121 protein-coding genes, 1 pseudogene and 1 riboswitch (2 of these 123 cut by a window edge) are annotated in these 112,736 nt (G+C 48.1%); of the genes and pseudogenes, 65 read left to right on the top strand and 57 right to left on the bottom strand.

Going from position 1 to position 112,736, the window contains the following annotated elements; genetic code table 11:
• Together yhaM and L3V45_RS04975 are read left to right on the top strand one after the other, a co-directional pair.
• Nucleotides 1–927 carry the 3' portion of a 3'-5' exoribonuclease YhaM gene (gene yhaM, locus L3V45_RS04970; RefSeq protein WP_003155251.1) on the top strand. The gene continues 18 nt to the left of window position 1, outside the view, so 927 of the gene's 945 nt are visible here — the last part of the coding sequence; its start codon lies beyond the left edge, outside the window; its stop codon occupies nt 925–927.
• Nucleotides 928–1,041: 114 nt separating this feature from the next.
• A complete protein-coding gene (locus L3V45_RS04975) occupies nt 1,042–1,269 on the top strand; it encodes a sporulation YhaL family protein (RefSeq protein ID WP_014304727.1) in 228 nt (75 codons plus the stop codon).
• A gap of 39 nt (nt 1,270–1,308) precedes the next feature.
• On the opposite strand, the gene L3V45_RS04980 is transcribed toward L3V45_RS04975, so the two are convergent.
• A complete protein-coding gene (locus L3V45_RS04980) occupies nt 1,309–2,160 on the bottom strand; it encodes a peptidylprolyl isomerase (protein WP_003155249.1) in 852 nt (283 codons plus the stop codon).
• A 158-nt stretch (nt 2,161–2,318) separates the two neighbouring features.
• On the opposite strand from L3V45_RS04980, the gene yhzE1 reads away from it, so the two are divergent.
• Together yhzE1 and yhzE2 are read left to right on the top strand one after the other, a co-directional pair.
• Nucleotides 2,319–2,405 (top strand): sporulation protein YhzE1, encoded by an 87-nt coding sequence (yhzE1, locus tag L3V45_RS04985; RefSeq protein ID WP_017417375.1) that lies wholly within the window; start codon nt 2,319–2,321, stop codon nt 2,403–2,405.
• Between the two features lie 124 nt (nt 2,406–2,529).
• Nucleotides 2,530–2,616, top strand: a complete 87-nt coding sequence (gene yhzE2 / locus L3V45_RS04990) for a sporulation protein YhzE2 (RefSeq protein ID WP_003155248.1) — start codon at nt 2,530–2,532, stop codon at nt 2,614–2,616.
• Between the two features lie 56 nt (nt 2,617–2,672).
• Here the strand turns inward: yhzE2 and L3V45_RS04995 are convergent, their stop codons facing one another.
• Together L3V45_RS04995 and L3V45_RS05000 are read right to left on the bottom strand one after the other, a co-directional pair.
• Complete coding sequence (locus L3V45_RS04995; RefSeq protein ID WP_003155245.1) at nt 2,673–2,891, bottom strand: hypothetical protein; 219 nt, start codon at nt 2,889–2,891, stop codon at nt 2,673–2,675.
• Between the two features lie 60 nt (nt 2,892–2,951).
• Nucleotides 2,952–3,482 carry a DUF3267 domain-containing protein gene (locus tag L3V45_RS05000; protein ID WP_007409225.1) on the bottom strand — a complete coding sequence of 177 codons (531 nt, stop codon included), beginning with the start codon at nt 3,480–3,482 and terminating at the stop codon, nt 2,952–2,954.
• Between the two features lie 211 nt (nt 3,483–3,693).
• On the opposite strand from L3V45_RS05000, the gene L3V45_RS05005 reads away from it, so the two are divergent.
• Nucleotides 3,694–4,035 carry a YhaI family protein gene (locus L3V45_RS05005; RefSeq protein ID WP_015388481.1) on the top strand — a complete coding sequence of 114 codons (342 nt, stop codon included), beginning with the start codon at nt 3,694–3,696 and terminating at the stop codon, nt 4,033–4,035.
• Here the strand turns inward: L3V45_RS05005 and L3V45_RS05010 are convergent.
• A complete protein-coding gene (locus L3V45_RS05010; protein ID WP_003155240.1) occupies nt 4,032–4,643 on the bottom strand; it encodes an HTH-type transcriptional regulator Hpr in 612 nt (203 codons plus the stop codon). The two genes, L3V45_RS05005 and L3V45_RS05010, sit on opposite strands and share 4 nt — an antisense overlap.
• Nucleotides 4,644–4,822: 179 nt before the next feature.
• On the bottom strand, nt 4,823–5,179 hold the full coding sequence (locus L3V45_RS05015) for a YtxH domain-containing protein (protein ID WP_003155236.1): 357 nt from the start codon (nt 5,177–5,179) through the stop codon (nt 4,823–4,825).
• 117 nt (nt 5,180–5,296) lie between these two features.
• On the opposite strand from L3V45_RS05015, the gene L3V45_RS05020 reads away from it, so the two are divergent.
• On the top strand, nt 5,297–5,488 hold the full coding sequence (locus L3V45_RS05020; protein ID WP_007409223.1) for a membrane protein YhzF: 192 nt from the start codon (nt 5,297–5,299) through the stop codon (nt 5,486–5,488).
• Between the two features lie 57 nt (nt 5,489–5,545).
• Here the strand turns inward: L3V45_RS05020 and L3V45_RS05025 are convergent, their stop codons facing one another.
• The 3 genes from L3V45_RS05025 to L3V45_RS05035 all read right to left on the bottom strand — a co-directional run bounded on the left by L3V45_RS05025 (nt 5,546) and on the right by L3V45_RS05035 (nt 7,838).
• A complete protein-coding gene (locus tag L3V45_RS05025; protein ID WP_003155234.1) occupies nt 5,546–6,064 on the bottom strand; it encodes a tryptophan transporter in 519 nt (172 codons plus the stop codon).
• Between the two features lie 120 nt (nt 6,065–6,184).
• The gene (gene serC, locus L3V45_RS05030) at nt 6,185–7,264 is read right to left on the bottom strand and encodes a 3-phosphoserine/phosphohydroxythreonine transaminase (protein ID WP_024085082.1); all 1,080 of its coding nucleotides are present in this window, start codon (nt 7,262–7,264) and stop codon (nt 6,185–6,187) included.
• Between the two features lie 136 nt (nt 7,265–7,400).
• Complete coding sequence (locus L3V45_RS05035; RefSeq protein WP_003155232.1) at nt 7,401–7,838, bottom strand: HIT family protein; 438 nt, start codon at nt 7,836–7,838, stop codon at nt 7,401–7,403.
• 490 nt (nt 7,839–8,328) lie between these two features.
• Here L3V45_RS05035 and ecsA point away from each other — a divergent pair, with 490 nt between their 5' ends.
• Genes ecsA through L3V45_RS05050 form a run of 3 tightly spaced genes read left to right on the top strand, consistent with a single transcriptional unit; the run spans nt 8,329 to nt 11,038 of the window.
• On the top strand, nt 8,329–9,072 hold the full coding sequence (ecsA, locus tag L3V45_RS05040) for an ABC transporter ATP-binding protein EcsA (protein ID WP_003155231.1): 744 nt from the start codon (nt 8,329–8,331) through the stop codon (nt 9,070–9,072).
• Nucleotides 9,065–10,291 carry an ABC transporter permease gene (locus L3V45_RS05045; protein ID WP_007409219.1) on the top strand — a complete coding sequence of 409 codons (1,227 nt, stop codon included), beginning with the start codon at nt 9,065–9,067 and terminating at the stop codon, nt 10,289–10,291. Before ecsA ends, L3V45_RS05045 begins: the two co-directional genes overlap by 8 nt.
• A gap of 42 nt (nt 10,292–10,333) precedes the next feature.
• Nucleotides 10,334–11,038, top strand: a complete 705-nt coding sequence (locus L3V45_RS05050) for an EcsC family protein (protein ID WP_003155229.1) — start codon at nt 10,334–10,336, stop codon at nt 11,036–11,038.
• 22 nt (nt 11,039–11,060) lie between these two features.
• Here L3V45_RS05050 and L3V45_RS05055 read toward each other — a convergent pair whose 3' ends face one another.
• The 3 genes from L3V45_RS05055 to hmoB form a co-directional block, all read right to left on the bottom strand.
• The gene (locus tag L3V45_RS05055; RefSeq protein ID WP_015388479.1) at nt 11,061–12,248 is read right to left on the bottom strand and encodes a M20 family metallopeptidase; all 1,188 of its coding nucleotides are present in this window, start codon (nt 12,246–12,248) and stop codon (nt 11,061–11,063) included.
• A gap of 68 nt (nt 12,249–12,316) precedes the next feature.
• The gene (locus tag L3V45_RS05060) at nt 12,317–13,702 is read right to left on the bottom strand and encodes a hypothetical protein (RefSeq protein WP_095315286.1); all 1,386 of its coding nucleotides are present in this window, start codon (nt 13,700–13,702) and stop codon (nt 12,317–12,319) included.
• 117 nt (nt 13,703–13,819) lie between these two features.
• Nucleotides 13,820–14,320 carry a heme-degrading oxygenase HmoB gene (gene hmoB, locus L3V45_RS05065; protein ID WP_003155224.1) on the bottom strand — a complete coding sequence of 167 codons (501 nt, stop codon included), beginning with the start codon at nt 14,318–14,320 and terminating at the stop codon, nt 13,820–13,822.
• Nucleotides 14,321–14,442: 122 nt separating this feature from the next.
• On the opposite strand from hmoB, the gene L3V45_RS05070 reads away from it, so the two are divergent.
• The 6 genes from L3V45_RS05070 to L3V45_RS05095 all read left to right on the top strand — a co-directional run bounded on the left by L3V45_RS05070 (nt 14,443) and on the right by L3V45_RS05095 (nt 23,369).
• On the top strand, nt 14,443–16,584 hold the full coding sequence (locus L3V45_RS05070) for a transglycosylase domain-containing protein (RefSeq protein ID WP_003155223.1): 2,142 nt from the start codon (nt 14,443–14,445) through the stop codon (nt 16,582–16,584).
• 123 nt (nt 16,585–16,707) lie between these two features.
• A complete protein-coding gene (gene hemE / locus L3V45_RS05075; protein WP_015388477.1) occupies nt 16,708–17,769 on the top strand; it encodes a uroporphyrinogen decarboxylase in 1,062 nt (353 codons plus the stop codon).
• Between the two features lie 75 nt (nt 17,770–17,844).
• Nucleotides 17,845–18,780 (top strand): ferrochelatase, encoded by a 936-nt coding sequence (gene hemH / locus L3V45_RS05080; RefSeq protein ID WP_236837278.1) that lies wholly within the window; start codon nt 17,845–17,847, stop codon nt 18,778–18,780.
• A 27-nt stretch (nt 18,781–18,807) separates the two neighbouring features.
• On the top strand, nt 18,808–20,241 hold the full coding sequence (hemY, locus tag L3V45_RS05085) for a protoporphyrinogen oxidase (protein ID WP_003155220.1): 1,434 nt from the start codon (nt 18,808–18,810) through the stop codon (nt 20,239–20,241).
• 147 nt (nt 20,242–20,388) lie between these two features.
• Nucleotides 20,389–20,961 (top strand): TetR/AcrR family transcriptional regulator, encoded by a 573-nt coding sequence (locus L3V45_RS05090; RefSeq protein ID WP_003155219.1) that lies wholly within the window; start codon nt 20,389–20,391, stop codon nt 20,959–20,961.
• 74 nt (nt 20,962–21,035) lie between these two features.
• Nucleotides 21,036–23,369 (top strand): YhgE/Pip domain-containing protein, encoded by a 2,334-nt coding sequence (locus L3V45_RS05095; protein ID WP_014304734.1) that lies wholly within the window; start codon nt 21,036–21,038, stop codon nt 23,367–23,369.
• 50 nt (nt 23,370–23,419) lie between these two features.
• Here the strand turns inward: L3V45_RS05095 and fabHB are convergent, their stop codons facing one another.
• Nucleotides 23,420–24,397 carry a beta-ketoacyl-ACP synthase III FabHB gene (gene fabHB / locus L3V45_RS05100; RefSeq protein ID WP_003155217.1) on the bottom strand — a complete coding sequence of 326 codons (978 nt, stop codon included), beginning with the start codon at nt 24,395–24,397 and terminating at the stop codon, nt 23,420–23,422.
• A gap of 137 nt (nt 24,398–24,534) precedes the next feature.
• Nucleotides 24,535–24,756: a hypothetical protein gene (locus L3V45_RS05105; RefSeq protein WP_003155215.1), complete on the bottom strand. Its 222-nt coding sequence runs from the start codon at nt 24,754–24,756 to the stop codon at nt 24,535–24,537.
• Between the two features lie 131 nt (nt 24,757–24,887).
• Between L3V45_RS05105 and L3V45_RS05110 the strand changes: the two genes are divergently transcribed.
• A complete protein-coding gene (locus L3V45_RS05110) occupies nt 24,888–25,919 on the top strand; it encodes a M42 family metallopeptidase (RefSeq protein ID WP_206335253.1) in 1,032 nt (343 codons plus the stop codon).
• A 40-nt stretch (nt 25,920–25,959) separates the two neighbouring features.
• On the opposite strand, the gene L3V45_RS05115 is transcribed toward L3V45_RS05110, so the two are convergent.
• Both L3V45_RS05115 and yhfH read right to left on the bottom strand, forming a co-directional pair.
• Nucleotides 25,960–27,249, bottom strand: coding sequence for a glutamate/proton symporter GltT (locus L3V45_RS05115; protein WP_003155211.1), 1,290 nt, complete (start codon nt 27,247–27,249; stop codon nt 25,960–25,962).
• Nucleotides 27,250–27,482: 233 nt separating this feature from the next.
• A complete protein-coding gene (gene yhfH / locus L3V45_RS05120; protein ID WP_012117221.1) occupies nt 27,483–27,623 on the bottom strand; it encodes a protein YhfH in 141 nt (46 codons plus the stop codon).
• A 151-nt stretch (nt 27,624–27,774) separates the two neighbouring features.
• Here yhfH and L3V45_RS05125 point away from each other — a divergent pair, with 151 nt between their 5' ends.
• From L3V45_RS05125 to L3V45_RS05140, 4 genes are all read left to right on the top strand, one after another.
• Nucleotides 27,775–28,509: an MBL fold metallo-hydrolase gene (locus tag L3V45_RS05125; protein ID WP_014304736.1), complete on the top strand. Its 735-nt coding sequence runs from the start codon at nt 27,775–27,777 to the stop codon at nt 28,507–28,509.
• Nucleotides 28,510–28,521: 12 nt separating this feature from the next.
• Entirely contained in the window at nt 28,522–29,517 is a 996-nt protein-coding gene (gene lplJ / locus L3V45_RS05130; protein ID WP_003155205.1) for a lipoate--protein ligase, read from the top strand.
• An 80-nt stretch (nt 29,518–29,597) separates the two neighbouring features.
• A complete protein-coding gene (locus tag L3V45_RS05135) occupies nt 29,598–30,242 on the top strand; it encodes an SDR family oxidoreductase (RefSeq protein WP_236837279.1) in 645 nt (214 codons plus the stop codon).
• A 131-nt stretch (nt 30,243–30,373) separates the two neighbouring features.
• The gene (locus tag L3V45_RS05140) at nt 30,374–31,915 is read left to right on the top strand and encodes a fatty acid--CoA ligase family protein (RefSeq protein WP_236837280.1); all 1,542 of its coding nucleotides are present in this window, start codon (nt 30,374–30,376) and stop codon (nt 31,913–31,915) included.
• A gap of 47 nt (nt 31,916–31,962) precedes the next feature.
• Here the strand turns inward: L3V45_RS05140 and L3V45_RS05145 are convergent, their stop codons facing one another.
• A complete protein-coding gene (locus tag L3V45_RS05145; RefSeq protein WP_003155199.1) occupies nt 31,963–32,358 on the bottom strand; it encodes a YhfM domain-containing protein in 396 nt (131 codons plus the stop codon).
• A gap of 154 nt (nt 32,359–32,512) precedes the next feature.
• On the opposite strand from L3V45_RS05145, the gene L3V45_RS05150 reads away from it, so the two are divergent.
• Nucleotides 32,513–33,763 (top strand): M48 family metallopeptidase, encoded by a 1,251-nt coding sequence (locus tag L3V45_RS05150; RefSeq protein ID WP_003155197.1) that lies wholly within the window; start codon nt 32,513–32,515, stop codon nt 33,761–33,763.
• A 44-nt stretch (nt 33,764–33,807) separates the two neighbouring features.
• Here the strand turns inward: L3V45_RS05150 and L3V45_RS05155 are convergent, their stop codons facing one another.
• Nucleotides 33,808–34,956: a S8 family peptidase gene (locus tag L3V45_RS05155; protein WP_003155195.1), complete on the bottom strand. Its 1,149-nt coding sequence runs from the start codon at nt 34,954–34,956 to the stop codon at nt 33,808–33,810.
• Between the two features lie 488 nt (nt 34,957–35,444).
• Between L3V45_RS05155 and L3V45_RS05160 the strand changes: the two genes are divergently transcribed.
• Nucleotides 35,445–36,323, top strand: coding sequence for an ABC transporter substrate-binding protein (locus L3V45_RS05160; protein ID WP_025852070.1), 879 nt, complete (start codon nt 35,445–35,447; stop codon nt 36,321–36,323).
• Nucleotides 36,324–36,337: 14 nt separating this feature from the next.
• Here L3V45_RS05160 and L3V45_RS05165 read toward each other — a convergent pair whose 3' ends face one another.
• The 7 genes and pseudogenes from L3V45_RS05165 to L3V45_RS05190 form a co-directional block, all read right to left on the bottom strand.
• Nucleotides 36,338–36,913: a histidine phosphatase family protein gene (locus tag L3V45_RS05165; RefSeq protein WP_014304741.1), complete on the bottom strand. Its 576-nt coding sequence runs from the start codon at nt 36,911–36,913 to the stop codon at nt 36,338–36,340.
• A gap of 50 nt (nt 36,914–36,963) precedes the next feature.
• Nucleotides 36,964–38,055, bottom strand: coding sequence for an acetyl-CoA C-acyltransferase (locus L3V45_RS05170; protein WP_032857752.1), 1,092 nt, complete (start codon nt 38,053–38,055; stop codon nt 36,964–36,966).
• Nucleotides 38,043–39,479 (bottom strand): acyl-CoA synthetase, encoded by a 1,437-nt coding sequence (locus L3V45_RS05175; RefSeq protein WP_109567408.1) that lies wholly within the window; start codon nt 39,477–39,479, stop codon nt 38,043–38,045. Before L3V45_RS05175 ends, L3V45_RS05170 begins: the two co-directional genes overlap by 13 nt.
• Before the next feature lie 11 nt (nt 39,480–39,490).
• Nucleotides 39,491–40,048, bottom strand: coding sequence for a biotin transporter BioY (locus L3V45_RS05180; protein WP_024085089.1), 558 nt, complete (start codon nt 40,046–40,048; stop codon nt 39,491–39,493).
• Nucleotides 40,049–40,178: 130 nt separating this feature from the next.
• Entirely contained in the window at nt 40,179–40,694 is a 516-nt protein-coding gene (locus L3V45_RS19625; RefSeq protein WP_369719112.1) for a methyl-accepting chemotaxis protein, read from the bottom strand.
• Nucleotides 40,695–40,937: 243 nt separating this feature from the next.
• Nucleotides 40,938–41,678: pseudogene (locus L3V45_RS19630) on the bottom strand (protoglobin domain-containing protein); the annotation flags it as partial.
• Entirely contained in the window at nt 41,594–43,117 is a 1,524-nt protein-coding gene (locus tag L3V45_RS05190) for an FAD-dependent oxidoreductase (protein WP_043866970.1), read from the bottom strand. The pseudogene L3V45_RS19630 and the gene L3V45_RS05190, both read right to left, overlap by 85 nt.
• A 124-nt stretch (nt 43,118–43,241) precedes the next feature.
• Between L3V45_RS05190 and L3V45_RS05195 the strand changes: the two genes are divergently transcribed.
• Nucleotides 43,242–44,099, top strand: a complete 858-nt coding sequence (locus tag L3V45_RS05195) for an SDR family oxidoreductase (protein WP_003155182.1) — start codon at nt 43,242–43,244, stop codon at nt 44,097–44,099.
• A 30-nt stretch (nt 44,100–44,129) separates the two neighbouring features.
• Here the strand turns inward: L3V45_RS05195 and L3V45_RS05200 are convergent, their stop codons facing one another.
• A complete protein-coding gene (locus L3V45_RS05200; RefSeq protein ID WP_003155181.1) occupies nt 44,130–44,363 on the bottom strand; it encodes an IDEAL domain-containing protein in 234 nt (77 codons plus the stop codon).
• A gap of 315 nt (nt 44,364–44,678) precedes the next feature.
• On the opposite strand from L3V45_RS05200, the gene L3V45_RS05205 reads away from it, so the two are divergent.
• The 3 genes from L3V45_RS05205 (at nt 44,679) to L3V45_RS05215 (ending at nt 46,169) form a co-directional block, all read left to right on the top strand.
• A complete protein-coding gene (locus L3V45_RS05205) occupies nt 44,679–45,257 on the top strand; it encodes a competence protein ComK (RefSeq protein ID WP_003155179.1) in 579 nt (192 codons plus the stop codon).
• A 145-nt stretch (nt 45,258–45,402) separates the two neighbouring features.
• Nucleotides 45,403–45,771, top strand: coding sequence for an iron chaperone (locus tag L3V45_RS05210; protein ID WP_003155175.1), 369 nt, complete (start codon nt 45,403–45,405; stop codon nt 45,769–45,771).
• A gap of 26 nt (nt 45,772–45,797) precedes the next feature.
• The gene (locus L3V45_RS05215; protein WP_015388468.1) at nt 45,798–46,169 is read left to right on the top strand and encodes an iron chaperone; all 372 of its coding nucleotides are present in this window, start codon (nt 45,798–45,800) and stop codon (nt 46,167–46,169) included.
• A 134-nt stretch (nt 46,170–46,303) separates the two neighbouring features.
• Here the strand turns inward: L3V45_RS05215 and L3V45_RS05220 are convergent, their stop codons facing one another.
• Complete coding sequence (locus tag L3V45_RS05220; protein ID WP_003155170.1) at nt 46,304–47,014, bottom strand: YrpD family protein; 711 nt, start codon at nt 47,012–47,014, stop codon at nt 46,304–46,306.
• Between the two features lie 195 nt (nt 47,015–47,209).
• Here L3V45_RS05220 and L3V45_RS05225 point away from each other — a divergent pair, with 195 nt between their 5' ends.
• Complete coding sequence (locus L3V45_RS05225; RefSeq protein ID WP_003155168.1) at nt 47,210–47,479, top strand: excalibur calcium-binding domain-containing protein; 270 nt, start codon at nt 47,210–47,212, stop codon at nt 47,477–47,479.
• A 32-nt stretch (nt 47,480–47,511) separates the two neighbouring features.
• On the opposite strand, the gene L3V45_RS05230 is transcribed toward L3V45_RS05225, so the two are convergent.
• The 4 genes from L3V45_RS05230 to L3V45_RS05245 form a co-directional block, all read right to left on the bottom strand.
• Nucleotides 47,512–47,829: a YbjQ family protein gene (locus L3V45_RS05230; RefSeq protein ID WP_058906686.1), complete on the bottom strand. Its 318-nt coding sequence runs from the start codon at nt 47,827–47,829 to the stop codon at nt 47,512–47,514.
• Between the two features lie 40 nt (nt 47,830–47,869).
• Nucleotides 47,870–49,339 (bottom strand): sodium:solute symporter family protein, encoded by a 1,470-nt coding sequence (locus tag L3V45_RS05235; protein WP_015388467.1) that lies wholly within the window; start codon nt 49,337–49,339, stop codon nt 47,870–47,872.
• Entirely contained in the window at nt 49,336–49,536 is a 201-nt protein-coding gene (locus L3V45_RS05240) for a DUF3311 domain-containing protein (RefSeq protein ID WP_003155162.1), read from the bottom strand. Before L3V45_RS05240 ends, L3V45_RS05235 begins: the two co-directional genes overlap by 4 nt.
• A 120-nt stretch (nt 49,537–49,656) precedes the next feature.
• Complete coding sequence (locus L3V45_RS05245; RefSeq protein ID WP_012117241.1) at nt 49,657–50,016, bottom strand: YhjD family protein; 360 nt, start codon at nt 50,014–50,016, stop codon at nt 49,657–49,659.
• Between the two features lie 152 nt (nt 50,017–50,168).
• Between L3V45_RS05245 and L3V45_RS05250 the strand changes: the two genes are divergently transcribed.
• The 4 genes from L3V45_RS05250 (at nt 50,169) to L3V45_RS05265 (ending at nt 53,545) form a co-directional block, all read left to right on the top strand.
• Nucleotides 50,169–50,795, top strand: coding sequence for a TVP38/TMEM64 family protein (locus L3V45_RS05250; RefSeq protein WP_024085095.1), 627 nt, complete (start codon nt 50,169–50,171; stop codon nt 50,793–50,795).
• Nucleotides 50,792–51,307: a signal peptidase I gene (lepB, locus tag L3V45_RS05255; RefSeq protein ID WP_003155158.1), complete on the top strand. Its 516-nt coding sequence runs from the start codon at nt 50,792–50,794 to the stop codon at nt 51,305–51,307. The genes L3V45_RS05250 and lepB overlap by 4 nt, the downstream gene beginning before the upstream one ends.
• A 145-nt stretch (nt 51,308–51,452) precedes the next feature.
• Complete coding sequence (locus L3V45_RS05260; RefSeq protein ID WP_072588239.1) at nt 51,453–52,934, top strand: monooxygenase; 1,482 nt, start codon at nt 51,453–51,455, stop codon at nt 52,932–52,934.
• An 89-nt stretch (nt 52,935–53,023) separates the two neighbouring features.
• Complete coding sequence (locus L3V45_RS05265; RefSeq protein WP_003155156.1) at nt 53,024–53,545, top strand: MarR family transcriptional regulator; 522 nt, start codon at nt 53,024–53,026, stop codon at nt 53,543–53,545.
• 36 nt (nt 53,546–53,581) lie between these two features.
• Here the strand turns inward: L3V45_RS05265 and L3V45_RS05270 are convergent, their stop codons facing one another.
• From L3V45_RS05270 to L3V45_RS05290, 5 genes are all read right to left on the bottom strand, one after another.
• Nucleotides 53,582–54,739 (bottom strand): AbrB family transcriptional regulator, encoded by a 1,158-nt coding sequence (locus L3V45_RS05270; protein ID WP_014304750.1) that lies wholly within the window; start codon nt 54,737–54,739, stop codon nt 53,582–53,584.
• A 167-nt stretch (nt 54,740–54,906) separates the two neighbouring features.
• Nucleotides 54,907–56,103, bottom strand: a complete 1,197-nt coding sequence (locus tag L3V45_RS05275; protein WP_003155154.1) for an MFS transporter — start codon at nt 56,101–56,103, stop codon at nt 54,907–54,909.
• Between the two features lie 15 nt (nt 56,104–56,118).
• Complete coding sequence (locus L3V45_RS05280; RefSeq protein ID WP_014304751.1) at nt 56,119–56,739, bottom strand: TetR/AcrR family transcriptional regulator; 621 nt, start codon at nt 56,737–56,739, stop codon at nt 56,119–56,121.
• Nucleotides 56,740–56,977: 238 nt separating this feature from the next.
• Complete coding sequence (locus tag L3V45_RS05285; RefSeq protein ID WP_003155151.1) at nt 56,978–57,487, bottom strand: ferritin-like domain-containing protein; 510 nt, start codon at nt 57,485–57,487, stop codon at nt 56,978–56,980.
• Between the two features lie 68 nt (nt 57,488–57,555).
• Nucleotides 57,556–58,269 (bottom strand): DUF421 domain-containing protein, encoded by a 714-nt coding sequence (locus tag L3V45_RS05290; RefSeq protein WP_021734194.1) that lies wholly within the window; start codon nt 58,267–58,269, stop codon nt 57,556–57,558.
• A gap of 141 nt (nt 58,270–58,410) precedes the next feature.
• On the opposite strand from L3V45_RS05290, the gene addB reads away from it, so the two are divergent.
• The 5 genes from addB to L3V45_RS05315 all read left to right on the top strand — a co-directional run bounded on the left by addB (nt 58,411) and on the right by L3V45_RS05315 (nt 70,537).
• On the top strand, nt 58,411–61,911 hold the full coding sequence (gene addB, locus L3V45_RS05295) for a helicase-exonuclease AddAB subunit AddB (protein ID WP_088037062.1): 3,501 nt from the start codon (nt 58,411–58,413) through the stop codon (nt 61,909–61,911).
• Nucleotides 61,898–65,602 (top strand): helicase-exonuclease AddAB subunit AddA, encoded by a 3,705-nt coding sequence (gene addA / locus L3V45_RS05300; RefSeq protein ID WP_032857796.1) that lies wholly within the window; start codon nt 61,898–61,900, stop codon nt 65,600–65,602. Before addB ends, addA begins: the two co-directional genes overlap by 14 nt.
• A gap of 64 nt (nt 65,603–65,666) precedes the next feature.
• Nucleotides 65,667–66,839: an exonuclease subunit SbcD gene (gene sbcD, locus L3V45_RS05305; RefSeq protein WP_088037063.1), complete on the top strand. Its 1,173-nt coding sequence runs from the start codon at nt 65,667–65,669 to the stop codon at nt 66,837–66,839.
• A complete protein-coding gene (sbcC, locus tag L3V45_RS05310) occupies nt 66,836–70,228 on the top strand; it encodes an exonuclease subunit SbcC (RefSeq protein WP_236837281.1) in 3,393 nt (1,130 codons plus the stop codon). The genes sbcD and sbcC overlap by 4 nt, the downstream gene beginning before the upstream one ends.
• A gap of 15 nt (nt 70,229–70,243) precedes the next feature.
• Nucleotides 70,244–70,537: a hypothetical protein gene (locus L3V45_RS05315; protein ID WP_003155144.1), complete on the top strand. Its 294-nt coding sequence runs from the start codon at nt 70,244–70,246 to the stop codon at nt 70,535–70,537.
• Nucleotides 70,538–70,580: 43 nt separating this feature from the next.
• On the opposite strand, the gene L3V45_RS05320 is transcribed toward L3V45_RS05315, so the two are convergent.
• From L3V45_RS05320 to L3V45_RS05350, 7 genes are all read right to left on the bottom strand, one after another.
• The gene (locus tag L3V45_RS05320; RefSeq protein ID WP_003155143.1) at nt 70,581–70,799 is read right to left on the bottom strand and encodes a spore germination protein; all 219 of its coding nucleotides are present in this window, start codon (nt 70,797–70,799) and stop codon (nt 70,581–70,583) included.
• 39 nt (nt 70,800–70,838) lie between these two features.
• Nucleotides 70,839–71,234, bottom strand: coding sequence for a spore germination protein GerPE (locus tag L3V45_RS05325; RefSeq protein WP_003155142.1), 396 nt, complete (start codon nt 71,232–71,234; stop codon nt 70,839–70,841).
• Nucleotides 71,234–71,410 (bottom strand): hypothetical protein, encoded by a 177-nt coding sequence (locus tag L3V45_RS05330; RefSeq protein ID WP_003155141.1) that lies wholly within the window; start codon nt 71,408–71,410, stop codon nt 71,234–71,236. The genes L3V45_RS05325 and L3V45_RS05330 overlap by 1 nt, the downstream gene beginning before the upstream one ends.
• Entirely contained in the window at nt 71,407–72,024 is a 618-nt protein-coding gene (locus L3V45_RS05335; RefSeq protein ID WP_003155139.1) for a spore germination protein GerPC, read from the bottom strand. The genes L3V45_RS05330 and L3V45_RS05335 overlap by 4 nt, the downstream gene beginning before the upstream one ends.
• A gap of 35 nt (nt 72,025–72,059) precedes the next feature.
• Complete coding sequence (locus L3V45_RS05340) at nt 72,060–72,296, bottom strand: spore germination protein GerPB (protein WP_003155138.1); 237 nt, start codon at nt 72,294–72,296, stop codon at nt 72,060–72,062.
• Nucleotides 72,297–72,308: 12 nt separating this feature from the next.
• Nucleotides 72,309–72,530, bottom strand: a complete 222-nt coding sequence (locus tag L3V45_RS05345; protein WP_003155135.1) for a spore germination protein — start codon at nt 72,528–72,530, stop codon at nt 72,309–72,311.
• Between the two features lie 190 nt (nt 72,531–72,720).
• Nucleotides 72,721–72,930, bottom strand: a complete 210-nt coding sequence (locus L3V45_RS05350; protein WP_003155132.1) for an aspartyl-phosphate phosphatase Spo0E family protein — start codon at nt 72,928–72,930, stop codon at nt 72,721–72,723.
• Between the two features lie 215 nt (nt 72,931–73,145).
• Between L3V45_RS05350 and L3V45_RS05355 the strand changes: the two genes are divergently transcribed.
• Nucleotides 73,146–74,051 carry a fumarylacetoacetate hydrolase family protein gene (locus tag L3V45_RS05355; protein WP_014417375.1) on the top strand — a complete coding sequence of 302 codons (906 nt, stop codon included), beginning with the start codon at nt 73,146–73,148 and terminating at the stop codon, nt 74,049–74,051.
• Nucleotides 74,052–74,144: 93 nt separating this feature from the next.
• Nucleotides 74,145–74,501, top strand: coding sequence for a YisL family protein (locus L3V45_RS05360; RefSeq protein WP_003155128.1), 357 nt, complete (start codon nt 74,145–74,147; stop codon nt 74,499–74,501).
• 241 nt (nt 74,502–74,742) lie between these two features.
• Here L3V45_RS05360 and L3V45_RS05365 read toward each other — a convergent pair whose 3' ends face one another.
• Entirely contained in the window at nt 74,743–75,285 is a 543-nt protein-coding gene (locus L3V45_RS05365) for a DUF2777 family protein (protein WP_170936233.1), read from the bottom strand.
• A 175-nt stretch (nt 75,286–75,460) separates the two neighbouring features.
• On the opposite strand from L3V45_RS05365, the gene asnB reads away from it, so the two are divergent.
• Nucleotides 75,461–77,302: an asparagine synthase (glutamine-hydrolyzing) gene (asnB, locus tag L3V45_RS05370; protein ID WP_095315297.1), complete on the top strand. Its 1,842-nt coding sequence runs from the start codon at nt 75,461–75,463 to the stop codon at nt 77,300–77,302.
• Nucleotides 77,303–77,387: 85 nt separating this feature from the next.
• Nucleotides 77,388–78,128: a squalene/phytoene synthase family protein gene (locus L3V45_RS05375; protein WP_003155122.1), complete on the top strand. Its 741-nt coding sequence runs from the start codon at nt 77,388–77,390 to the stop codon at nt 78,126–78,128.
• Nucleotides 78,129–78,163: 35 nt separating this feature from the next.
• Here L3V45_RS05375 and L3V45_RS05380 read toward each other — a convergent pair whose 3' ends face one another.
• Complete coding sequence (locus L3V45_RS05380) at nt 78,164–79,531, bottom strand: MATE family efflux transporter (protein WP_003155121.1); 1,368 nt, start codon at nt 79,529–79,531, stop codon at nt 78,164–78,166.
• A 122-nt stretch (nt 79,532–79,653) separates the two neighbouring features.
• Here L3V45_RS05380 and L3V45_RS05385 point away from each other — a divergent pair, with 122 nt between their 5' ends.
• The 3 genes from L3V45_RS05385 (at nt 79,654) to iolG (ending at nt 82,835) form a co-directional block, all read left to right on the top strand.
• Nucleotides 79,654–80,517 carry an AraC family transcriptional regulator gene (locus tag L3V45_RS05385; RefSeq protein WP_003155120.1) on the top strand — a complete coding sequence of 288 codons (864 nt, stop codon included), beginning with the start codon at nt 79,654–79,656 and terminating at the stop codon, nt 80,515–80,517.
• A 35-nt stretch (nt 80,518–80,552) separates the two neighbouring features.
• A complete protein-coding gene (locus L3V45_RS05390) occupies nt 80,553–81,578 on the top strand; it encodes a LacI family DNA-binding transcriptional regulator (protein WP_025852006.1) in 1,026 nt (341 codons plus the stop codon).
• Between the two features lie 225 nt (nt 81,579–81,803).
• Entirely contained in the window at nt 81,804–82,835 is a 1,032-nt protein-coding gene (gene iolG, locus L3V45_RS05395) for a scyllo-inositol 2-dehydrogenase (protein WP_003155118.1), read from the top strand.
• Between the two features lie 45 nt (nt 82,836–82,880).
• Here the strand turns inward: iolG and L3V45_RS05400 are convergent, their stop codons facing one another.
• From L3V45_RS05400 to L3V45_RS05420, 5 genes are all read right to left on the bottom strand, one after another.
• Nucleotides 82,881–83,375 carry a DinB family protein gene (locus L3V45_RS05400; RefSeq protein ID WP_015388457.1) on the bottom strand — a complete coding sequence of 165 codons (495 nt, stop codon included), beginning with the start codon at nt 83,373–83,375 and terminating at the stop codon, nt 82,881–82,883.
• Between the two features lie 172 nt (nt 83,376–83,547).
• Nucleotides 83,548–84,174, bottom strand: a complete 627-nt coding sequence (locus tag L3V45_RS05405; protein WP_014304763.1) for a pentapeptide repeat-containing protein — start codon at nt 84,172–84,174, stop codon at nt 83,548–83,550.
• A gap of 235 nt (nt 84,175–84,409) precedes the next feature.
• Nucleotides 84,410–84,850: a GNAT family N-acetyltransferase gene (locus L3V45_RS05410; RefSeq protein WP_236837282.1), complete on the bottom strand. Its 441-nt coding sequence runs from the start codon at nt 84,848–84,850 to the stop codon at nt 84,410–84,412.
• 82 nt (nt 84,851–84,932) lie between these two features.
• Nucleotides 84,933–86,774 carry a bifunctional homocysteine S-methyltransferase/methylenetetrahydrofolate reductase gene (locus tag L3V45_RS05415; protein WP_236837283.1) on the bottom strand — a complete coding sequence of 614 codons (1,842 nt, stop codon included), beginning with the start codon at nt 86,772–86,774 and terminating at the stop codon, nt 84,933–84,935.
• A gap of 89 nt (nt 86,775–86,863) precedes the next feature.
• Nucleotides 86,864–86,986: riboswitch (SAM riboswitch) on the bottom strand.
• Between the two features lie 100 nt (nt 86,987–87,086).
• Nucleotides 87,087–87,578, bottom strand: coding sequence for a YajQ family cyclic di-GMP-binding protein (locus L3V45_RS05420; RefSeq protein ID WP_003155112.1), 492 nt, complete (start codon nt 87,576–87,578; stop codon nt 87,087–87,089).
• Between the two features lie 99 nt (nt 87,579–87,677).
• On the opposite strand from L3V45_RS05420, the gene L3V45_RS05425 reads away from it, so the two are divergent.
• The 3 genes from L3V45_RS05425 to L3V45_RS05435 all read left to right on the top strand — a co-directional run bounded on the left by L3V45_RS05425 (nt 87,678) and on the right by L3V45_RS05435 (nt 91,368).
• Nucleotides 87,678–88,574 (top strand): CvfB family protein, encoded by an 897-nt coding sequence (locus L3V45_RS05425; RefSeq protein ID WP_169539338.1) that lies wholly within the window; start codon nt 87,678–87,680, stop codon nt 88,572–88,574.
• 170 nt (nt 88,575–88,744) lie between these two features.
• Nucleotides 88,745–89,722, top strand: coding sequence for a BMP family lipoprotein (locus L3V45_RS05430; protein ID WP_014304767.1), 978 nt, complete (start codon nt 88,745–88,747; stop codon nt 89,720–89,722).
• The gene (locus tag L3V45_RS05435) at nt 89,719–91,368 is read left to right on the top strand and encodes a methyl-accepting chemotaxis protein (RefSeq protein ID WP_025851994.1); all 1,650 of its coding nucleotides are present in this window, start codon (nt 89,719–89,721) and stop codon (nt 91,366–91,368) included. Before L3V45_RS05430 ends, L3V45_RS05435 begins: the two co-directional genes overlap by 4 nt.
• A gap of 60 nt (nt 91,369–91,428) precedes the next feature.
• On the opposite strand, the gene L3V45_RS05440 is transcribed toward L3V45_RS05435, so the two are convergent.
• Both L3V45_RS05440 and L3V45_RS05445 read right to left on the bottom strand, forming a co-directional pair.
• Entirely contained in the window at nt 91,429–91,551 is a 123-nt protein-coding gene (locus L3V45_RS05440) for a DUF3941 domain-containing protein (RefSeq protein WP_003155105.1), read from the bottom strand.
• Nucleotides 91,552–91,599: 48 nt separating this feature from the next.
• The gene (locus L3V45_RS05445) at nt 91,600–92,451 is read right to left on the bottom strand and encodes a DegV family protein (protein ID WP_230639796.1); all 852 of its coding nucleotides are present in this window, start codon (nt 92,449–92,451) and stop codon (nt 91,600–91,602) included.
• Between the two features lie 125 nt (nt 92,452–92,576).
• Here L3V45_RS05445 and L3V45_RS05450 point away from each other — a divergent pair, with 125 nt between their 5' ends.
• On the top strand, nt 92,577–93,419 hold the full coding sequence (locus tag L3V45_RS05450) for a YitT family protein (RefSeq protein WP_003155101.1): 843 nt from the start codon (nt 92,577–92,579) through the stop codon (nt 93,417–93,419).
• A 14-nt stretch (nt 93,420–93,433) separates the two neighbouring features.
• Nucleotides 93,434–93,895, top strand: coding sequence for a BsuPI-related putative proteinase inhibitor (locus L3V45_RS05455; protein WP_003155099.1), 462 nt, complete (start codon nt 93,434–93,436; stop codon nt 93,893–93,895).
• A gap of 36 nt (nt 93,896–93,931) precedes the next feature.
• Here the strand turns inward: L3V45_RS05455 and L3V45_RS05460 are convergent, their stop codons facing one another.
• The 3 genes from L3V45_RS05460 to L3V45_RS05470 all read right to left on the bottom strand — a co-directional run bounded on the left by L3V45_RS05460 (nt 93,932) and on the right by L3V45_RS05470 (nt 95,176).
• Nucleotides 93,932–94,129, bottom strand: coding sequence for a DUF3813 domain-containing protein (locus L3V45_RS05460; RefSeq protein ID WP_003155097.1), 198 nt, complete (start codon nt 94,127–94,129; stop codon nt 93,932–93,934).
• Nucleotides 94,129–94,278 (bottom strand): hypothetical protein, encoded by a 150-nt coding sequence (locus L3V45_RS05465; protein ID WP_003155094.1) that lies wholly within the window; start codon nt 94,276–94,278, stop codon nt 94,129–94,131. Before L3V45_RS05465 ends, L3V45_RS05460 begins: the two co-directional genes overlap by 1 nt.
• An 85-nt stretch (nt 94,279–94,363) precedes the next feature.
• Nucleotides 94,364–95,176 carry a Cof-type HAD-IIB family hydrolase gene (locus L3V45_RS05470; RefSeq protein ID WP_003155092.1) on the bottom strand — a complete coding sequence of 271 codons (813 nt, stop codon included), beginning with the start codon at nt 95,174–95,176 and terminating at the stop codon, nt 94,364–94,366.
• 120 nt (nt 95,177–95,296) lie between these two features.
• On the opposite strand from L3V45_RS05470, the gene L3V45_RS05475 reads away from it, so the two are divergent.
• Nucleotides 95,297–96,064 (top strand): prolyl oligopeptidase family serine peptidase, encoded by a 768-nt coding sequence (locus L3V45_RS05475; RefSeq protein ID WP_046559480.1) that lies wholly within the window; start codon nt 95,297–95,299, stop codon nt 96,062–96,064.
• Between the two features lie 62 nt (nt 96,065–96,126).
• Nucleotides 96,127–96,435: a metal-sulfur cluster assembly factor gene (locus L3V45_RS05480; protein ID WP_003155088.1), complete on the top strand. Its 309-nt coding sequence runs from the start codon at nt 96,127–96,129 to the stop codon at nt 96,433–96,435.
• 108 nt (nt 96,436–96,543) lie between these two features.
• On the opposite strand, the gene fosB is transcribed toward L3V45_RS05480, so the two are convergent.
• The gene (fosB, locus tag L3V45_RS05485; RefSeq protein WP_043866977.1) at nt 96,544–96,966 is read right to left on the bottom strand and encodes a metallothiol transferase FosB; all 423 of its coding nucleotides are present in this window, start codon (nt 96,964–96,966) and stop codon (nt 96,544–96,546) included.
• Between the two features lie 342 nt (nt 96,967–97,308).
• On the opposite strand from fosB, the gene L3V45_RS05490 reads away from it, so the two are divergent.
• From L3V45_RS05490 to L3V45_RS05535, 10 genes are all read left to right on the top strand, one after another.
• Entirely contained in the window at nt 97,309–98,745 is a 1,437-nt protein-coding gene (locus L3V45_RS05490; protein WP_014304772.1) for an FAD-binding oxidoreductase, read from the top strand.
• Nucleotides 98,742–99,284: an MFS transporter gene (locus L3V45_RS05495; protein WP_003155082.1), complete on the top strand. Its 543-nt coding sequence runs from the start codon at nt 98,742–98,744 to the stop codon at nt 99,282–99,284. Before L3V45_RS05490 ends, L3V45_RS05495 begins: the two co-directional genes overlap by 4 nt.
• A 166-nt stretch (nt 99,285–99,450) precedes the next feature.
• Nucleotides 99,451–100,488, top strand: a complete 1,038-nt coding sequence (gene argC / locus L3V45_RS05500; RefSeq protein WP_043866978.1) for an N-acetyl-gamma-glutamyl-phosphate reductase — start codon at nt 99,451–99,453, stop codon at nt 100,486–100,488.
• 22 nt (nt 100,489–100,510) lie between these two features.
• Nucleotides 100,511–101,728, top strand: a complete 1,218-nt coding sequence (argJ, locus tag L3V45_RS05505) for a bifunctional ornithine acetyltransferase/N-acetylglutamate synthase (protein WP_043866979.1) — start codon at nt 100,511–100,513, stop codon at nt 101,726–101,728.
• 14 nt (nt 101,729–101,742) lie between these two features.
• On the top strand, nt 101,743–102,519 hold the full coding sequence (gene argB, locus L3V45_RS05510) for an acetylglutamate kinase (protein WP_003155075.1): 777 nt from the start codon (nt 101,743–101,745) through the stop codon (nt 102,517–102,519).
• Nucleotides 102,516–103,673 carry an acetylornithine transaminase gene (locus tag L3V45_RS05515; RefSeq protein WP_032857784.1) on the top strand — a complete coding sequence of 386 codons (1,158 nt, stop codon included), beginning with the start codon at nt 102,516–102,518 and terminating at the stop codon, nt 103,671–103,673. The genes argB and L3V45_RS05515 overlap by 4 nt, the downstream gene beginning before the upstream one ends.
• A gap of 68 nt (nt 103,674–103,741) precedes the next feature.
• Nucleotides 103,742–104,800 (top strand): carbamoyl phosphate synthase small subunit, encoded by a 1,059-nt coding sequence (locus tag L3V45_RS05520; protein WP_052585679.1) that lies wholly within the window; start codon nt 103,742–103,744, stop codon nt 104,798–104,800.
• Nucleotides 104,793–107,888: a carbamoyl-phosphate synthase (glutamine-hydrolyzing) large subunit gene (locus L3V45_RS05525; RefSeq protein WP_236837284.1), complete on the top strand. Its 3,096-nt coding sequence runs from the start codon at nt 104,793–104,795 to the stop codon at nt 107,886–107,888. The genes L3V45_RS05520 and L3V45_RS05525 overlap by 8 nt, the downstream gene beginning before the upstream one ends.
• Nucleotides 107,876–108,847: an ornithine carbamoyltransferase gene (gene argF / locus L3V45_RS05530; RefSeq protein WP_015388451.1), complete on the top strand. Its 972-nt coding sequence runs from the start codon at nt 107,876–107,878 to the stop codon at nt 108,845–108,847. Before L3V45_RS05525 ends, argF begins: the two co-directional genes overlap by 13 nt.
• 75 nt (nt 108,848–108,922) lie before the next feature.
• Nucleotides 108,923–109,102 (top strand): YjzC family protein, encoded by a 180-nt coding sequence (locus L3V45_RS05535; protein ID WP_003155070.1) that lies wholly within the window; start codon nt 108,923–108,925, stop codon nt 109,100–109,102.
• Nucleotides 109,103–109,138: 36 nt separating this feature from the next.
• Here L3V45_RS05535 and L3V45_RS05540 read toward each other — a convergent pair whose 3' ends face one another.
• On the bottom strand, nt 109,139–109,324 hold the full coding sequence (locus tag L3V45_RS05540) for a YjzD family protein (protein WP_003155069.1): 186 nt from the start codon (nt 109,322–109,324) through the stop codon (nt 109,139–109,141).
• Between the two features lie 260 nt (nt 109,325–109,584).
• On the opposite strand from L3V45_RS05540, the gene L3V45_RS05545 reads away from it, so the two are divergent.
• From L3V45_RS05545 to L3V45_RS05560, 4 genes are all read left to right on the top strand, one after another.
• Nucleotides 109,585–110,319 carry a lipase family protein gene (locus tag L3V45_RS05545; protein WP_236837285.1) on the top strand — a complete coding sequence of 245 codons (735 nt, stop codon included), beginning with the start codon at nt 109,585–109,587 and terminating at the stop codon, nt 110,317–110,319.
• A gap of 82 nt (nt 110,320–110,401) precedes the next feature.
• Complete coding sequence (locus L3V45_RS05550; protein ID WP_041481852.1) at nt 110,402–110,968, top strand: Rossmann-fold NAD(P)-binding domain-containing protein; 567 nt, start codon at nt 110,402–110,404, stop codon at nt 110,966–110,968.
• An 89-nt stretch (nt 110,969–111,057) separates the two neighbouring features.
• Complete coding sequence (locus L3V45_RS05555) at nt 111,058–112,011, top strand: BMP family ABC transporter substrate-binding protein (protein ID WP_003155063.1); 954 nt, start codon at nt 111,058–111,060, stop codon at nt 112,009–112,011.
• A 12-nt stretch (nt 112,012–112,023) separates the two neighbouring features.
• The gene (locus L3V45_RS05560) at nt 112,024–112,215 is read left to right on the top strand and encodes a ComZ family protein (RefSeq protein ID WP_003155061.1); all 192 of its coding nucleotides are present in this window, start codon (nt 112,024–112,026) and stop codon (nt 112,213–112,215) included.
• Between the two features lie 29 nt (nt 112,216–112,244).
• Here L3V45_RS05560 and L3V45_RS05565 read toward each other — a convergent pair whose 3' ends face one another.
• Nucleotides 112,245–112,463, bottom strand: a complete 219-nt coding sequence (locus L3V45_RS05565; RefSeq protein ID WP_003155059.1) for a hypothetical protein — start codon at nt 112,461–112,463, stop codon at nt 112,245–112,247.
• A 167-nt stretch (nt 112,464–112,630) separates the two neighbouring features.
• Here L3V45_RS05565 and L3V45_RS05570 point away from each other — a divergent pair, with 167 nt between their 5' ends.
• Nucleotides 112,631–112,736: the 5' portion of a beta-ketoacyl-ACP synthase III gene (locus L3V45_RS05570; protein WP_003155057.1), read on the top strand. The gene runs 833 nt beyond the window's last position; 106 of the gene's 939 nt are visible here — the first part of the coding sequence; its start codon is at nt 112,631–112,633; the stop codon falls past the right edge of the window.

The raw sequence follows: 112,736 nt of genomic DNA on the forward strand, positions 1-112,736 counted from the left end.
CTGCACGAGGTCGGCGAGCAGGTCGATCAATACTTTCTGATTAAATCTTCGACTAAGGGAATCGCAAGCAACGGAAAACCATTCCTGACGTTAATGCTGCAGGACCAATCGGGAGATATCGAAGCGAAGCTGTGGGATGCCAAGCCGACTGATGAAGTAACGTACGCGGCGCAGACGATCGTGAAGGTGATCGGAGATGTCCATCACTATCGCGGACGAAACCAGCTTAAGCTGAGAAACATCCGGCCGGCCGGCGAGAACGAAAATGTCAGCATTGATGATTTTCTGGAAACGGCGCCGATTCCGAAAAATGAAATGATGGAAACCGTCACTCAATACATTTTTGAAATGAAAAATCCAAATATCCAGCGGATCACAAGACATCTGGTCAAAAAATATGCGGCTGAGTTTATGGATTACCCGGCGGCGGCTAAAAACCACCATGAGTTCGTCTCCGGGCTCGCGTATCATGTAGTGTCCATGCTGAACCTGGCAAAAGCGATTGCCGATCTGTATCCGTCTCTTGACCGGGATTTACTGTATGCCGGGGTCATTCTGCATGATCTCGGCAAAGTAAAAGAGCTTTCAGGCCCCGTCTCCACGACGTACACCGTGGAAGGGAATCTGCTCGGGCACATTTCGATCATGGTGACAGAGCTTTCAAAAGCTGCCGAAGAGCTTCAGATTGACGCTGAAGAAGTGCTGATTCTGAAGCATTTGATTTTAAGCCATCACGGAAAAGCGGAATGGGGAAGCCCGAAACCGCCGATGGTGAAAGAAGCGGAAATTCTGCACTACATTGACAATCTGGATGCAAAAATGATCATGATGGACAGAGCGCTGGAACGGGTGAAGCCGGGCGAATACACAGAGCGTGTATTTGCGCTGGAAAACCGTTCTTTCTACAAACCGACGTTCCATCAATAAGATAAAAAGGCCGATTCTCTATGATCGGTCTTTTTTACGTTCAGCTCTCATAACTTGTCTTTATCAAGCATAGCTTAGAATAAAGACTCTGGGTGAAAAAGGGAGGAAACCGACGTGCTATTTTTTCCTTGGTGGGTATACCTTTGCATTATCGGAATTATTTTCAGCGCCTATAAGCTTTTCACAACAGCTAAAGAAGAGGAAAAGCTTGACCAGTCGTTTATTGAAAAAGAAGGAAGGGTGTATATTGAACGGATGGAACAGGAACGCGAGCGCCGTATGGCGGCGCCCGCAAGTGAAAACACGGATGCAGAAGAAAACTCCAATCATTCCATCGCATAAAAAAACTGTGCGGCTCGCTGAGAGCCCGCACAGTTTTTTTTATTTAGATTCAGAAGAAGTTGAAGTGTTAAACGTGTCTTTTAAGTCTTTGTCTTCCACTTTTACGTCAGCTTTTTTCATGACTTTTTGAATTGCCGCCTGTACAGCTGAGTTGTCGTTTAATTTCTGTTTAAGAACTTCTTCTTTCAGTTCTTTTTTCATGTCATCATATTTGCCGCGTTCTTCTGTCTTTTTGATGATATGATAACCGAATTTTGTTTTGACCGGATCGCTGACTTGTCCGACTTTCAGGCCGAATGCAGCTTTGCTGAATGTTTCATCCATTGACTTTTTATCGAACCAGCCAAGGTCGCCGCCGTTGTCTTTTGAGTTGTCAGTTGAATATTCTTTCGCAAGCGTTTCAAACTTCTCGCCTTTTTTCAGTTTTTTCTCCACTTCGTCAGCTGTCTTTTTGTCAGCGACAAGAATGTGGCTCGCGCGGATTTTACCTTTTAAGCCGTCGTAATATTCTTTCGTATCAGCGTCAGTCACTTTGATGTTGTCTTTCGCCGCTTTTTGTGCAAGCAGTTCGTACTTCACCTGATCTTTCAGGTAATCTTCGCCGTACTGCTGTTTAAGGGCGCTGTACTGATCGCCGAGCTGCGTTTTGTACTCTTTCAGCTTGTTATCGATTTCTTTATCCGATACTTTGTATTTTTTTGCTAATACTTTTTCTTGTACGAGCTGTGTCAGCACACTTGCGCCCGCGGTTTTTTTCATATTCGTGTAGAGTTCGCCTTTTGTTACATTTCCGGCATCCGTCTTGGCAATCACGTCGTTGTCGCCGCTGCTGCAAGCGCTGAGAGCCAGGACGCTCGTTGCCGTAATAGCTGCTATCGCGATTTTCTTCATTCCTTTAAACACTCCTAATCATCCAAATTAAATTGCATATGCGTATCATAACATATTGTGGCTTTCTGTAAAAAGATTTTAAATAAAGGGCATTCGTCTAGTCAAACTTTTTCCTGATACATACAAATATATTGATCATGAAAAGGAGGTAATGAACCATGGGCGGAGGATATTCAAACGGTTTCGCACTGCTCGTAGTACTGTTCATATTGCTTATCATTGTAGGTGCAGCTTACATTTGTTAAGCGAAACGGATCGCTTTTTCTAAAAGCGGTCCGTTTTCTTACCCGGGCGCCTAATCGTTTCAGAAGTAAATTGCATATGATGTAATTGGAAAAATAAAACGTTTTGTAGGAGGTGCTTTTGGAGATGGGTGAAGTATTTGCAGGCGGTTTTGCATTATTGGTTGTTCTGTTCATCTTATTGATCATCATCGGCGCTTCTTGGCTTTATTAAGAAAAAAATATGGCTGTCGGGGGTCAGACCTCCGTCAGCCATATTTTTTTGCCTGTTTACACAGTAAAGGAGATCTCGACGAATGAAGAGATCAGTAAAATTAAAATAGATACATTAATAAAACGGAATACCTTATCCTGCCGGTCTTCAGGAATCTCTCTGACAAGGCATAATGTATTTGTGAGCCTGTTTATGAAATAAAGAATAAACAGGGCAGCCACGATAAAATAGAATAAAATGATGGGAGATTCCCCCTCTCTCTGAACTGCTCCCATATTACATTACCAAATATTTATTAAAAAAGATAGAATGTAACCTGAAAAATCAGCGGGATATCAAGACTCCGGCACTTTTTTTACTAAAATATCAAAACCGTCGGATTCCTGGTCAATCAGACATGATTTGGGCGCTTTGACCAGGTGCAGCGCAAACAGAAGATCAGGCAGGCAATAACCCGCATGAATGCTCGAAATCATATAAAAGTAATGAGCGTGTCTCGGAAATGCCAGTCCGGCATAAAACAATAGCGGCGTAATGAATAAAAACGGGCTGATCGTAGAAATCAGCATCGTCGTTTTCGGTATGCCTTTCCATGTCGGCATCCGCAAGAAGTACATTTTCATTTCCTTTTTTCTTTTTTTACAGATCATCGGCAGGACATGTATGACTTTATGTACAAATAAAGTAACAACGAGCAGAACACAAAAAGCAAACACGTGCCCGTCACTTAAACTGATATTCGGACGCAGCAGCCCGAATGCCAAGAAGTTGCATATAAAAAACAGGATCATAAAACCTACAGCAGTCAATAATAAACGAACCGCACCATAATCTTTGATCAGATTAATGGTTTTCCAGCAATTCATCAGAGTCATCCTTCCGTACAAAGATGGAATACAATCTCAAAATAATTTACTCTCTTCAGGAGAAAAAATCAATCCTTTTTTAAAGAAAAAAAATAACCCCGGAAAGGGAAGAACAGAAGAGCTCGGTGAAACATGGAAATGTACGGTTTAACCTTTCTTCTCCATTCATTATCAGCTAAAATAAGATTAAAGATAGAAAGAAGTGAAACGGATGGATTCAATGGATCAGCGTATCGGGCGTTTAGAATATTACATACAATTGCTGGTGAAAACGGTGGATATGGATAAGTACCCTTTTTATGCGATGATGATTGAAAAAGGGCTGACCGAAGAAGAAGGAGAAGAGGTCGGGCGGATCTGCCGCGAATTGGAGGACGAGCTGAAGTCGCAAAAAGCGCAAGGCTTTGTGACGTTTGACAAGCTCCTTGCGCTTTTTGCGGGACAGCTGAACGAAAAATTAGATGTTCATGAAACGATTTTTGCTCTGTATGAGCAGGGGCTTTATACAGCGCTGATGGAAGAATTTATTGAGATTATGAAGCACTTTGATTAACTGTTGATCGGTTCCAGCTCTTCAGCCGTTTCATGGACAGCCGATTCGTCCGTTTTTTTCTTCAGCCTTCCGTCTTCACTATCAAAATCATTGTTTATGTTTGTCAATGATTTCTCGAATATCTCCATAAAATCTTCGCCGTAAATGTGGCGGATGACACAGGTTAATTCTTCAACTTCCGGAAACTTCCCGAATAAGTGGTAGATCGGCTGTGAGCCTTTAAACACCGCGTTTCTAGACGGGTCAAACTCCTCAAGCAGGCTTTCGAATACATTTTCCCCTTCTTCTGTTAACTGAATGTACGTGTTCCGTTTATCATTCAGCCGCTTGGAAAATTTCAGATATCCCCGTTCTTCAAGCTTTTTTGAAAAGTTAAATGCAGTTGATACGTGCATAACGCCGAATTTGGCGATTTCTGAAATAGAAGCTCCTTTAAGCTGATAGGCAATCCATAATATATGATGCTCATTAATATTAAGGTCGTACGGCTTCAGCCAATTCTGCCAGTCTTTCTCGATAGATTTCCAGAGTGCTTTGGACAGCTGCGCCATTTTTTGGGTATAGATTAAAGCTTCTTTTAGATCGTAAGGCGGTTCAACACGATTCAATACAGATCACCTGCTTCACATTTTCTTTTCCTCTATTATGCCAATAAAATAAAGATTAATAAAGATGAAAATTTAAGAATTTTATAATAAATTCTTAATCCGTTGCTGTGAAAGGCTTTAAACCGCAAAAAAAAGTGCGGAACGCAATATGCCCGCACTTTTTTTGGTTGTATAGGATATTAGTTTTGTAAGGTTTTCTCCAGCTGTCTGATTTTCTCTTCAATATCAGCGATTTCCTTTTGGAGATCCTGCTGGTGCGGCTTGATTTCCTCCTGCCACCTTTTAATGCTGGTCTGAAGCTCTCCGCCTACGTCTTTAATGACTTCTGCGCTTTCTTTCGCCGTTTGGACAAGCTGGTCCTTAAGCGCCATTCCGTCTTTTTTTAACCGTTTGATTGTGTCCTCAATTGAATTGCAATTCGCTTTGATTTTGCCCCGCAGCTCTTTTCCGGATGAAGGAGCCGAAAGTAACATCGCTGCGCCTCCGATCAATCCGCCTACGAAAAGGCCTGTTAAAAGGGAACGTCCGTCAGCCATTTAAAATCACCCCGTTTTTTTTCTCATAACTTTTATCATTTTTGTTCAGAAGAATAAACTTCTATACATAGCTTGCTTTATTTTAGCATATTTTTTAAGGGAAAAGGAGGGAGAAGGTTGTCTGTCTTTATGATTGTTTTATCTTGTATGGCTCTTGTCTTTGCGGCGGGCGCCGTTTATTACCTGAAACTGCTCGGTCAGGCCGCTTCTTATCCGCCGAAGCGGGTCGTCCGCCAAAAGGCCATCGTCTGCTCAGCAGGAACCGCCCTCGCATTGTTCCTTATCTTTTTCACAAAACTTCTCGTATAAAACATGCTGAAACACATTAAAAAACCTCTTCCGGCCGGAAGAGGTTTCGGTATGCGGTTATTTCACCGTTTCAATCATATTGGATCGTTTTAAGATCGTCTGCACAATCGGATGCATAATGATAATGGCGATTGCATTCAGCGCAGCCGCCGGAAGGACGACCGCGAGCACCAAGGCGGTGAATCCGCCCGGCAGGCCGACAATCAGAAGGGCCAGCGCCAGAAAGAGCAAACCGGAGATGAAGGTGCCGGCTATTGTAATGACGGCGGCGGCCGCTGTTTTCACGCTCTTTTTCACCAAAAGCGCCAGCGCGAGAAACAGAAACGCCGTTACCGGTTTTTCAATGATATTCGGAAGCTGTCCGCCCGGAAAAGATGTCGTGAGTGCGGAAATGATTCCCGTTACAATCCCGATCATCAGCACGTTCTGCACACGGGGGAATAACAGAATACCCATAAACATCATCACAAGCATCATATCGGGTTTCATTCCGAATAATACCGGCGGCATAATGGAATGAAGCACCGCTCCGATTGCCGCAAACAGGGCCATAATGACTAATTCTTTTGTTTTCATACTAAGCTCTCCTCTGCTAAGCTTTTTCGCCATCCAATAATATGCTCGTCATTTATTGCGATGGCCGGAAAAATTGATATGCAAACAGTATATCAAAGGAACCGTTATGTTAGAAGAAATTTATTCGTTTTCTTGCTGGAACTTTTTCATAAACTGAGCCAGTTTTTCACAATCAGCCAGGCTGACGGCGTTGTAGATAGACGCCCTGCATCCTCCGACTGAGCGGTGGCCTCCGAGTCCGGTCATTTTAGCCGCTTTCGCTTCTTCAACGAATTTTTTCGTGAGACTGCTGTCGCGGAGGGTGAACGTGACGTTCATGTGAGAACGGCTGTCTTTTGCGGCATGCCCCGCGTAAAAACCGCCGCTTGCGTCGATTGTGCCGTACAGGACGTCGGCCTTTTCCTGATTGCGCCGTTCAGCCGCTTTGACACCTCCGTTTTCAGCCAGCCATTCAAGGACGAGGCTCAGCATATAAATCGCAAATGTAGGCGGCGTATTATACAGTGAATCGGCTTTTGTATGAGTGGAGTATTTCAAAATTTTAGGGACGTTGGCGTTTTCGTTTTCAAGCCATGATTTTTTCATGATGACGACCGTGACGCCGGACGGGCCGAGGTTTTTCTGGGCGCCGCCATAGATGACATCAAACGTTTTGACATCAATTTTTCTGCTCAGGATGTCGCTTGACATGTCGGCTACGAGCGGGATCGGTGAATTCGGGAACTCTTTCCACTGCGTTCCGAAAATCGTGTTATTGGACGTAAGATGCAGGTAGGCGCCGTCTTTGATTCCTGTGAGGTCCGCTTCCGGTATATGGTTGTGGTTTGAATCTGCGCTTGTTGCCGTGACGGATGTGTTTCCGAACAGTTTCGCCTCGGCGAGTGCTTTTTCAGACCATGCGCCCGTTACGATGAAGTGCGCCGTTTGCTCCGGCGTTAAAAAGTTCATCGGCAGCATGGAGAATTGAAGGCTTGCGCCGCCTTGAAGAAATAAAATATCATAATCGTCGGGAATATCCATCAGTTCTTTCAGAAGGCTTTTTGCTTTTTGATGCACCGCATCATATTCTTTGCTCCGGTGGGACAGCTCCATGACGGACATGCCGGTGTCATTGAAGTTGACAAATTCTTTCTGTGCTTTTTGCAGCACATCCAGTGGAAGGGCTGCGGGTCCTGCATTGAAATTCGTTGTACGTTCCATGTTTACGATCTCTCCCTGTTTTCCGCTTTAGTGTAAGAAATAATACAATTATCCTATCACAATTTTTTGATTTTTTTGATATGAAAAAATATAATTTTATGTTTTTTGTGTTGCCGGACGCAAAAAAACCTCATCTTTAAGATGAGGCAAGCCGTTTTCTGACGGTTGAAGCGATCTCCTGAAGATCGTCAGGCGTATAGTCTTCGGCGTGGGTCTTCCAGACAGCCCCGAAACCGTCGCCTTTTCCGTAACGCGGAATGATATGCATGTGAAAATGGAACACCGATTGGCCCGCTTTTTCACCGTTATTATTGAGAATATTCAGCCCGATCGGCTCGAATTCATCGCGGATGGCGCGTGCGACTTTCGGCACCGCTTCGAAATATTCTTTAGAAAGCTCAGGCGTAAACTCGTACACGTTTTCGATATGTGTTTTCGGAATCACGAGCGTATGGCCTTTTGTGACTTGGCTGATATCAAGAAACGCCACAACATGTTCATTTTCGTATACTTTTGAAGACGGAATGTCACCGGCAATGATTTTGCAGAAAATACAATCGTCCGCTTTGTGCATAGATGGGTTTCCTCCCTGAAAAGAAATATATGTATATTCTCATCGTACCACAAAAACGGTCAAAACAAAAAACAGGATGAACGGCTGCGCGTTCACCCTGATGCAGAAGTACGAGCTTTATCACAGAAAATTAAATATGCCTTTTGTAAGCACCTCATTTGTTTTTAAAATGAAGACTTATGGGTCTGCTTAATCATTCCTGGGACAAACACCTCATTTGATTATTTCATCATGAATGAAGAACATCATCAAAGCAGTGTGTGAAGAAATTGTAAGCACAGGACATGTTGATTTTCATCCAACTGTTCTAAGACGTCTTTTATAAACACCTCATTTTCAGTTGATTAAAGCTGTTTCCTTCTACATACATTATGATGTCCGCCAAAACGATAACTATGCACGCTTTTCACGTGAGAAAAAAAGGGAATCGTTTCAAATCAGACTTTATTTTTGGTACTATGAAGAAAAACGAATCAGAAGGGGAGAAATTATGTCTCTGCTATCGGTAAAAGACTTAACCGGCGGTTATACGAGAAACCCGGTCTTAAAAAATGTTTCATTCACCCTTGAGCCGAACCAGATTGTCGGACTCATCGGATTAAACGGCGCGGGCAAAAGCACGACGATCCGGCATATTATCGGATTAATGGACCCGCATAAAGGCTCGATCGAGCTGAACGGCAAGACGTTTTCGGAGGATAAGGAAAGCTACCGCTCGCAATTTACGTACATCCCCGAAACGCCGGTGCTGTATGAAGAACTGACGCTCAAAGAGCATCTGGAGCTGACGGCCATGGCGTACGGCCTTTCCAAAGAAACGCTTGAAAAAAGGCTTCCTCCGCTTTTGAAAGAATTCAGAATGGAAAAAAGGCTGAAATGGTTTCCCGCTCACTTTTCCAAAGGAATGAAGCAGAAGGTCATGATCATGTGCGCGTTTCTCGCGGAGCCCTCGCTTTATATCATTGACGAGCCGTTTCTCGGCCTTGACCCGCTTGCGATCAATGCATTGCTGGAGCGGATGGACGCCGCGAAAAAAGCCGGATCAAGCGTGCTGATGTCAACGCATATCCTGGCTACGGCAGAGCGCTACTGTGACGCTTTCATTATTTTACATAACGGCGAAGTGCGGGCAAGCGGCACACTGGAAGAACTGAGAGAGCAGTTCGGCATGAAAGACGCAGCTCTAGATGACTTGTATATTGAACTGACGAAGGAAGACGCCGGCCATGAATAATATGTCTACTATTTGGCAGTCCCGGCTTGAAGAGCATATAAAGGAAACCAGAATGTATATGAAATATATGCTCAATGATCATCTCGTCATTGTGCTGATCTTTTTTATTGCCGGCGCGGCGAGCTGGTACAGCAAGTGGGTCAAAGACATCCCCGTTCATTTTCCCTCTTTTTGGGTGATGGCGGTGCTCTTTTCATTTGTGCTGACCGGTTCATACGTCCGGACGCTGTTAAAGGAAGCGGACCTCGTGTTTCTGCTGCCGCTTGAACCGAAAATGGGGACATACTTTAAGCATTCATTTAAGTACAGCTATCTGTCACAGCTGTTTCCGCTTATTGCTCTGTCGCTTGTATGCATGCCTCTGTTTTTCGCTGTAAGTCCGGGGGCGTCGCTTGCGTCGTATGCCGCCGTATTTATTCAGATGCTGGCGGTAAAAGCGTGGAATCAGGCCATGGAGTGGCGGATGACGTTTATGAATGACAGAAGCATGAAAATGATGGATGCGGTCATACGCTTTATCTGCAATATGCTGCTTTTATACTTCGTCTTACAGTCGTTTTATGTGTACGCTGCCGCCGTCTACATTGTGATGGCCGGTCTTTATGTGTATTTCACATCGGCCGCAAAACATAAATCATTAAAATGGGAAGCTCATATTGAATATGAATTAAGAAGGAAGCAGCGGTTTTACAGAATCGCCAATCTGTTTACCGATGTGCCTCACCTGAAAAAACAGGCAAAACGCCGGGCGTATCTCGACTTTTTGCTCAGAATGATTCCGTTTGAGCAGCGGAAAACGTTCTCCTATATGTATGCGCGGGCCTTTCTGCGTTCAAATGATTATCTCGGCATTCAGGTCAGGCTCACGATTATTTTTATCCTGATTATTATGCTCGTTTCCGCCAATCCGTGGATCACGGCGGCGTTAACCGTATTTACCGTCTTTATTACGGGAATACAGCTTCTTCCGCTGTTCGGGCATTTTCATCATCTTTCTCTGCAGGAGCTTTACCCGGTCAATCAGAAAGCGAAGCTGCAAAGTTTCTTTTCGCTGATGAAATCGGCATTAACCGTGCAGGCGCTGCTGTTCTGCGCAGCGTCAGCCTATGCCGCGGGAGTCAGCGGGGCGCTGTATGCGGCCGTTGCTTCAGCCGTTCTGATTTTTGTGATCATGCCATCGTATATGGGCGGAAGATTGAAAAAGTACGGCAAGCTGTAATCAATCGGGTTTTTGAAACCTCAATGAAAGAAGGAGACACAGATGACCGACGATCAGCAGCTGGTACAGGAAGCACTGCAATGGAAAGCGCGTTTTTTGCGCAAAGATTCCATGCTTGAACGCTTTTCTAAAGGAATGCAGGCGAAAATAAATGAGCGGATTCCCGAAAAAATTCATGCCGTCATCACAGAAAGCATTAAAAAAATGACCGAAGCAACAATGGCGGGTTCAAATCTGGTGAAAAGCAAGCGGGATACAAACGGTATGACGCTTGCTGAAAAAGATGCTCTCGCCAGACAAACCATCGCATCGTACCAAAAGGTCGCGGCAGCTGAAGGTATCGGTACGGGGGCCGGCGGAATTTTTTTAGGAATGGCTGATTTTCCTTTGCTGCTATCCATTAAAATGAAATGTCTGTTCGATCTTGCCTCCATTTACGGCTATGATGTGAAAGACAGGGATGAGCGATTGTTTTTGCTGTTTATTTTTCAGCTGGCTTTCTCAAGCGGTGAACAGCGGAAACGCATATACTCAATGATTGAACAGTGGGATTCGAAAAAGCATGATGTCGATTGGAGAGTTTTTCAGCAGGAATACCGCGATTATCTGGACGTGGTGAAATTGTTTCAGCTTTTGCCGGTCGTCGGAGCCGCCGTGGGCGGAGCGGCCAATTATAAACTGCTGTCACAGCTCGGTGAGACGGCAAGGCACGTTTTTCATTTAAGAATTACAACAGCCGGTACGTAATGTACCGGCTGTTTTTTTTATGTCAGCGGGGGTAGCTTACCGCGGCGCCGATAAGCACCTTGGCGGCTGTCAGCATCGCTTTTTCATTAAAATCAAATTTCGGGTGGTGATGAGGATAAACGGTTTCCGCGTTTTCTAAAGCGGCGCCCGTAAAGAAAAAAGCGCCTTTTGTATGCTGCAGATAATAGGAAAAATCCTCTCCCGCCATCTGCGGCTCTCCTTCAACGACTTTCGTAACGCCGTCTGTTTCCGCTGCGGCTGCCGCCGCGTGCGCCGCTTCCTCAGGATGATTGACGACGGCGGGATAGCCGCGTTTGAAACGATATTCATAGGAAGCGGAGTGCATGGAACAGATTCCTTTTACGACGGCTTCTATTTCTGCTTCGAGCAGGCCGCGCACACTTTCCTCAAACGAGCGGACGGTGCCTGAAATGACTGCCTGATCGGCAATCGCATTAAACGGATTTTCAGCGGTGAACGAGCCGGCTGAGATGACGGCCGGCTGCACCGGATTTACCCGCCGGCTGACGATATGCTGAAGAGCCGTGACGATTTGTGAGCCGATTAAAACGGCGTCCTTCGTATCGTGAGGGATCGCACCGTGACCGCCTTTGCCGATGACTTTAATCGTAAAGCCGTCAGCGGCGGCCATTACTGGGCCCGGGCGGCATAAGACCGTTCCGACGGGTTCAGTCGCCCATAGGTGTGTGCCGAAAATGGCATCGACATGTTCGAGGCAGCCGTCCTCAATCATTGCTTTTGCTCCGCCGGGAGATAATTCCTCAGCGTGCTGGTGGATCATCACAAATGACCCTTTCAGTTTTTCCCGGTTGCGGTACAGCACTTTTCCGGCCGCGAGCAGAGCCGCCGTATGGCCGTCATGCCCGCAGGCGTGCATGACGCCGGGAATTTGTGAAGCATAGGGCACATCTTTTTCATCCTGTATCGGCAAAGCGTCAAAATCAGCTCTGAGTGCCACGACCGGTCCCGGTTCACCGCCTTCAATACAGGCTGTGACACCGTTGCCCCCGACATTCGTCCGGATGGGGACGCCGAGCTTTTCATAAAATGAGGCGATGAACGCCGGTGTTTTTTTCTCCTTAAAGGATGGCTCGGGATTCATGTGAAGGTGACGCCTGATTTCAACCATTTCCTCATACAGCCCGTCAAGCTGAGCGTTTAAGCTTTTTTGAAGTGTCGTTAACGTCAAAAGCGATGCCCCCTCGTCTGCTTTTCCCATGATTGTATAGAAAATGTCAGAAGATTTCAATCTTTTTGCTACGGGAGAATGATGATGGCGGCGATGGTCGTGATGATAAGTCCGGCCGCAACAGGGATAAAGTTTTTCCTGGCAAGCTCAAACGGGTCAACTTTACAAATAGCCGCAGCGGGAATCAGTGCCCAAGGGACCAATGTTCCGCCCCCGACCCAGATCGCTGAAATCTGGCCCAGCGCCGTTAAAACGGCCGGGTCCGTATGAAGCGCGGCAGAAAACAGCTTTGCCATCGAGCCTGCAAGAGATATACCGGAAAACCCTGACCCGTCGAGCCCGGTAATCGCACCGACTGCGGCCAGGGCGATGCCGGCGAATTCTCCGGACATCGGAAAAGAATGGGACAGGGCCAGTCCGAGGTCATTGACGATTCCCGCAGACCCTTTCGGCAGCGGGGTGTTCAAAATATTTTTAAACCCCGCGTCACCGAGATAAAAGAAGGCCGCGATCGGAATGACGGGGCCGAATACTTTAAAGCCGAATTGAAAACCGCCGATAAAATACTCGGTGATCTTTTCTAAATGCCGCTCTTTATATACAATGAAATGAATGATCAGGAGAATGCCGATCGCGGTTCCTCCGATGAGTGCCGTCGCATCATTTCCTTGGAGGCGGTATACGATCATGCAGATAATATCGGCGAGAAAAACAAGCGGAATGAAAACCGCCAGGATCACCCTGAGTTTTTTCGGCAGATACATACTTGTGTCCAAAGAACCGGAGCTGTCCAAGGAGAGGGGGGCCTTCGTTTTTTTTCGATCCCGCATGATGAGGAAGAAAGCGGTGATTGTCGTCGTTAACCCCATGATCAAAACGAGCGGAATACTTGCCTGCATGACATCGCTCACGGGGATGCCCGCGGCATCGGCCGTTAATTTCGGGGCCGCCTGAATGACGTAATCGCCCGATAAAGCGAATCCGTGGCCGAACAGGTTCATCGCCATAGCCGCAGCGATCGGAGAAAGGCCCGCCCGGATCGCTGCGGGAAGCAGCACAGCGCCGATCAGCGCCACCCCGGGTGACGGCCAGAAAAAAAGAGAGATGGCAAACATCAGACAGCCGATAACCCAATACGCGACAGCCGGCCCTTTCATCAGCTTTGCAAACGGAGAAATCATCGCTTCATTAATACCGGTTTTGGTCAAAAGGCCGCTCATCGCCACGATAAAACAAATGATAAAAATCGTCGGCAGCAATTCTCCGGCGGCATACGTAAAGCTGTGAAACAGGCTGCTGACCGAAGCGGAGAATGAATGCGTCGTCCATAGCGCAATCACAAAAATGCCGGCGAGTGAAATAAAGGTTGTATCTTTTCTGAGAAGCATAAAAACGATAATGGCCGCGATAAAAGCAACATAAAGCAGATGTACCGAGTAGACGCCGATCCCCAATTGAACCACTCCGTTTATAAATAGGATTGCTACAGGGTATTCATAGGCGGGCGGAAGGTGCAAAGAAGGATGCGTAAAATCGGGACATCAAAAAAGCCGGAGAATCTCCGGCGGTTTTCAGTCTATTGCGTAATAAGCGGTTACATAAGACGGACGGGAAAAAATAGACGTCGTGTCGATACCGGCAGATGTTCCGCGTTTTTTATGAGCTTCCTGATAAGAGTTTGACTGCTGCCAATCCTGAAAGGCTTTTTCCTCTTCCCACAGGGTCAAAATGACATACGTATCGCCTTCGAGCGGTCTTAATACGCGGATGGCTTTAAAACCGGGTTCATTTTCCACTTTGCCGGCGCGGTTTTTAAACCGGTTTTCAAACAGCGGACGGCCTTCCTGGGTAACGGCGATGTTGTTGAGGACGGCGTAGCCCGGATTTTTGATTTCCCCGACGCTGTCGATGCTTTCATAGGAATGGGGCGCCTGAAAAACGGTTTCTCCATTTGTTTCATGAATTAAAACCGCATTATCCTCCCCTTGCATCAGCACCATATTCTCACTCGGGTGTTTCTTGGCAATCGTCTTTAAAAAATCGGCTGTCCCGTATGTAATATAAACCTTCATATCAGCCACCTCCTGCTTGCTAGTATATCAAAAGAGTGGTATAAGTTTCTATTGGCGACTCATTCTGACATAATTCGAAACAATATTTCCCATACTACAAGTTAAGAAAGGCGAGGTGACTTATGCTGAAAAAGAAAAAAAGATTCTTTATTCCGGCTGTAATTGCGGCGGCAACCGCTTTTCTCGCGTTAATCGGATACATTATCATTATATTTCTCGGCCATTATGTCATCGATGAAAAGAAATTAATACTGCACGCATCTTCAAAAATCGTCGATCAAAACGGTGATGAAATTGCGAGCCTCTATACGGAAAATCGTGAGCCGGTATCCATTCAGCAGGTTCCGGAAGATGTGAGAGATGCCTTTATCGCCGTTGAAGATAAACGGTTTTACGAACATCACGGCATTGATGTGAAGTCTGTCGGCCGGGCGGTGTTCCGGGATGTTTTAGCAGGCGGCAAGGTGGAGGGCGGAAGCACGATCACCCAGCAGCTGGCGAAAAACATTTTTCTGACTCATGATAAAACATTTTTGCGCAAGACGAAGGAAGTCATTATCGCCATCAATCTTGAGCGTGATTACAGCAAGGACAAGCTGCTTGAAATGTACCTGAACCAGCTTTATTTCGGCCATGGCGTTTACGGCATTCAAGCCGCGTCCCACTACTACTTTAATAAAGAAGTAAAAGATTTAACCGTTGCGGAAGGAGCCGTTCTGGCAGCGATTCCGAAGGCGCCATCTCTTTATTCGCCGATTCAGCATCCGGATAAAAATAAAGAACGGCGCGATACGATTCTTGCAATGATGAACGATCAAGGCTATATCAGCGCCAAGGAAGCCGTCAGAGCCCAGGGCCGGACATTGGGGCTTAATGTCAAGAAAACATCAGAAACGCCTTGGTTTGACAGTTATATCGATCTTGTCATCAAGGAGGCGGAAGACCGTTATTCGATGTCAGGAGAACAGCTGCTTCAAGGCGGTTATACGATCCGGACGTCACTTGATTCCAAGCTGCAGAAAACGGCATATACCCTCATGAAGGAAAGCGGCTATTTTCCGGGGACGGATCAGGCGGCAGAGGGAAGCGCCGTCTTTATTGATAATAAAACCGGAGGCGTGCGCGCGGCGGTCGGCGGGCGCGACTACGTGACAAAAGGATACAACAGGGTTACGGCGAAGCGGCAGCCGGGCTCAACGTTTAAGCCGATTGCCGTATACGGGCCCGCCATGCAGGAAGACAAGTTCAAACCGTATTCGCTTCTCCAAGACAAACTGACGTCCTACGACGGGTATGAACCGAAAAATTATGACGGACAGTACAAGGGGGAAGTGACGATGCAGGATGCGATCACTTACAGCATAAATGCGCCCGCTGTCTGGACATTGAAGCAGATCGGCGTGGATACGGGAAAATCGTATCTTGAGAAAAACGGCATGAACATTTCTGACAACGGACTCGCGATTGCGCTGGGCGGTCTGTCTGAAGGCGTCACTCCGCTTCAGCTTGCCGGAGCTTATCATACCTTTGCGGCAAACGGAATGTATACGAAGCCATTTTTTATAGAGAACATCACGGACGAAGACGGAGAAACGTTATCCGGGCCTAAAAACGGCAAAACGCGCGTCTTCAGCGGACAGACGGCATGGAATATGACGAGAATGCTTCAGCAGGTCGTAAAAGAAGGAACCGCTTCACAAGGCAGCTATCAAGGTGACCTGGCGGGGAAAACCGGCACGACCACATTTACCGGCATCCCCGGCGCGACAAAGGACGCCTGGTTTGCGGGATACACTCCCGGACTGACGGGAGCCGTCTGGATGGGCTATGACAAAACGGATAAAACCCATTATCTGAAAGGCGGCAGCCAATACCCGGTCAGACTCTTTAAAGATATCGTCACAAAAGCGGGTGAAAACGGCCGGACATTCAAAAAGCCTGAAAATGTGAAGGAACTGGGCAGCCCGATTGAGCTGGAGGCGGTAAAATCCCTGTCGGCCCGTTATACATTTAAGGCGATGGGACTGATTACGGTTCAATTAAAATGGGATATTCAAAAGGATGATCGGGTTGTTTACCGAATATATGAGAAGAAAGACGGAAAAGACAAGCTTCTGGATTCGGTGAAAGGAAAAGGCAGCTTTGACATACCGTACGCCAATCTGTTTTCAGGGGCCTCATACAAAGTCGTTCCATTTAATTCGCAGACGAATCAAGAAGGAGAGGGAACGGAATACGTTCAGCCGAAGCTTTTTTCTTCTTAATCATGAATTCGGCGATTTTTTGAACATTAAGCCTCAATTCTATACCATTCAGAAAAAACAAGGTATAGTGTAATGGGCGAAGAACACGAACGTATGGTTGCAGGAGGAAAGGTGGAAATTCAGATGAGTAAACGAGAAGCGTTTAATGATACGTTTTTAAAAGCGGCACGGGGAGAAAAAACAAATCACGTCCCTGTCTGGTACATGAGACAGGCGGGGAGGTCTCAGCCGGAATACCGCAAGCTGAAAGAAAAGTACGGCTTAGTCGAAATTACGCATCAGCCCGAGCTGTGCGCGTATGTGACGAGGCTCCCGGTCGAGCAGTACGGAGTGGATGCTGCCATTTTATATAAAGATATTATGACGCCTCTTCCTTATATCGGAGTGGATGTTGAAATAAAAAACGGAATCGGCCCGGTGATCGATCAGCCGGTGCGCTCTGCTGCGGATATTGAAAAGCTCGGCGAACTGAATCCCGAACAGGATGTTCCTTACGTGTTGGAAACGATCCGATTACTCGTAAACGAACAGCTGAATGTTCCGCTCATCGGTTTTTCGGGAGCGCCTTTTACGCTGGCCAGTTATATGATTGAAGGCGGGCCTTCTAAAAATTACAACAAAACAAAAGCGTTTATGCACAGTATGCCGCAAGCGTGGCAAATGCTGATGGACAAGCTCGCGGACATGATTATCGTTTATGTAAAAGCGCAGATTCATGCCGGCGCAAAAGCCATTCAGATTTTTGATTCATGGGTCGGCGCGCTGAACCGCGAAGATTACCGGCAGTTTATAAAACCGGTGATGGACAGAATATTCCGGGAGCTTTCAGCAGAGCAAGTTCCGCTGATCATGTTCGGCGTAGGCGCAAGCCACCTGGCCGGGGATTGGCATGACCTTCCTCTTGATGTCGTCGGTCTTGATTGGAGACTCGGCATAGATGATGCCAGAAAACAAGGCATTACAAAAACGGTTCAGGGCAATCTTGATCCGTCGCTTCTTCTTGCACCTTGGGAAGTCATCGAGAAAAAAGCGAAAGCGATACTTGATCAAGGCATGAAAACGGACGGGTTTATTTTCAATTTAGGGCACGGCGTATTCCCTGATGTCAATCCGGCAACGCTGAAAAAGCTGACGGCGTTTGTACATGAATATTCCGCGGCCAAAAAAACGGAACAATCTTCCTGAGCAGATCGTTGGTTACAAGAAGATTTTCCTGTCAAAATCAAGGTAGACAGACCATCAAAAGAGGTGTTTAACAAAATGAGCAGCAAAAAGAAAATGGGACTTCTTGTCATGGCTTACGGAACGCCTTACAAAGAAGAGGACATAGAACGTTATTATACGCATATCAGACGCGGAAGAAAGCCGGAGCCTCATATGCTTCAAGATTTAAAAGACAGATATGAAGCGATCGGAGGCATTTCGCCGCTTGCAAAAATTACGCAGGAGCAGGCGGAGAAGCTCGCACAGCGTTTAAATGAAATCCAGGACGACGTAACATTCAAAGTGTACATCGGATTAAAACATATTGAACCGTTTATTGAAGACGCGGTGGCGGACATGCATAAAGACGGCATTACAGAAGCTGTCAGCCTTGTGCTCGCCCCTCATTTTTCAACATTCAGCGTCCAGTCATACAACAAACGCGCGAAAGAAGAAGCGGAGAAGCTCGGCGGCTTGACCATCAAGTCTGTTGAAAGCTGGTATGATGAACCGAAATTCGTTGATTATTGGGTCGGCCAGGTGAAGAAAACGTATGAATCAATGCCGAAAGAAGAACGGGATGACGCGATGCTGATCGTCTCAGCGCACAGCCTTCCTGAAAAAATTAAAGAATACGGCGATCCGTATCCTGACCAGCTGGAGGGATCCGCAAAACTGATTGCCGAAGGCGCCGGAATTACCGATTACGCAGTCGGCTGGCAAAGCGAAGGGAACACCCCTGATCCGTGGCTCGGGCCGGATGTGCAGGATCTCACGCGCGAGCTGTATCAAAAGCATCCTTATAAAGCATTTGTATACGTGCCCGCAGGCTTCGTTGCCGATCATTTAGAGGTGCTTTACGATAATGATTATGAATGCAAAGCTGTGACCGAAGAAGTCGGCGCAAGCTACTATCGTCCGGCCATGCCGAACGCACAGCCTGAATTTATCGACGCGCTTGCAGCGGTCGTGCTGAAAGAGCTGGACAAGTAGAATTAAACGGTAAAGAAGGCGATAAAAATGAGTGGCGATAAAAAACATCTGGTCATCATCGGCGGCGGCATAACGGGATTAGCCGCCGCCTTCTACATGGAAAAAGAAATCAAGGAAAAACAGCTGCCGCTTGAGGTCACCCTGATCGAAGCGGGCCCGAGAGCGGGCGGCAAAATTCAGACGGCGCATAAAGACGGCTACATCATTGAGCGGGGGCCGGATTCTTTTTTAGAAAGGAAAAAAAGCGCGCCGCAGCTCGTTAAGGATTTGGGGCTTGAGCATCTGCTCGTCAACAATGCGACCGGCCAGTCTTACGTGCTCGTCAATGAGACGCTTCATCCGATGCCGAAGGGCGCGGTGATGGGCATTCCGACCAAAATCGCTCCGTTCATCTCCACCGGTTTATTTTCTGTACCCGGAAAAGCGCGGGCGGCGCTTGACTTTGTCCTGCCTGCGAGCAAACCGAAGGAAGATCAGTCTCTGGGTGAATTTTTCCGCAGACGCGTCGGTGACGAAGTCGTTGAGAATTTAATAGAACCGCTATTATCAGGGATTTATGCCGGGGATATTGATAAGCTGAGCCTCATGTCCACGTTTCCGCAATTCTATCAGACTGAGCAAAAGCACAGAAGCCTGATTCTCGGTATGAAAAAATCACGTCCGCAGCCTTCGGGACAGCAGCTGACGGCCAAAAAGCAGGGCCAGTTTTTAACGCTGACGACAGGGCTTCAAACGTTGGTGGAGGAGCTGGAAAAGCAGCTTACGCTGACAAAGGTGATGAAAGGAACGAAAGTCACCCATATCGGCCGCGAGGAGAAAGGATATTCCGTGACGCTTGATAATGGCAAAGTGCTCTATGCGGAAGGATGCATAGTGACAGCCCCGCATAAAGCCGCGGCGAAAATGCTTTCTGATCTGCCGGCGGTTTCATGTCTCAAAGATATGCATTCTACGTCCGTTGCCAACGTCGCCTTAGGTTTTCCTGAGGGAGCCGTCAAAATGGAGCATGAAGGTACGGGATTCGTTATCTCAAGAAACAGCGATTTCTCCATCACGGCCTGCACATGGACGAATAAAAAATGGCCGCACGCGGCGCCGGAGGGCAAAACACTTCTCAGGGCGTACGTCGGAAAGGCCGGAGATGAATCCATCGTAGATCTTTCAGATAACGAGATCATTAAAATCGTAATGGAAGATTTGAAAAAAGTAATGAAAATAAATGGCGAACCGGAAATGACCTGTGTGACCCGCTGGAACGAAAGCATGCCGCAATACCATGTCGGCCATAAGGAGCGCATCAAAGAGTTCAGAGATGCGCTGAAAGCTTCCTATCCGGGCGTATACGCGACGGGCGCGTCTTTCGAAGGGGTGGGCATCCCCGACTGTATCGACCAGGGAAAAGCCGCCGTATATGATTCACTCGCTTATTTATTTGAAACGTACCAGCCTCCGTTATCGTAAAACGGAGGTTTTTTGCATGTTCCCGTTCTGTAAAGGGAACACCAATAAAGAGAAAAAACATTTGAATCTTCTTTGCGACTGTGATAAGTTATCTTATGTACAAAATGACTAAAACGTTCAAACGGTCAATTTAACGAGGTGGGAAACATGTCCGTCGATCGGAAAAAGCTCATTCTGGAAGCGGCAACGAAGTCTTTTACACAATTCGGCTACAAAGCAACGACAATGGATCTGGTGGCAAAGCTTGCAAATGTGGGGAAGGGAACCATCTACACGTTTTTCAAAAACAAAGAAGAACTGTTTGATGATATTTTCACCACTATTTTAAGAGAAATGAAGGAACACGCAGACGAAGCGATGAAACCGGAGCTTTCATTTCACGAAAATGTTCACCGGGCGCTTGTCGCGATTTTGGAATTCAGAAAAACACACCAGCTGACTATTAAAATTTTTCAGGAGAACGCCGAGATTGGTACAATAGCCGTTCAGGATGTCATTGCGAAAATGGAGCGGGCCATTCTGTCATACATTAAAGAAAAGATAGAAACAGCCATTGAAAACGGAAGCATTAAACCGTGTGATCCGGAACTGACCGCTTTTGTGATGCTCAAGCTCTACATCGCGCTGATATTTGACTGGGAAAAAAACCATCCGCCTCTTGAAAAAGAGACGATCGCCGAATTGCTGGAAATGTATGTTGGTCAAGGATTATCTAAATAATAGATGATCCTTCACTTTTTAGGTGCCGTGACCGTTTTGTCAAATGAGTCAGTTTGCGGAAGGAGGCAACAGGGTTGAATACAATAAAAAGCCAGTGGAAAGACATTGTAACGAACAAGAAACTGTTAATCCCCATCATTGCCATATTATTCGTTCCGCTGATCTACAGCGGAGTGTTTTTGAAGGCGTACTGGGACCCGTACGGCACGGTGGATCAGCTGCCGGTTGTCGTTGTCAACCAGGATAAAGGGGCGGACTACGAAGGGAAACATCTTCAGATCGGTGACGATCTTGTGAAAGAGTTAAAGAAAAATGATAATTTTGATTGGCATTTTTCAAACGATCTTGATCAATCGTTAAAGGACTTATTAAATGCTAAATATTATTTATTGGTCGAGATTCCTGAAGATTTTTCTAAAAACGCCAGCACGGTAATGGATAAAAATCCGAAGAAGCTGGATCTGAAATATCATACGAATGCCGGATCAAACTATGTCGGCGCGACAATCGGAGAAAAGGCGATCGACAAGCTGAAAGCCTCCGTGTCGAAAGAAGTGACGGAGCAATACGCAAAAGTCATTTTTGACAATTTTAAAGATATTGCCAAAGGACTCGGCAAAGCCAGCAGCGGCGCCAAGAAAATAGACGACGGCACGAAAAACGCGAAAGACGGCAGCGCCAAGCTGAAGGAAAATTTAGCGAAGCTTACTGAAAGCACCGCCACCATCGGCGATAAAACGCAGCAGCTTGCAGACGGAGCGGCGAAAGTGACAAGCGGAATTCAAACGCTTGACAGCTCTATCGCAAAACTTCAGAGCGCAAGCGCCGAAATTCAAGATAAATCAGGACAGATTGCTTCAGGAGGAGGCCAAGTGGCCAGCGGGCTGAAAACGAGCCTTGACGCACAAAAGCAGCTCCAGCAAAAGCTTCCGGATTTAACGAATGGATTAAGCGCGTTAAACAGCAAGGCGCAGGAAGTGTCGCAAAAAGCGGCGGCATTTGAAGATGCGATCAATTCAGTCAACCTCTCAGATATTGAAAAAGCGGTTGGCGAGCTTGAGCAGACTGAAAAGGAATTGCAGCAGTTTAAGAAAAAGCTTTCTGATCTGAAAAACAGCCTGGATGCCCGGGATGACGCGGTCAAAAAGGTGATTAAGGACAGTGATTTCTTAACGGATGAGCAAAAAGCGAAACTTGTTCAGCTTCTGAATGAGAAGCTTCCGAAGGCCGACCTTCCGGATTTAGACAATATCGTCAGCCAGCTTCCGTCCGGCGGAGATATCCAGCTTCCGGATATGTCAGTCATAAAAAGCGCGCTGGCAGATGTAAAAGCGAAGGCTGATCAGCTGAAAGCACTGCCTCAGTCCACATCGAAACTGTATAACGGCGCGGCGGCGGTACAAGACGCGATTAACCAGCTGACGGCTGGAACTGATAAATTGTACAGCGGAGCGCAGACCGTCTTTGAAAGCCAAAACAAATTGACGGCCGGTATCGGCGAATACAACAGCAAGTTCGGACAGCTCAAATCAGGATCAGAAGCGTTAGTGTCAGGGAGCGGCCAGGTGTCTGGCGGCTTAACGAAACTGCTGGACGCGCAAAACAAAATCCATGACGGCTCGTCCAAAATTGAGCAGGGTCAAGCGTCTCTCGGCACCGGTTTAAGCAAGCTTTTAGACGGCACCGGACAATTGTCCAGCCAGCTGAAAGATGCGGCTGATCAAACCGGGGACATTAAGACAGATGACAAAACGTACAGCATGTTTGCCGATCCGGTAAAAACGGACGATAACGCGATTCATTCCGTGCCTAACTACGGTACCGGACTGACGCCTTATATTCTCTCTATGGGCTTGTATGTCGGCGGATTGATGCTGACGGTCGTATTCCCTCTGAGTGAAGCTTCAGGGCGTCCGAGAAACGGTTTTGAATGGTTCCTCAGCAAATTCAGCGTCATTCTGCTCGTCGGACTGATTCAATCCGTTATAGTCGCCACGGTTCTGTTAAAAGGAATCGGGCTTGATGTGGAAAGCACTTGGAGATTCTATCTCTTTACGATGATTACCAGCATCGCATTCCTGTCGATGATTCAATTATTGGCGACAACGATGGGAAATCCGGGACGCTTTATCGCTGTCATCATTCTGGTGCTCCAGCTTGGGGCAAGCGGAGGAACCTTCCCGCTTGAACTCCTGCCGGGATTCTATCAAGTGATTCACGGGGCACTGCCGATGACTTACAGCATCAACGGGTTCCGTGCCGTCATTTCAAATGGCGATTACGGCTATATGTGGCAGCAGGCATCCATTTTGTTGGGCATCGCCGTTGTCATGATCGCGCTGACCATCGTGTATTTTACGGTGCAAAGCAAAAAAGAACACAAAACGGAAGAAGAAATAACAGCATAAGAAAAAGAGGCGCTGAGCAGATGCTCAGGGCCTCTTTTTTTTGATTTCGATTAAAATCCCCATCTCACCAAAAGTCCGGTATACGTCAATCCGCCGCCGAACCCGAACAATACCAGCGTCTGGCCTTCCGACAGTTTTTTTGCTTTCACAGCTTCATCCAAAGCGAGAATAATAGAAACCGATGAAGTGTTGCCGTAATATTCAACGCTTGTCAATGTCCGTTCAAGCGGGAAGGGCAGTTTTTCACAGATGGATTCGATCATCCGCATGTTGGCGCTGTGAGGAACGAACCAATCCAGATCGTCTTTTGAAAAGCCGGCTTTTTCTAAAAGGGCATTGCATTCCTCAGGCACGGTTCTGGCCGCCCATTTATATACTTCGCGCCCGTTTTGCACCATATTTCCTCCGCCTTTAAGCGGCTCGCCGTTTAATTCTGCGCTCAGTCCCGTGCGATACAACACGTCCGCGCTTCCTCCCGCTGTTCCTTGCACGGCTGCCAAAAAGCCCGGCGCTGATTCGTCGCGTTCCACCAATAGGGCGCCTGCAGCATCTCCGAAAAGAACGCAGGTCGTCCGGTCAGTATAATCCGTTACCTTTGATAATGTTTCACCGGCAATGACAATCACTTTTTGATGGGAACCGGCGGTAATTAATGCGTCTGCGAGCTGAAGGCCGTAAGTGAGTCCGGCGCATGTGGCGTTAATATCAAGCGCTCCCGTGTGCGGCCAGCCGAAGTAAGCCTGCACGCGTGCCGCGGTGCTTGGAAACGCATAGTCCGCCGTCGTTGTGGCGACAAGAATCATATCGACATCATCAAGAGTTCCGCTGTATCGTTCTGCAAGGTTTTTCACCGCTTCCACACACAAATCCGATGTGAATTCATGTTCGCCGGCAATGCGTCTTTCCTTCATACCGGTGCGCTGGACGATCCATTCATCAGATGTATCGACGATGCGCTCCAAATCCGCGTTTGTTAATCGGCGTGCCGGAGCATATGTACCGATTGCTGTAATTTTAGATTTTGACATGAAAAAATCACTCCTTTATATCAGATTATAACACCTGATATTATTACTTGGTACTAATTTTAATAAAAAAACCCAAGCAGCATCCGCTGTTTGGGGAGCATGAGAATTTTATTTGTAAAACGGGCTTGTGTGAACGATTACCAATGACGGCAGCAGCGGCGGCATGAATGATGATGCTTCTTTTTGTCTTTCTTCTTTTTGTCTTTCTTCTTTTTACAAGGGTCTTCTTTTTTCTTTTTACAGTGATCTTTTTCTTTTTTACAGCACCAGAAGGCTGCACCAGACCAATCATCCTCAAACCAATCCTCAAACCAATCATTATGAAACCTTTTCCGCTTGTGCGGTTTACGGCTGATCATACATTTCCCTCCTATGCTCATGCTCCCTTCATTCTATGAAAAAAGAGCAGGAAAAGATTGGACGGGTTATGGATCAAAAGAGTATATTTTAAGAAGAATAAAATTGATAGGAGGAATGACCTGTGGAAAATATGAAACATACGATGGAACTGATTAAAGAACTGGTGTCGATTCCGAGTCCGACGGGCAATACATACGAGGTTATCGCCTATACAGAAAGTCTTTTAAAAGAATGGGGCGTCTCCTCTTACAGAAACCGCAAAGGCGGTCTTTTTGTCACAATTCCCGGCCGTGATGACAAGAAACACAGATTGCTGACGGCGCATGTCGATACGCTCGGCGCGATGGTAAAGGAAATAAAGTCGGACGGCCGGCTGAAGATTGACTTGATCGGCGGCTTCCGATATCACTCGATTGAAGGGGAATATTGCGAGATCCAAACTTCTTCCGGCAAAACCTATACAGGCACCATCTTAATGCATCAGACTTCAGTGCACGTCTACAAGGACGCCGGCAAGGCAGAGCGGAATCAGGAGAATATGGAAGTCCGCCTTGATGAGCCTGTCCGGACGAAGGAAGAGACGTCCGAGCTCGGCATCAGGGTCGGCGATTTCATCTCATTTGACCCGCGCGTGCAGATTACGCCGAGCGGCTTTATTAAGTCCCGGCATCTTGATGACAAAGCGAGCGTGGCTCTGCTCTTGAATTTAATCCGCCGCATCACGGAAGAGAAAATCGAACTTCCGTATACGACGCATTTTCTGATTTCTAATAATGAAGAAATCGGCTACGGCGGCAATTCCAACATTCCTCCTGAGACCGTCGAATACTTGGCTGTTGATATGGGAGCGATCGGCGACGGCCAGTCTACGGATGAATATACCGTCTCCATTTGCGTGAAGGATGCGAGCGGACCGTACCATTATCAGCTCAGAAAACATCTGGCCGGGCTTGCGGAGCGCTATGGCATTGATTATCAGCTTGATATTTATCCGTATTACGGTTCTGATGCCTCAGCAGCCATCCGTTCGGGCCATGACATCGTTCACGGGCTGATCGGCCCGGGAATTGACGCTTCACACGCTTTTGAACGCACGCATGAATTATCGCTTCTTAATACGGCGAAGCTTTTGCACCGGTACGTTCTATCGCCGATGGCATAAAAAACCCTGCGCGGAAATCATTCCGTGCAGGGTTTTCATTTTAACCTGAAATGGTTGTGTTTTGTTCTGTTTTGGCGAGGCTCATGACCTTCGCGCCTTTAACGGGATCATACTGGCCTTCCCATTTTGACATCACAACGGATGCCAGCGCGTTTCCGGTCAGATTGACGACCGTGCGGGCCATGTCCATAATCCGGTCAACACCGGCGATGAATGCAAGGCCTTCTGCAGGAATGTTGAATGCGCCTAATGTCGCAAGCAGGACGACGAAAGAAGTCCCGGGCACGGCAGCCATTCCTTTGGAAGTGACCATCAAGACAAGCACAAGGGTAATCTGCTGCCAAATGGACAAGTCAATGTGGTATACCTGAGCGAGGAATAAAGCGGCGATAGATTGGTACAGCACAGATCCGTCTAAGTTAAAGGTATATCCGATCGGCACAACAAAGGAAACAATACCTTTCGGACAGCCGATTTTCTCCATTTTTTCCATAACGCGGGGGAGTACGGTTTCGGAGCTTGACGTACTGAACGCTAATAAAATTTCATCCTTCATATAGGCGAGGAATTTGAAAATGTTTACTCCGGCAAGCTTTCCGACGATTCCGAATACAACAATGAGAAAGAAAGCCAAAGCTACATACACTAAACCGACCAGTTTACCGAGTGAAAGCAGGGAACTGAGCCCAAATTTGGAAACGGTAACACCAATCAACGCAAAAACACCAAACGGCGCAACTTTCATGACGAGGTTCACAACATGGAACATCGCATGAGAAACACCTTCAAAGAAGGCCAAGACAGGCTTTCCTTTTTCACCGATTGCCGAGATGCCGAGTGCAAACAGCACGGTAAAGCAGATGATGGCAAGCAGATCTCCTTCGGCTAATGATTGGAAGAAGTTTGTCGGTACGATATGCAGGAATGTGTCTGCGATAGATTTGTTATTTTGTTCTTTTTCTGTTTCAACATATTGACTGATATCTGTCTTTTGAGCTTCATGTATATTAACGCCTGTTCCCGGATGAAACAGATTCGCCAAAGCCAGCCCGAGAATAATGGCAAAAGTGGTAATGATCTCAAAATACAAAATCGTTTTGAAGCCTAATTTTCCGACTTGTTTTCCGCTTCCCGCGCCGGCAACGCCGATGATTAAGCTGGAGACGACAATTGGAATCACTATCATTTTGATTAAGCGTAAAAACAAATCGCCGATAGGCTGTAAATATGTTGGAATGGCGGGATTGCCGTACCAGATGACACCGACTACAACCCCTAGTATGAGTCCGACGAAAATTTGCGTCGCTAGTCCAAAGCGTAATTTTTTCATAGATTACCTCCCGAAGAAAAAAGTGCAATAAGTATCTAAAAAGATAGCTATTAGAACAAATTATAATAGAAAAGAAAACAATCCGTCTATAGAAAAATATAGATTGAAAATACTGAATCTTTTAAAACGTACAGATAATTGCTAATAATGGTGAATAACGCCCTATTCAGAAAGTATGATGACGGCCGAAAAAACGGGCGCCGCACAACTTAGAATTGTGCGGCGCCCTATTGTCACATATCCTTAATTTTCAAGCAGTCATTGCACAGATTAATGTGACACTCATACTGCTCAACAATCTCATTTCCGCATTCTTCGCATTTCTTACCGGGTAAATTTCTGAAAAAATCCGACATCTTTTCCAACATACCCATCCCTCTTTCATTGTTTTGTCTCTACATTGTATTATAACAGTTTCGGAAAATCAACGGCTGTTTTGGCACAATGTTTAAAACATGCAATTTGTACGAAAAATAGGTATATTGGAGGAAAGGGTCTTTTTATCATAAACATTCGGAGGGTCATATGAAAGTTACAGTTATTGGATGCTGCGGCGGGTTTCCGGCCGCAAACGAAGCAACTTCAGGCTATCTGTTTCAGTCCGGCGGCTATTCTCTGCTCGTCGATTGCGGAAGCGCCGTATTATCAAAGCTGTTTGCCTATGTTCCGGCAGAAGAGCTTGATGCCGTCATTTTGTCCCATTATCACCATGATCACATCGCTGATATCGGGCCGCTTCAATTTGCCAAACAGGTCGGCTCCTTTCTCGGAAAAGGGACGCATGCACTGCCGATTTACGGGCATGATGCTGATATAGAACAGTTTGAGCGTCTTACATATAAAACGCATACGAAAGGAGTGGCCTATCAGCCGGACCGCCCGCTTTCCGCCGGGCCGTTCACCATTACCTTCCTGAAAACGGTGCATCCGGTCACTTGTTATGCGATGCGGATTACTGACGGTTCAGCTTCTGTTGTGTATACGGCTGATTCAAGCTACCAGGACGCGTTTATCCCGTTTGCGGAAAATGCCGATCTGCTGATCTGCGAGTGCAATTTTTACGCGGACCAGGACGGCACGTCAGCCGGCCATATGAACAGTTTGGAAGCCGGACGTATCGCGGAGGAGGCCGGAGCGGGGGAGCTGATTCTCACACATCTGCCTCATTTCGGCGAGCACCGGAAGCTGAAAGAAGAAGCGGAATCCGTGTTCGGGGGCGAAGTGACAATCGCCGCTTCCGGATTGAAGTGGGAGAAATAAAGGAGGAGCACCATGTTATTTATCGACAACCAAAACATAACCGACCCGAGGATCAACCTCGCGATCGAGGAATATTGCGTGAAGCATCTCGACCCTGAACAGACATACCTGCTGTTTTATGTCAATCAGCCGTCGATTATCATCGGGAAGAACCAAAACACAATAGAAGAAATCAATACGAAATACGTAGAAGATAACGGAATCATCGTCGTCCGCAGGCTGTCAGGAGGCGGCGCGGTTTACCATGACCTCGGGAATCTGAATTTCAGTTTTATCACCAAGGATGACGGCGACAGCTTCCACAATTTTAAAAAATTCACCGAACCCGTTATTCAGGCGCTGCGCCAGCTCGGTGTGGAAGCTGAATTAAGCGGCCGAAACGACATCGTCGCGGACGGCAGAAAAATTTCCGGCAACGCTCAATTTTCGACGAAAGGGCGTATTTTCAGCCACGGAACATTAATGCTGGATTCCGCCATTGATCATGTCGTGTCAGCCTTAAAAGTGAAAAAAGACAAAATTGAATCAAAAGGCATTAAGTCAATCAGAAGCCGTGTCGCCAACATCAGCGAGTTTCTTGATGACAAAATGACGGCGGACGAATTCAAAAAACATCTGCTTCACCATATTTTTAATACAAATGATCTTTCCGAAGTGCCGGAATATAAACTGACCGATGAAGACTGGAAAGCGATCCGGAAGATTTCCGAAGAGCGCTATCAAAACTGGGACTGGAATTTCGGAAGGTCGCCCGCATTCAACCTTCAGCATTCGAAACGTTATCCGGTCGGATCGATTGATCTGCGTCTTGAAGTGAAAAAAGGAATCATTCAGGACTGCAAAATTTTCGGTGATTTCTTCGGTGCGAAAGATGTGAGTGAAGTCGAACAGGCGCTGACCGGAAAACAGTATGACAGAACCGCTATCAGGGAGGCGCTGGCCGGAATCGATCTGAAACAGTATTTCGGCAAAATAGAGCTGGAAGATTTCCTCGAGCTGATTTATTAGAACATTTGCCGAACGCATGATTTGAATCAGCACCCGTTTTTGTGAAATGATAGAACCATAATGAATGGGGAGGGATCATGATGAAAGTATTTCTCATCGGAGCAAACGGGCAGATCGGACAGCGTCTGACCGGGCTGTTTCAAAAAGACGGCACGCATACGCTGCGGGCGATGGTCCGGAAAGAAGAGCAGAAAGAAGCGCTTCAAGCCGCAGGAACAGAAGCCGTTCTTGCAGATTTGGAAGGAAGCACGGAAGACATCGCGAAAGCCGCTGAAGGCTGTGACGCGATTGTGTTTACCGCCGGATCAGGAGGAAGCACCGGATACGATAAGACGCTTCTGATTGATCTTGACGGAGCGGCGAAAGCGATAGAAGCGGCAAAGAAGGCCGGCATCAAGCGGTTCATTATGGTAAGCGCCCTTCAGGCTCATAACCGCGACAATTGGAATGAAGCGCTGAAGCCGTATTATGCCGCAAAGCATTATGCGGATAAAATTCTTGAAGCGAGCGGTCTGACGTATACGATTATCCGGCCGGGCGGGTTATTAAATGATCCCGGCACGGGAAATATCAAAGCCGCGGCCGATTTAGAAAGAGGCTCCATTTCAAGAGACGATGTCGCCAAGACCGTTATCGCATCCCTTGATGAACCGAATACGTATGAAAAAGCGTTCGATCTGACAGCGGGCGGCACGCTGGTCAGTGAAGCGCTGAAACAATTATAGTTTCCGGTTTTACGGCACTCGGGGCTTTTTGCCCTTGAGTGTTTTTCTATATTTTTCTATAATAAAAGTGAACGTTTATTCCGGATAAATGAATGACTATTCATTCATTATATTTTTAAAGGGGTGGGAAAATGAATCTGGTTTCCAAATTGGAAGAAACGGCATCGCAGAAACCGGAAAAACCAGCTTGTCTGTTTCAAGATCAGTACATGACGTATGAGGAGCTGGCAGGTAAAATCAAAGCATTTGCAAACGGCTTGGAGGACAGGGGACTGAAAAAAGGGGATCATCTCGCGCTGCTGCTCGGAAATACGCCTGACTTTGTTATTGCGTTTTTCGGCGCGTTAAAAGCGGGAATTGTCGTCATACCTGTTAATCCGGCATACACACCTTCAGAAATCGCATACATGCTGAAAAACGGCGATGTCAAAGCGATCGCCGGCATCGACCTATTAATTCCCGTATTTGAAAGCCTGCACGGCTCGCTGCCGCTGTTGGAGCATATCATTATCAGCCAGACAGCAGAGAACGCTCCATCGACAGAAGACCCTCAATTGCGCTTAAAAATGACAACGTTTACAAAAATGCTCCGCCCGGCGGAGCGCAGCAGAACTTATCCGACATTGTCCAAAGACGATACTGCCGTCATTTTATACACCTCAGGGACGACCGGAAAACCGAAAGGCGCCATGCTCACCCATCAGAATCTTTTCTCCAATGCAAATGATGTCGCCGGATACTTAGGAATGAATGAGAAAGACAAAATTGTGGCGGCACTGCCGATGTTTCACGTTTTTTGTTTAACCGTTTGTATGAATGCGCCTCTGATGAGCGGAGCGTGTGTCTTAATCGAGCCGCAATTCAGCCCGGCCTCTGTGTTTAAACTGATTAAAAGCCGTCAGGCAACCATTTTTGCCGGCGTTCCGACGATGTATAACTATCTGTATCAATACGAGCACGGCAAGGCGGAGGATTTTGCGTCCGTCAGACTGTGCATTTCAGGCGGGGCCTCCATGCCGGTCGCTCTGTTGCAGACGTTTGAACAAACCTTTGACGTCACCATTCTGGAGGGGTACGGACTTTCTGAAGCGTCTCCGGTTACTTGTTTTAATCCGTTTGACCGGGGGAGAAAGCCCGGCTCGATCGGGACGAATATTTTACATGTCGAAAATAAAGTCGTCGATACGCTCGGACGCGAATTGCCCGACCATCAAGTGGGAGAATTGATCGTGAAAGGGCCGAATGTGATGAAAGGCTATTACAAGATGCCCGAGGAGACGGAGCACGCGCTGAAAGACGGCTGGCTGTACACGGGTGATTTGGCGAAGCGCGACGAAGACGGTTATTTTTATATCGTCGACAGAAAAAAAGATATGATTCTCGTCGGCGGATACAATGTCTATCCGCGCGAAGTAGAAGAAGTGCTCTACAGCCATGAGGGCATTAAAGAAGCCGTGGTCGTCGGCGTTCCTGACGCCAAAACGGGGGAAGCGGTGCATGCTTATATAGTGCCTGCGGACGGTGAGCTGACAGAGCAGGCGGTTTTCGATTACTGTGAAACACATTTGGCAAAATATAAGCGGCCGGCGGAAGTGGTTTTTCTTGATGAGATTCCGAAGAACGCGACCGGGAAGCTGCTGAGAAGGGCGGTCCGGGACATGCTTCCGAAATGACGGACGAAAAGCGAAGCCGGGGGCTTCGCTTTTACATGCTGATCCGGTCAGCTCTGCGATTCTTCCTTAATGATGCTTTGCACAAGCTTCGTATCATGCCGGGTCAGTTTGTAATACGTGTTTTTATACTTGTACATCATATAATTGCCGCTTTCGAGCCACATGCTGAATGAATCAAAACGGTCTTCATGGTATTTGACCGTTCCGTCGTAATCGGGAGACACGCTTTTGGTCAGTTTGACTTGTTTTCCTTGGTTCAAGATATCGAGCATATCTTTTACATTCTGCCTGTCTTTAATTTTGATCTCTTTTTTTCCGTGCTCTGACAGAATAATCAGATCTGCGTTGCTTGATGGAAACACATCGCCGGTCCGGCTGTATACATAGAAGAAAGCAATAACCAAAAGGGCGATTACTACAATAAACGCGATTATTTTTTTCATATTCATCACTCCGTCTTTTAGTCTTTCCCGCTTCCTGTTGTTCCATTCTTTTCTGTTGTGAAAAGATTAACATCCGTTTCGGAGGCTTGGTTCTATTTATTTGCATTTATGCTTACAATAGGAGTAAGTCATAAGGCTAAGGAGGGAGACTTCCATGCGCAAATGGATAGCGGCAGCGGGACTTGCCTATGTGCTGTACGGCCTTTTTTTCTATTGGTATTTCTTTATGACAGGAGACTCCGCCGTCCCGGAGGCCGTAAAGGGAACGAAAGCCGATCCGTCCTCGTTCATGGACCCGGGCCGCCTGGCAGCCGCTGAAAACTTTTCAAATGTAAAGGATTTTTTATTTTTCATCGGAGCGCCGTTAGATTGGTTTTTATTTTTTCTGCTGCTCATTACGGGGCTTGCAAAAAAAATAAAGCATTGGCTGGAAGCAGCGGTGCGCTTTCGGGTGCTGCAAATCGTAAGCTTCGTATTTGTGATTTCACTCATCGTTACGGCGGCTTCGCTTCCGCTTGAGTGGATCGGATATCGGGTTTCGCTTGCGTATCATATTTCGACGCAGACAGCAGCAAGCTGGATAAGAGACCATGTCATTGATTTCTGGATCAGTTTTCCGCTGTTTGCCGTGTGTGTGCTTGTGTTTTACTGGCTGATCACAAAGCATACAAAAAAATGGTGGTTTTACGCTTGGTGTCTTACTGTGCCGTTTACCCTGTTTTTGTTTTTCCTGCAGCCGGTCGTGATTGATCCTTTATACAATGATTTCTATCCGCTGAAAGACAAGGAGCTGGAAAGCAAAATTTTGTCGCTTGCCGACAAGGCCGACATTCCGGCCAGCCATGTGTATGAAGTAAATATGTCGGAGAAAACGAATGCGCTGAATGCGTATGTGACGGGCATCGGTTCGAATAAGCGGATCGTTTTGTGGGATACGACGCTTAACAAACTGAAGGATCGGGAAATTTTGTTCATTATGGGGCATGAGATGGGGCACTATGTGATGAAGCACGTGTACATCGGACTGGCCGGGTATCTGCTGCTGTCATTAGCCGGGTTTTATATCATTGACAAGCTTTATAAGCGGCTGTCCAAATTCTTCGGCCGAATGCTTCATATAAAGGGGCCTGAAGATCTGGCCGCCCTCCCGCTGTTATTGCTGCTCATATCCGTTCTCAGTTTTGCTTCTGATCCGATTACGAACGCCGTCTCCCGGTATCAGGAAAACGCCGCCGACCGTTACGGCATCGAGCTGACCGGAAACCGGGAAGCGGCGATTGAGACGTTTCAGGACTTGGCCGATACGGGACTGAGCCGGGTCAACCCGCCGTTTCTCGTCAAAATTTTCAGAGGGAGCCACCCGTCGATCATGGAGCGGATTGAACATGCGGAGGAAGAAAAATAATAAAAAAACCGGCGGGGCCATGGCCGACGCCGGTTTTTTATGTTTTACTGAGCTGCCGCCTGTACGTTGATCAGCCCTTTTCCATAGTAGAAAGCATCACCAAGTTTTGTAGTGGTGTTTTCTAAACTGCTGCGGACTTGAGTGTTTGTCCAGTTCGGGTGCTTAGAAAGAATCAAAGCAGCCGCTCCGGCAACGTGCGGAGATGCCATTGACGTACCATTGTACGCGCCGTATTTGTTTCCAGGAAGCGTACTTTGGATAGAGACGCCTGGTGCCATGACATCAAGCTCAGAACCTACGCTTGAGAAAGATGCTCTTTGGTTGCTGCTGTTAACAGCGCCTACCGCAATGACAGAAGGGTATTTACCAGGGTAGCCCACTGTGCTTGAGCCGCCGGAAGTGCCTTCGTTACCGGCTGCCGCAACCACTACGACGCCGGAAGCAACGGCTTTGTCAACTGCCGCTTTTAAGGCTGCAGAACCAGAAGGTCCGCCGAGGCTCATGTTAATAACGTCCATATTGTTTGCGATCGCCCACTCAATTCCGTTAATGATCCAGCTGTACTGGCCGGAACCGTCAGCGCCGAGAACTTTTACAGCGTAAAGAGATGCGCTTGGCGCAACGCCTAATACACCGACTGAGTTATTAAGAGCCGCAACTGTACCGGCAACGTGAGTTCCGTGAGAGTTGTTATCTTGGAAAGGATTTGTTTCAGAAGGAACCATGCTGGCTCCGCCTGCTACCTTTAAATCAGGATGAGAAGAATCGATACCGCTGTCGATAACCGCTACTTTAACATTTGATCCGGTGAAGCCTTGAGAGTGCAGAGCAGGGGCTTTAATCTGTGATACGCCGTAAGGCACGGACTGCGCGTACGCCTGTGCAACATGATCTTCTTCAACGTAAGCGACGCTAGGGTCTTTTTTCAGCTCTTTTACAGCTTTTTCATTTAATGTAGCTGAAGCTGCGTCTACATATTTGAATTGCTTTTCCACTTTCCCGCCTTTTTCAGAAATGACATCTTTTTTCTTGGCGGCGCTCATCGTGCTCATTGTCTGCTTAAATCCGACAATATATTTCTTTTCCCCGTTTGATTTCCCTGCAGCCTGGGCAGAAGTCGTGCTGCCGAACGCCATCGTAAAGATTAACGCTAAAGCAAACAGCAAACTGATCCATACCTTTTTGCCTCTCACTCTTTATCCACTCCTTTTTTCATTTGCAGAATAACCAATAGACAGATTATTCTGTGGATTAATTGTATAGTATGGAATAATATTTTAGTAGACCCAATTTTTTTCAGTTTGTTTTATTTCTATTTAGGTATATCATCTCTCTTTCGTTTAATAGGAACCCGAAATATTTAAATTTTAATGGAAAAAACCGATGGAAGGACATGAGTATTTGTACACAGTCGCAATCGCTCTCTTGTTTACTGGGTCGAACGGTTTGATTCCATTTTTGGAAGCTGAGGCAAAAACAGGATAAATGTCACCTTTTGTTGAATGCAGAAGTCTGATGGAAACGAAAGCGGAATGAAATAAAGCGGCCGGCATGAATCAGTCTTTGACTTTCTTGAGGGAGAAAAGCTGTGAAACCATTTTATAAAAATAATGATAATGAATATCATTGATACTTATATTGTCAATGATATAATTGCGGAAAAACGAAAGAGGGGGAACAGATGAAACCAATTTTCAGTATGCTGATGATCTTATCCGTTCTCTTCATAACGGCATGCTCAGAACAGGAACATGAAACCGCCGTCAGGCATGATCTGGGGACGGCGCATGTGGCTGCGCACCCGCAGCGCATCGCCGTATTGAATGAGGGCTTTATTGACACCCTCCATGATCTCGGTATAAAGCCGGCGGCCGCGGCGGATAACCGGAAAGAGCGAAACGACGGCAGTCCGTCCGTCGGGCCCCCGTCACATCCCGATTTGAAAAAGATCACTTCGTTAAAACCCGATCTCATCATTGCAGACTCAAGCCTGCACAGGGGGATATACCATGAGCTGACAAAGATCGCTCCGACAATCGCTTTGAAAAATGAAGCTGCGGATTATCAGGATGCGGTTGATGCTGCCCTTACCATTGAAAAGGCGGTCGGTAAAGAGGGCATCATAGAGAAACAATTGTCGGCTCAGGAAGAAAAGCTGAATGACATCAAAAGAAAGCTGGATGCAGAAGGCGGCACGATTTTATTAATTGACGCTGCAAATGGCAGCATTTCCGTAAAGGATGACCGGTTTTTCACATCCCGGCTTATGACGCTCGCAGGGTTTACATATGCGGTCCAGACGGATTCCGGCGGGAAATCAGGCGCTATCAAAATGACGCCCGGGCAGCTTTTGCATATCGATCCTGATTACATCGTACTATTGGACGGTGAGGAAGAACTCGAAAAAAATCACCTCTGGAAACAGCTGACTGCCGTAAAAAACGGACACGTTTATCGCGCGGACAGGGCGGTATGGACGGAGCGCCGGAGCATTGACGGTGCGGACGCCGTATTACATGATCTTCAGAAAAAAATGCTCGCCAAAAAGGCCCAAAACTAATTCGGGCCTTTTTGTTATGATTCTGATAGGTGGCTGCTTACATTGTAATCTTTGACGCGCCACTTATTTTCAATTCGTTCGATATTGCTCAGGCACGCATTGACAAGCTTTGCGTTTTGTATGCCGGTATCACCGTCAGAAATAGCGGACAAGAGGGCGTGAATGGCTGCGCCGTGAGCGACGATCAGTACTTTTTGATCAGGAAACCGCTCCTGAACTTTCACTAAACCGGCAAGCATTCTGTCTGTCAGCTCTTCTGCGGTCTCCATGTTCGGGTAGTTTTTATCCGGGTAGCGCTTCGACCGTTCCGGCAAAGACATTCCTTCCGCATCACCGTAGCTCCGTTCTCTGAAATCTTCCATGACGACAATGGGAAGATTCAAAAAACCGTTAATAATGTCAGCTGTTTTTCTGGCCCGTTTCATCGGGCTCGAGACGATGACATCCCATTCGGACCCCTTTAAGTACTCTCCTGTTTCTTTCGCCTGACGCTCTCCCGTCGCATTTAACGGAATATCCGATTTGCCTTGAAGCTTCTTTTGGGCATTCCAATCAGTCTCTCCATGTCTTACTAAACAAACGGCAGTCATAAAGTCTCCACTCCGATCATTTTTTATCGATATCATCTATTATACTGCCGTTACGTTAACACTTCAAAGAGAAGCGCCAGTCCGACTCCGCCTCCGCTGCCGATCGCTGCTGCTGCGTAGCGGGCATCCGGGCGTCTTTTTGCTTCATAAAAAAGCCGGGTGATAAGCGCCGCCCCGGAAGCCCCGTACGGATGCCCGACGGCCAGAGCGCCGCCCCGGACATTTATTTTAGAATACGGCACTTGAAGCTGCTGTGAGAAAACGCATATTTTGACGGCAAACGCCTCGTTGATTTCGTATATATCAATATCATCCGGTGACAGGTCCCGTTCCTTCAAAAGCTTTTTGACGGCATAAACCGGAGCTGCTGACGGATAATGCGGATGGACGCCGCTTACCGCGCTTCCGATAAAACGCAATCCCGGCTTTAAACCGAGAGACCGCGCTTTTTGTTCTTCCATCACACAAACTGCCGCCGCCCCGTCAGAAATTCCGCAGCTGTTGGCCGCGGTGACAGAGCCTCCGGACTGAAAGACGGGTTTGGCGCGGGCGATGAGAGGCCCCATGTTCCGCTTTTTCAGCATGTTTTCGTCAGCGGCGAATCCGTGACAGGGGAGAATTTCCCGGCGGTACAAGCCGTCTTCGTGCGCTTTGACGCTCCGTTCATAGCTGAGAAGGGCATATTCGTCCTGCATCTTTCTCGTTACGCCGTAAGCCTGTGCCGTATACTCGGCCGCTATGCCCATATCAGGATCGCCGATGTGTTCAGGAGAAAAGCGCGCCCGGGATGAGAAAGGGGAACGGCTGCTGCTCTCCGCTCCTCCCGCGATGTATGTGCTCCCCGCGCCGGCTTTAACAAAGTGGCACGCGACCCTCACGGCGTCCAATCCGGAACCGCACTGCCTGTCGATGGTCGTACCGGACACGCTCAAAGGAAGCCCGGCGGCCAAGGCTGACAGCCGGGCGAGGTTCCCGCCGCGGCCCGTCGCGTTTCCGATCAGGACTTCATCAATGTCTTCGGGCATGTTCCGGCTCAAATGTCGGATCAGCGGAGCTGCCAAATCTTCGGGGAGACAGTCTTTTAACAGGCCGTTTTCCCGGGCGAAAATCGTCCGCTTCGCATCCGTAATTACAGCTTCCATTCCATCATGTCCTTTGCCTGCTTTTGTACGGCGGCACGGGCGATCTTTCCGCCGGCTGTTTCCGGTATTTCTGAAAACAGCCATTTTTTCGGGATTTTATATGCCGCCAGCTGCTCGCGGCACTGTTTCTTCAGTTCCTTTACATTTGCATGTCCGTCGATCACCGCAACGGCGATGCTGCCCCAATAATCATCAGGAATGCCGATGACGGCCGCTTTTCTGACGCCCGGACAGCGGTTGAGCACACGTTCTATCTCTTCCGGGAATACATTCAGGCCGCCTGATACGATCATCCCGTTTTCACGTCCTTCGATATAAAGATAGCCTTCACGATCGATATATCCCATGTCATCAACCGTCATCCAGCCGGAATCATCAGGTTTTGCGCCGTTGATGTATCCGGAAAATTTCATCGGGCTGTTCACAAAAATCTTCCCCGTTTCGCCCGGCATGCAGCGTTCTCCGCCGGGCCGGCGGATTTCGATTGTAACATTTTCAAACGGACGGCCCGCCGCGTCAGGCTTCCGGACGCTGTCTTCAGGCGATAAGAACGCCACGAAACTCAGCTCAGACGTTCCGTAAAAATCGTACAACCGTAAATGGGGATAGCGCTCTGACAGCGCTTGTTTAGACGAAGCGGGCCAGTCTGCACCGGAAGAAATCACCTTGAGCGGTGTATCCGGAAACGCCTCTAGTGAGAGCAGGGCGTCCGTCATTGTCGGAACGGTATATAGAACGTCAGCTTGTCTGAGCCGGTCTTTCATTCCGGCCGGATTGAATTTTCTTTGAAGGAGGACGGTTCCGCCGATAAACAAAGTGCTGACGGCGCCGTATAAAAAGTGTGACGAGCGAAGCGTGCCCGGTACCAGCACTTTGTCATCAGGGGAAATGCCGAACTCACGTTTCGTACAAGAAAAGCTCTCCAGCCACGAACGGTGAGAGCGGGTGAAGGCTTTCGGCTTACCGGTCGATCCCGAGGTGAATCCGGTATAAAAGGGCAGGCCGGTGTTTTTGATAAAAGCGCCTTCCGTTTTTTCCGCCTCGATCAAAGGCCTGCATTCATCCCACAGGATGACAGGCGTTTTGATGCCGTCCAGTCTGCCGCTCAGCCGGCGGTCACAGATGACGAGGTCGGTTTTGCTGATGTGCAGCTGGTCCGCGAGTTCCGCCGCAGCCGAGCGGGGATCTAACGGAACCGCCGTGCAGCCGGCATGCGCCGCCCCTGCGAAAAGTTGTAAAAATGGGATGCCGTTCGGCAGTAATATCGCAAGGTTTTCCGGTTTATCTGAAAGGCTGCCAAGCCAGTTTGCGGTTTGGTTTACTAGCCTGTTCCAAGTTTGATAGGTGATCTGTTCTGTTTCTGTCTGAATTGCGATCTGTTCCGGCGCTTGTCCGGCTGTATCTGAATATGATGATGTAATCATGGTGACTAAAATCAGCTTCCTTTCGTCGGCAAAAGCCGGCTTGCTTGAAGAGTTTTTCTGATTCTTACGGCTGCGAATGAGGCTGCGGCCGCTTTAAGCAGATCTCCGGGCACATAGATGAGGCTGAGCTTTACGGCAGTCAAGATATCAATGTGCATTATAAAAGCCTGAATGGGAATGCCGATGACATACAAAAACAGCACGCCGAACAAGAACTGTCTGATAAACAAATGGGGGACAGCAGCTGAGCGAAGGCCTTGGATGCTGAGGCTCAGCAGTAATGCCGCCAGCGGATATGCGATGAGATATCCGGCGCTCGGCCCGAAAAAAACCCCGAACCCGCCTCTTCCGCCTGAAAGGAGAGGCGCTCCGCATGCCACAATCAGCAAAAAAAGCAATTGGCTTAAAAATGCCGCTTTCGGTTTCAGGATGCTTCCTGATAAGAGCACACCGATCGTCTGGAGCGTAATCGGAACCGGCGTAAAGGATAAGAAAAGCGGCGGAAGCAGCCCCAAAAGTCCCATAATGGCGGTAAACACGGCAATATGCATCATTTCTGTCAATTTCATTATGTATTCCTCCAGCTTATCAAAATATGTTTATACAATAAAGCGAGTCTTTATATATGTCAACTCTATTATATTTTAAGTTAACATTAAAAAGACCGGCCTTTTATGAAAAAGGCCGGTCGGTTTATCTTTATTCTTCTGTAAGGATAACAAGTGAATCAACGGATGATGCAACGTGGGAAACGGCGCGGCTGACTTCTTGAAGGCCGCCGAGAAAGGCCTGCAAATCAACGTCGATTTTGCCTGTCTGGTCTTTGCTCGTTTTCATGCTTTGGACGATGTCATCAAACAGACGGTTGATCTGCGTCATTTTTTCTTTCGTTTCGCTTACAAGTCCGTTTACATCTTTAATATGTTTGGACACGATGTTGATTTGTGTATTGGTATTGTTCACGAGCTCTGATACGGTGGAAACAGTTTTTTTCGTATCCTCTGAAAGCTTCCTTACCTCCGTCGCGACAACGGCGAACCCTTTGCCATGCTCCCCGGCTCTCGCGGATTCTATTGAAGCGTTGAGTGACAGGAGATTCGTTTGCTCGGCGATCCCCGTCACGATGCCGAAGATTTTTTCGATCTGCTGGGCGATGTCATTCAGCTTGTCCATTTCTTCTTCAATCTGCAGAAGGCTAGCGTCGATTTTATTCATCTGCTGCTGCTGGCTTTCAAGCTCTTTTTTCCCGCCGATTGATTTTTCTTCGACATGTACGGAAGTGACGGTGCCGGCTTTTGACGCCTCGGAAATGCCCTCAGATTTATCGACCAGCTCCTGCACGGCTCTGCTCGTTTCTGAAAACAAATCAGCGAGTGATCCGGAAGTTTCCTGGATTTTCTGATGAAGGCGGGCTTTCTTTTCCTCTTGTTCGTCACGCTGGCAGTTATATTCAGTCTGGAATGCTTCAAGGACGAGCTGCTGTTCAAGATTCAATATTTTCGTCGTCGCTTTGATCGCTTTTAAAAGCTCATGCAAATCCGGAATGGTTGCTTCATATATGTTCATCATCGACAGAAGCAGATCCTGAAACGCTCCCATATACCATTTCGGTTCAAGGCCGATCCGCAAGTGGATGGAAGCGATGCGCTGTCTTTTTTCAATGAATTCATCATCAATCGTGCCGGCGAACATCTCATGGATATGACGCCGTAATGTTTTTTTCAGGCGCTCGACCGTGCTGTGGTCGTTAATGATCGTCATTAATGATTTTTCGTGATCCAGGTTTCGGTAAAAGGAATCGACGATTGTTGAGATATGTTCTTTAATTAACGGCTGCAGCTCTTCAAGCACATGAAGTTCTTCGTTTCCGAGCCTGACCATTTTCAGCTGTTTTTGGACATCTGCATATTGATTTGAAAGCGCGATGCGTTTTTTTCCATCGGCTTCTGAAAAATATGCTGTTTCTTTTTTGCGGTCTTTTTTAAATAACAATATTAGTTCCCCCAGATATTCTCTTTTTCTTTTTATCGGTTTGGAAGGAACTTGAATGAAGGAATCTGATAAAAATATTTTAATGCGGAAAAAAATAAAACCATTCGTACAGAATGGTTTAGTCAATCTTGGGTGAGACGTTTCAGCGGCTTGATGGCGGGACCTTCGGCAACCCCGCCGTCGGGTGTGAACCGGGACCCGTGACATGGACAGTCCCACGTCCGTTCGCCGTCATTCCATTCAACCTCACAGCCTAAATGGGTGCATGTCGTATCGACAAGATGCAGACAGCCTTTTTCATCTTTATAGGCGCCGGCCCGTTTGCCGTTTACCGTTACGATTTTTCCCTCCCCGGGCCCAAGACTCTCAGGCGCAGCGTCCGGCCTCTCAAGTTTGCCCGAGATAAGGTGTTTGGCCACGTCGGCATTATAGGAAATCAGTTTTTTCAGTCCGGGATCTGCGTGGAAGCGTGACGGAATAAACAGGCCGGAAAACGGGTTCTTTTTGTTTTGAATATGATCAGCCAAAAGCTTCGCGGCGAGCGCTGAGCTTGTCATGCCCCATTTTTTAAAACCGGTCGCCGCCAAAATATGTTCTTCATCGCCTGAGATCGGACCGATGAACGGAATTTTGTCAATGGTGACAAGGTCTTGTGCAGACCAATGATATGGGATGCTTTCAACTCCGATTGTGTCTTCCGCAAATTGTTTCAGCGCTTCGTAATGCCCGGACATTTCTTTTCCTTGGCCTGTTTTGTGGCTTTCACCGCCGACAAGCACCAGTTTTTCACCGTTCAAATCGGTGTATCGCAGTGATCTGGACGGCTTGTCTATGCTGAGATACATCCCGTCCGGATACGCTTGTTTCGGTTTTACCGCGAGTACGTAGGATCTGCTGGCATACATTCTGGCGGCATAAAGCCCGCCTCCGTCATAAAAAGGAAAGTGGGAAGCGCAGACAATGTAGCTGCACTTGATGCCGTGTCTGTTTTTCGTGACCACTTCCGGCTGCGGTTCTTTTTTTATGTCGATCGCAGCCGTCTGTTCAAAAATCCGCGCCCCGTTTTTAACGATCTCTTTGACGAGCGCCGCACCATATAAAAGCGGATGGAATTGCGCCTGATTCTTCATGGCGAGGCCGAGCCTGCAATCAACGGGGACGGGAAGTTCTTTCACAAGCTCGTGTTCAATACCGAGCTTGGTATAAGCTTCCTGCTCACTGCGCATTTTTTTGACGCCTGATTCTGTATTGGTGTAAAGATATGCGTCTTGTTCAATCAGTCTGCAGTCAATCGAAAGGTCCTTGATGATCTGCTTCATGTCTTCCATGGCGCGGAGATGGGCTTCGAAATACAGCCTTGCGCTGGTCAGGCCGATCTGCTGAATAAGATCGGCATAGATGAAATCATGCTGGGCGGTGATTTTTGCGGTCGTGCCCGCGGTCGTCCCGTTTAAAATCCGGTCTGCTTCAATGACAGCGACACGGAAACCTCTTTTCGTCAGTTCGTATGCCGTTGTCAGGCCCGTAATTCCTCCGCCGATCACCGCAACGTCACATTCCGTATCTTCAGTGAGGGCGGGAAAGGAAGGAATGTCAGCTGTTGCTTTCCAATAGGAAGCCGGTTCCTCGTTTGAAAAAGTAGTCAATTCAGATTTACCTCCTCTGTTGTATATTCTTAATTTTTCCAATAAGACTCTGTTCATACATGAAATTCGTATAAGATGCTCAAATTACTCATAATATAGTAATTAATGTAAAGGAGTGATCAAAATGGCGAATCAGAAGAAGAAAACCTTGCCGCCGCAGCATCAAAACCGGCAGCCGGGCTTTGAATATGTAATGGACCCGCGCCCCGTTTTTGACAAACCGAAAGCGGCGAAAAAACTTGAAGGGAAAACGGCGATCATCACGGGCGGAGACAGCGGGATCGGCCGCGCCGTATCCGTTTTATTCGCAAAGGAAGGCGCTAATGTGGTCATCGTTTACTTTGATGAGCATCAGGATGCCGAAGAGACGAAGCAATATGTAGAAAAAGAAGGGGCGAAGTGTCTGCTGATCGCAGGGGATGTCGGCGACGAAGCCTTTTGCAACGATGTCATCCGCCAGGCGGGCCAAGCCTTTCCTTCCATTGACATCCTGGTCAATAACGCGGGTGAGCAGCACGTGCAGCCGGGGATTGAGAAAATCACGAGCCACCAGCTCATCAGAACGTTTCAGACGAATATTTTTTCAATGTTTTACTTGACGAAAGCCGCGCTCCCTCACCTGAAAAGAGGAAGTTCAATCATTAATACGGCCTCCATTACCGCCTATAAAGGCCACAAAACATTGATTGACTATTCAGCGACAAAAGGGGCGATCGTCACGTTTACAAGATCTCTTTCCCAATCTCTTGTCACTCAGGGCATCAGGGTAAACGCAGTGGCGCCGGGGCCGATCTGGACGCCGCTGATCCCGGCGAGCTTCTCGGCGAAGGAAGTGGAAGTCTTCGGCTCAGACGTGCCGATGCAGCGCCCGGGAGAGCCTGTTGAAGTGGCGCCGAGCTATTTGTACTTAGCAAGCGATGATTCTTCCTATGTCACGGGACAGACGATTCATGTGAACGGCGGCACCATCGTAAACGGATAATGTAAAAAAAGCCAATCCATATGGATTGGCTTATTCACTCTGTTTGAGAGCGGCATATTCTTTTGAAAGCGTGAGGAACGCTTCTTTATTTTTATCATCAAGCGCCTTATTAATCTGCATTGTCAGCATGGCGATCCGGCGTTTATACAAGGATTCATCAAGCACCATTTGAATGTAAATATCGGCCATTGTCACATCGAATTCGTTTGCTTTTTCCGTGTTGCGGGACTTCATGAGCTCAGTGTACGACTTTTTCTCTTTCATAAAGAATCCCCCCAATGCCTTTTTTATAGTATATGGATAACGGCCGGAAAAATCAATTAATTTTTATAATCTTTAGACAACTAATACTTGGAAATATATCGACATATCCTGCAAATTGACGAAAAAACGAAAATGATCATTGTATAAATGAGGTGAAATGAAAAAGAAAAATAATATTTAAATAGTAATTTAAGACTAAATTACAGCTTTAAAAGGTGATTTTTAGCTATATTCAAAAAAAACCTGTCGTTTTCCAATGACAGATGATAGATTATTAGTATAAATTTTCAAGAAAAGGATTGGAGGCTGCACATCATGTGCCAGAAAACACACGCACCCTTAGAAAGCTATGAAGTAAATCGTTCAACCATCGCTGTTTTGCCTGAGGAAATAGACGGTAAAATGGGGTCGAAGGTCATTGAAAAAGACTGCATTCTGTATGTCAGCATGAAGCCGATTCACATCATCGACAGAAGCTGCCGCTACTTTGGCTCCAGCTATGCCGGGAGAAAAGCGGGAACATATGAAGCGATTAAAATTTCTCACAAGCCGCCGATTATGGTGGACCCTTCAAATCACATCTTTTTATTCCCTACACTTTCTTCTGCAAGGCCTCAATGCGGCTGGATATCTCATGTGCACGTTAAAGATTTTCAACCGACGGCATTTGATGACACAGCGGTCACGTTCTCAAACGGCAAAACGATGGAACTGGAAGTATCCTATCATTCTTTTGAAAATCAGGTTTACAGAACCGCCTATCTCAGAACCACTTTTCAGGACAGGATGGGCAGTCATATCCCGAAGCGGCAGGAATTCATGCTGTATCCGAAAGAAGAGCGGACAAGAATGATCTACGACTTTATTTTGCGGGAGCTGGGGGAGAGATATTAGAGAAAGCTGTGATGTGAAGGGACGGGCCCTTTCCTTTTGGGAAGGGCTTTTTTCGATTTACATGCCCGGATAGAGTTGTATCGTGTCCGTCTGTTGGCTATGATGATGTAAAGAGTAATGATATTTCATTTTAGGAGAGATGGGCATGGATGTGTTTGCAAAATATGTATCAGAAATCGATAACCCGGATCACCGTCTCAAAGCAGAGGAAATTTTGTCGTGGACGGCTGACCAATTTCCGAACTTAGAAGCGCAGATCAAGTGGAACAAACCGACATTTACCGATCACGGCACCTATATCATTATGTTTGCCGCGGCAAAAAATCATTTGAGCATTTTGCCTGAAAAAGAGACGATGGAGCATTTTGCCGATGACATCGCCCAAGCCGGGTACAGCGCTTCTTCACGCCTGTTCAGAATTCGGTGGACTGATCCGGTGCACTATGATCTGCTTAAGAAGATCATCGAATTTAACATCAAAGAAAAAGCTGAAAATCCGGGGTTTTGGCGTTAGCGGACGTGATGTTGAAGGAGGAAGACATGGACGTTTTCAAAGACTATTTATCAAGTATCGACAGCCCTGACCATCGTCTGCGAATGGAGGAAATCCTGTCGTGGACGTCTGAGCAATTCCCGGGTTTAACACCGCAGATCAAGTGGAACACGCCGATGTTTACCGATCACGGCACCTTTATTATCGGCTTTGCGGCAGCAAAGCATCATGTAAGTGTTTCTCCCGAAGAAGCTGGAATTGCGCATTTTGCCGACGGCATTGCCCGTGCCGGCTACAGCGCTACTTCCCGTTTGTTCAGAATTCAATGGACTGAACCGGTGTATTATGAGCTGCTTGAACGCATGATTCAATTTAATATCAAGGATAAGGCGGACTGCTCAGCGTTTTGGCGGAAATAATGAAAGAAATGTTAAAAAAACAACCCTGAGGAGGGCTGTTTTTTTATTAAACGTAATCCGAAAAATAAGGGATTTGCGTATCCGGCAGACCCTTACGAAACGCACGATGACAGAAATCGTGCGTTCAAAATTCTTTATTTGACGACAGACATGCTGACGCTGCTGCCTGACACTGTCAATTTGGCAAAATCCTGTGTATCAATCACAGGTGTGACTGCTTTATTGTCGATCGTGATGTTCGTAAAGGCTGTCGAGAAGTTTGATTTGATGTAAGGGCGCTGATCCTCTGATGTGACCGCGACGGTGGCGAGCGCTTTCCATTTTGAGACAGAGCCTACATTGGTTTGGGCGAGTTCTGAGATGATGCGGCCGGTGTATCCGTCATTATTCGTGCCCCAATATGTGGCGCGGGTATTGCCGTTCAGATTTTTGTAAATGGTCAGCTGTACGGTGCTGCCGGGCCGGAAGCCTTTCGTATAAGTGAATTGGCTTTCTCCTTCCAGATACCGGACCTGGCCTTGTCCCTTTGAACCGACTTTCATGATCGGTTTCCATACATGATAGGTGTCACTGTACTGAAGCCCGATATCAGCCTCTGTGCCTCCGGTAAATCCTGAGTAAATATAGGCTGTCCCATTTGACACCTGAATCGAGCTTGGAAGCTGAATTTTCGTGACGAGAACTGAGCCCGTGCTGTTCAGATAGGCCCTTCCGCCGATTCCTTTACTGAGCTGGGACGCCGCTTCCGCCGTATTGGGACTGATCACCCCCGGAATATCCGCCGTACATGCGCCGAATAGAACGGCTGTAGTGAGAACACCCGCAACAAGCCCTTTTTTCATCATCATTTCTCCTCCTATCATCATAGTCAGATAGCGCTATCAATTCATATTATAAAAGGTTTTGGGAAAAATTCCATAAAAGATATACGGGCGGACGTAAATTAAAACTATTTTCCTATTTATCTTGTAAATGGAGATTATTTGAACTATGATATGTTCAGTCATACAACATGATTCAGGAAAGGGGATAGGATAGAAATGAAAAAGACGGCAGCTGTGCTTTTGTCTTTCGGCCTGGTGTTCGGTTGTTCATACGGAGCGGGGCAGACGGCAGAAGCGAAAACAAAGGTAAAAACGTATCAAAACTGTAAGGCGCTGAATAAGGTGTATAAGGGCGGCGTGGCCAAATCGTCGAAAGTGAAAAACAAGGGCGGCAGAACAAAGTACAAGCCGTATGTATCAAAAGCGCTTTATAATGCAAATAAAAGACTTGACCGGGATAAAGACTATATCGCATGTGAGAAATAAAAAAACAAGCCTCTTTAAAGAGGCTTGTTTTTTTAAACGGATTCGGCGGTGACGGCGGTTCCGTATCCGATTAATTCGGATGTGTTCTGTCCTGCGGTCAGTTCGAACCGCAGGCCGACGATGGCGTTCGCTCCGAGCTGCTCCGCCTCTCTGATCAGCCGCTCTTTCACCGCTTTTTTGGAGTCTTCCAGCATTTCGGTATAGCTTTTCAATTCGCCGCCGACGACAGATTTTAAGCCTGCAAGCAAATCTTTTCCGATGTGACGGGACTGGACGATACTGCTTGTCACCAAGCCTTTTACTTCCGTAATCTGTTTTCCGGCGACGGTTTCGGTCGTTGTCATGATCATGCGGCTTTCCCCCTTCATGTGTCTTACCGCTATTTTATCATTAAGCCGCCTTTTCGGCTGCGCTGATTTGTTTTTTTCTGACTGCGGCGCTGACGGCAAACATGACGGCAATGTTCAGAACCAGCGCGATGATGCCTGTATTCATATCCTTAACGATCTGCGGAAGAAACGGAAAGAGGGTTCCGACGGTTGATTCGGTCAGCGTAATGAAGGCCACTGTTCCGACCCCGGCCGTTATGCCGGCAAAAGCGCCGTGGCTTGTGATGAAACGCCGCTTCGGCAGGCTGAATAAGAGGGCGGGGAAAAGCTGGGTGACAAGGCTGTAGCCCATTAAAAGCAAGGTGACGATGGTATTTCCGCCTTTCAGCGTAAAATATACGGAAATCAGCGCGATAACGGGTACGGCGTATTTTGCGAGCCGTGAGACTTTTTCGTCAGTCGTGCCGGGCAGAATGGCTTTGTACACATTTTTGGCGAACAGCGTGCTTGAGGCCATTAATATCATTGAACCGGGTACAAGCGCCGTCAGGATGCCCGCCGATCCGATCAGCCCGACAAACCAGGGATCAAAGGTTTTCACAGACAGCTTTAATAAGGCGAGATCCGTGTCCGCCCCTTTTAAACCGGGCACCTGCAGAATCGCCGCAAATCCGGTAAAGATGACAAACAGCAGGACGAGCTGATAAAGAGGCATGATGATCGCGTTTTTCCGAAACACCCGCGGATGCTCCGCCGAATAGGAAGCGGCAAAGGTATGAGGCCACATATAAAAGCCGAGGGCGGTCAGCAAAACCGTTGAGCTGAACCAGGAAACGCTCTGTCCGGTTTCCGGCAGCGTGAGAAAACCGGGTTTTGCGGCGTCAATTTGTTTGAACATCTCCGTAAACCCGCCGTAATAATGAATGGGCAGATAAATACCTAAATACAGGACGATGCCTAAAATCATGATATCTTTGACGACGGATATCCACGCTGAACCGTGGATTCCTGAAATCATCACATAAATCGTGATGGAGACAGCGCCGATCCAGACAGCGGCGGAGGGCGGAATCTGTCCGTATGACGTTGCTGAAACAATTAATCCGAGCCCTTTCAGCTGCAGGACGAGATAGGGGATGAGGGATGCGATGCCGACGAGCGATACGAGAATGCCGAGGAGCGGGCTGTTGTATTTTGAAATAAAAAAATCTGATTGCGACATCAGTTTGTGTTGTTTGGCGTAAGTCCACACGGCTGGCAGAAGCCAATATGACAAAATGTAGGCAAGACAGCCGTACGCGATAATATAAAAGGCCGGGCCTCCTTTTCCGTAAGCCCATCCGCTTCCGCCGAGGAATGTAAAGGTCGTGTATATTTCTCCCGCCATTAATAAAAAGACAAACATCGTGCCGAAGCCGCGTCCGCCCACCGTCCATTGTTCAAGGTCCATATGTTTTCCTTTTCGGGCCCGGATTCCGAGATATACACAAAACAGGAGCACGGCGGCCATTACGGGAAATGCTGCGTTCATTCCGTCTCACCCGCCTTGTTTTCTTTGTCCAATTTGTAAACGGCGGCCATCAGAACGGAAGTCAGCACCGCCCAGATGACGACATATGCGAGAATGAAAGGCATTCCGAAAACATAAGGCGTCACCCGGTTGGCAAATGGAATGCCGGCGAGAATTCCGAAAAAGGGCAGGGCGGCGAGAACATGAATCAGTTTCATAACATTCCTCCTTTTCATTGAAAACAGCGTGTCCCGATTATAAAGAAAATCATGTCGAATGTATAGTGTGAATAGTCTGAATTTTATTTTTTGAAAAGGAAAAGCAGGCCCGGCTGCTTTTTAAATGGTCGCAAGAGACAGGTAATATTCCAATAAGGCGGTGACCTGTTCCCGTATTCTCGGGTTGAAATAACGGTGTTTTTCTTCATAGCCGTTAATGGTGCATATATAAAGCGTAAATGCTTCGTCTCTTTCCGCTTCGTATATTTTAATTTTACGCTTTCTTAACTCTTTTCGAACATCACTCAAATCCTTTTGTGCTAATTTTAAAGAGCAGCTGATAAGCTGTTTATAGGGTTGTTTTAATTTGAACGGGCACGAATCAAGCGCTTCGAGGTCCCGGTTCAGGATGGCGGCCGCCATGGGCAGAAACAGCCCTTTTTCGATGAGATCGCGGGTGCCGCTCCGAATGTCAGGCATAAATACTCCTTCTTTCTTAAAAAAGAGAACGTTTGTTCTTATTTTATACTCGCTTACACGATATTTCAAGACGGAAAATCTCGTAAACATTTTCGTTTTTTGGAGATAATGTGTAGAATAAGGATAGACAAACTCGTTAAGGAGTATAAACGTTGGAGCATTTTTTATCATATTTGACTGAGGAACAGCTGACGGAATGGTTCCAAAGCTATAGAGCTTTCGGCCCGGCGGCTGCGGCTGTATTGCCTTTTATTGAAGCGTTTCTTCCGTTTTTGCCGCTCGTTGTATTTGTGGTGGCGAATACGAATGCATTTGGTTTGTGGGAAGGTTTTTTTCTGTCATGGCTCGGGTCTGCGTCAGGATCGATGCTGATGTTTTATGCCGTCCGCCGTTTCGGACAGAAAAGAGCTTTCGGTTTCATCCGCAGGCATCAGACCATAAGGCGGATGATGCTCTGGGTTGAGCGGCACGGTTTCGGTCCGCTGTTTATTTTACTTTGCTTCCCCTTTACGCCGTCCGCTGCGGTTCATATCGTTGCCGGTCTGTCACGGGTGGGGGCGCTGCAGTTTATATCAGCAGCCGCGATGGGGAAAATGGTTATGATCTTTATGATCAGTTTTATCGGGTATGATCTTCACGCACTCATTACACAGCCTTTCAGGATGGCGGGCGCCATAATGGTGATCGCGGTGCTGTGGTATGCCGGAAAGCATATCGAACGGCGTTTACAGACGAGAATCAGTCAGCATGAGAAAGACGGAGGGAGACAGGAATCTTGAAAAAACGATTTTGGTTTATAGCCGGCGTGCTTATCGTTGTTTTGGCCATACAATTAAAGAATGCCATTTTTATTGATTATAAAGTCGAAGGAATCAGCATGAATCCGACCTTTAAACAAGGAAATGAGCTGATGGTCAACAAGTTTTCCCATCGTTACAAAACGATCCGCCGTTTCGATATTGTTCTGTTTAAAGGCCCGCACCGCAAAGTGCTGATCAAACGTGTCATCGGGCTCCCCGGCGAGTCAATCGCATACAGGGAGGATCAGCTGTATGTGAATGGAAAACGGGTGGCGGAACCGTTTTTAAAACCGTTAAAGTCATCATTGTCCGCCGGGAGCCATGTGACTGGTGATTATACGCTGAAGGAAACGACCGGGCGCAAAAGCATACCGAAGGGACAATACTTTGTTATTGGCGACAACCGCATATACAGCCTCGACAGCCGTCATTTCGGTCCGATTAAGGATAAAGACATTGTCGGAGTCATCAGTGAATCAGACGCCAAGTGAACGGCGTCTTTTTTTCGGAAATGATTGTCAAAAAGCGGAGGAAAGACTATAATGAAAATTGTTACGCGCGAAACAAAAAAGGAGGTGTTTTATTTTTCATATTTTTGTTACGCGCGCAACAAAAATATGAAAGAGGGCTGATGAAATGAAAACACAGGCTGCCATTATCGGGGGAGGTCCGGTCGGGCTTATGCTTGCATCAGAACTGGCGCTGGCCGGAGTGAAAACGACTGTCATTGAACGATTGAAGAAGACGATGCCGTATTCCAAAGCGCTTATCATGCATCCGCGCACACTTGAGCTTTTTGCCATGAGAGGCATATTGGAACGCTTCTTGGAAAAAGGGACGAAGGTGTCTTCCGGCCATTTTTCCATGCTGGATACACGGCTGGATTTTTCTCGGCTGGATACGAAGCAGAATTATTCGTTAATGCTGCCACAGGCAGAAACGGAGCGGATGTTGGAGGAGTATGCATCAAGTCTCGGCGCAGACATCATCCGCGGGGCGGAAGCGGTGGCTGTCACCCAGACGGATGACGGAGTGGAGACGGTGTTCCGGGACGAAAGCGGAATCCGCACTCTTCACAGCTTATATGCCGCGGGTACAGACGGAGCGGGGAGCATTGTCCGGAAACAGGCGGGCATCGCTTTTTCGGGCACTGATGCCGACTTAACAGGAACCCTTTGTGATGCCGCTTTGAAACATCCGCCCGAATCTTCCTTTTTTTCAACGTGCCGGCTGGAGGGATCGGTTGTGATTATCCCTCTTACGGACGGACTTTTCCGTGTCCTCATCGTTTCTCCGCATGTCCCGCAAAAGCGGAAGGAAGAGCGGGTCACCGAAGATGAGCTGAAAGAAGACCTGCGGCGGATATGCGGCACTGATTTCGGATTGAGTGATCCGGTATGGATGTCGCGGTTCGGCAATGCCGAGCGTCAGGCTGAGCAGTACCGCTCCGGCCGGATTTTTGTGGCCGGGGATGCGGCGCACATTCATTTTCCCGCAGGCGGCCAAGGCCTGAATACGGGGCTTCAGGATGCCGTCAATCTCGGCTGGAAGCTGGCGGCGCAAATGAAGGGAAAAGCGGCGCCTCATCTTCTGGACAGCTATCATCAGGAAAGGCACAGCACAGGAAAAGAAGTGCTGCACAATATCAAAACGCAGATAAAGCTCATGGATTTTACCGAGTCGGGGATGGCATTAAGAGAAACGATGACCGCCTTGCTGGATTTTCAGGAGTCCAACCGTTTATTGGCGGGAAAAGTATCCGCGCTTGATCTGCATTATGAACCGGATGCGGAGCTGCCGCCGCATACCCTGAACGGAAAACGCCTGCCGGATATCGAACTGACCCTTCATGACGGGCGGCCGGCCCGGCTGTATGATTTTCTCCGCAAGGGCGGCTTTGTGCTTCTGTCATTAAGAGGGAGCATTCCCGCCGGTATTGATACGGACAGCGTGGCGGCAGTCAGGGCGGAGCTTGCTGAAACACGTGCCGATTGGAATGACGTCCACACCGTTTTAATCCGGCCGGACGGCCATGCGGCATGGGCAGCCGGCGGCTCGGGACGTGAAGCGGAAGAAGCCGTTCTGGCCGGTTTGGAGAGATGGGGATTATTCATCTGATAACCTTTTTATGCGCCTGTGTGATTGTTTCTTATGTAACAAAACGTTATAGTAAAAGAAACAATCAATACGGAAGGGTGACTCAGCAGTTGGACAGAAGACAGCCAGACCATGCAAAACACATGATTCTTGAAGGGCTGACCGATATTTTTCACGAGCAGGAGAGGTGTCAGGAGGATATCAGGGCGTCGTTGGCCGGACGGATGGATGAACTCCGCGAAGGAAACGGGAAAAAATTACAATTGACCTTGACGGAAATTCACATTTTGTCGTGTATCGGAGATCATGAACCGATCAATGTCACGTCAATAGCGGAAAAAATGAAGACGACAAAGCCGACCGTGTCGAGAAGCTGCGCGAAGTTTTTGGAAGCCGGCTTTCTGCGCAGAACCCGGCTGAGTGACAATAAAAAAGAAGTCTATTTCCGGCTGACTCCTGCCGGGAAAGAGCTGCATTCCCTTCATCATGAATATCATGAATTGATAAAACAGCGGCTCTTGGCGTTTTTAGACCGCTATACAGATGAAGAACTGTTATTTGCTGAACGGCTGTTCCGTGATCTTTCAGCAAACTGGCGGTCTGTAAATGGCGGCGGAGAGCTGTTCAAATAAAAAACACGCATATGGATGCGTGTTTTTTTATTCGGATCATGTTCCTCTTTCTGCCCGGCCTCTTTCGCCGTGTGCCCGTTTCAGCTGAGAAAGGTGGTGCAGCAGCCGATAGAAGGGCGGAAGCATGGCGATGACGAGAACGATCCGGATGACCTGAACCGCGACGACGAAAGTCGAGTCTTCGTGCAGGGTGATCGAAGTCGCCGCCATCTCGGCGATCCCGCCGGGAGAAAAGGCGAGAACAGATGTAATCATGGAGATGCCCGTTAATTTAGAAACCGCAACCGCGCTCAGAATCATGGCGGCGATTAATCCGACGGAAGAAATAAACCCGACGGTCAGCACTCTCGTCACACCGGTGAACATGCTTTTGTACATTTTTGATCCGATTGTGGCGCCGAGAAAAATTTGTGACAGCTGGTTCGCTTCCGGCGGCCACCAGGCCAGCATGTCTTTGCCCGCCAAGGCGGACACGCCGATTTCCGCAGCAGCAACGCCGATCATGCTGCCGAGCAGCCAAGGGGCGGGGAATTTCAGCCGTTTTGCGCCTTTACTTGCAAGCCAGGCAGCTAAAATAAATCCGGCCGTTAACAAGACGGGAATAAGGCCCGGATGTGAAGCTCCTGCTGAAACGGCTCCGGCTGATGTCTGAGCCGCACCGTTTTGTTTGGTAAATAAGAAAATGACGAGAAACGGTATTGTCATGACGACCAAAAGGACGCGCGTCAGCTGAATAAGGCTTACAATCGCGGTGTTTGCGCCGACTTCCTGGGCGATACCCGGCATGGCGGATAAACCGCCCGGCGCCGTTCCTACAAAGCTTGTCATCATGTCCGTCCGGCTGAACCGAAAGAGCACATATCCGGAAACAAGCGCCATCACGATAGAGAAAATCAGCATGAAGCCTACCGGAAGCCAATGCTCCCGTAAAACCGACAGAACGGACAGGTTCAATTTCTGGCCGAGTTCGATGCCGAGGATCATTTGTCCCGCCGCAAGCCATCTGCGGTGAATCCCTCTTCTGTCAGGCGCCATGAACAGCCAGCGGGGCCTCGTCATGGAGAGGATGCAGCCGGCGGCAAGCGTTCCGAGCATCCAGGCGATCGACATCCCTGTAAGCGAAAGAAGAAACCCCCCTGCCGCACTGATGAGAATAAACCAGATATCCGTAAGGAGATGTTTGTCTTTCTTCAATGAAAACCCTTCTTCCTGAAACATTCATATTAAATTGTTAAGCTCGTTAACCTTACTATTACTATAGTATAGATTTTGAGATAAATAAATAATGAATTATTTCTCATAATCCATTCATTTTTCTTATCGAAAACACAAAAAAAGCTCCGGAGATGGGTGAGTGCACCCTACTCCGAAACCTCGCCCGCTTTTCCTTTCCACACAAGCGTCAATCCCAGACCGAGAAATAAAACCACACCTGCGAACAGAAACGGGAAGTGAATATTCATATCAAATAAAATACCGCCCAGAGCCGGGCCGAAAATGGTGCCCAAACTCGTGTATGTTGAGTTCATACCGGCAACAAACCCCTGCTGATTTCCTGCGATCTTCGATAGATAAGTAGTCAGTGCCGGGCGCAGTAAATCAAACGCAAGGAAAATGATGCAGGTGACAGCGAGCACGGGCAAAAACCCTGACATCACCGTAGAAACGAAAGCCAGCACAGCGCCGATGATCAGACAAAGCTGAATGACTTTTTTCTCCCCGAGGAAGTTGACAAGTCTGCCGAACGCGAGCACTTGAATGAGGACTGCCACAATGGAGCTGAACGTAATAATAATGGCGATATCCTTTGGCGTGAAGCCGAATTTATGGTTTGTAAATAAGCTGAATACCGTTTCGTACGCCGACAGCCCGAATGCCAAAACAAAAACGATGATAAAGGCGATCAAGTAGCTTGGATGAATCGACTTTTTCAAATCTTTTAAGAAGGTTGATTCTTTGGCGCTTTCCATCTGCTTTGCGCGTTCTTCTTTAGTTAACGGCTCTTTCAGCATAAAGACAGAGGAAATCACTGCGATAAATGCAATTCCCGCCGCAAAGAAAAACGGCATACGAACGCCGTGATCGGCAATAAATCCTCCTATGCCGGGCCCGATGATAAACCCTGTGCTGATGGCGGCAGATACATAGCCCATCGCCTTCGATCTTTCCTGCACCGTCGTAATATCTGCGACATACGCTGTAACGGCGGGCATGATAAAAGCGGCACTGATGCCCCCCAGCACCCTTGCGAAATATAAAATGGAGACATGTGTGCCCAATCCGAAGGTCAGCTCGGATAATGCGAACAAAAACAGTCCGGCGAGAATCATGATTTTTCTGCCGAAACGGTCAACCCATCTCCCCGCAATGGGAGATGCAATTAATTGCGCGACGGCGAAGGCAGCGACAAGGTATCCCATTGTGCTGCCCGTCAAGTGCATCACATTCATAAACAGCGGCATAACGGGAATGATCAATCCGATGCCTAAAAACGCAATAAATATGTTGCTTAATAAGATGATGAGTACAGCCTTTTGTTCTCTGATCGGTTTTTGCATGTTGTTTCTCCTTTGTCAGCTGTCATTCAGTTTATCAGCGTTGATCGACCCGTGAATAAACACGGAGATGGCTTCTTTTTGCAATTCGATTCTTTGCTGAATGGTATCGTTTTTATATAACACATCTAAACCGTAGAAGACGGATAGCAGGATTTTTACTTTTGATTCGACATGATGAATGGACCAGCTTCCGTCTTGATTTCCTTCTTCTAAGATCTCTCTCATCACATCGTCATATTCAATATCAATTTTGTTGAGCCGCTTTACGACCTCCTCTGACGTAAACGCACTCGCATAAAACTCTTCACTTGCTCTCATAAGCGGGTAATTGATGCTCATCCGGCTGAGCAGCTCCGCAAAGCCCGTCAGCTTTTCGGCAGCATCTTTCAGATCAGCTTCCATTTCCCTCCACGTCTCGATCATCACACGGTGATCCTCTTCCATGATATGAAGAAACAGAAACTCTTTTCCTTTAAAATGGTGATAAAGATTGCCTTTACTGATCTCGGCCGCCTCTAAAATATCCCGAATCGATGTTTCTGAATATCCTTTTTTTGCAAATAAGTCACGCGAAGCGGATACGAGCCTGTTCTTCGTCTTTTCGCTCTTTCCGGCACCGCCTTTTGTATTTGTCACTTCACACAGATCCTTTCCGCCTCATTCATATCGTTGTCCCGGCAAAGCGGGGCTCGGTTCGTTTAAAACCGACCAGTTGGTTTATTTTATTATAAAGGGTTTTTGCTGACTATACAATGAAGAAGTTATCCATTGTTTAGTGGAAGTATAAAAACGGCTCGAAAAATAAACCCCATTCTCTCCTGTTGAAAGAACGGGGTTTGCCGTCTATGACTCCCAGCGGGGAGCGTCTGAATCGTTATTTTCCGGTATTTACCTCGGTGTAGCTTGTGTTCGGCGAGTTTGATACCGTTCCCCCTGTATGGTGGAAAGGAGAGTGGGCCATATCGTATAAAAACCAGACGGCATGACGCTGCTCGTCAAATGCCGTGCGGGCAAATAACCGTTTCGCTTCCGGATGCACGGCTCTATCGGATGCCTGTAAATAAAAATCATTCGTTTTCTGCTCATCATAAAACGCCGCCCTCAGTCCTTCTCTGTATGTGTGCGGACAATGCTCCGTCTGTTTCGGCGTCAACTGTTTTCCGGTAATTGACGTATACAGTGAAGAGAAAGCGTGCATGTGGCGCACTTCTTCCTCTCTGATATGTTCGATTCGTCTTCTGATTTCTGCGGTCGGCGCTTTTTCGGCTAATATTGAGTAGCAAATCACAGCGCTGTATTCACCGTTTATGGATTTTACCAGATCCTTTATAAGCACAGAATCGTCACTGCAGATGGCTGTATAATGAAAAAAATTCTCGTGCATTGGACTCACCCCCGGATGTTTATAGGGTATTATACGGCGGCAGCCCGTGACATGTGCGGATGTCATTTTTATTCTTGATCCAGCGGCGATGTAATATGGTCGTCGTATGTGTCGACAAAAAGCCGGCCGTTGCTTCCGCGCACAGCGTATACGACGTCTTCCGGTTTGAGGTTTCTCTTATCCAATTCTTCTCTCAGCCATTTTTCCGATACGTGGTTTTCTTCCAGATTTTTCATTACCAGCCGGCCGTCCATAATCAGCTCAACGGCAAAGTTCTTTTCATGTCCGGCGAAGATGCCGAGATCCTGTCTTGTAACGGGCGCAAATTCCGGTTTGACCTCCACTGACATGCTGCCGTTTGTTTCAATGATGGCAGTCTGAACCTGAGAAATGTCAAATACATCATTTTCACGAAGCTGCTGGTTCAAGTAGTCGAGGGTATAGCGCATCTTTTTCATATTATGCTCAAGTATTTTTCCGTTTTGAATGATAATGGTCGGTTTGCCTGCAAAGAAACCCCTGGCAGTTCTGTTTTTCATAGAAAGATATGCGACAAGATAAATGATAACCACAAAAATCGTGTAAGCACTGACAGTAAAATGAATCGGCAGTTTTGTATTAAACGACAGATTGGCTGTGATGGCGCCGAGCGAGATGGCCGCAATGAAATCAAAAAGCGTCATCTGTGAAATGGTTTGTTTTCCGAGTATACGGGCGCCGATAAACAGAATGCTGAACGACAGAATCGTTCGCACAATCACTTCGGGATATTCTGACATCATATTTAATCCTTTTTTTCTTTAATTTGGTCAAAAACGATATGTTTTAAAACAGTCATCCCGTTTTTACCAGCAGATGAGATTGGTCATTTTCGTCAACTTTCGATAAAATGTAGAAAGATAAAAAGAGAGGGGTCTTCTAATTTGGGTGTTGAGTTTTTAGTAGGCAGATCGGGGAGTGGGAAAACGAGGCTGATTATCGACAGCATTCAAGATGAACTGCGCCGGGAGCCGTTCGGGAAACCGATCATTTTTCTAGTCCCGGATCAAATGACGTTTTTAATGGAATATGAGCTTGCTAAAACGCCGGATATCGGCGGCATGATACGCGCTCAAGTGTTCAGTTTTTCGCGTTTGGCGTGGCGCGTGCTTCAGCATACCGGGGGCATGAACCGTCCGTTTGTGACGACGACGGGTGTGCAGATGCTTTTAAGGAAACTGATTGAAGAACATAAGCACGATTTTAAAGTGTATCAAAAAGCGAGTGACAAAGCCGGATTCACTGAGCAGGTGGAACGGATGCTGACAGAGTTTAAGCGATACTGTATTGAGCCTGAAGACGTCCGCCGCATGGCGGAAAGCGGAACGGCGTCAGAGTATCGCGGAGAGCGGGTGCTGTCTGAAAAACTTCATGACTTAGGCATTTTATATCAGCAGATGGAAAGAAGCCTCGCCGGACACTATTTGCATTCGGAGGATTATTTGACGCTGCTCGCTCAGCAGATTCCTTTGGCGGACGTTGTAAAAGGCGCCCGTGTTTACGTCGACGGATTCTATCAATTTACGCCGCAGGAATTAAGGGTGCTGGAGCAGCTGATCATGTATGCTGAACATGTCACATTCTCGCTGACGGCGGACAGCCCTTCGGCGGAACAGGCACCGGATGAGCTCGATCTGTTCAGAATGACGGGAAGCACTTACTATAAGCTTTATCAGACGGCAAAGGAATTGAATGCCGATATTTCCTGCAAGGAACTGCATGGCACGAAGCGGCATCGGCATGTGCCGGAGCTTGCCTGTATAGAGTCGCAGTACGATGTGCGTCCCGCCGCCGCGTATACCGGCGGACAGGAAGCTTTTACCGTCATGCAGGCGCAAAACAGAAGAGCTGAGCTCGAAGGTATTGCCCGGGAAATTCAATCGCTTGTCCGGGACGGAGGATACCGGTACAAAGATATGGCGATTCTCATCCGTCAGCCGGAAGATTATAAAGATTTGCTGAAGGAAGTGTTTGCCGATTACGGGCTTCCTTATTTTATTGACGGAAAAGCTTCTATGCAGCATCACCCGCTTATTGAATTCATCCGTTCAAGCCTGGATGTCGTGAAGGGGAACTGGAGATATGAAGCGGTGTTCCGCTGTGCGAAAACCGAACTGTTATTCCCGCTTGATCAGCCGGAGCAGAAAATAAGAGAGCAGGTAGATCAGCTTGAAAATTACTGTATCGCCTACGGCATTAAAGGGGAGCGCTGGACGAACGGCGAGCGGTTTGTATACAGGCGCTTCGTATCGCTCGATGAGGATTTCGCGCAGACGGATCAGGAAATCGAGATGGAACACATGCTGAATGAGACGAGAGAGTGGATAGCTGCACCCCTTATCCGGCTGCAGAACCGGATGAAAAAAGCGAAAACGGTTCAAAGCATGGCGGAGGCTCTTTATCTCTTTTTGGAAGATACCGATGTTCCCCTGAAGCTGGACCGGAAAAGGCAGCGTGCCGAAGAGGCCGGAAACATGATCGAAGCGCAGCAGCACGGCCAGGCGTGGGATGCCGTTATCCAGCTTCTCGAGGAGTTTGCCGGCATGATGGGTGAAGATGAAATATCTTTGGCGCTGTTCCAGCAAATGCTTGAAACGGGAACGGAATCGCTTCATTTTTCTTTAATTCCTCCTGCGCTTGACCAAGTATTTGTAGGGAATATGGATCTCTCAAGAATATACGGCACGTCCTGCACATTCGTCATCGGGGCCAATGACGGCGTTCTTCCGGCGCGCCCGGATGAAAACGGCGTGCTGTCTGATGATGACCGGGAGTGGCTGAAAGCGGTCGGAGTGGAGCTGTCTTCCGCGGGGCGTGAGCGGCTGCTTGATGAGCATTTTCTCATCTATATGGCGCTGTCGAGTCCGTCTGACCGTCTTTATGTGTCATACCCGATTGCCGATGCGGAAGGAAAAACGCTCCTGCCGTCAATCGTTGTAAACAGGCTTGGCGAGCTGTTTCCCGATCATCAGGAAAAGCTGTCAGCGGCTGATCCCGAGCAGGTAAGCGAAGAAGAGCAGCTTCAGTATCTCGTCAATAAACAGGTGGCTCAGACGTATACGGCAAGTCAGCTCAGGCTGTGGACAAGAGAGTACGAGATCAGTGACGTATGGTGGAGCGCATACAATGTGCTGATGAAAGAGTCTGATCACCAGCGTGCGAAAAAGCTGTTTTCAAGCCTGTTTTTCCGCAATGAGGCGAAGCGTCTTGAACGGCCTGTTTCGCGCCAGCTTTACGGCGAGCATATTAAAGGAAGCGTCTCCCGGATGGAGGCGTTTAATGCCTGCCAGTTTTCTCATTTTGCATCTCACGGGCTGCAATTAAAAGAGCGGCAGTTTTTCAAGCTGGAAGCGCCGGATATCGGCCAGCTGTTTCACTCCAGTCTGAAGCTGATTTCAGACCGGCTTCGTGAGCAGAAGTTGGAATGGCGCGATCTGACGAAAGATCAGTGCCGGAATTTCTCCTATGAAGCGGTGGAACGGCTTGCGCCAAAGCTGCAAAAAGAGATTCTGCTCAGCTCAAACAGACACTTTTATGTGAAGGAAAAACTGCAGAAGATCGTCACGCGTGTTTCTGGCATATTAAGCGAGCATGCGAAGGCGAGCGGTTTCGTCCCGGTCGGTCTTGAACTCGGTTTCGGCGGAAGCGGACCGCTGCCTCCGCTCACTTTCACGCTGAAAAACGGCTGTACGATGGAACTCGTCGGACGGATCGACCGCGTGGATAAAGCGGAAAGTTCAAAAGGCCTGCTGCTGAGAATCGTTGATTATAAATCAAGCGACAGGGGGCTTGATCTGGCTGAGGTGTATTACGGGCTCGCTCTGCAAATGCTCACATATCTTGACTTATCGATTACACATTCTGCGGATTGGCTCGGCATGAAAGCGACCCCGGCAGGCGTTTTGTATTTCCATATCCATGATCCGATGATTCAGGCCAGTCTGCCGATGGGGCTTGATGAAATCGAGCAGGAAATTTTCAAGAAATTTAAAATGAAAGGCCTTCTCCTCGGTGACCGGGAGGCGATCAGCCTGATGGACACGACTTTGGAGGAAGGGCGTTCAAATATCGTCAATGCCGGTTTGAAAAAGGACGGGTCTTTAAGATCCGACTCAGCGGCGGTCAGCGAACAGGACTTTCATCTGCTGACAGACCATGTGCGGCGGACATTTGAACAGGCGGGCGAAGCGATAACGGACGGGCTTGTGTCCATTACCCCGTATAAGCTGAAAGATAAGACGCCTTGTACGTACTGTGCGTTTAAATCGGTGTGCCAGTTTGATGAGTCGCTTAAGGAAAATGAATACCGCAGCCTGAAAGCGGAAAAAGACGGCACCATACTGGATTGGCTGAAAAAGGAGGCGGATGATGATGCAAATTCCTAAACCGAAAGACAGCATATGGACGGATGACCAATGGAGCGCCATCGTTTCTTCCGGCCGCGATATTCTTGTCGCTGCCGCAGCCGGATCAGGTAAAACGGCCGTGCTCGTGGAACGGATGATCAGAAAGATAACCGCGGAGGAAGATCCTGTTGATGTTGACAGGCTCCTTGTGGTGACCTTTACAAACGCCTCAGCAGCGGAGATGAAGCATCGGATCGCTGAAGCATTAGAAAAAGAGCTCGCCAAAAATCCGGGATCTCTGCATATCAGACGGCAGCTCTCTCTATTAAATCGGGCGAGCATTTCGACGCTTCACTCTTTCTGTCTGCAAGTGCTTAAAAAATATTATTATATGATTGATCTTGACCCCGGTTTTCGGATGGCTGACCAGACGGAAGGCGAATTGCTCGGAGACGAAGTGCTTGATGAGCTGTTTGAAGATGAATACGCAAAAGGGAATCAGGCGTTTTTTGAGCTTGCGGACAGATATACGACAGACAGGCATGATCTGGATCTTCAAGACCTTGTCAAACGGGTGTACGAGTATTCCCGGTCGCATCCTGACCCGGAAGCGTGGCTGCAGAGCTTTGTCCGCTTGTATGACGTGACGGAAGAAAGCAAAATGGAAGAGCTTCCGTTTTACCAGTATGTGAGAGAAGATGCGGAAATGGCGCTCTTCGGGGCAAAACAAAAGCTTGAGAAGGCGCTTGAACTGACAAAAGCGCCCGGCGGGCCGGCCCCGCGCGCTGGTAATTTTCTGGATGACCTTCAGCAGATAGAAGAGCTGATCAGCTGCCGGCATGACTTCGATGCGCTGTATGAACGGGTCCCCGCAGTCTCATTTAAGCGGGCGAAGCCGGTAAAGGGTGATGAATTTGACAAAGCGCTTTTGGACGAAGCGACCGATTTGCGAAACGGCGCGAAGAAACTGATCGAAAAGTTAAAGACCGATTACTTTACAAGAAGTCCGCAAGATCACTTGAAGAGTTTAACAGATATGAAGCCTGTCATCGAAACGCTCGTTCAGCTCGTGATATCGTACGGAAAACGATTTGAAGCGGCGAAACAAGAAAAATCAATTATTGATTTCTCAGATTTGGAACATTACTGCCTGGCGATTCTAACTGCGGTTGATGAAGAAGGCCGGCGGGTGCCGAGCGAAGCGGCCGTTTATTATCAAGACCAGTTTCATGAAGTTCTGGTTGATGAATATCAAGATACCAATCTTGTGCAGGAGTCTATCCTGCAGCTTGTGAAAAGCGGGGATGAAGAGGCGGGAAATCTGTTTATGGTAGGCGACGTTAAACAATCGATCTACCGTTTCAGACTTGCTGAGCCGCTGCTGTTTCTCGGGAAATATAAAAGGTTTACAGAAAGCGGGGAAGGCGCGGGGCAGAAAATTGACCTGAACCAAAATTTCCGCAGCCGTTCCGATATTTTGGACAGTACGAATTTCTTGTTTAAGCAGCTGATGGGCGGAAAAATCGGCGAAGTGGACTACGATGAACAGGCGGCATTGAAGCTCGGCGCATCGTATCCGCCGAATGACGCGGCAAAAACGGAACTGCTGCTGATTGACAGCGCTGATGACGCAGACAGCTCCGAGGATGCCGAAGACTTTGAAACCGTGCATTGGGAAGCGAAAGCGATAGCCGGGGAGATCCGAAAGCTTGTCTCATCTCCGTTTAAGGTCTATGACGGGAAAACAAAAACACACCGGAATATCCAGTACCGGGATATCGTGATTTTGCTGCGCTCCATGCCGTGGGCGCCGCAATTAATGGAAGAGCTGAAAAACCAGGGCATTCCGGTGTACGCCAATTTGACGTCGGGTTACTTTGAAGCCGTGGAGGTGGCTGCGGCGCTTTCAGTCTTGAAGGTGATTGATAATCCGTATCAGGATATTCCGCTTGCTTCCGTGCTGCGCTCGCCCATCGTCGGCTGTGACGAAAATGAACTTGCGCTGATACGCCTTGAAAAGAAAAAAGCGCCGTTTTATGAAGCGCTGAAAGCATATATAGCGAACGCTGACAGACATGATGAACTGTATCAAAAACTGAGAACCTTTTATGACAGTCTGCAAAAGTGGCGGTCATTTTCGACGAATCATTCGGTGTCTGAGCTGATTTGGGAAGTATACCGCGATACCGGATATTTTGACTATGCAGGCGGCATGCCCGGCGGAAAGCAGCGCCAGGCCAATCTGCGCGTCTTGTATGACCGGGCGCGCTCGTACGAAGCGACGGCGTTCCGCGGGTTATTCCGCTTTTTGCGGTTTATTGAACGGATGCAGGAGCGCGGCGATGATCTGGGGACCGCCCGTGCGCTCAGCGAGCAGGAGGATGTCGTTCGGCTGATGACGATCCACAGCAGCAAAGGACTTGAATTTCCCGTCGTTTTCACCGCCGGACTCGGCAGAAGTTTTAATATGATGGATCTCAACAAATCATACCTGCTTGATAAAGAGCTCGGTTTCGGCACGAAGTATATTCATCCGGAACTCAGAATCAGCTATCCGACTCTTCCGCTTGTGGCGATGAAGAAAAAGATGCGCAGAGAGCTCTTATCCGAAGAATTGCGTGTATTGTATGTGGCGCTGACCAGAGCGAAGGAAAAGCTGTTTCTCGTCGGTTCCTGCAAAAACCGGGAAAAACAGCTGGCCAAATGGCAGGCGCAAGCAGACCGGGCCGATTGGCTTCTTTCTGAATTCGACCGCTATCAGGCGTCATCTTATTTGGACTTTATCGGGCCGGCGCTCATCCGCCACCGTGACATGGAGGCGCACAGGACGCCGGGACTTTCTTCGACTGAGGATATCGCGCGCGACCCGTCGCGTTTTCACATCCGGATGCTTCAGCAAAGTGAATTGCTGGAAGAGAATCCAAAAGAACGTGCTGAAGAAAAGAGCAAACGTCTCAAGGCGATACAGCAGGGCGAGCCGATTCCTGGTTCGTTTTCATTTGATGATCAGGCGCGCCGTCTGCTTGAATGGGAATATCCGTACCGAGAGCTGACGGCTATCAGAACGAAGCAGTCAGTTTCTGAGCTGAAGAGAAAGCAAGAGTACGAGGATGAATACAGCGGCCGCTCTCTCATCAAACCGTCAGGAGACACGCTTTTATACAGGCGTCCCGGTTTTATGATGAAAAAAGGGCTGACAGCCGCCGAAAAAGGGACGGCGATGCATACGGTGATGCAGCACATACCGCTGACGCACATTCCGACTGCCGAAGAAGCAGAGCGGACGGTCCGGATGCTTTACGAAAAAGAGCTGCTGACAGAAGAGCAGCAGGAAGCCATTGATATAGAAGAAATTGTCCGGTTTTTCGGAACTGAAATCGGTAAAGATCTTCTCGGGGCGCTGCGGATTGACCGGGAAGTGCCGTTCAGTATGGCGCTTCCGGCCGGCGAGGTGTACAAGGATGCCGAAACGGCCGGTGAACCGCTGCTCGTACAAGGGATTATTGACTGCCTCTACGAAACTGCGGACGGTCTCTATTTGCTGGACTATAAAACAGATCGGATAGAGGGGAAATTCCGGAATGGATTTGAAGGCGCGGCCCCGATTCTGCAAAAAAGATATGAAACACAAATCGAATTGTATACAAAAGCGGTTGAACAAATTACAAAAACGAAAGTGAAAGGGCGTGCGCTCTATTTCTTCGATGGAGGCCACGTTCTTACACTGTAACAAGATCCGAAGCTCCTTTTTGGAGCGGATCTTTTTTTCTATCAAAAAGTGAGGTGAATGCGGTATGCGCATTTTACATACAGCTGACTGGCACCTCGGCAAAACGCTGGAAGGCAGAAGCCGGCTGAGCGAGCAGGCCGAAGTACTGGAAGAGCTGAATACCATTGTCAAGGAAGAAAACATTGATGCGGTCATTATGGCGGGGGATGTATTCGATACGGTCAACCCGCCTGCGCTCGCTGAACAATTGTATTACGAAAGTCTTTCCGCGCTTTCTGACGGCGGAAAACGCCCGGTTGTCGTCATTGCCGGAAACCATGACAATCCCGACAGGCTGGCGGCGGCTTCTCCGTTAACAAATGAGCGCGGCATTCATTTAATCGGCTATCCGCGGACAGAACCCGTCCATATTGAGGTGCCGTCGGCGGACGAGCTGTTAGCCGTAGCCGCGCTGGCATATCCGTCAGAGGCGAGATTAAACGAAGTGCTTTCTGATACGTTTGAGGAAAAGCTTCTTCGCGATCATTACGATGTGAAAATCAGAGAGGCGTTTGCTCACATGTGCGGACTGTGCCGGAACGATGCCGTGAAAATCGCGGCGAGCCACATTTATGTCGCGGGGGGAAATCAGACCGATTCAGAGCGTCCGATTGAAGTCGGGGGCGCTTACACGGTCGCCGCTGACAGCCTGCCGGCTGATGCGGCTTACGTGGCTCTCGGCCATCTCCACCGTCCGCAAACGATCAAGCGCGCCAAGACGGCTGCCCGTTATTCAGGCTCTCCGCTCGCATACAGCTTTTCGGAAGCCGGTTATGCCAAATCGGTGACGGTGGTAGAAGCGAAGCCCGGCGGAAAAGCGAAGTGGGAAGAGATTTTCCTGTCTTCCGGTAAACCGCTCGTCAAATGGAAAGCGCAGGGGCTGAGCGAGGTTCACGGCTGGCTTGATGAAGGGCGTGACCGGAATGCCTGGATCGATCTTGATATCCATTTGACGGATCAGCTTTCTCTCGAGGAAATTCATCGGCTGAGAAAGGCGCATCCCGGCTTTATCCATATCAGGCCGGTTTTTGAAGAAAAAGAGACCGAAAATGACCGGATTGAAGTGAAACACACATCAATTGAGGATCGATTTAAGAAGTTTTATGAAAAACAAACGGGCGGCGGCGTGCCGGATGAGGAGATGGTCAAGCTGTTTTTAGAGCTTGCGTCAGCAGATGATGAGGAGGATGCGACATGAAGCCGATTCTGTTAACGATAAAAGGGCTCCACAGCTTCAGGGAGGAACAGACCATTGATTTTGCCGGACTGTCAGGAGCCGGGGTGTTCGGGATTTTCGGGCCGACCGGAAGCGGAAAATCGTCGATCCTTGATGCCATGACACTCGCTTTATACGGAAAAGTGGAGCGCGCCGCAAATAATACGCACGGCATTCTGAATCATGCCGAAGATCAGCTTGCCGTCTCATTTACATTCGCGCTTCAATCCGGCCACCGGGTTTCCTACAAGGTCGAGCGCGTTTTTAAGAGAACGGATGAAACGAAAGTAAAAACCGCCCTCTGCCGGCTGATTGAAATCAAAGACGAACAAACGGTGCTGGCCGATAAAGCGAATGAAGTGAACAAAAAGGTAGAGGAGCTTCTTGGCCTGACCATTGACGACTTTACAAGAGCCGTCGTTCTGCCGCAAGGAAAGTTTGCCGAGTTTCTGTCGCTTAAAGGCGCGGAAAGAAGACATATGCTCCAGCGCCTGTTTAATCTGGAACAGTACGGGGACAGGCTTGTCAAAAAATTGCGGCGGCGGGCGCAGGAAGCGGCAGCGAAAAAAAATGAAATGCTGGCCGAACAATCCGGCCTCGGAGACGCAGGAGAAGATGCGCTGAAGCTGGCTGAACAGCAGTTTCACGAAGCGAACGAACGGCTTGAAGCAGCTGAGAAGAAACGGGTCCGGGCAAAAGAGCGTTTTGAAAATCACCAGGAAATTTGGAACTTGCAGACAGAAAGAGATGAATATGAGCGCCGGGAGAAAAAGCTTGAGGAAAGACGCCCGTACATCACGGATTTGACTGAGCGTCTTAAAGAGGCGGAAACAGCTCTCGCCCTTGAGCCGTACGCAGACCGCTGCACCGAAGCCGTCCGCCGGAAGCAGCGCGCCGAACAGGAACACGAACTGGCCAAACGGAAATCAGAGGCGGAAACCGTTTCATTTACCCGGCAAAATGAAGCCTATGAAGCATGGCGCGCCCATAAGGCCGAACAGGAGCCGAAACTTGTCAAGGAAGAAGAGCTGTATCAAAGACTTTCAGCCATTGAACAAAAACTGCTTGAAGCGAAAAAAGAAGCGGAAAAAACAAATGCGGAGCACAGCAAAAAAGAGGAAGAATACGAAGCCGCCTCGAAACAGCTGGCCGCAGTGAAAGACCGCCTGACCCGCGGCCAAAACAGGCAGAATGAGCTGAAAGAAGAGCTGAAAGCAGTTCAGGTGACCGCCGATGAACGGAAAAAATGCCAGACCGCAGCACAGCTGGCGGCGGGCTTTCAGCAGACACAGGAACAAATCACGAAAGAGCGGGCCAATCTGACAACGCAGCTGAAAAACGTGGAGAAGCTCAACAGAGAAAGCGAGTCGCTCACAGCGAAAGCGAAAACGGAAGAGGAAGACATTACGCGCGCTTATCAAACGCTGCAAACCGTTTACCATATGGTCTGTGAAACGGAACGTTCACTGAAAGCCGCAGCCGAACGGGCTGAAAAAACGCAAGCCGATCTCCGCAGGCGCTCAGAGGAAGCGAGAACGGCTGCATTAACAAAAGAATTATCGGAAAAACTGATCGAAGGAAAGCCTTGTCCTGTATGCGGCTCGACGCAGCATGACCGCCCGCGTTCCGCTCATGAAACATTCTCGCCTGATACCGCTGTGCAGGAACATTTGCAGCAGGTGGAAGCACTGCTTTCTGAGGCGGCGGCTCTTTCTCAGGAAGTGCTGACAGCCAAGGTTGCATTAGAAGAACAGTCGGGGCGTTTTACCGAAGAATGTCCGTTTCTGCAAAGCGCCCGGGTTCCGGAGCTGGAAGCCGCTTCTTCCATCAGCGGACGCCCGCTTGATGAAGCGTTCAGCGCCGTCCGCTTGGAATGGAAACAAATGAAACAGGATATGCTGTCGGTAAAAGAGAAGGTCACAAGACTGATCAGCGCGCATCAGCAGACGGTAAAACAAGCTGAGCAGCTTGCCGAACGAATCCGCTACGAGGAAAAAGAAGCCGACCGTCTCAGACATTCATTAGAAGAGCTTGAATCGCTGTCAGAAAGCCGATTGAATCAGTACAACGAAGTCTGCGGTGATATTCCGCCAAACCGGATTGACGCCTGGCAGGCTTCGATAGATGAGAAGGACAGGCAGGCAGAAGAATGTGAGAAGCGCATTGAAACAAGCATCGCATTCCTCAAGGAACATGAAGAGGAGAAAGAACGCCTGCAGGAGATGAAGCATCGGCTTGAACGGGAACGGCTCGAGCTTCACTATGCGTCTGAGCGCCTGCAGCAGGTGATTGACGGATATGAACAAGAGCTCGGAACAGCAGCTGAAGAAACATCAATTTCCGCAAAGCTTGAAGCGGTGCGGCAGGAATTACAGCTGTTAAAATCAAAAGAACAGTCCCTATTCGATGCGCTGAAGCAGGCGCAGCAATCGCTGAATGACGCAAAAGGCCGGGAATCAGGGAGTCTCATGTCACTCAGGGATGCTGAGGCCTCTCTTGAGAAAGCGCAAAACGACTGGCGCGTGAGGTCACAAGACACCGGGTTTACCGAACCGGACCAAGTTAAAAAAAGTCTGCTTCCGCAAGGGCGTGCAGAGGAAATGAAAAAAGAAATTGATGAGTTTCTGGACACCTCAAAACAGCTATCGGCAAATATCAGCCGTGTTACTGATAAATTAGCCGAGCGCCGGATATCGGAGGAAGAATGGACAGCATCCGTTTCTCTGCTGAAGCAGGCAGAGGCTGAGTCAGGCGCCGCCATGGAGGAAAAAGGAGCACAGGCAAAAGCCTTCGCGGTTATGCAAAAACAGCATAAGCGCTTTAAAGAGATTGAAGCCGAACTGAAAAGCTGGCAGACACAGATTGACAGGCTTGATAAGCTCCAGTCTGTATGTAAAGGCAATACATTCGTCGAATTTTTAGCGGAAGAACAGCTGGAAAGCGTGGCTCGGGACGCCTCTGCCCGTCTCGGAGCGCTGACAAGGCAGCGGTATGCCATATTAGTCGATTCAGAAGGCGGTTTCGTCATGCGTGATGACGCGAACGGAGGCGTCAAACGGCCTGTATCAAGCCTTTCCGGCGGGGAGACGTTTCTGACATCGCTGTCGCTTGCGCTTGCCTTGTCCGCCCAGATTCAGCTGCGGGGGCAATACCCGCTGCAATTCTTTTTCTTAGATGAAGGATTCGGGACTCTTGACCAAGGGCTCTTAGACACCGTTGTCACAGCGCTCGAAAAGCTGCAATCGGACAACTTATCCGTCGGAGTGATCAGCCATGTGCAGGAGCTGAGAGCGCGTCTGCCGAAAAAATTAATCGTTCATCCGTCCGAACCGGGCGGGAAAGGCACCCGGGTCACATTGGAGATCATGTAGAAAGGAGAAGGAATTATGGCCGATTCTGCCGAGGGCACATGTGAATTATGCGGCCGCCATCATGTGCGGCTGACGGAACACCACTTAACGCCTAAGGAAGAAGGCGGGACATTCCTTCCGACCGCAATGCTCTGCATCCCTTGTCATAAACAGGTTCACGCGCTCTATACGAATCAGGAGCTTGCGGCAAGGCTCGCGGGAATAGAAGAGCTGCGGCGTGACCCGAAACTCGCGCGGTTTGTGAAATGGATCAGAAAACAGCCGCCGGAAAAGCTTGTAAAAACAAAAAAAGCAAATGAACGAAAATAACGCTGAACCAAAAGCAGCCCTCTTCTGAAAGAGCGGCTGCTTTTTAGGCGTTTCCGACCACATTTTGATCGCTGACATCGGGGTCTATATAGTTTGTCGCATTGACAACGTTGTTTAATAACAGGAAATCTCCGGTATTGCCTGCTCCCGAACCGAGCGCAGATTTAGAAGAGCTTTTTGGAGAAAGGTAAAAGGAATCACCAAAGTTTACGACTCCGCCCGATATGGAATTGATAGCTATAGGTCCGGTAATTGCTGGCATAAACGACACCCTTTATAGAAGTCTCACCGTCATTATATGTCAGGGCTGCTGTGATTGTGAGCTTGGCGTGAAGATCTGCCTAATATGTTTCAGCCGCGAATCTCCCAGAACGACCGACGTCGATCCGATTTGAACCACGGACGCTGACGATACCCCTTGAACTTTTACATTCCTTACCCGAATTGAAGGATTTTCATGGCAGAATGCGCTTTGGACTCCCGTTTCCGGTAACGGCATGACGGCCGGCTGCCGAAAGATCTGGTATTCTTTTTTGTTAAATGAGCCTTCATCATCTCTGTATACAGCAAGACTGCGCTGATCGGCCAATACTTTGATCCGCATATTGATTTCATTCGTATCGCCTGCTTGAAAGACACTCGCAATCCCGACTGAATTGATTTTGGCGTTCCGGAGGCGTGAAATGCGCTTTAACATTATTCCGGCGCCAGCGGCACATAAGGCCCGATAATAAGAGATTCCGGAGGCGTGTCAAAGATGGAAGACAGATAGACGGAATCGGTGTCGCCGATTAATAATAAGGAAGAACTGGATACACCGGTAGACCGGATGTCGCCGACTTCAATATTCCGGTTAATCACTGTAAAAATCATGACGGATCATCACCTTTCATTTCACCAGGTATGTGTTTAATAAAGTGCTCGACGGCCCTGACAATATCACGCTTCACATGTTCGGCAATCTGCTCGGCATATTGCGCGGGCGCCGTATTTTCTTCTTTCGGGACATGGGACAGATAATACTGAATCCGGCTGTCCATCTGCTTTCTGATATCTTCAATAATATGATATTTGTTCGTTTCGTCCAGCCTGCTCTCATACTGAGTTTCGAGCTGCTCTAAAAGCGCGGGGATTTCTTCATTCAGGTACATATCGACGTTTTGACGGATTTGCTGCATTTGCTGGCCCGCCTGTTCCTGCTGCATCATTCCGACCTGCGGAGATGTCTGGCCGACTTCGAAGTTTTGCACGGCATTCGGATCAGTCGGATTCAATCCGATATTCAGCGTTCCTTCCAGCCGTTCAATTTTCAGCTGATCAAATTTATACTCGAGCCGATCGATTCTTGTAGAAGGCTGCTGCTTCAGCGTTGAAATTTCATTTTGGAATTCTTTCAGCTGCCGTTCGAGCTCCTGAATCTGCTGCGCCTGCTGCTGGACGAAAGAATTTAAATTCTGCAGGTAGGATGAAACGGATTGATCATACATGACATTCACCTCGCGTCTCGTTTCCTTCATTAAAACTACCGGCTTGGCGGCTGGAGCGGTACAAATGATGAGGTGCCGGGACCTCCCCCTGTTGTTACAGCCTGCTGCCCCGCGGTGACAGGCGGCGCCGGCTCAACATAACTCCCTGTATTGTACAGATTGGAAAGAGATTTAATTGAACCGGCGCTTCCGATTTGCAGTATGGAGGAATTGCTGACAGATTCTACACGCATGTAATTGATATGGATCGACTGATTGACGTAAAAATTCATACGGCGCCTCCTTTATGCGTTTCCTGCCATCGGCTGATCGATTACATCATTATCGTACACATTCGTTGAATTCCTGTAATTCGTCAGTGTGAGATTGTCTCCGGTATTGAAGCTGCCCGCTCCGGCAAATGTCTTAACCTCTGCTTTTGGAGAAATGGTGATGCAGTCGCCTATATGAACGACTCCGCTCGTACCGACGGCATTAATTTTAAACGCTCCGACAATTGCGGGCATACGAGCACATCCTTTTCGTGAAGATTTTCATGACTGCACTCCAGGAGCTTATCTGGGCTGCCTGCCTAAAATAGCTTATGACAAATGCACATTTTTGTGAGCGGAAAAAACTTTAGACGTAAAAAACACCGGCACTTTACAGATGCCGGGTCTTATACATAAATGATACAGATTTATATACATATCACGTTTATGAGAAAGCCTCTTTTCTTTCGCGGCCGTGCTGAATCTGTGCGGCCGGGTTCGGCCCGCTGTCTTTCGTTTGTTGGATGAGCCCGCCCCGGCACCCGTTTAAAAGGCTGTCCAGCTCCTGGCTGCACCTGATGGTCTCCGTCGCATTGATTCCGAATTTTTGCGCTGTCTCGAATAAAGTTAATCTTTTTTCTTCAATTTTGTTCATCGTGTGATCTCCAATTCTCGATTATTTTGGAAAACATAGGATGATAATAGTATAACCCATTTTGGCCAAGAAGGTTTTATTTCGTCAATATGACTAAAAAAGTGACAATTTTTGATACTCTTTTACACTTATTTTCAGCCTGTTTAAAAGAGGGATTTCCCGCCCGGAGGAAGAATACATAAAGGAATGCCATTTAAAAATGATGGGGGATTAACATGAAATTTGCGACAGGGGAACTGAACAGCCGAAAATTTGTCGGTCTGATTATTGATGATGACAAAATCTTAGATCTGCAAAAGGCTGAAAAAAAATTGTTTGAACTTGAGACGATTCCGGGTTCGCTGATCGAGTGCATTCAAAAAGGAGATAAGTTTGTCGCGCATGCCGGACAGCTTGCGGAATGGGCGAAAAAACCGAATGACGAGTCGGGTTCATTTATGTATGCGCTGTCTGACGTAAAGCTTTGCGCGCCTATTCCGAGACCTTCAAAGAACGTGATCTGCATCGGGAAAAATTATCGTGATCATGCCGTTGAAATGGGGAGTGAGGCGGATATACCGGAGCATCCCATGGTTTTTACGAAAGCCCCGGCTGCCGTTACAGGACACGGAGAAACAGTGAACAGCCACTTGGACGTAACGGAGCAGCTTGATTATGAAGGGGAGCTTGCGGTAATCATATCAAAAAGCGGATCGCACATCTCCAAAGAACATGCGCTTGATCATATATTCGGCTATACAATTGTAAATGATATAACAGCGCGCGATCTGCAGAAAAAACATAAACAGTTTTTTATCGGCAAAAGCCTCGATACGACATGCCCGATGGGCCCGGTCATTGTACATAAGTCGGCCGTCAGTGATCCGCAAAGCCTGAAAGTTGAAACGCGGGTGAACGGAGAACTGCGCCAATCAGGATCAACGGGTGACATGATTTTTCCGATAGCTGAATTAATCGAGACGCTGTCAAAAGGGATGACGCTTGAAGCCGGTGACATTATAGCGACGGGAACGCCGTCCGGTGTCGGAAAAGGGTTTAAGCCGCCGAAATTTTTAAAGCCGGGGGACCGCATTGACATTACAATTGAACCGATCGGCACGCTGTCGAACCAAATCGGATAATTGTGTGTCTTTCGCACGATTGATAATGCTCCGAGCGGCTTGTTGTGGTACCATAAATGAGGCAGATTGATCTGATAGGGGGAATTGAACATAATGACACATTGGCATATTACTTCATGGGTCGTTGCGCTTATCCTGGTGTTTGTCAGCTACGGGCTGTACGGTGCCGGAAAAGCGAAGGGCGCAAAAATTACGCATATGATTCTGCGCTTATTCTACATTATTATTATTCTGACCGGAGCTGAGCTTTTTGTCCGTTTTGCGAATTGGAACGGAGAGTACGCAGGAAAAATGCTGCTCGGCATCATTACCATCGGACTGATGGAAATGCTCGTCATCCGCAAGAAAAAAGGCAAATCAACCGGCGGACTGTGGATCGGTTTTATTATCGTGCTCGTCCTGACGGTGCTGCTCGGCCTTCACTTGCCGATCGGTTTTCACGTATTTTAATCAATCGCTTGAAAAACCCGGATGCATCCGGGTTTTTTTAGTTGCGCAACTGTGCCGCTGAATGAGAAATGCCGTGTTGATGAGGCGAAAGAGATGTCCAGGATGCCAAAAGCGTCAATCACTCTTGTTGCCGCAAAAGCTACGGCTGTGAAGGGTAAAAGCAAACGCCGGCCGTCAATCAGCGTGAAAAACAAAGCTGAATACATCAGGCGGCACCTATTTAAAAGGTGCCGCCTGTTTGTTACGCGGTGCCGTCTTGTCTTGCCGCTGAATACATAATGGAGCGCCGCCCGTCAGATGCCGTCCATTCAAATCTGTCGTGTTTACCCGAGCTGCCGCGGTGATGCTGCAGGGCGCATTGTGCGTCATCCGCCGAGAAGTGATAAAACGAAACGCCTTCACCGGAAAACAGCGCCTGATTATAGGAAAATACGCAATCATATACAGACAGGCCGAACCCGTGCAGATGGCTGAGAAACAGCAGAAACGTTTCATCGTCCAGCGAATCGAGCAAGGTTAACAGCGGCCGTTTGACCGCTTTTTCATAACGGATTTCTTCCCCGCCGAGCAGGGGGATGGTGTCTGCGCCGATTTCGGCCGAACCGCCGAAAATCCGTGCCGGCTGCCATCTGCCGTCGCGTTTCATCAATACGTCTGCGTTTCCGAGACTGTCTGCAAGCAGGATATCGCCTTCATCGTTTTCGACGAGGCAGATGCCGTCCTCTATCATCAGTGTGCCGCGCCCCCATTTGTTTTTTTCTGAGAAAAGCTGTTTTCGTTTCATAACCGTGCCCGTCTCCTTTGTTTGTTTCTTCTCTTCCGTTCTTTCCAAATCGGGCTTGTCTCATACAACTCTTAGTGGGACAAATCAACTATCTGCGTTTCTTTGCATAAACTGGGTAAAGTGCTGATAGAAACGAATTTGAAACCGACAGAAACGGGATTGGAGCTGATATCACATGTGTGGAATTGCGGGTTGGGTCGATTTTCAAAAGCAGCTCGTCCAAGAGAAACATATTATGAACAATATGATAGACACTCTTTCAAAACGAGGGCCTGATGATTCAAACGTCTGGGGAGAGCCCCATGTTTTATTCGGACATAAAAGACTTTCGGTCGTTGACATTGAAGGCGGCCGCCAGCCGATGGCCTGCACGCATCAAGAGGAAACGTTCACCATCATTTATAATGGCGAGCTGTATAACACGGAGGAATTGCGGAAGGAGCTTCAGGCGAGGGGCCACCGTTTTGAGAGGACCTCTGATACAGAAGTGCTGCTGCACAGCTATATTGAGTGGCGGGAGGAGTGCGTGGACCGCTTGAACGGTATTTTCGCTTTTGCCATCTGGGATGAAAAGCGAAAGCGGCTCTTCGGGGCAAGAGACCGGCTCGGCGTCAAACCGTTTTTTTATAAAGAACACGGCTCTTCCTTTCTGTTTGGGTCGGAATTGAAAGCCATCCTTGCTCACCCTGATGTGAAAGCCCGCACAGACAGCGGCGGACTTGCGGAAGTATTCGGACTCGGGCCGTCCAGAACTCCGGGCTGCGGGGTGTTTAAAGGAATTCACGAGGTGCGTCCCGCCCATGCGTTCACTTTCTCAAAGGACGGTTTGTCCATATGGCGTTATTGGAATGTAAAGAGCGAAAAGCATACAGACAGCTTCGATGAAACCGCCGCTCACATTCGGTACTTATTTCAGGATGCAGTGACACGCCAGCTCGTATCTGACGTGCCGATTTGCACGTTTTTATCAGGGGGGCTTGATTCGAGCGCGATAACCGCGATAGCCGCCGCTCATTTTGAGAAACAAGGAAGAGATCCCCTTCATACTTATTCAATTGATTATGAGGAGAACAGCAAATTTTTTAAAGCGAGCGCCTTTCAGCCGAATGATGACGGCCCGTGGATCGATAAAATGACAAATGCATTCGGCACACAGCATCATAAGTGCGTGATTACGCAGGATCAGCTGGTTGAACATCTGGAGGAATCCGTTCTCGTTAGAGACCTGCCGGGCATGGCTGATGTTGATTCATCGCTATTATGGTTCTGCCGGGAAATTAAAAAAGATTTTGTCGTGAGCCTTTCCGGAGAATGCGCGGACGAAATTTTCGGCGGATATCCGTGGTTTCACACCGCGGCAGAAGAAGACGGATTTCCTTGGATGAGGTCGACTGAGGAGAGGGTCACGCTCTTGGATGAAAAGTGGCAAAAACGGCTGAATCTTAGAGAATACGTGAATGCGAGATATGAAGAAACCATTGCGGAAACGCCGCTGTTAGACGGTGAGACGGGAACAGATAAAGCGAGACGGCAGCTGTTCTACTTAAATATGCTTTGGTTTATGACCAATCTGCTCGACCGCAAAGACCGCATGAGCATGGGCGCAAGTCTTGAAGTACGGGTGCCGTTCGCCGACCACAGACTTGTGGAATACGTTTGGAATATTCCTTGGGAAATGAAAATGCATGGCAGCCGGGAAAAAGGCATTTTGCGGAAAGCGCTTGAAGGACTGCTTCCTGAAGATATTTTGTACCGCAAAAAAAGCCCTTATCCGAAAACGCATCACCCGAAATACACGCAGGGGGTCACAGAATGGCTGAAAACGATTTTACAACAGAAAGATTCCGTGCTTCACACCCTGCTTGACAGAAAGAAGCTGGAAATGCTGCTGGAGACAGAAGGTTCATCTTTTCAGGTGCCGTGGTTCGGCCAGCTGATGAAAGGCCCGCAGCTGATCGCCCATCTTGCCCAGATCCATACATGGTTTGAGGCGTACCGTATCGATATAGAAGAATAACAGTGCCGCGACCGGTTTCCGCTGAAGGATATCGGTCTTTTTATTGTGAAACATATGGTACACTAAAAAACAGAGGAGTGATACCATGACCGAATACGAAACATGCGCCCAGCTTGCCGAGGTGCACTTTCCTTTATATAAACGGACTTTCTCATCCCTGCCGCCAAAAAACAGGCGGGCCGCATGGGCGGTGCTTGCTTTGTTTCACGAAGCTGATCGGCTTGATATGCAGGAACTTGGGGGATTTGAACAGGCGGCACAAGACTTTCTGAACGGGGCACGCGCCGACGGCTTTTTGTGGGAGGCGCTCACTGATGTGCGGCAGCAATTTGCACTTGAAGAAGAGCCGTTGCGTGAGTTTATCGCCGGCCACATCTCTGACAGAGAAAAAGTAACGTATCAAGAGTTTGATGACCTGCTGATGTACGCGGGCCAAACAGGCGGAGCCCTCGGCCTGCTTCTGCTGCCGGTTTGCGCGCGCCGGAACCAAGAGAAACTCCGCCATGCAGCCGTTTCATTAGGAGCAGCCATTCAGCTGACCCGGGTGCTTCTGGGGGTCCATACGGATGAGCGGTCGAAAAAGCGTCTCCCGCGCCAGGTGATGATGCAATTCGGCTATACGGAAGAAGAGCTGGAGAGCCATACCGTCAACAAAGCTTTTATGAATGTATGGGAGTACATCGCATTCGAGGCCGAGGCGTATTTCGAGGAGGCGTCTGAAGAGCTGGAGCTGTTTCCGTTATACTCAAGACCCGCCGTTACCGGTTTGCTGGCACATTACCGGTCAGAGCTCGGTGACATGAGAAAACGGCTTTCGCAGGCATAAAAAAACGCCCGGCTTCTTAACGAAGCTCGGGGCGTTTATGCAATCCCTTTTTGAATCCAAATCCGCGACCGCCATCTTCTGTACATAAGAATGCCTCTGACCCATTCATCCGCGATAAATGAAATCCAGATGCCCATAAGCCCCAATCCGAAATGGATGCCGAACAGATAAGCGAGAGGCAGTCCGATACCCCACATGGAAATCATCGCCATGTAGACGGGGAATTTTGCATCTCCGGCAGCCCGCAGCGAGTTGATGATAATGACATTAAATGAACGGCCGGGCTCAAGAATGATCGTCATGGCGATCAGCATGCTCGCCGTCGCAATAATGTCAGGGCTGCTTGTGAAAATTCCGATCAGCTGCTTTGAAAACAAGGTCATGATCACGGATGTCAAAGCGGCAATGCCAAGCGCCCAGTACAGACTTTTCATGCAGCGGTCATAAGCGTCGTCAAACCGTTTGGCGCCGATATATCTGCCGATCAAAATCTGTGTGCCCTGGCTGATCGCCGTTCCGAACAGCAGGATAAACATGGTGATGTTTTGTGTATAAACCTTTGTTGTAAGCGCCTGAGCGCCCATAATGGCGATAAAATAAGTGACAACCATTTGTGAAATGTTATAAGACAGCTGTTCGCCGGCAGACGGAATCCCGATTTTCAGGAGTTTCCGCAAGTGCTCTTTATGGACGTGAAAAATCTTTTGCCATGTCAGACCGAGTCCGATGCGTTTTTTGACGATCACAATCATCGCGATGAGCCCGATGATCCGCGCAAAGGACGTTGACATCGCAACACCGGCGACGCCTAACACCGGAAGGCCGAGCGGCCCGAAAATGACAAGAAAGTTTCCGGCAATATTTAAAATATTCATCCCGATCGTAACGAACATCGTATCCTTCGTATGACCGTAGCTTTTTAAAATGGCGCTGAACGTCATAATCAAAGCCTGAATGAAGGACAGCCCGCCGACCACTTGCAAAAAGACTTTGGCATCCGGCATCAATTCATTGGAAAGACCCATCACATGAAGCAGCGGAACGGCCGCAAAAAATATGGCGGCGCTGATGGCGAGACTGATGACAAAGTTCGCTCCTATTGATACATAAGCCACTTCCTGCGCCTCTTTTTTCTGTTTAGATCCTAAAAACTGTGAAATCACAATTGTCGTACCCGTTGCGATAAAGCTGAACATCACGATAATTAAATTTAAAATCTGATTGCTGACACCCACGGCCGCCACACTGTTGTCAGAGTATTGGCTAAGCATAAGAGTGTCGGCGTTTCCCATAAACATATATAATGAAACCTCAATAAATATCGGCCAAGTCAGCGCGTATAATGAGAGTTTGTGATCAGAGGATTGTTTGAATGCAGCCCGTTTTAAAATCGCTTGTTTCATTTCTTTTAACCCCTTTCCTGAAAAAATCAACGTTTAAAAGTGTACCTCCATTTTCTTATAATAAAAAGGGAGAGAAACGAAACTTCTTGCAAAAATCCGACTTAAAAAGGAGGGCCGGAAATATGTCCTTTCTCGAGTTCACAGTCCCTCCGTTCCCGGTCTTTATCGCTGCGGGAGAAGGAGTGTTCAAAAAAGGCGAAACCCATGTGAGACGGGTCTTCCCGGTGTTTGATCTGCTGTATGTGAAAGAAGGCGTCCTCTACATTACAGAAGACGAAAACGCCTTTTCCGTTGAAGCGGGAGAATATATTCTGCTTTCTCCCGGGCTTGAACATTACGGAACAAAAGGCAGTGAAGAAACGACATCCTATTCGTGGCTTCATTTTGAAGGAGCGGATTATGAGGTGACGGAAACCACCGGGAACAACTGGTCGGAGCTGAGGCGAAAAAAAGGGAGCTTTGAAGAGCCGTCCCGCTACCGCTTGTCCCTGCCGCAAAAAGGGAAGGTGAGACGCCCGCAGTTTATGGCCGGGCAATTCAGTGTGCTGACAGATGAAAGCGCCGAGAACTCCGACCTGCCGCTCAGAAAGCAGATTCTGTTTGAAGAGCTGCTGCTCCATCTTCAGAAAGAAGCGTTCCAAATCCCGTCCGCAAAGGAAAGAGTCGCATGGGAGGCCGCCCGGTACCTGCAGGAGCACTATCAGGAGAAAACAACCATCAAAGCGCTCTCTTCGGCACTTCATTACAACCAAGACTACGTGACCCGCTGCATGCAGCAGGTGCTCGGCGTCACGCCCGGCCAGTATACGAACAAAGTCAGAATGACGGAGGCGAAACGTCTTTTGTCCGCAACCAATGACAAAATGGGGGCGATCGCGGACGCCATCGGCATGGAGGACCCAACCTATTTTTCCAAACTGTTTAAACAGATTGAAGGCATTTCGCCGCTTGAATACCGCAAATTCGTAAGCCGGAAAACGGACTGACCTAATACCAGAGAACAGAAGAGGGATCGGTAAGCATGAAAATGACAATTTACGACGTGGCCGAAAAAGCGGGCGTCTCCATCTCGACCGTCTCGCGGGTCATCAACAATACGGGGAGGATCAGTGACAAAACCCGCCGGATGGTGCTCCGTGTCATGGAGGAGATGGACTATCATCCGAATGTTCACGCATCCGCTTTGACGGGCAAAAAGACGAATATGATCGGCCTGATCACCCCGGACATTTCAAACCCGTTTTTCGGGGAACTGGCGAAAAGCATTGAAGACAGCGCCGGTGTACTTGGGTTTCATATCATTATCTGCAGCACCGATTATCAGCCTGAAAAAGAAACGAAGTATTTTTCGATGCTGCGGCAGAAGCAGGCGGACGGCATTATATTCGCGACGGGACTTGATCATGATGACAGCGTCACGGCGCTTGATGATATTGTGAAATCGGGCATCCCGCTTGCGATGATTACGCAGGATAAACCGCTCGCGCCGATGGACGTCGTCATTATCGATGACTTTCTCGGCGGCTATACGGCGGCTGAGCATCTCATATCTTTAGGCCATGAAAGAATCGCCTGTATCGTCGGAAACGGTTCGACCACGGGTGAAAGAGACAGAATCAAAGGTTTTCAAAAAGCGATGCGGGAAGCGGGGATGACACTAGATGAATCGCTGGTCATACCGACGGAATATTCGCTGGAAAGCGGAAAACAGGCAGCGGGCGAGCTGTTTGACAGAGACCTTCCGACCGCCGTTTTCGCCTTTAATGATGTCTTGTCATGTGCGGCGATACAGGCGGCGCGCTCCCGGGGCATTCGGGTGCCGGAAGACTTGTCCGTCATCGGCTTTGACAATACCATTCTCGCTGAAATGACGGCACCGCCGCTCACGACGATTTCTCAGCCGATCCGCGAAATGGGGCGGCGTGTCGTTGAACTTCTCATTGATGAGATTCAAGGGAAGAAAAAAACAAAAAGCAAAATCATTTTATCTCCGGAACTCGTCATCAGGCATTCTACGGCACCGGTAAAAACGCGCCCTCAGCGATAAGGCGCGTTTTTTTCTGTGAAAAACATTGTCAAACGAGCGAAAAGCATTGTAAAATTAAAACAGCTTTTGAGAAAGCGCTTGCGCAAATACTGCGGATTGCAAGCAAAGAAAGCAAACAGCTTGAGTTGTAAATAAAGCGCTTTCAAAATAATGATTTCTGTTTAATAAGAGAAACCGCTTGCGCCATTGCGGCATGCGGCCTCAAGAAAAAAGGAGCGGTGATAGATGACAGATCAAGTCAGGTGTGCGGTGCTGGGATTAGGACGATTAGGGTATTTTCATGCGAAGCATTTAGCCGGCGAAGTGCGGGGAGCCGAGCTTGCGGCCGTCTGTGACCCGATGAAGGGGAAGGCGGAAGCGTGTGCGAAAGAATTAGGAATCGCCAAATGGACGGAGAATCCGTATGAACTGCTGGAAGATCTCACGATTGACGCCGTCATCATTGTCACGCCGACAAGCACACATGCGGAAATGATCATGAAGGCGGCTGAAAACGGCAAGCACATCTTTGTTGAAAAGCCGCTCACCCTGAGTCTTGAGGAATCGATAAAAGTCATGAAAAAAATCGAAGAAACGGACGTCATCTGCCAGGTCGGTTTTATGAGGCGGTTTGATCCGGCATACGCCGACGCGAAAAGAAGAATCGACGCCGGGGAAATCGGCAGACCCATTTATTATAAAGGATTTACAAGAGATCAAGGCGCACCGCCCGCGGAATTTATCAAACATAGCGGAGGGCTTTTCATTGACTGCTCGATTCATGATTACGACATCGCGAGATATCTCATGAATGCCGAGGTTACGTCCGTCAGCGGGCACGGGAGGATTTTAAAGCACCCGTTCATGGAGGAGTGCGGCGATGTCGATCAGGCATTAACATATCTTGAATTTGATTCGGGCGCGGCCGGCGATGTGGAGGCAAGCCGAAATTCTCCGTACGGCCATGACATCCGCGCGGAAATTATCGGGACGGAGGGAAGCATTTTAGTCGGCACGCTGCGGAAAAGCCATGTCACCATTTTAACGGAGTCAGGCAGCAGCTACGAAATTATTCCGGATTTTCAAGCCCGCTTTAAAGACGCTTACCGTCTGGAGCTTGAGCACTTTGCCGAATGTGTGAAAAAAGGGGAAACGCCGATTGTGACAGACATCGATGCCGCGATTAACTTAAAAATCGGGATCGCCGCGACGGAATCTTTTAAAACCGGAAGGCCTGTAAAGCTTACCCCGGGCGCCCCCGGCTATGCCGGATTATGATAGATTCGAAGTAAAAAAGCAAAGGCCCGGCATGCCTTTGCTTTTTTATAATTCATATGAGAAAAAAATGTAGTCAGTCGGCACGCCTTTATAGCCCATTTGGTGAAGCATCGCGCTTATATTGCCGCGATGGTATGTGCCGTGATTCACAATATGCCGGATCACATCGGCATATGTCGTCCGAAGCGTTCCCATGCGCGGATGAGAAATGGAGATCGGGCCTTCCATGTTCTCCGATTCTCTTAAAAATTCGCTGTATTCTTTGTCCAGTTCAGTCATTCTATGTTCAATCGCCTCAAAATCTCCGTCAAGCTTTTCAAATTGATCAAACTGCGAGACGATTTGTTCGTAAGTTTCTCCGTAAAGCACGTGAAGCCAAATGTAATCAGCCCGGCATATATGCACAAGCACGGCGTTCAAAGTCGGAAAAACACTATCCAGTTCCTGCTGTAAGCTTGCCGCGGGCAGGGTCTTCAGATGCTGAATAACTTGCTCATTTGCCCATCTGTGGTAGTGATACAGCTTTAAAATGTCTGACATTCCAATTCCCCCTTTTCCTTCCGGTACATTCAACATGGCCTGGCCGAATTCCTTTTATCGAAACAAAAGCGCCGCAAAATAAAAAGCAGCACCCCACATCACCAATGCCGAGCATTGATTCAGGATGCCGGGGAGCCGGCCGCCTGTATCCGCGGTTTCGTTTAATAAAAGATTACGTCACGATGGCGCCGAGCGCTTCTGCGAATGTAACGGCATGAGACGGAGAGATGCGGCATCCTTTCAGCTTATCAAGCGAGACGTGCAGATGATCAAATGTGCACGTGCTGATATCCATATTAAAAAGAGACGTGCCGATGAAGTTTGCGCCGTTCAAATCACAGACGTCAAGATCTGTGTATTCAAGAACAGCATCATTCCACTCACTTTCTGAAAGGCCGCACGAGTCAAAACGGACATGCTTCATATTGGAATAGCTGAAGGAGCTGTAATTTGCGAGGCAGTCTTCAAACCGTACATGACGCATGGCGGAATCCGCCAGATTCAAGCCGAGAAGTTTTGAATGCTGAAACGCCGTTCTATGGATGATGCTTCCGCTGAAATCAGCGTTTGAGACATCACATTTGTCAAACAGGACATCCGTACATTCCATATGTCTGAAAGAGACATCCGTAAAAACGGTGTTTCTGAAAATGACTTTTTCGGCGCGCAGGCCGTCCAGTTTGCCGTTTACGATGCCGTTTTCAATGATGACTTCTTTGAGCTCCTCGTCCTGAAGCGCTTCAGTGAAAGAAAGCACCGGCAATTCTTTCGGGATTTTCGGTTTTTGGATCGTATTCATCTCATACTCCCTTTTCTAAACATAATAGCTGAAATCGGCAATTGGCAGATATCGTTTTCGCCCCTGCCCACCCTTGCCGAATTGCGTGTTGTTTACTGAACAAAGGTTAATATCAAAGCGGGATCGCGTCAATAGCGGCGCTTATAAAAGCTTCATTCCGTTTGAACGTCATCCGGCACGCCGAAAGATAACAAAACAAAGCCCTTATAAGGGATGCCAAGGGCTTTTGTCTGTTTCAGGCGAGTTCTTTATACATGATCACATGCGGGCCGATGCCGGGTATGTCAAAGGGGCTGCCCGTGCTTTTCCAGCCGAGCTTTTCGTAATATCCCTTCACGTGACATCTGGCGTTGCACCAGACAAGCGCCGCCCCCATATCTGCCAGTTTTCGTTCCGCATAGGCGATTAACGTGCTTCCCGCTTTTTGCGTCCGGTATTCTTCAAGCGTTGCCATGCCGCGCAGCTGGTAGGCGGGCGCCGCCTGTAAAGCCTGCTGGTTCTGTGGGTAGAAAGAAGCGATGCTGATCAATGTCCCGTCGTAAAAACCTCCGAGATGAAATGCTCCTTTGACGCTGTCCTGATCATATTTACAATCCTCAATCGTCTGATGGGGGCGCAGCACGCAGTGTCTGATCGCGTATGTGTCTTCTGCGGTGATGGGTTTTACTTCAACCATAAAAAAATCCTCCTTTGCTTGATTCTTTTTCTGTATCGTACCATGAAAAAGCCGCCTGTCATATCAGGCGGCCTCTTCCGCGTCAATGCAAATATACATCAGCCCGCTTTTCATCCTTTTGCTTAATATAAGCTGCAAGTTCTGATGTCAAATCAGAACGGAGAAACGGGGTGATTAAATAAATTCCGTTAAACAGTTCGCACGCCGTGTCGAGAAGCGACTTGGCGATGGCGAGGCCTTCGGTTTTCTGCTTTTGCTTGTCTTCGCCGGCGAGCGCCATTTTTTCCCGGATGCTGTCTGACAGCTTAATGCCCGGGATTTCATGATGAATGAACTCTGCGTTGCGGCTGCTCGTTAACGGCATAATTCCGATATACACCGGTGTTTTGAGATGTTTCGTTTCATGATGAATGTCAATGAGCTGCTGCTCCGAGTAGACAGGCTGGGACACGAAGTAGTCAGCTCCGCACTCGATTTTTTTCTCCAGCCGTTTTACCGCTTTATCAAGATGGCGGACATTCGGATTAAATGCTCCGGCTACGGAAAAGTTCGTTTTCTTGCCGAGCGGTTTCCCTGATAAAGAAATGCCTTCGTTGAATTGTTTAATCAGCCTGATCAAGTCAAAGGACGTTAAATCATAGACGGAGGTAGCCCCCGGAAAGTCGCCGATTTTTGAAGGATCACCCGTGATGGCTAAAATGTCGGTGAGCCCGAGCGTATCCAGCCCCATTAAATGTGACTGAAGGCCGATGATGTTGCGGTCTCTGCATGTAATGTGAACGAGAGAACGGATATCAAGGCGCTCTTTCAGCAATGAACCGCAGGCGGCATTGCTGATCCGCGGTGTCGCCAATGAATTGTCGGCAAGCGTCAGCGCTTCTATGCCGGTTTCTTTTAATTCAGCCGCCGCTTGCAGAAATTTGTCAAAATTCAATTTTTTTGGCGGATCTAGCTCTACGATAATTGACCGTTTTTGAGCGGCGATTTCGTTTAAACCCGGCTCGGTCCGTTCGTTCCGAACTGAGATGACTTCTTCTTCCCGTCTGATTTTCACTTCTTTATCAGTGACGGGAGAAAGTCCGCAGACCGCTTCAGCCATGGCTCTGATATGGTTTGGCGTCGTACCGCAGCAGCCGCCGATAATGCGCGCGCCCTGAGTGCGGAACTGTACGGCGCTCTCCCGGAAATAGGCATCGTCCGTATCATAAACAAGCCGGCCTTCTTCTAAAGACGGGAGGCTGCTGTTCGGATAGACCGATAAATAAGCGTCACGGAATATCGGCACTTCGGTGAGCGCTTCAATCATGTGGTACGGGCCGAGCCGGCAATTGATTCCCGTTATGTCAGCGCCGAGATCGGCAATTGACCTGAGGGCTTCCCGAAGCGGCGTTCCGTCCTGCAGCACGCCCTGTTCGTGCATGGATACATTCAGCATAATCGGAAGTTCCGTTTCTTTTCTCGCTATCTTCAGCACTTCGCGCGCCTCTTCTAAATCATAGTATGTTTCCAGGAGCAGACCGTCCGGCTCTTCGTGAAGCAATAAATAAAGCTGCTCCCGAAAGCTGCGTTTAATCTCCTCCAGGCTGTAGGCGTTTTTGTTAAATGTGCGGATGCCGCCCATCGTTCCCAATACATAAGCGCCGTCTGAGGAAGCGCGCGCGATTCTGACCGCCTCCTGATTGATTTTTTTCGTTTCATCCTCAAGTCCGTATCTTGAGAGCTTAATAAAATTCGCGCCGTACGTATTTGTCTGGATGATGTCTGCCCCGGCTTCGACGTAAGCCTTATGTATCCGCTTGATTTCCTCGGGCTTTGATACGTTCAGTTCCTCAAAACATCTGTCAATGCCGTAGGAATAGAGGAGAGTGCCCATCGCGCCGTCCCCGATTAAAATCCGTTCTTTTAAGTCTTGTAATAGTCCCATTGTTTGCCTCCTTCGTCACATTCAGCAAGGAAAAAAGAGAAATAAAAAAAGTCTTCTTAAGAAGAAGACTCTGTAATCATTTGTCTCTCTTCTTATCTTCCAAGCTGTTTTTAGCTTGCTGGATTTAGCACCTTGGTCATGGTTTGGGTTAAACCATTACACCGGTTGCTGAAGCGTCGTCGGGCCAGTCCCTCGGCTTCTCTTGATAAGAACGTTCATGTAATTGTCATGGGTTTCCAAAACTTAACTGTGAAAATCCCTTTCTCCAAATTTACCGAAAATAGAGACAATAATCAATAGGAATCACATAATTTATCTAAAATTAATAAATTGAACGTCAATCGGCAGGTCTGCCCCGCGGACGGCTGCAATAATCTGCTGCAGATCATCTTTATTTTTTCCGGTGACGCGCACTTGGTCGTCCTGAATCTGCGACTTGACCTTCAAGCCGGAGTTTTTAATCACCGCGTTGATTTTTTTGGCGCTGTCTTTATCAATGCCCTGTACAAGCTTCGCGCGCTGGCGCACCGTGCCCCCTGAGGCATTTTCGATTTTGCCGTATTCAATGTTTTTCGTCGGCACGTCCCGTTTGATCAGCTTGCCGCTCAGCACATCTTTGAGCTGATTCAGCTTAAACTCGTCATCAGAAATCAGGACAAGTTCTTCCTTTTCTAAAGTTACATCGCTTTTAGATCCTTTAAAGTCATAGCGCGTGCCGATTTCTTTCAGCGTCATCTGAATCGCATTCTGCACTTCGGGAAATTCAACTTTGGATACAATATCAAAAGAACTTTCTTTTGCCATGAGAAAACCTCCTATAACATTTCACTTATGAGTTGATTATAGTAGAATAAAGAGAAATGTCCAACTGCATAAAGCATGAATTTATGCATATTGGAAAAAATGAGAAAAACATCAGCCCCATACGGGCGAATCAGGAAGGACGATAACATGAGACCAGGGCAGCAGCTCACGCTTAGTATAGATCACCAAACCGATTTCGGTTATTTTTTAACCGACGGCGAGGATACGGTTCTTTTACATAACAGTGAAATTACAGAGGATATTGAAGACAGAGATGAAGTGGACGTATTTATTTACGTCGATCATCAGGAAAGACTCGCGGCGACGATGAAAAAGCCGCTCATCAGCTTTTATGACTACGGATGGGTGGAAGTGACGGACGCTGTGGAGGATATGGGCGTATTCGTCGACGTCGGTCTGTCAAAAGACGCGCTCGTCGCAACGGAGCACCTGCCTCCGTACAAATCCGTCTGGCCGCAAAAAGGCGACAGACTGTATTGCATGCTGAAGGTGACAAGCCGCGGACGCATGTTTGCCAAGCCGGCGCCTGAGGATATCATCAGTGAATTATTTACGGATGCAGAGGAAGACGTCATGAATAAAGACCTGACAGGCACGGTGTACAGACTGATCGCATCAGGCTCTTTTCTGATTACCGATGAAGGCATCCGCGCGTTTATTCACCCTTCAGAAAGAAAAGAAGAGCCGAGACTCGGCAGCCGCGTGACGGGGCGTGTCATCGAGGTGAAGGAAGACGGCTCCGTCAACATGTCCCTGCTGCCGAGAAAGCAGGATGCGCTTTCGGTTGACGCGGAGGAGATTCTGACCTATCTGAGATCAAGAAACGGCGCGATGCCTTACGGAGACAAAAGCGATCCTGACGATATCCGCGAACGGTTTCATTTAAGCAAAGCCGCCTTTAAGCGGGCGCTCGGGCACCTGATGAAAAACGGCAAAGTGTATCAGAAAGACGGCTGGACATACGAAAAACAATAAATTTTCTGCAAAAACATCGGTGAACCAAAACCGGTGTTTTTTATTTTCTCAAAAGCTTCTATGCCCTCATTTGTTTATCACCCTGCCGAACATACATATTTTATTGAAATAAAATATTCTGACATCCGAACCGATATATAACTATAGAAAAAAACAAAAGGAGAGTTTCAATGAGAAAAATGGCGATATTTGCGGCTGTACTGCTGCTTGCGCTCAGCACGGCGGGATGTGCCGGCAAATCCGAGGGGGCGGCGGCTGAAAAAACGAAAACAATCGGCATCATGCTGACAGACAACGGCCTCGGCGACCAATCATTTAATGATTCAGGCTTTCAAGGTTTGATGAAAGCAAGAGACGAGCTCGGCATCACATTTGATTACAGAGAAATAAAAGACACCGGTACGTACGAAAAAGGACTGACCCAGCTTGTCCGGGAAGGCAATGATCTTGTTGTGGGGCTCGGTTACAGCATGCAGGCGGATTTAGAAAAGGTCGCCAAAAAATATCCGAAGCAGCGGTTTGTGCTGATTGATTCTGTATCAGACCTGGATAATGTCACCTCCGTCACGTTTAAAGAGGATGAAGGAAGCTTCTTAGCCGGAGCGCTCGCGGCTATGACGAGCAAAACCGGCACGATCGGATTTATCGGCGGTTCAGATGCCGACGTCATTAAACGGTTTAAGAAAGGCTATCTGAAAGGCGCGGAATCAGTCAAACCGAACATCCGCGTGCTGTCGGAAATCAGCGGTACGTTTGATGATGATAAGCTCGGGAAGCGCATCGCCCAAAACATGATCCGAAAAAAAGCCGATGTCCTGTTTACGGCGGCCGGCTTCACGGGTGTCGGCGCACTGAAAGAAGCGGAGGCGCGAAAAGTATACGCCATCGGTGTTGACAGCGATCAATATTACACCGCCGAGCACGCCGTTATCTCTTCTTTAGTGAAAAACGTCGACCATGTCATCTATGAATTGGCGAAAGATTTAAAAGACAACAAGGAGATCAAAAGCGGTGAGATCGTTTACGGACTGAAGGAAAACGGCATGGACTTAGCCAAGATCAGAGTTGTCAAAAACGCAGGCGGGCTGACGAAAAAGATCACGGATATGAAAAACAGTCTGATTGAAAAAGGAGGCGATCTGAAGTGACATTACGGACAAGGCTGCTCGTTAACGCAGCCGTTACGATGATTTGCTTCGCCGCCGTCATCGGCTTTACCATCGTAAACATGATGAAGATTCAGGCTTCAAATGAAGATGAAGTGGACGCGCTGTTAAACGTCCAGGAAGCAAAAGCCGACCTTAATACGTTAAAAGAAAGCATCACCGGCTATTCCTATACGCTCGCAGACGCCCAGAAAGAAGATGTACAAAGCTATATGAAAAGCAGCTCGGACAAACTGGCGGCGCTCAAAAAAACGATGACGGACGATGCGGACAAAGCCGCTTATGACAAACTCGCCAAAAAATACGAATCGTGGCAGGCGGAGGCGGACGCTGCTCTTGATTCGAAAAGCCCGGCTGAAGCGACAAGGACGGCGGCCCGCATCAACGGTCTTCTGAATGATATTTATATGCTGAATCTGAAAAGCCGGGATCACTATGAAGACATGCAGAAGCAGACGGCTGACCAGATTCAGTTTATCGTTTACAGCGCAGCCGTGCTGACCATCGTGATACTTGCCGTCACCGTCATATCTTCCATCAGGCTGACGAAGAGAATTGCAGGGCCGATCCGCCGCATGGCTGAAAATGCCCGTCGTATTGCAGCGGGGAACCTTGCCGTTGAAATGCTTGATTATAAAGGGAAGGACGAACTGAAAGAGCTGAATGACTCATTCGGAATGATGGCTGAACAGCTCCGCACCTTAATTCAGGCGATCGGAGAGGTCGGCCGTGAAGTCGAGACTTTTGCGGAAGGTTTGACGAAGGAAAACCAGACGCTGAAGGACATGACCGAGCAGGTGTCCGTATCGACGGAAGAAATGGCGCAAGGCTCCCAAACCATTTCAGAAGATCTGCAGCATGCGGTGCAATTCATTGAACAAATGGATGAACATTCAAAGGCGAACGCCGAACGTTCAAAACAAACGACGAGAAGCAGCGAAGAGACGATTGCGGCGGTGGCTGCGGGGCGAGGTGCTTTAGCCGAGACCAAGCAAGCCATTGATAAAAGCAATGAGACATCAAAAGAGATTTCCGAAGCCGCCGATCTCTTCATAGAGCATGCGGCAGGCATCAGTATGATGGCGCAGACCGTTTCCGACATTGCGGGCCAGACCAATCTGCTGTCATTAAACGCCGCAATCGAGGCGGCCAGAGCAGGCGAGGCCGGAAAAGGATTTGCCGTCGTTGCCGAGGAGATACGGAAGCTCGCAGACGGATCAGCCAAAGCGACCGCGCAGATTTTCGATATGGTAAAGCAAATTGAAGACGGCATCACATCTATTACCGGAGCTGTCACGACCGGCGTCGCTTTAGCGGACAGACAGCAGGAGCTGATGGAGAAAACGTCAGAATCATTCGCCCATATTGAACAAAAAGCCGCCCATATTAAGGCGGAGCTTACTCAATTGGACGGACGGATCATCGAATCGAAACAGCTTGGTGAGCAAGTGCTGCATCATGCCGAAAGCATCAGCGCCGTCGTTCAGGAAACGGCTGCAGGAAGCGAAGAGATTTCTGCCTCCGCACTTGAGCAGCTGTCTTCTTTTCATAAAATGGCGGAAAGCGTCAATAATCTGGTGAGCCTGACAGAGCGGTTAAACGATCAGGTCCGCCGGTTTACTTTGTAACAGACATCCGTGCGCAAAAAACAGCCCTCTTTCTTCTAAGACAAGAGGGCTGTTTTGCTTTTACAGATGGTCCGGTTTTTTGGAATTCTGGTTTTTTCCCGCCTGCCGGTTTTTTTCGGCAAGCCGGTTCTTTTTCTGATTTACGGCGTTATTGTCCAACGGTTTTTTGTCATCATCTTTCATGCGGCAAAGCCTCCCTTCTGTCCGTTAGGATGCCCGCCCGCATTGAAATTATGGCTTCAGGAAAAAAATCGCGAGCGTGCCCGGCCCGGAGTGGGCGCCGATCGCAGAGCCGATTGAATGAAGAATGATCTCTTTCGGATGGAACGCTTCTTCAATCATTTCCTTCATCCCAATCGCCGTCTCTTCATTATCTGCATAGCTGATTCCCATGGTTTGATCCGCCCAATCGCCGCCTTCTTCCTTCATCATTTCTATAATCCGTTTAAACAGTTTCTTCTGTCCGCGCAATTTTTCGAGCGGCACGAGCCTGCCGTCATCCACATGCAGAATCGGTTTGATGTTCAAAAGCCCCCCGACAAAAGCGGACGTTTTTGAAATTCTGCCGCCCCGTGCGAGATAGGCGACGTCATCGACCGTAAATATATGTTTCATCCGTGCGCAAAAGTTCTTTACAGACGTTTCGATTTCTTGTATTGTATTCCCGTTAACACAGAGTGTTTGCGCGTGCATCACCGCGAGGCCGCAGCCCAATGAAGCGCATTTGGAATCTACAATCCGTAAATCAAAATCGGGAAATTCCTCTTTTACTTCATTGGCGATCATTACGGCCGTCTGATAGGTGCCGGAAAGACCTGAGGAAAAGGCGATGTATATCGCCGGTTCTCCCAGTTCCGCGTATTGTAAAAATACTTTTTTTATCGTATCCGGTGATGCCTGGGATGTTTTCGGAACTTTCCCTTCCCGCATCGCTTGAAAGATATGATCCGCCTGAATGGTGACCGCGTCCTCATATTCGTTTCCATCAAGTGTTACGTGCAGCGGAATGAACCCGATCCGGTTTTCTTCAATATAAGATTTCGGCAGGTCAGAGGCGCTGTCAGCAATAAGGTGAACTGTCATCATAATTCCCTTCTTTCCGGTTGGTGAGAGTGATGCCAACTATATCATATAAATTTGGCAAAATAGTGTTCAAAACTTTATTTTAAGGGAAAAGCTAATAATGAAAATGAGCGGAGGAGCAAGCCATGGTACTAGAACAAGTAAAAAAATTAGCAATCGTCGTCATCGGCGCGTTTCTGTATGCGGCGGGACTGAATTTATTCCTGATACCGGCGAATGTATATGCCAGCGGTTTTACCGGTGTCGCCCAGCTGCTGTCAAGCGTCGTTGATCAATACGCCCCCTTTTATATTTCGACAGGAGTTCTCATGTTCCTCTTAAACATTCCCATCGGTGTGTTAGGGTGGCTGAAAGTCGGCAGATCATTCACCGTGTACAGCATATTAAGCGTAGCGCTGACGTCCGTCTTTATGGGGATTCTCCCGGAAATGAGACTGTCACACGATATTCTTCTGAATACCGTATTCGGAGGAGTCATCTCAGCTATCGGCATCGGTTTAACGCTGAAATTCGGCGCTTCGACAGGCGGTCTTGATATCGTGTCGATGGTGCTGGCCAAATGGAAGGATAAACCGGTCGGCACATATTTCTTCATTTTGAACGGGATTATCATTTTGACGGCAGGATTATTGCAAGGATGGGAGAAAGCATTATATACCCTTGTCGCTCTGTATGTCACAACAAGGGTGATTGACGCCATTCACACGCGCCACATGAAACTGACCGCCATGATTGTTACAAAAAAAGCTGATGAAATCAAAGAAGCGATTTACGGGAAAATGGTCCGAGGCATTACGACGGTGCCGGCAAAAGGCGCTTACACAAACGAACAGAAAGAAATGATGATCATCGTCATCACGCGGTACGAATTGTATGACCTTGAGAAAATCGTGAAAGAAGTCGACCCGAAAGCCTTCACAAACATCGTGCAAACGACGGGGATCTTTGGTTTCTTCAGAAAAGACTGATAGGAGCGGATAGAATGAAGTGGCTGTTTGGCCTGTTATTACCGGTCATTTTATTGATCGGATGCAGCAGTCAATCCGGGCAGAAGGAGCCCGCTGAGGAGGTATCCGGAGAGATGAATGAACAGCAAGCGGAATTAGCCGTAAATCCTGTGCAGACAGATCAGCAGATCGAATTTCAAATGTCTTTAAAAAACAAAAGCGAAAGCCCGATCGATTTCACATTCAGCTCAGGGCAGAAATTCGAACTGACCGTACATGACCAACATCACAAAGAACTGTACCGCTATTCAAAAGACAAAATGTTTACCCAGGCGTTTCAGACCGTGACCTTAATGCCGAATGAAACGTATGACTTTTCAGATGTGTGGAAGAACGTGCCCGGTCCGGGAACATACACGGTGACGGTGACGTTTTTAGGGAAGTCCGATCAGATCGGAAAAAGACTGAAAACGGTAAAAACATTTGAAGTAAAATAAAAAAGCGGCGCCCTCATCTAAACGGGGCGCCTTTTTTTATTGCAATTTCTCCAGCTGATCCTGAAATTGGTGCAGCTGCTGACGTTCTGCATCCGTCGAATTGGCGTACGCGGAAGACACGGCATTTTTGGCGCGTGAGACAGCTTTTTCCTGGTCGCCGTCCTCGAAACCGTTAGCAATCATGACGGCCTGCTGGACAAATGACTTGGCTTGAGAAAACAGTTCGTTTCTCATTAAAAGTCAACCTGCCTTTCAGCCGAATCTTTTGCTGCATCATGCTGTGCTTCCTCTAATGTAGACCGATATGGAAATCTTGCGTCATGAAGACTGACAGAGTCCTTGCCTTGCTGAATAAACCGTTTTGATTTGTTTCGTTTACCCATTGCAATGTCCCCCTTCCATATTTAGACGAGATGAGTCGTCTGTTTTAGTATGGGCGGAAGGCTTTGTGTTATGAGCGGGAAAACCTCACAGGGAGAAATAGGATTTTAAAAAATCGGCGATTCCGTCCGCTTCATTTGAACCCGTGACGCGATCGGCGGCCTGTTTGACTTCATCCGTGCCGTTTCCCATCGCTACGCCGCACCCGGCAAATCGAAGCATTTCAAGATCGTTGTCTTCGTCGCCGAACGCGATGATCCGTTCTCTCGGCACTTGGTAATAGTCGCTGATTTTCTTCAGGCCGACCGCTTTATTCATCCCGTGTTTAATAATTTCAATCACATGCCAAGGAGCCGCCCATCTTCTGTGGTCAATGACCTCGGCGTGCACATCGGATAAATGCGCGCGTATGTCCGCGACGTCCTCTTCCTTCGCGTGAATCAATACGGACGTCACATCCTCTTGGACCGTTTCGCGCAGATCGCCGAATGTGACATTCGCCGTATTCATATGAAACGCCTCAATTAAATGCTCATCATGATAATGGAAGTACACATCATCAATGATCTCAGCGAGCACATTATGTATTTGGTAGGTCTCTGTAAGTTCGGCAAGCTGTCTGACCACATCGACAGATAAAGACGTGTGGTATCGTCCCCATGACTCGTCTTTCGGGTGGTGGACAAACGCTCCGTTAAAATTGACAATCGGCGTTGTCAGCCCAAGCTCGTCATAATACATCGAACTGGAACGGAAAGGGCGGCCGGTTGAGATGCAGACATGATGGCCCGCTTCTTTCAGCGTCTGAATCGTCCGTGCCGTTTCAGGGGAAATGGTTTTATCATCTTTTAATAAGGTTCCATCCAGATCTAAGGCGATGAGGTAAGGTTTTGTCTCCATAAATAACTCCTTTTGTCATATAATTTGCTGTTTTTCTCTTATGTACAGTGTAGCTTTTTACCATCTTTATTGTCTACATGTTACACTTATGATTATGGTTATCCTAAGGAGGGAGTCAACGTGATTCTTATTGATCATCAAACCGTATCAGGCATTCCGTTTTTACATATTGTAAAAGAAGAAAATCGGGACCGTCCCGCTCCCCTTGTTTTCTTTATTCACGGTTTTACAAGCGCGAAGGAGCATAATCTTCATTTCGCTTACCTGCTTGCTGAAAAGGGTTTCAGAGCCGTGCTGCCGGAAGCTCTTTACCACGGTGAACGCGCTGAACAGCTGTCAGCAGAAGAGCTCGCCGTCCATTTTTGGGACATTGTCTTAAATGAAATCGAGGAGCTTGACGTGCTGAAAAAGGATTTTGAAGGGCGCGGTCTGATTGAAGACGGGCGGATCGGTCTTGCGGGGACGTCAATGGGCGGAATTACGACATTCGGCGCGATGGCTGCGTATGATTGGGTCAAAGCCGGCGTCAGTCTGATGGGAAGTCCGAACTATACGGCATTTTTTCAGCAGCAGATTGACCACATTCAAAAGCAGGACATCGAAATTGACGTCACAAAAGAACAGGTCGATGAACTGTTTGCGCGGCTCAAACCGTTCGACCTCAGTCTGGAACCGGAAAAACTCCGCAGCCGCCCGCTGCTGTTCTGGCACGGTGTTCAAGACAAAGTCGTTCCGTATGCACCGACCCGCGGATTTTATGAAACGATTAAACCTCATTACAGCAGCCGGCCCGACCATCTTCAGTTTCTGAAAGACGAACGGGCTGATCATAAAGTCCCGAGATACGCCGTTTTAGAAACCGTCGCCTGGTTCGATAAGCATTTATAAAGCACAAAGGTGTTAACAAAAGCCGCTTTTACGTTATACTGAGGAAAAAGGAGTGATGGAACGTGGAAGAAGCATTAAAAGAAAACATCATGGGCGCCTTGGAGCAGGTTGTTGACCCTGAGCTCGGCGTCGATATCGTCAATCTCGGCCTTGTATACGACGTTGATATGGATGACGACGGCCTGACGCACGTTACGATGACACTGACATCAATGGGGTGCCCGCTCGCTCCGATCATCGTCGACGAGGTGAAAAAAGCGCTCGCCGACATTCCGGATGTAAAAGAGACGGAGGTCCACATCGTCTGGAATCCGCCGTGGACAAGAGACAAAATGTCACGCTACGCAAAAATCGCATTAGGGATTCAGTAATAAGAAAATGCACCCCGGATTTTAGGTACATCCTAAAGTTTGGAGGTGCTTTTCTTTTGTCTGCATATAAGCGACAGTGAGGGCTTGTTTTGGATTGCAAACAAACCTTTATATATAAAATTTCATATGAGGTTTATCTTTTTTGTAATAGGACAGTCTGTCTTGGAGTGTACCTGTGCGGAATTCAAATTTATGTCCATCGGGATCAGTAAAATAAATTGACTTTTGATCTTGCTTATCCCTAGGACGCCCATTTAATATATTTACATTTAGATTTTTTAACCTTTGAAGTATTGCATCAAAATCTTTTGGGTCAATTGTAAAGGCCGTATGCGTATAGGATTTATGTATTTCATTTCTTGGTATATCCGCCTCTAAGTTAAGTGCAAGCCAAAGTCCTTTCAGATCAAAATATGCTGTCTTTTGCCCTTTAACCAGAAGTTGTGCATGAAATACTTTCTCATAAAATTCTATAGATTTTTCCAAATCTGAAACAGAAAAAAGAAGATGATTGACCCCTTTTATGTTCATTTTCCCCACCTCATTTAACATCTTTGTTTTAAACAATCCCTTTGGTAATACATCTGCATATATATCGATTATATACTGACTAAAAAATCATTTTTAGGGATTTCTGTGTATTTTTTATGCCTGATGTTTTCCGGATGACCGTTTTGAACTGTACTAAACATGATTCTGCCGGGCGCCGTTTTGTCTGCTTTGTCGCTGCAGACCGGCGTGCGGAAAGAAGGGCAAGTCACTAAAAAAACCAAGTTTCCCGCCATTCGGGGTTTTTTGCGGTATCGGGTTAAAAAGGAAAAAAACGGACGGAGGCATGATATAATAGACCGGCTGCATGCGAGGGAGGAACCCATGAAGAAAAAATTACTTCTCATTATCCTTAGCATTCTTGTTTATACGGCGCTGTTCGCTGTTTCCGCCTTTCACAAAGAGCCGGAGCGGCAGGCAGGGACAATGACGGATGTCAGCCGTCTCATGCCCGTGAAAATTAAGCAGACGGTCAAAGGAAAAGAGAAAGAAACATTGGTCGAAACGATTAAGGAAGCAAAGAGAAAGCATTTGAAGATCTCAATCGCAGGCGCCCAGCACTCAATGGGCGGCCAGACGTATTATGAAGACGGCATCGTTCTCGACATGACGGGCTACAACAAAATACTCGGTCTCGACCGAAAGAAAAAAATCATCAGAGTGCAGGCGGGAGCGACGTGGAATGATATTCAGCGCTATGTCAATCCGTACGGGCTCGCGGTAAAAGTCATGCAATCGCAAAACATTTTTACGATCGGGGGCTCACTGAGCGCCAACGCCCACGGCCGGGATATCCGGTACGGTTCGCTGATTGATACGGTCAAATCGTTTCATCTTTTAAAGGCGGACGGCAAAGTCATCACCGTTACTCCGAAAGATGACCTGTTTTCAGCCGTCATCGGCGGCTACGGCCTGTTCGGCGTCATCCTTGACGCGGATATTGAGCTGACGGATGATGAGCTTTATGAAATGAAAACGAAACGCATGAACGCTGATACATACAGTCAATATTTTACGCAGCATGTTCAGCGCAACCCCGCCGTGCGCATGCATCTCGCGCGGATCGCAACAGGGGATAAAGGCTTTTTGCACGATATGTATGTGACTGATTACACACTCTCAGACAATCAGAAAGAATTAAAGCGGCACAATGAACTGAAAGAAGATGAGCATCCGGCGCTGACGAAATTCGCGCTCGGCCTCTCCCGCCGGTATGACTGGGGAAGAAATTGGTTCTGGTCAACCCAGCAGTCTTATTTTCTCAGTCAAAACGGCGTGAAAGTCTCCAGGAACAATGTCATGCGGTCAGAATCGAAATTTTTGGAATATGAAAACACGGACAACACCGACGTGCTTCAAGAATACTTCGTGCCCGTCGGCGAATTTGCACCGTACATTCATGATTTACGCAAGACGCTGTCACATGAAGATCTCAATCTCGTAAATATTACGATCCGCTACGTGCAAAAAAATGAAAAAGCCGATCTGTCATACGCAAAGGAAGACATGTTTTCACTCGTTCTTTTAATCAATGAAGGGTTTTCAAAAGACAGCCAGGCGAGTGCAGCGCGGATTGTCAGAAAAATGACGGATACGGCGTTGCGCCACCGCGGCAGCTATTATCTGCCGTATATGCTGTATCAAACGAAAGAGCAGATGCGCGAGGCATATCCGAAAAGCGATATGTTCTTTCAGAAAAAACACAAATATGATCCCGATGACTTGTTTATGAATTATTTTTATCAGAGGTACAAATCATGAAACACAACCATTTAAAATGGCTGATCCTGTCTCAGAGCAGTGTCTTTTTTGCCGGCAGCCTGATCTTTCCGTTTTATATTTTATTTATTAAAAACATCGGTTCCAGCTACACGCAATTCGGTCTATCATACGGCTTGTTCGGCCTGAGCGGCGCATTGATTCATCCGCTGCTCGGCCGGCTGTCGGCAAGACTGGATCCCCGCTGGTTCCTGATGGCGAATTCGTGGGGGATGGCGGTGCTTCTTCTGACGCTCCCGCACATTACCGGCGTGCACCAGGTTTATGTGGTGCAGGTGCTTTTGGGCCTGTTCGGCGCCATGCAAAAACACGGCGAGAAAATCATGATCGCCGATTACACTGACGGCGGGGAGCGGGGGAAAAAAGTCGGCAGCTATCATTTCTGGACGGCCGTATTTTCAGCTGCCGCCATTATTCTCGGCGGGTTTCTCGCTGATTTCTTTACGGTTTATATTATTTTTTACGCCAGCTCCGTGCTGTTTTTTATAAGCGGGCTGATGATGCTGAAAAAAACAGGCTGATCCGATCAGCCTGTTTTTCTTATGAAACCCCCTTGATCGAGAGGGGGTTTTTTGTCAGCGAAAACCGATGGAAAATGAATGAAAAAATATTAAATATACAATTGAATTAATTTTTATTCATGTTATAATGTTAAATAATTTCACAAAAACCAAGAAGGTGAACCCGTTGAAAATAGGTATTATAGGCGCGACTGGTTATGGAGGCGCCGAACTTGTCAGGATTCTTAACCATCACCCTTATGCAGAAGATTGTATATTATATTCATCGAGCGACGAAGGAAAAGAATATGCCGCTTCATATCCGCATTTGAGGAATATAGCGTCACAATCACTTCAGCCGCTTCATATAGAAACGATTCGAAACGAAATTGATGTCATGTTTATAGCCGCGCCGCCCGGCGTTTCCGGAGAGTGGTCGCCCAAGCTGGCGGAGGCGGGCATCCCGGTCATTGATCTATCCGGCGATCTGCGGATTCAAAACCCGGCCGTGTATGAAAAGTGGTATAAGCGGAAGGCCGCGCCGAAAGGAACGATTCAAAGCGCGGTTTACGGTTTAGCCGAACTGCAAAAAGAAGAGATTCAGACTGCTAAGCTGATTGCCAATCCGGGATGTTTTCCGACGGCTGTGCTGCTCGGGCTCGCCCCGCTGGCGAAGAATAAGCTTTTACAAGATTCTTTTCTGATTGTTGATGCGAAAACAGGCGTATCCGGTGCCGGCCGAAAAGCATCCATGGGCACTCATTATTCTGAGCTGAATGATAATTTTAAAATTTATAAGGTTAATGAGCATCAGCATACTCCGGAAATTGAACAGCAATTAGCGGCTTGGCAGCCCGGCACAGGTCCGATCACGTTTTCCGCACATTTGGCGCCGATGACAAGGGGCATTATGGCGACGATATATACGGAGGCTCCCCCTGGTATGTCTGCTGCACAGGTAAGAGAATTGTATTCCGAATTCTACAAAGATTCATATTTTGTCAGAATCAGGCCGGAAGGTGAATTTCCGGCGACGAAAGAGGTATACGGCAGCAATTTTTGTGATATCAGTGTCACCGTGGATGAAAGAACAAACCGTGCCACCATCGTTTCTGTCATAGATAATCTGATGAAAGGCGCCGCAGGGCAGGCGGTTCAAAATTTAAATATCATGAATGGCTGGCAGGAAGAAACGGGACTTACGATGACGCCAGTCTATCCATAGAACGAAAGAGGGATTCGAAAATATGATTCAGCTGAGTGAGGAAATCACGAAAGTAAAAGGCGGCGTATCTTCGCCGAAAGGGTTTGAGGCAAAGGGCGTGCACTGCGGTCTGCGCTATTCAAAAAAAGATCTCGGAGCGATTATCAGCGAAGCGCCTGCAGTCAGTGCGGCGGTATATACGCAAAGCCATTTTCAGGCAGCGCCCTTGAAAGTGACGCAAGAGAGCTTAAAAAAAGAGGCCGTGCTTCAGGCGGTTATCGTCAACAGCGCGATTGCCAACGCCTGTACGGGAGACCAAGGATTAAAGGACGCCTATGAAATGCGGGACGGCTTCGCGAGCCAGCTCGGCATTGAGCCGGAGCTTGTTGCGGTTTCGTCAACCGGGGTGATCGGCGAGCTTTTAGACATGAAAAAAATTCAGGCGGGCATTGAACAGCTCGGTCAAGCGCCGTCAGTGTCCGGAGCATTTGAAGAAGCCATTTTGACGACGGATACAGTGACGAAACAGACGTGTTATGAACTGGTGATCGGCGGAAACATCATCACGATCGGCGGAGCGGCGAAAGGCTCCGGCATGATCCACCCCAACATGGCGACAATGCTCGGCTTTGTCACAACGGACGCGGCCGTGGAAGAACAGTCGCTCAAAAATGCGCTCAGAGAGATTACGGATGTTTCATTTAACCAAATCACCGTTGACGGAGAAACATCGACGAATGACATGGTGCTTGTGATGGCGAACGGCTGCGCGGGGAATGATTGCCTGACGGAGCAGCACCCTGACTGGCCGGCATTTAAAAAGGGGTTAAAGCTTGTATGCGAAGACCTTGCCAAAGATATTGCCAGAGACGGTGAAGGAGCGACGAAATTAATTGAAGCCAGAGTCGAAGGCGCGAAAAATAACCTTGAGGCGAATATTATCGCCAAAAAAATCGTCGGCTCAAGCCTTGTGAAGACCGCCGTTTACGGCACAGATGCCAACTGGGGGCGCATCATCGGCGCCATCGGGCACAGTGCGGCAAGCGTAACGGCCGAACAAGTGGAAGTTTTCCTCGGCGGTCAGTGTCTGTTTAAACACAACGAACCTCAGCCGTTTTCGGAAACTGATGCCAAGGAGTACTTATCAGGTGATGAAATTACGATTGCAGTCCGCCTGCAGGAAGGCTCCGGCAGCGGCCGGGCATGGGGCTGTGACTTAACCTATGATTATATCAAAATCAATGCGAGCTATCGCACATAGCAAAGGGGAGCGGCATGAAGAAAACCATCGTTTTTAAGTGCGGCGGCAGTGTAATCCGCGAGTTATCCGCCGATTTTTTTCAAAATGTAAAAGAGCTTATGCAATCGGGCTGGAACCTTGCCGTCGTGCATGGAGGAGGCCCGGACATTTCAAGAATGCTGAAAACATTGCAGATTGAAACGGAATTTGTCGATGGACAGCGGAAAACGACCAAACCGGTGCTGGAAACAGCGGAAATGGTCTTGTCAGGGACGATCAATAAATTTTTCGTAACCGAACTCGCGAAAAACGGGCTGAAAGCCGCGGGAATATCAGGAAAGGACGGCGGTCTCCTTCAAGCGTCTTACCTTAATCAAGACAAATACGGAGAAGTCGGCGAAATACAAAAAACCGATCCGTCAATCATCCACGCATTAATGAAAGAAGGCATCATTCCCGTTATCGCTCCGCTTTCCATGACAAGTGATTTCGAAACGCTGAACGTCAACGCAGACGCCGCGGCATCGGCCGTCGCTTCAGCCTTACACGCCGATAAACTTTTATTTGTCACGGATGTCGAAGGAATTATGGACGGAGAGAACAGGCTGGATACTTTGACGCCGCAAGAAATTCAGGCCCTCATCGATGACGGCGTAATTTCAGGGGGGATGATTCCGAAGGTAAACTCGGCATTATCGGCACTGAGTGAAGATGTCGAGGAAGTGATGATCGTAAACGGAAAAGGAGCGTTTTTCACCAATCAAGTCTTCCAAGGAACAAAAATCGTTAAAGAAAAGGAGAGCGTGTCATGAGCAGCCTATTTCAAACCTACAGCCGCTGGCCTATCGATATTAAAAAAGCGAAAGGGACAATCGCAGAGGATGAAAACGGAAAAACGTATCTCGATTTTATTCAGGGCATCGCCGTTTCCAATCTCGGCCATTGTCATGATGCGGTGACGGAAGCGGTGAAAGAACAGCTTGGCAGCGTATGGCACGTTTCCAATCTGTTTGAAAATGATCTTCAGGAAAAAGCCGCGGCAAAGCTTGCCGGACATAGCGCGGGGGATCTCGTTTTCTTCTGCAACAGCGGAGCCGAAGCGAATGAAGGCGCCATTAAGCTTGCCCGTAAAGCAACGGGAAAGACAAAAATCGTAACATTTCATCAATCCTTTCACGGACGGACCTATGCGGGGATGGCCGCCACCGGACAAGACAAAATCAAGACCGGTTTCGGACCGATGCTCCAAGGCTTTCACTATCTTCCGTTTAATGACCCGTCGGCATTCAGCACACTTTCAAAAGAGGATGATATCGCCGCCGTCATGCTTGAGACGGTGCAGGGAGAAGGGGGAGTCAATCCCGCCGATCCGGAATTCATCGAAGCCTTACAGACATTTTGCAAAGACAAACAGGCGCTGCTTATCGCAGACGAGATTCAAACCGGAATCGGCCGGACGGGCAAGGCATTCGGCTATGAGCACTTCGGCATCTCTCCGGACATCATCACTGCTGCGAAAGGGCTTGGAAACGGTTTTCCCGTCGGAGCCGTGATCGGCAAAAAGAAGCTTGCCGACGCCTTTACGCCGGGTACGCATGGTACGACTTTCGGCGGTAATAAGCTCGCCATGGCAGCTGTGAAAGCAACTTTGGACATTGTGTTTCAGCCGGACTTTCTCCAGGCGGCGGCAGACAAAGGCTCTTTTTTAAAAGCGCAGCTGAACCGTGAACTGACAGGGCCTTTTGTAAAAGAAATCCGCGGAAAAGGGTTATTAATCGGCATTGAATGCGCAGGTCCCGTGTCCGGCATCATCGGAGATCTGCAGGAACGCGGGCTTCTCGTGCTTCCGGCCGGACCGAATGTCATCAGGCTGCTTCCGCCGCTTACGGTTTCTGAAGAAGAAATGCTGTCGGCCGTCAGTATGCTGAAAGCAGCGATCGAAGCGCATTCGGCAGTGAAACGGTAATTTTTTTCGATATAAAGGTATAAAAATTCATATTTTTAATTAATTATTCATCAAGAGGTGGGCTTTAGATGAAAGGCTATTTAGTATTGGAAGACGGAACATCATTCGGCGGTGAACTTGAAAAAGAGGCTTGCTGTGTTGGCGAAGCTGTTTTTTTCACCGGAATGACGGGCTATCAGGAAGTGCTTACAGACCCGTCATATAAGGGGCAGATCATCGTCTTTACGTATCCGCTGATCGGAAACTACGGAATTAATGAAAAAGACCTTGAAAGTAAAATTCCACAAGTCAAGGCTGTTGCCGTCTATGAAGCGTGTGAACATTTTTCTCACCATGAAGCAGTCTCAAGCTTGAGAGAGTATTTAAATAAATGGAACATCCCGCTCTTAACCGAAGTGGACACACGGGCCGTCGTCAAAGCCATCCGCTCCGGCGGCACGATGAACGCTGCTGTGTCAACAGCAGGAGAAATTCCCGCAGCATCCGGAACACAAAATCCGGCGGAGCTGGCGCAGTCTGAAGACATCACTTCAATGGGGAACGGAGACCGGCATATTGCGCTGATTGATTTCGGTTATAAAAAATCAATCGCCTCGTCACTTGTAAAGCGCGGCTGTAAAGTAACGGTCATTCCGTATCAGCAGATGGACGCCGTTTATGACATTCAGCCTGACGGAATCGTGCTCTCAAACGGCCCGGGCGACCCGAAAGCGATTGCGCCGTACATGAACCGGATTACATCTTTACTCAGTAATTTCCCTGCACTCGGCATTTGCCTCGGGCATCAGCTGATTGCCCTGGCTTTCGGAGGAAATACGTATAAGCTGCCGTTCGGCCACAGGGGTGCCAACCATCCCGTCATTGACCGGAAAACGAAACGGGTGTTTATGACAAGCCAGAACCACAGCTATGTCGTCGATGAAGCGTCAATTGACGAAAACGAGCTGTCCATCAGATTTCACCATGTCAATGATACATCAGTGGAAGGGCTCATTCATAAGCGCCTTCCCGTATTAAGCGTCCAGTTCCACCCTGAAGCTCATCCCGGTCCGGCTGAGAGCGAGTGGATATTTGATGAATTTCTAGAAAAAGTGATACCAGCAAGGAGAGAAATCGCTCATGCCTAAAGATACAACCATTTCCAGCATATTAGTCATCGGCTCCGGCCCCATCATCATCGGCCAGGCGGCTGAATTTGATTATTCAGGAACGCAGGGCTGCATGGCTCTGAAAGAAGAAGGATACCGCGTTATTCTAGTCAATAACAACCCGGCAACGATTATGACGGATGAGGCGTTTGCCGATGAAATATATTTTGAACCGCTCACAACCGACAGCATCGAGGCCATTATTGAAAAAGAAAAACCCGACGGTCTGCTTGCCAATTTGGGCGGCCAGACGGCATTGAATTTAGCCGTTAAGCTTGAAGAAGCAGGCGTGCTGAAGAAGCATCACGTCAAGCTCTTAGGAACATCGGTGGAAACCATTCAAAAAGGCGAAGACCGGGAGCAGTTCCGCGCCCTGATGAAAGAGCTCGACCAGCCCGTTCCGGAAAGCGAAATCGTCGACAACGAAGAAGACGCCCTCCGCTTCGCTGAGTCTATCGGATTTCCGGTTATTCTGAGACCGGCGTACACGTTAGGCGGAAAGGGAGGCGGAATCGCGAAAACAAAAGAAGCGTTTCAGACGCTTATTAAACAGGCGCTGTTAGCAAGTCCGATCAGCCAATGCCTCGTCGAAAAAAGCATCGCCGGATTTAAAGAAATCGAATATGAGGTCATGCGCGACAGCAATCATACATGCATCACCGTCTGCAATATGGAAAACATCGATCCCGTCGGCGTGCATACAGGAGACTCTATCGTCGTCGCACCGTCCCAGACGTTAACGGATGAAGAATATCAGATGCTGCGTTCAGCAAGCCTGGCGATTATTTCGGCGCTGGATGTGGTCGGCGGCTGCAACATTCAATTTGCGCTGGATCCGTTCAGCAAACAGTACTATGTCATTGAAGTGAACCCGCGTGTCAGCCGTTCATCGGCCCTCGCGTCAAAAGCGACCGGCTACCCGATTGCCAAAATGGCGGCGAAACTTGCCGTCGGCTATACGCTCGACGAACTGAAAAATCCGCTGACGGGCTCTACTTATGCAAGCTTTGAACCGGCGCTTGATTATGTCATCGTCAAATTCCCGCGCTGGCCGTTTGATAAATTTAAACATGCCGACCGCACGCTCGGAACGAAGATGAAAGCGACGGGAGAGGTCATGGCGATCGAAAGAAATATGGAAGCGGCCATTCAAAAAGCGGCGGCCTCCCTTGAGCTGAAAACGATCGGCACCCGCCTGCCTGAACTCGGCGGCTGTACGATCAATCAGCTGTGGGAATTAGCGGTAACGCCGGATGACCGGAGATTTTTCGTCGTCATGGAACTGTTAAGCCGCGGTGAAACGATAGAAGATATCCATGCCAAAACGAAAATTGACCCGTTTTTTCTCCATGTATTCCGAAATATCATGACATTAGAAAACAAGCTGATGGAAGAAGGGGATCATCTGTCTGTCCCGCTTTTAAAGCAGGCGAAGGTAAAAGGCTTCACGGATGTCATGATCGCATCTCTCACGGGAAAAACGGAAGAAGACATCCGTGCTCTCAGAAAGAAATCAGGCATCGTCCCGTCGTTTAAAATCGTAGATACATGCGCCGCTGAATTTGATGCCAAGACGAATTATTTCTACTCCACCTACCTTGGGGAAAGCGACGGAGATGTCAGCCGAAAAGAGAAAAAACGCGCTCTCATCATCGGCTCAGGCCCGATCCGCATCGGTCAGGGAGTGGAATTTGATTACAGCGCCGTCCACGGCGTTCTGACCCTGCAAAAGCTGGGATATGAAACGATTATGATCAATAACAATCCGGAAACAGTAAGCACGGATTATGAAATCGCCGACCGGCTTTATTTTGAACCGCTGACGACAGAACATATTTTAAACGTGGCGGAACATGAAAACATTGATTTTGCCATCGTCCAGTTTGGGGGACAGACCGCGATCAATGCCGCTGAACCGCTGGAAAAAGCGGGCATTCCGCTGCTCGGAACATCCTTTGAAACCCTTGATGCACTGGAGGATCGGGATCTGTTTTATCAGCTGCTTGACGATCTTGACCTCAAACATGCCAAAGGCGAAACGGCTTATTCAAAAGAAGAAGCAACGGAAAAAGCAAGCCGAATCGGCTACCCCGTGCTGATCCGTCCGTCTTATGTCATCGGGGGGATGGGCATGATCATAGTTCATTCAGAAGCGCAAATGTCAGAGCTGCTGGGAAAAGAAGCGGGCATGCCGTACCCGATTTTGATCGATCAGTACATTACAGGAAAAGAATTGGAGATCGATCTGATTTCCGACGGACATGAAGTATTCGTGCCGACTTACACAGAGCACATTGAACGGGCCGGCGTCCATTCGGGCGACAGTTTTGCGATTCTTCCGGGTCCGTCTGTCACACCTGATATGCAGCGGAATATAAAAGAGGCCGCCGAAAAAATCGCGGTAAAACTGGCTTTTAAAGGCATTATGAACATTCAGTTTGTCATTGATGACAAAGGGGATATTCTCGTTCTTGAAGTGAATCCCCGGGCAAGCCGCACGGTTCCTGTCGTGTCTAAGGTGATGGGGGTGCCGATGATCCCGCTTGCCGCCAGATTGCTGGCCGGCGCTTCCCTTAAAGACATCAAGCCCGAGGTTCAAAATCAGCACGGAACGGCAGTGAAATTCCCGGTTTTTTCTTCTCACGCCATTCAGGATGTGGACGTAAAGCCCGGGCCGGAAATGAAGTCGACCGGAGAAGGCATGTGTGTCGCGTTTGACGCAGAAAGCGCACTGAAAAAAATCTACGCGCACGTCTGGGAGAAAAAAGGCAGCATCTATCTGGAAGGCTGTGATGCGGAATTGGAACGTCAGGCTCAAGAGGCGGGATTTACCGTATGCAAAGATGCGTTCCCGGCATGGGCAGAGCGAAAGGATAAAGCGGTTCATATTAATTTCAATCACTCTGAAGAAGCGCGTAAACAACGGATCGAAGCCATGACGCACGGTGTGACGGTCTTTACTGAACCGGAAACCGTAAAGGCATTTTTAGCAAGCGGCTCCGGCAAACCTCAGCCTGTATCGCTCAAAGATCTTTATCAAAAGGAAGTGGCATCATGCACACAATAAAAGCGGAACACACATTAACCCATTTGTACGGCAAAGATTTTCTTTCATTAAAAGATGTCAGCCCGTCAGACATCAATGCGCTTCTGACAGAAGCTTCATTATTAAAACAACATCCGATACAGCCGATTTTCCAAGGGAAAACATTGGCGATGATTTTTGAAAAATCTTCAACCCGCACACGTGTGTCTTTTGAAGCGGGAATGGCCCAGCTCGGGGGAACGGGACTATTTCTTTCAAGCAGCGACCTGCAGCTTGGGCGGGGGGAGACGGTCGCGGATACGGCGAAGGTGCTGTCCGGCTTCGTTGATGCCATTATGATCCGCACCTTTGAGCATGAAAAAGTCGAAGAGCTTGCCGAGCATGCTGATATTCCCGTCATAAACGGGCTGACCGACCGGTATCACCCGTGTCAGGCACTCGCGGATCTGTTAACAATACAAGAAATAAAAGGAAAATTAAAAGGAGTAAAAGTCGCCTATATCGGTGACGGAAATAATGTCGCGCATTCACTTATGATCGGCTGCGCAAAAATGGGCTGTGACATTGCGGTTGCTTCGCCGAAAGGCTATGAAGCAGAGGAAGAGGCGGTGAATGCCGCGAAAGAAGCAGCGGCTGTTTCCGGAGCGAAAATCACCCTTACCGAAAATCCGCAGGAAGCGGTGCGGGATGCAGACGTGATTTACTCCGACGTCTTCACGAGCATGGGGCAGGAGGAAGAGACGCAGCAGCGGCTGAATGTGTTTGCGCCGTATCAAGTCAACGCCTCACTCGTCAGTCTCGCCAAACCCGACTATACATTTTTGCATTGCCTGCCGGCGCATCGGGAAGAAGAGGTCACGTCCGAGATTATCGACGGCCCGAACTCTGCAGTATTCCAGCAGGCGGAAAACCGGCTTCACGCGCAAAAAGCGCTCCTGAAAGCTCTTCTATACAAACAGGATGAACAAAAAAACCGCTGAATCTCATTCAGCGGTTTTTGATATTTCTCCGCATACAAGCGCATACTACATAAAAAAGAAAAAGGAGGAAATGACGTGGGACAGCAGCATCAATTCCGCCCGGGACAAAAAGCGCCGAATAACGGTGTGTACGTTGAAATCGGCGAAACGGGAAGCATGGTCAAAAATCCGCAAAAAATCAAGCTTACGGTGGGAGAAATGTTCCCTGAAACTTCAAACCACAACAGATTGTGGACGTACCAACGAAAACCGTGAACACAAAAAAACCTGCTGAATAGCAGGTTTTTTTATTTAATGCTGGTTTGCATCCTGTTTGACAGGCATGATCTCCGCAAGAACAAAGACTAGCACCGCAATAACCACGGCAATAACGGATGATTGCTTGAAATTGTACGCCGCGCTGTTCATGGAGGCGACCAAATAACAGGCCATATGTGTTAAAAGGAACGTCCAAATAAAACCGATAATAAACCGCACGTTTCCACCTCGTCCTTCATTTTATTCTACGTTGTATCATACCATACATAAAGCGCGGGCGGAAGGTCATTTTCTCATCAAAAAGCGCGCCTGAAACTGACATGTGCCCGCCTGTCTTGCCGTCTGACGGAAAATTCGGTTCCCGTGCTTGGGATAATAGCCAAAACATAGCAGCAAATAGGAGTTTATCCGATCCGTTTTCATTCTTTTTACATATGATAGCCAATAGAGAGATTAGGAGTAAAAGGAGGCGGGCAGGCATGGGGATAACGGAAAGATTTTTCCAATTCGGATCTGAGCTGAACGTCATCCATCTGCCGTATCGGCCGAACGGCTTCTGTATCTTTATTCTGGGGGACAGAACTCACTTTGTCAGCCGGGACTCAAGCTTTTGGCTCGAACATGAAGGGAGGAACCAGCTGTTAAATACGCTGCTTGACAGAGGGTACACCATTTTCAACAGCAATTTATACGGACGGCATTGGGGTTCGGAAAAAGCCGCCCTTTACGCCAGACAGCTGATTCATTATGTGCTGAAACAAGAAACCCTCAATCCGAAAATACACTTGCTCGCAGAAGGCATGGGCGCCCTCATCGCCGATCAATTGCTGCAGTCTTCACCGGAGCATATCCGTTCAGCCGCAATGTTAGATCCTTGTCTTGCCCTTCAAGCCCATTTTGAATCAGAGAAAGAAAATAAGTTTTTTTATAAGCAGTTTCTGAGGGAAACGGCACAAAGCTTCGGTGTTTCTGAAAAAGAGGCAAGCTCACTGAGCTATCAGACCATTACCGGCTGCCGCACCCGCGTGCCGGTACATATATGGCAAAGAACGACCGGAGCGCCGTACCCGTACACCCTGCACGCGAACGCGTATAAAGAAGCCCGGGAAAAGACCGGAAGCAAGATTGATATCACGTATCACCTGCTTGAGAACCCTGCTCGTATGTACAGAGCCATCTGCCGGTTTTTCCGCAGTCATGAAAAAGACCTGTAATGAATAGAATACAACAGCCATCTCTTTTCAGAGGGCTGTTTGGCTTGTGTGTGTATGAAAAACCGGAAAGGCGGCAGATGTGATGAAAACAGCGCTGATCATTGGAGCAGATGAATTTCTCGGCCTTTCATTGTGCGAACGGTTGATGGATGAAGGTGTGCACGTTGATGTCATTTTGGCAGAACCGGAGGACAAAACGAGGCAGCTGTATTTAGAAGAACGTTTAATGTGGCTCGCGAGAAACGGGCTTTTTCAAATAATAGAGAAAATCGGTGAAAAGGAATACGATCGTATCTGCGTTCAATACGGGAGCGGGTGTCTGCCTGAAAAAAGGGCTGAGCCTTTATATTGGATTGTTTACAGTGAGGATCACGGAGACTGGGAAAAAAACGGTCAGCGGGATACGGCAAAAGCGATTATCCTTCCTCCCCTTTACGGTCCGTGGACGGAAGCAAAAGAAGATGGCGAAAGCAGGATCTTTTTAGAAGACGCGGTCTGCGGGCTGATGAATAAGCTTGAGGCTGACGGCACAGAAGACGAAAATCAGATTATTACCCTGGAAATAAAAGAAAAAACGCAAAAAACGGAAGCGGAAGAAAAAATTAAAGAATGGAAAAGACAATTTTCATCAATATTCGACATTTTTTAAGAAATACCTTCCATGTTATGTGCATTACCGCTACAATAAACGTATATCAATTATACATGTTATGAGTTTGAAAAGGGGTTGAACATGGCTTGATCACCAGGCTTGTCATGATCTTTTCTGTCCTCCTTTTATTGAGCGGATGCACACAAACTCCGTTTAAAGGAAAAATTGAGAAGGTCGGAATGCTTTTCCCCGATACCATCAGTGACTTGGTATGGGGCACAAAAGGTTACAAAGGTTTATTAGCGATACAATCTGAATTTAACGTTGACGTTTATTATAAAGAAAATATCAGATCCGATGAAGATATTTTAAAAGCGATAGATGATTTTCATAAAAAAGGAGTCAATCTTTTATACGGGCACGGAAATGAATACGAGGAAATCTTCAATATGATCAGCAAGGATTATCCCGACATGGAATTCGTCGTCGCAAACGGAACGGCGAAAAGCGATAATGTCACAAGCGTTCACCTTATGGGAGAAGCAATGGGTTTTTTCGGGGGAATGACGGCCGCCCATATGTCAAAAACCAATGAGGTCGGTGTCATCGCCTCCTTTTTGTGGCAGCCTGAAGTAGACGGCTTTATCAAAGGGGCGAAATATGAAAAGCCTGATATCACCGTCAATACTGAATTTACGGACCACTGGGATAACGGCAATGAAGCGCTGCATCTTTACGAGAAGTTAAAAGCGGAGGGCACGGATGTTGTATATCCGGCCGGAGACGGGTATAATGTTCCTGTCATTCAGCAAATCAAAAAAGACGGGCTTTACGCCATCGGCTATGTCGCCGAGCAATCGAATCTCGGCAAAAACACGGTGCTGACAAGCACGGTGCAAAACGTAGATAAAGCCTATACATTAATTGCCGAGCAATATAATAAAGGTACGCTCAAGAGCGGAGATCACGACTTTGATTTCAGGGAAGGAGTCGTTGAAATGGGGACGTTCAGCCCGCTGGTGGACAAAGCGTTTCAAGACAAAATCTCAGACCTTGTCAAAACGTATAATCAAACAAATGAACTGCCGTCAAATGAATAGAGGTGGATACACATGCAGCATGAAAAGTCTCTTGAATTTATGCAGATCGCGATGAAATACTTGCCGGAAGCAAAGGCGGAGCTTGAGAAATCCGGCATAGATCTGTCTATGGAAATGATTCAGCCGTTTATGGACCTGTTTACATCGGTCATGGCGGAAGCGTATGAGCTTGGCAGATCTGATGCCGGGGAGCTGAATAAATAAAGAGAGCCACTTTTTCATGAAGTGGCTTTTCACATGATTTTTTTCTTTATGGCGGACACCATCGGCGCAAAGTCTTTAAATACGGGCTTTAATTGATCCAGGGAGTTCATGATGGACCCCAGCTGATTCAACACGTGGTTGTAATCGATCTCTTCTTCGTTTTCAGCCTGAGGCTGCTCCGGGTTTTCTTCCGGTTCTTTATCCCGGTCTCTGGAATCGCCGAACATCATTTTGGAGAAAATATCCATAGTGAAGCCTCCTTTCGTCTTCCTTTTATTCTATGAGGAGCAGCGTCCGATAGTTTAGACGAATATATTGCCAACAGAAAAAAAATAGGGTAGAATTAGTACCTGATACTAATAATTGATCATAACTAATTAGTTTTAAATTCATTATAAAAAAGGAGTCTTTTCCAATGAAAGCTGGAATTCTTGGCGTCGGCCGTTACATCCCGGAAAAAGTGCTGACAAATCATGATCTTGAACAAATGGTAGATACATCGGACGAGTGGATTCGTACGA

This window comes from Bacillus sp. R45, assembly GCF_021729365.1.
Classification (GTDB): Bacteria; Bacillota; Bacilli; order Bacillales; family Bacillaceae; genus Bacillus; species Bacillus velezensis.

Excerpts from the sequence above, each read along its gene's own strand:
- L3V45_RS05400 (WP_015388457.1), bottom strand. The coding sequence starts at position 83,375 with ATGTCAGACATTTTAAAGCTGTATCACTACCACAGATGGGCAAATGAG.
- L3V45_RS05365 (WP_170936233.1), bottom strand. The coding sequence starts at position 75,285 with ATGAAACGAAAACAGCTTTTCTCAGAAAAAAACAAATGGGGGCGCGGC.
- L3V45_RS05460 (WP_003155097.1), bottom strand. The coding sequence starts at position 94,129 with ATGAGAAACGAACTGTTTTCTCAAGCCAAGTCATTTGTCCAGCAGGCC.
- L3V45_RS05520 (WP_052585679.1), top strand. The coding sequence starts at position 103,742 with ATGAAAGGCTATTTAGTATTGGAAGACGGAACATCATTCGGCGGTGAA.
- L3V45_RS05135 (WP_236837279.1), top strand. The coding sequence starts at position 29,598 with ATGAAAGTATTTCTCATCGGAGCAAACGGGCAGATCGGACAGCGTCTG.
- L3V45_RS05325 (WP_003155142.1), bottom strand. The coding sequence starts at position 71,234 with ATGTTAAAGCGCATTTCACGCCTCCGGAACGCCAAAATCAATTCAGTC.
- L3V45_RS05445 (WP_230639796.1), bottom strand. The coding sequence starts at position 92,451 with ATGACAGTTCACCTTATTGCTGACAGCGCCTCTGACCTGCCGAAATCT.
- L3V45_RS05490 (WP_014304772.1), top strand. The coding sequence starts at position 97,309 with ATGAAGAAAAAATTACTTCTCATTATCCTTAGCATTCTTGTTTATACG.
- L3V45_RS05560 (WP_003155061.1), top strand. The coding sequence starts at position 112,024 with ATGCAGCATGAAAAGTCTCTTGAATTTATGCAGATCGCGATGAAATAC.
- L3V45_RS05330 (WP_003155141.1), bottom strand. The coding sequence starts at position 71,410 with ATGATTTTTACAGTGATTAACCGGAATATTGAAGTCGGCGACATCCGG.
- L3V45_RS05225 (WP_003155168.1), top strand. The coding sequence starts at position 47,210 with ATGAAAAAGACGGCAGCTGTGCTTTTGTCTTTCGGCCTGGTGTTCGGT.
- L3V45_RS05320 (WP_003155143.1), bottom strand. The coding sequence starts at position 70,799 with ATGCCAGCAATTACCGGACCTATAGCTATCAATTCCATATCGGGCGGA.
- L3V45_RS05000 (WP_007409225.1), bottom strand. The coding sequence starts at position 3,482 with ATGAATTGCTGGAAAACCATTAATCTGATCAAAGATTATGGTGCGGTT.
- L3V45_RS05125 (WP_014304736.1), top strand. The coding sequence starts at position 27,775 with ATGAAAGTTACAGTTATTGGATGCTGCGGCGGGTTTCCGGCCGCAAAC.
- argF (WP_015388451.1), top strand. The coding sequence starts at position 107,876 with ATGCACACAATAAAAGCGGAACACACATTAACCCATTTGTACGGCAAA.
- yhfH (WP_012117221.1), bottom strand. The coding sequence starts at position 27,623 with ATGGGTATGTTGGAAAAGATGTCGGATTTTTTCAGAAATTTACCCGGT.
- L3V45_RS05105 (WP_003155215.1), bottom strand. The coding sequence starts at position 24,756 with ATGATCAGCCGTAAACCGCACAAGCGGAAAAGGTTTCATAATGATTGG.
- iolG (WP_003155118.1), top strand. The coding sequence starts at position 81,804 with ATGACAGATCAAGTCAGGTGTGCGGTGCTGGGATTAGGACGATTAGGG.
- L3V45_RS05180 (WP_024085089.1), bottom strand. The coding sequence starts at position 40,048 with ATGAAATTGACAGAAATGATGCATATTGCCGTGTTTACCGCCATTATG.
- L3V45_RS04980 (WP_003155249.1), bottom strand. The coding sequence starts at position 2,160 with ATGAAGAAAATCGCGATAGCAGCTATTACGGCAACGAGCGTCCTGGCT.
- L3V45_RS05420 (WP_003155112.1), bottom strand. The coding sequence starts at position 87,578 with ATGGCAAAAGAAAGTTCTTTTGATATTGTATCCAAAGTTGAATTTCCC.
- L3V45_RS05090 (WP_003155219.1), top strand. The coding sequence starts at position 20,389 with ATGTCCGTCGATCGGAAAAAGCTCATTCTGGAAGCGGCAACGAAGTCT.
- yhzE1 (WP_017417375.1), top strand. The coding sequence starts at position 2,319 with ATGGGCGGAGGATATTCAAACGGTTTCGCACTGCTCGTAGTACTGTTC.
- L3V45_RS05350 (WP_003155132.1), bottom strand. The coding sequence starts at position 72,930 with ATGAACAAAATTGAAGAAAAAAGATTAACTTTATTCGAGACAGCGCAA.
- addA (WP_032857796.1), top strand. The coding sequence starts at position 61,898 with ATGCAAATTCCTAAACCGAAAGACAGCATATGGACGGATGACCAATGG.
- yhzE2 (WP_003155248.1), top strand. The coding sequence starts at position 2,530 with ATGGGTGAAGTATTTGCAGGCGGTTTTGCATTATTGGTTGTTCTGTTC.
- lplJ (WP_003155205.1), top strand. The coding sequence starts at position 28,522 with ATGTTATTTATCGACAACCAAAACATAACCGACCCGAGGATCAACCTC.
- L3V45_RS05165 (WP_014304741.1), bottom strand. The coding sequence starts at position 36,913 with ATGACTGCCGTTTGTTTAGTAAGACATGGAGAGACTGATTGGAATGCC.
- L3V45_RS05205 (WP_003155179.1), top strand. The coding sequence starts at position 44,679 with ATGTGCCAGAAAACACACGCACCCTTAGAAAGCTATGAAGTAAATCGT.
- L3V45_RS05425 (WP_169539338.1), top strand. The coding sequence starts at position 87,678 with ATGAGAAAAACATCAGCCCCATACGGGCGAATCAGGAAGGACGATAAC.
- L3V45_RS05035 (WP_003155232.1), bottom strand. The coding sequence starts at position 7,838 with ATGCACAAAGCGGACGATTGTATTTTCTGCAAAATCATTGCCGGTGAC.
- L3V45_RS05430 (WP_014304767.1), top strand. The coding sequence starts at position 88,745 with ATGAGAAAAATGGCGATATTTGCGGCTGTACTGCTGCTTGCGCTCAGC.
- L3V45_RS05070 (WP_003155223.1), top strand. The coding sequence starts at position 14,443 with ATGCTGAAAAAGAAAAAAAGATTCTTTATTCCGGCTGTAATTGCGGCG.
- L3V45_RS05390 (WP_025852006.1), top strand. The coding sequence starts at position 80,553 with ATGAAAATGACAATTTACGACGTGGCCGAAAAAGCGGGCGTCTCCATC.
- L3V45_RS05145 (WP_003155199.1), bottom strand. The coding sequence starts at position 32,358 with ATGAAAAAAATAATCGCGTTTATTGTAGTAATCGCCCTTTTGGTTATT.
- L3V45_RS05175 (WP_109567408.1), bottom strand. The coding sequence starts at position 39,479 with ATGATTACATCATCATATTCAGATACAGCCGGACAAGCGCCGGAACAG.
- L3V45_RS05140 (WP_236837280.1), top strand. The coding sequence starts at position 30,374 with ATGAATCTGGTTTCCAAATTGGAAGAAACGGCATCGCAGAAACCGGAA.
- L3V45_RS05495 (WP_003155082.1), top strand. The coding sequence starts at position 98,742 with ATGAAACACAACCATTTAAAATGGCTGATCCTGTCTCAGAGCAGTGTC.
- asnB (WP_095315297.1), top strand. The coding sequence starts at position 75,461 with ATGTGTGGAATTGCGGGTTGGGTCGATTTTCAAAAGCAGCTCGTCCAA.
- L3V45_RS05245 (WP_012117241.1), bottom strand. The coding sequence starts at position 50,016 with ATGCCTGACATTCGGAGCGGCACCCGCGATCTCATCGAAAAAGGGCTG.
- L3V45_RS05050 (WP_003155229.1), top strand. The coding sequence starts at position 10,334 with ATGACCGACGATCAGCAGCTGGTACAGGAAGCACTGCAATGGAAAGCG.
- L3V45_RS05335 (WP_003155139.1), bottom strand. The coding sequence starts at position 72,024 with ATGTATGATCAATCCGTTTCATCCTACCTGCAGAATTTAAATTCTTTC.
- L3V45_RS05110 (WP_206335253.1), top strand. The coding sequence starts at position 24,888 with ATGAAACATACGATGGAACTGATTAAAGAACTGGTGTCGATTCCGAGT.
- L3V45_RS05315 (WP_003155144.1), top strand. The coding sequence starts at position 70,244 with ATGGCCGATTCTGCCGAGGGCACATGTGAATTATGCGGCCGCCATCAT.
- sbcD (WP_088037063.1), top strand. The coding sequence starts at position 65,667 with ATGCGCATTTTACATACAGCTGACTGGCACCTCGGCAAAACGCTGGAA.
- L3V45_RS05285 (WP_003155151.1), bottom strand. The coding sequence starts at position 57,487 with ATGCACGAGAATTTTTTTCATTATACAGCCATCTGCAGTGACGATTCT.
- serC (WP_024085082.1), bottom strand. The coding sequence starts at position 7,264 with ATGGAACGTACAACGAATTTCAATGCAGGACCCGCAGCCCTTCCACTG.
- L3V45_RS05015 (WP_003155236.1), bottom strand. The coding sequence starts at position 5,179 with ATGGCTGACGGACGTTCCCTTTTAACAGGCCTTTTCGTAGGCGGATTG.
- L3V45_RS05515 (WP_032857784.1), top strand. The coding sequence starts at position 102,516 with ATGAGCAGCCTATTTCAAACCTACAGCCGCTGGCCTATCGATATTAAA.
- L3V45_RS05005 (WP_015388481.1), top strand. The coding sequence starts at position 3,694 with ATGGATTCAATGGATCAGCGTATCGGGCGTTTAGAATATTACATACAA.
- L3V45_RS05360 (WP_003155128.1), top strand. The coding sequence starts at position 74,145 with ATGACACATTGGCATATTACTTCATGGGTCGTTGCGCTTATCCTGGTG.
- L3V45_RS05345 (WP_003155135.1), bottom strand. The coding sequence starts at position 72,530 with ATGCCCGCAATTGTCGGAGCGTTTAAAATTAATGCCGTCGGTACGAGC.
- L3V45_RS05455 (WP_003155099.1), top strand. The coding sequence starts at position 93,434 with ATGAAGTGGCTGTTTGGCCTGTTATTACCGGTCATTTTATTGATCGGA.
- L3V45_RS05230 (WP_058906686.1), bottom strand. The coding sequence starts at position 47,829 with ATGATCATGACAACGACCGAAACCGTCGCCGGAAAACAGATTACGGAA.
- hmoB (WP_003155224.1), bottom strand. The coding sequence starts at position 14,320 with ATGAAGGTTTATATTACATACGGGACAGCCGATTTTTTAAAGACGATT.
- L3V45_RS05260 (WP_072588239.1), top strand. The coding sequence starts at position 51,453 with ATGAAAACACAGGCTGCCATTATCGGGGGAGGTCCGGTCGGGCTTATG.
- L3V45_RS05275 (WP_003155154.1), bottom strand. The coding sequence starts at position 56,103 with ATGCAAAAACCGATCAGAGAACAAAAGGCTGTACTCATCATCTTATTA.
- L3V45_RS05025 (WP_003155234.1), bottom strand. The coding sequence starts at position 6,064 with ATGAAAACAAAAGAATTAGTCATTATGGCCCTGTTTGCGGCAATCGGA.
- L3V45_RS05195 (WP_003155182.1), top strand. The coding sequence starts at position 43,242 with ATGGCGAATCAGAAGAAGAAAACCTTGCCGCCGCAGCATCAAAACCGG.
- L3V45_RS05150 (WP_003155197.1), top strand. The coding sequence starts at position 32,513 with ATGCGCAAATGGATAGCGGCAGCGGGACTTGCCTATGTGCTGTACGGC.
- L3V45_RS05215 (WP_015388468.1), top strand. The coding sequence starts at position 45,798 with ATGGACGTTTTCAAAGACTATTTATCAAGTATCGACAGCCCTGACCAT.
- L3V45_RS05415 (WP_236837283.1), bottom strand. The coding sequence starts at position 86,774 with ATGGGACTATTACAAGACTTAAAAGAACGGATTTTAATCGGGGACGGC.
- L3V45_RS04995 (WP_003155245.1), bottom strand. The coding sequence starts at position 2,891 with ATGGGAGCAGTTCAGAGAGAGGGGGAATCTCCCATCATTTTATTCTAT.
- L3V45_RS05405 (WP_014304763.1), bottom strand. The coding sequence starts at position 84,174 with ATGAATACGATCCAAAAACCGAAAATCCCGAAAGAATTGCCGGTGCTT.
- L3V45_RS05410 (WP_236837282.1), bottom strand. The coding sequence starts at position 84,850 with ATGGTTGAAGTAAAACCCATCACCGCAGAAGACACATACGCGATCAGA.
- L3V45_RS05290 (WP_021734194.1), bottom strand. The coding sequence starts at position 58,269 with ATGATGTCAGAATATCCCGAAGTGATTGTGCGAACGATTCTGTCGTTC.
- L3V45_RS19625 (WP_369719112.1), bottom strand. The coding sequence starts at position 40,694 with ATGAATAAAATCGACGCTAGCCTTCTGCAGATTGAAGAAGAAATGGAC.
- L3V45_RS05385 (WP_003155120.1), top strand. The coding sequence starts at position 79,654 with ATGTCCTTTCTCGAGTTCACAGTCCCTCCGTTCCCGGTCTTTATCGCT.
- L3V45_RS05375 (WP_003155122.1), top strand. The coding sequence starts at position 77,388 with ATGACCGAATACGAAACATGCGCCCAGCTTGCCGAGGTGCACTTTCCT.
- L3V45_RS05340 (WP_003155138.1), bottom strand. The coding sequence starts at position 72,296 with ATGAATTTTTACGTCAATCAGTCGATCCATATCAATTACATGCGTGTA.
- sbcC (WP_236837281.1), top strand. The coding sequence starts at position 66,836 with ATGAAGCCGATTCTGTTAACGATAAAAGGGCTCCACAGCTTCAGGGAG.
- argJ (WP_043866979.1), top strand. The coding sequence starts at position 100,511 with ATGATTCAGCTGAGTGAGGAAATCACGAAAGTAAAAGGCGGCGTATCT.
- L3V45_RS05440 (WP_003155105.1), bottom strand. The coding sequence starts at position 91,551 with ATGAAAGATGATGACAAAAAACCGTTGGACAATAACGCCGTAAATCAG.
- L3V45_RS05355 (WP_014417375.1), top strand. The coding sequence starts at position 73,146 with ATGAAATTTGCGACAGGGGAACTGAACAGCCGAAAATTTGTCGGTCTG.
- L3V45_RS05545 (WP_236837285.1), top strand. The coding sequence starts at position 109,585 with ATGGGGATAACGGAAAGATTTTTCCAATTCGGATCTGAGCTGAACGTC.
- L3V45_RS05565 (WP_003155059.1), bottom strand. The coding sequence starts at position 112,463 with ATGGATATTTTCTCCAAAATGATGTTCGGCGATTCCAGAGACCGGGAT.
- hemH (WP_236837278.1), top strand. The coding sequence starts at position 17,845 with ATGAGCAGCAAAAAGAAAATGGGACTTCTTGTCATGGCTTACGGAACG.
- fosB (WP_043866977.1), bottom strand. The coding sequence starts at position 96,966 with ATGAACATAAAAGGGGTCAATCATCTTCTTTTTTCTGTTTCAGATTTG.
- L3V45_RS05170 (WP_032857752.1), bottom strand. The coding sequence starts at position 38,055 with ATGGAAGCTGTAATTACGGATGCGAAGCGGACGATTTTCGCCCGGGAA.
- L3V45_RS05465 (WP_003155094.1), bottom strand. The coding sequence starts at position 94,278 with ATGGGTAAACGAAACAAATCAAAACGGTTTATTCAGCAAGGCAAGGAC.
- L3V45_RS05450 (WP_003155101.1), top strand. The coding sequence starts at position 92,577 with ATGGTACTAGAACAAGTAAAAAAATTAGCAATCGTCGTCATCGGCGCG.
- hemE (WP_015388477.1), top strand. The coding sequence starts at position 16,708 with ATGAGTAAACGAGAAGCGTTTAATGATACGTTTTTAAAAGCGGCACGG.
- ecsA (WP_003155231.1), top strand. The coding sequence starts at position 8,329 with ATGTCTCTGCTATCGGTAAAAGACTTAACCGGCGGTTATACGAGAAAC.
- L3V45_RS05220 (WP_003155170.1), bottom strand. The coding sequence starts at position 47,014 with ATGATGAAAAAAGGGCTTGTTGCGGGTGTTCTCACTACAGCCGTTCTA.
- L3V45_RS05470 (WP_003155092.1), bottom strand. The coding sequence starts at position 95,176 with ATGGAGACAAAACCTTACCTCATCGCCTTAGATCTGGATGGAACCTTA.
- L3V45_RS05550 (WP_041481852.1), top strand. The coding sequence starts at position 110,402 with ATGAAAACAGCGCTGATCATTGGAGCAGATGAATTTCTCGGCCTTTCA.
- L3V45_RS05240 (WP_003155162.1), bottom strand. The coding sequence starts at position 49,536 with ATGAAACTGATTCATGTTCTCGCCGCCCTGCCCTTTTTCGGAATTCTC.
- L3V45_RS05045 (WP_007409219.1), top strand. The coding sequence starts at position 9,065 with ATGAATAATATGTCTACTATTTGGCAGTCCCGGCTTGAAGAGCATATA.
- argB (WP_003155075.1), top strand. The coding sequence starts at position 101,743 with ATGAAGAAAACCATCGTTTTTAAGTGCGGCGGCAGTGTAATCCGCGAG.
- fabHB (WP_003155217.1), bottom strand. The coding sequence starts at position 24,397 with ATGTCAAAATCTAAAATTACAGCAATCGGTACATATGCTCCGGCACGC.
- L3V45_RS05200 (WP_003155181.1), bottom strand. The coding sequence starts at position 44,363 with ATGAAAGAGAAAAAGTCGTACACTGAGCTCATGAAGTCCCGCAACACG.
- L3V45_RS05210 (WP_003155175.1), top strand. The coding sequence starts at position 45,403 with ATGGATGTGTTTGCAAAATATGTATCAGAAATCGATAACCCGGATCAC.
- L3V45_RS05235 (WP_015388467.1), bottom strand. The coding sequence starts at position 49,339 with ATGAACGCAGCATTTCCCGTAATGGCCGCCGTGCTCCTGTTTTGTGTA.
- L3V45_RS05160 (WP_025852070.1), top strand. The coding sequence starts at position 35,445 with ATGAAACCAATTTTCAGTATGCTGATGATCTTATCCGTTCTCTTCATA.
- L3V45_RS05115 (WP_003155211.1), bottom strand. The coding sequence starts at position 27,249 with ATGAAAAAATTACGCTTTGGACTAGCGACGCAAATTTTCGTCGGACTC.
- L3V45_RS05525 (WP_236837284.1), top strand. The coding sequence starts at position 104,793 with ATGCCTAAAGATACAACCATTTCCAGCATATTAGTCATCGGCTCCGGC.
- L3V45_RS05380 (WP_003155121.1), bottom strand. The coding sequence starts at position 79,531 with ATGAAACAAGCGATTTTAAAACGGGCTGCATTCAAACAATCCTCTGAT.
- hemY (WP_003155220.1), top strand. The coding sequence starts at position 18,808 with ATGAGTGGCGATAAAAAACATCTGGTCATCATCGGCGGCGGCATAACG.